This window comes from Vibrio sp. AK197 (assembly GCF_053903115.1).
This window is the reverse complement of record NZ_CP096429.1, coordinates 1,211,102-1,326,444: the sequence shown is the minus strand read 5'-3', so window position 1 is coordinate 1,326,444 and position 115,343 is coordinate 1,211,102. Positions and strand designations below refer to the sequence as shown.

137 protein-coding genes and 1 pseudogene (1 of these 138 cut by a window edge) are annotated in these 115,343 nt (G+C 41.3%); 125 read left to right on the top strand and 13 right to left on the bottom strand.

The features are described 5' to 3' along the window. Positions 1-59 precede the first annotated feature (59 nt). From gcvT to M1D72_RS06070, 4 genes are all read left to right on the top strand, one after another. Positions 60-1,181, top strand: coding sequence for a glycine cleavage system aminomethyltransferase GcvT (gene gcvT, locus M1D72_RS06085; protein ID WP_456294922.1), 1,122 nt, complete (start codon positions 60-62; stop codon positions 1,179-1,181). A 121-nt stretch (positions 1,182-1,302) separates the two neighbouring features. Beyond that, positions 1,303-2,352: a S1 family peptidase gene (locus M1D72_RS06080; protein ID WP_456294921.1), complete on the top strand. Its 1,050-nt coding sequence runs from the start codon at positions 1,303-1,305 to the stop codon at positions 2,350-2,352. A 76-nt stretch (positions 2,353-2,428) separates the two neighbouring features. Then, positions 2,429-3,427, top strand: coding sequence for a S1 family peptidase (locus M1D72_RS06075; protein ID WP_456294920.1), 999 nt, complete (start codon positions 2,429-2,431; stop codon positions 3,425-3,427). Positions 3,428-3,640: 213 nt separating this feature from the next. After that, positions 3,641-4,309 carry a LuxR C-terminal-related transcriptional regulator gene (locus M1D72_RS06070; protein ID WP_390191991.1) on the top strand — a complete coding sequence of 223 codons (669 nt, stop codon included), beginning with the start codon at positions 3,641-3,643 and terminating at the stop codon, positions 4,307-4,309. A 74-nt stretch (positions 4,310-4,383) separates the two neighbouring features. Here the strand turns inward: M1D72_RS06070 and nadE are convergent, their stop codons facing one another. Then, entirely contained in the window at positions 4,384-5,214 is an 831-nt protein-coding gene (nadE, locus tag M1D72_RS06065; protein WP_456294919.1) for an ammonia-dependent NAD(+) synthetase, read from the bottom strand. Positions 5,215-5,323: 109 nt separating this feature from the next. On the opposite strand from nadE, the gene M1D72_RS06060 reads away from it, so the two are divergent. The 6 genes from M1D72_RS06060 (at position 5,324) to rplT (ending at position 9,985) form a co-directional block, all read left to right on the top strand. Continuing rightward, positions 5,324-5,842, top strand: a complete 519-nt coding sequence (locus tag M1D72_RS06060) for a nicotinate-nicotinamide nucleotide adenylyltransferase (RefSeq protein ID WP_456294918.1) — start codon at positions 5,324-5,326, stop codon at positions 5,840-5,842. 15 nt (positions 5,843-5,857) lie between these two features. Then, positions 5,858-6,349: a hypothetical protein gene (locus M1D72_RS06055; protein ID WP_390191985.1), complete on the top strand. Its 492-nt coding sequence runs from the start codon at positions 5,858-5,860 to the stop codon at positions 6,347-6,349. 461 nt (positions 6,350-6,810) lie between these two features. Next, a complete protein-coding gene (gene thrS, locus M1D72_RS06050; protein WP_456294917.1) occupies positions 6,811-8,739 on the top strand; it encodes a threonine--tRNA ligase in 1,929 nt (642 codons plus the stop codon). Between the two features lie 3 nt (positions 8,740-8,742). Continuing rightward, complete coding sequence (gene infC, locus M1D72_RS06045; RefSeq protein WP_390193248.1) at positions 8,743-9,294, top strand: translation initiation factor IF-3; 552 nt, start codon at positions 8,743-8,745, stop codon at positions 9,292-9,294. Positions 9,295-9,396: 102 nt separating this feature from the next. Next, on the top strand, positions 9,397-9,591 hold the full coding sequence (rpmI, locus tag M1D72_RS06040; protein WP_390191979.1) for a 50S ribosomal protein L35: 195 nt from the start codon (positions 9,397-9,399) through the stop codon (positions 9,589-9,591). A gap of 40 nt (positions 9,592-9,631) precedes the next feature. After that, on the top strand, positions 9,632-9,985 hold the full coding sequence (rplT, locus tag M1D72_RS06035; RefSeq protein ID WP_004401084.1) for a 50S ribosomal protein L20: 354 nt from the start codon (positions 9,632-9,634) through the stop codon (positions 9,983-9,985). 53 nt (positions 9,986-10,038) lie between these two features. On the opposite strand, the gene M1D72_RS06030 is transcribed toward rplT, so the two are convergent. Further along, positions 10,039-11,001, bottom strand: coding sequence for an integron integrase (locus M1D72_RS06030; protein ID WP_456295611.1), 963 nt, complete (start codon positions 10,999-11,001; stop codon positions 10,039-10,041). Between the two features lie 750 nt (positions 11,002-11,751). On the opposite strand from M1D72_RS06030, the gene M1D72_RS06025 reads away from it, so the two are divergent. From M1D72_RS06025 to M1D72_RS05775, 51 genes and pseudogenes are all read left to right on the top strand, one after another. Further along, entirely contained in the window at positions 11,752-12,372 is a 621-nt protein-coding gene (locus M1D72_RS06025; RefSeq protein WP_456294916.1) for a LysE family translocator, read from the top strand. A gap of 118 nt (positions 12,373-12,490) precedes the next feature. Beyond that, positions 12,491-12,898 carry a GFA family protein gene (locus M1D72_RS06020; protein ID WP_193061373.1) on the top strand — a complete coding sequence of 136 codons (408 nt, stop codon included), beginning with the start codon at positions 12,491-12,493 and terminating at the stop codon, positions 12,896-12,898. Positions 12,899-13,056: 158 nt separating this feature from the next. Further along, positions 13,057-13,614 (top strand): nucleotidyltransferase family protein, encoded by a 558-nt coding sequence (locus M1D72_RS06015; protein ID WP_456294915.1) that lies wholly within the window; start codon positions 13,057-13,059, stop codon positions 13,612-13,614. A 144-nt stretch (positions 13,615-13,758) separates the two neighbouring features. Further along, positions 13,759-14,154: a hypothetical protein gene (locus M1D72_RS06010; RefSeq protein ID WP_456294914.1), complete on the top strand. Its 396-nt coding sequence runs from the start codon at positions 13,759-13,761 to the stop codon at positions 14,152-14,154. Positions 14,155-14,290: 136 nt separating this feature from the next. Continuing rightward, the gene (locus M1D72_RS06005) at positions 14,291-14,632 is read left to right on the top strand and encodes a GFA family protein (RefSeq protein WP_456294913.1); all 342 of its coding nucleotides are present in this window, start codon (positions 14,291-14,293) and stop codon (positions 14,630-14,632) included. A gap of 697 nt (positions 14,633-15,329) precedes the next feature. Then, on the top strand, positions 15,330-15,938 hold the full coding sequence (locus M1D72_RS06000) for a hypothetical protein (RefSeq protein WP_061035664.1): 609 nt from the start codon (positions 15,330-15,332) through the stop codon (positions 15,936-15,938). A 103-nt stretch (positions 15,939-16,041) separates the two neighbouring features. Then, entirely contained in the window at positions 16,042-16,554 is a 513-nt protein-coding gene (locus M1D72_RS05995) for a hypothetical protein (RefSeq protein ID WP_456294912.1), read from the top strand. 126 nt (positions 16,555-16,680) lie between these two features. Next, complete coding sequence (locus tag M1D72_RS05990; RefSeq protein ID WP_456294911.1) at positions 16,681-17,100, top strand: bleomycin resistance protein; 420 nt, start codon at positions 16,681-16,683, stop codon at positions 17,098-17,100. 711 nt (positions 17,101-17,811) lie between these two features. Continuing rightward, a complete protein-coding gene (locus M1D72_RS05985) occupies positions 17,812-18,225 on the top strand; it encodes a hypothetical protein (protein ID WP_456294910.1) in 414 nt (137 codons plus the stop codon). A 625-nt stretch (positions 18,226-18,850) separates the two neighbouring features. Then, a complete protein-coding gene (locus M1D72_RS05980; protein ID WP_456294909.1) occupies positions 18,851-19,264 on the top strand; it encodes a hypothetical protein in 414 nt (137 codons plus the stop codon). Positions 19,265-19,423: 159 nt separating this feature from the next. Beyond that, positions 19,424-19,639, top strand: coding sequence for a hypothetical protein (locus tag M1D72_RS05975; RefSeq protein ID WP_456294908.1), 216 nt, complete (start codon positions 19,424-19,426; stop codon positions 19,637-19,639). Then, the gene (locus M1D72_RS05970) at positions 19,632-19,967 is read left to right on the top strand and encodes a threonyl-tRNA synthetase (protein ID WP_456294907.1); all 336 of its coding nucleotides are present in this window, start codon (positions 19,632-19,634) and stop codon (positions 19,965-19,967) included. The genes M1D72_RS05975 and M1D72_RS05970 overlap by 8 nt, the downstream gene beginning before the upstream one ends. 138 nt (positions 19,968-20,105) lie before the next feature. Beyond that, entirely contained in the window at positions 20,106-20,513 is a 408-nt protein-coding gene (locus M1D72_RS05965) for a GFA family protein (protein WP_193061373.1), read from the top strand. 743 nt (positions 20,514-21,256) lie between these two features. Next, positions 21,257-21,607: a hypothetical protein gene (locus M1D72_RS05960; protein ID WP_456294879.1), complete on the top strand. Its 351-nt coding sequence runs from the start codon at positions 21,257-21,259 to the stop codon at positions 21,605-21,607. A 136-nt stretch (positions 21,608-21,743) separates the two neighbouring features. Beyond that, on the top strand, positions 21,744-22,379 hold the full coding sequence (locus M1D72_RS05955) for a hypothetical protein (protein WP_456294906.1): 636 nt from the start codon (positions 21,744-21,746) through the stop codon (positions 22,377-22,379). A gap of 684 nt (positions 22,380-23,063) precedes the next feature. Further along, positions 23,064-23,756 (top strand): HAD family hydrolase, encoded by a 693-nt coding sequence (locus tag M1D72_RS05950; protein WP_456294905.1) that lies wholly within the window; start codon positions 23,064-23,066, stop codon positions 23,754-23,756. Positions 23,757-23,854: 98 nt separating this feature from the next. Next, positions 23,855-24,196, top strand: coding sequence for a hypothetical protein (locus tag M1D72_RS05945; protein WP_456294904.1), 342 nt, complete (start codon positions 23,855-23,857; stop codon positions 24,194-24,196). A 173-nt stretch (positions 24,197-24,369) separates the two neighbouring features. Continuing rightward, positions 24,370-25,242, top strand: coding sequence for a hypothetical protein (locus tag M1D72_RS05940; RefSeq protein ID WP_456294903.1), 873 nt, complete (start codon positions 24,370-24,372; stop codon positions 25,240-25,242). Between the two features lie 132 nt (positions 25,243-25,374). Next, entirely contained in the window at positions 25,375-25,830 is a 456-nt protein-coding gene (locus M1D72_RS05935; RefSeq protein WP_456294902.1) for a GNAT family N-acetyltransferase, read from the top strand. Between the two features lie 117 nt (positions 25,831-25,947). Beyond that, positions 25,948-26,268: a DUF6980 family protein gene (locus tag M1D72_RS05930; protein WP_456294901.1), complete on the top strand. Its 321-nt coding sequence runs from the start codon at positions 25,948-25,950 to the stop codon at positions 26,266-26,268. A gap of 827 nt (positions 26,269-27,095) precedes the next feature. Beyond that, complete coding sequence (locus M1D72_RS05925) at positions 27,096-28,292, top strand: tyrosine-type recombinase/integrase (protein WP_456294900.1); 1,197 nt, start codon at positions 27,096-27,098, stop codon at positions 28,290-28,292. A 239-nt stretch (positions 28,293-28,531) separates the two neighbouring features. After that, the gene (locus M1D72_RS05920) at positions 28,532-29,023 is read left to right on the top strand and encodes an Hcp family type VI secretion system effector (protein WP_456294899.1); all 492 of its coding nucleotides are present in this window, start codon (positions 28,532-28,534) and stop codon (positions 29,021-29,023) included. 3 nt (positions 29,024-29,026) lie between these two features. Beyond that, positions 29,027-29,815, top strand: a complete 789-nt coding sequence (locus M1D72_RS05915) for a DUF4225 domain-containing protein (protein WP_456294898.1) — start codon at positions 29,027-29,029, stop codon at positions 29,813-29,815. Between the two features lie 810 nt (positions 29,816-30,625). Then, the gene (locus M1D72_RS05910; protein WP_456294897.1) at positions 30,626-31,303 is read left to right on the top strand and encodes a tetratricopeptide repeat protein; all 678 of its coding nucleotides are present in this window, start codon (positions 30,626-30,628) and stop codon (positions 31,301-31,303) included. 2 nt (positions 31,304-31,305) lie between these two features. Continuing rightward, positions 31,306-32,232, top strand: a complete 927-nt coding sequence (locus tag M1D72_RS05905) for a hypothetical protein (protein WP_456294896.1) — start codon at positions 31,306-31,308, stop codon at positions 32,230-32,232. An 88-nt stretch (positions 32,233-32,320) separates the two neighbouring features. Beyond that, positions 32,321-33,409: a hypothetical protein gene (locus M1D72_RS05900; protein WP_456294895.1), complete on the top strand. Its 1,089-nt coding sequence runs from the start codon at positions 32,321-32,323 to the stop codon at positions 33,407-33,409. A gap of 73 nt (positions 33,410-33,482) precedes the next feature. Continuing rightward, the gene (locus tag M1D72_RS05895; RefSeq protein ID WP_093277252.1) at positions 33,483-33,725 is read left to right on the top strand and encodes a helix-turn-helix transcriptional regulator; all 243 of its coding nucleotides are present in this window, start codon (positions 33,483-33,485) and stop codon (positions 33,723-33,725) included. Next, positions 33,718-34,968, top strand: coding sequence for a VapE domain-containing protein (locus M1D72_RS05890; RefSeq protein ID WP_456294894.1), 1,251 nt, complete (start codon positions 33,718-33,720; stop codon positions 34,966-34,968). Before M1D72_RS05895 ends, M1D72_RS05890 begins: the two co-directional genes overlap by 8 nt. A gap of 195 nt (positions 34,969-35,163) precedes the next feature. Beyond that, a pseudogene (locus M1D72_RS05885) lies at positions 35,164-35,977 on the top strand (restriction endonuclease). A 249-nt stretch (positions 35,978-36,226) separates the two neighbouring features. After that, complete coding sequence (locus tag M1D72_RS05880; RefSeq protein WP_456294893.1) at positions 36,227-37,879, top strand: ATP-binding protein; 1,653 nt, start codon at positions 36,227-36,229, stop codon at positions 37,877-37,879. After that, entirely contained in the window at positions 37,876-39,711 is a 1,836-nt protein-coding gene (locus M1D72_RS05875; protein WP_456294892.1) for an ATP-dependent nuclease, read from the top strand. The genes M1D72_RS05880 and M1D72_RS05875 overlap by 4 nt, the downstream gene beginning before the upstream one ends. Positions 39,712-40,066: 355 nt before the next feature. Next, positions 40,067-40,408 carry a trypco2 family protein gene (locus tag M1D72_RS05870; protein WP_104979332.1) on the top strand — a complete coding sequence of 114 codons (342 nt, stop codon included), beginning with the start codon at positions 40,067-40,069 and terminating at the stop codon, positions 40,406-40,408. Positions 40,409-41,557: 1,149 nt separating this feature from the next. Beyond that, positions 41,558-41,932 (top strand): hypothetical protein, encoded by a 375-nt coding sequence (locus tag M1D72_RS05865; protein ID WP_456294891.1) that lies wholly within the window; start codon positions 41,558-41,560, stop codon positions 41,930-41,932. A 137-nt stretch (positions 41,933-42,069) separates the two neighbouring features. After that, positions 42,070-42,540 (top strand): dual specificity protein phosphatase family protein, encoded by a 471-nt coding sequence (locus tag M1D72_RS05860; RefSeq protein WP_456294890.1) that lies wholly within the window; start codon positions 42,070-42,072, stop codon positions 42,538-42,540. Positions 42,541-42,671: 131 nt separating this feature from the next. Beyond that, positions 42,672-43,154: a GNAT family N-acetyltransferase gene (locus M1D72_RS05855; RefSeq protein ID WP_456294889.1), complete on the top strand. Its 483-nt coding sequence runs from the start codon at positions 42,672-42,674 to the stop codon at positions 43,152-43,154. Between the two features lie 131 nt (positions 43,155-43,285). Next, positions 43,286-43,636, top strand: a complete 351-nt coding sequence (locus M1D72_RS05850; protein WP_456294888.1) for a hypothetical protein — start codon at positions 43,286-43,288, stop codon at positions 43,634-43,636. 1,225 nt (positions 43,637-44,861) lie between these two features. Beyond that, entirely contained in the window at positions 44,862-45,299 is a 438-nt protein-coding gene (locus M1D72_RS05845; RefSeq protein WP_053397284.1) for a hypothetical protein, read from the top strand. Between the two features lie 113 nt (positions 45,300-45,412). Beyond that, complete coding sequence (locus M1D72_RS05840; RefSeq protein WP_456294887.1) at positions 45,413-45,754, top strand: hypothetical protein; 342 nt, start codon at positions 45,413-45,415, stop codon at positions 45,752-45,754. Between the two features lie 625 nt (positions 45,755-46,379). Continuing rightward, positions 46,380-46,772, top strand: coding sequence for a hypothetical protein (locus M1D72_RS05835; protein ID WP_456294886.1), 393 nt, complete (start codon positions 46,380-46,382; stop codon positions 46,770-46,772). A 190-nt stretch (positions 46,773-46,962) separates the two neighbouring features. Next, entirely contained in the window at positions 46,963-48,432 is a 1,470-nt protein-coding gene (locus M1D72_RS05830; protein WP_456294885.1) for a hypothetical protein, read from the top strand. A gap of 167 nt (positions 48,433-48,599) precedes the next feature. Next, on the top strand, positions 48,600-49,364 hold the full coding sequence (locus M1D72_RS05825) for a hypothetical protein (RefSeq protein ID WP_456294884.1): 765 nt from the start codon (positions 48,600-48,602) through the stop codon (positions 49,362-49,364). 157 nt (positions 49,365-49,521) lie between these two features. After that, on the top strand, positions 49,522-50,235 hold the full coding sequence (locus tag M1D72_RS05820; RefSeq protein ID WP_213973599.1) for a hypothetical protein: 714 nt from the start codon (positions 49,522-49,524) through the stop codon (positions 50,233-50,235). A 140-nt stretch (positions 50,236-50,375) separates the two neighbouring features. Continuing rightward, positions 50,376-50,927 carry a hypothetical protein gene (locus tag M1D72_RS05815; RefSeq protein WP_456294883.1) on the top strand — a complete coding sequence of 184 codons (552 nt, stop codon included), beginning with the start codon at positions 50,376-50,378 and terminating at the stop codon, positions 50,925-50,927. Positions 50,928-51,068: 141 nt separating this feature from the next. Then, a complete protein-coding gene (locus M1D72_RS05810) occupies positions 51,069-51,305 on the top strand; it encodes a hypothetical protein (protein WP_456294882.1) in 237 nt (78 codons plus the stop codon). Positions 51,306-52,407: 1,102 nt separating this feature from the next. Beyond that, a complete protein-coding gene (locus M1D72_RS05805) occupies positions 52,408-52,905 on the top strand; it encodes a hypothetical protein (RefSeq protein WP_456294881.1) in 498 nt (165 codons plus the stop codon). A 1,274-nt stretch (positions 52,906-54,179) separates the two neighbouring features. Continuing rightward, positions 54,180-54,827, top strand: coding sequence for an HAD family hydrolase (locus M1D72_RS05800; RefSeq protein ID WP_456294880.1), 648 nt, complete (start codon positions 54,180-54,182; stop codon positions 54,825-54,827). A gap of 106 nt (positions 54,828-54,933) precedes the next feature. Next, complete coding sequence (locus M1D72_RS05795; RefSeq protein ID WP_456294879.1) at positions 54,934-55,284, top strand: hypothetical protein; 351 nt, start codon at positions 54,934-54,936, stop codon at positions 55,282-55,284. Between the two features lie 136 nt (positions 55,285-55,420). Further along, positions 55,421-55,654, top strand: a complete 234-nt coding sequence (locus tag M1D72_RS05790; protein ID WP_456294878.1) for a hypothetical protein — start codon at positions 55,421-55,423, stop codon at positions 55,652-55,654. Between the two features lie 146 nt (positions 55,655-55,800). Next, positions 55,801-56,208: a GFA family protein gene (locus M1D72_RS05785; RefSeq protein ID WP_193061373.1), complete on the top strand. Its 408-nt coding sequence runs from the start codon at positions 55,801-55,803 to the stop codon at positions 56,206-56,208. Between the two features lie 167 nt (positions 56,209-56,375). Further along, positions 56,376-56,750 carry a nuclear transport factor 2 family protein gene (locus M1D72_RS05780; protein WP_456294877.1) on the top strand — a complete coding sequence of 125 codons (375 nt, stop codon included), beginning with the start codon at positions 56,376-56,378 and terminating at the stop codon, positions 56,748-56,750. A 273-nt stretch (positions 56,751-57,023) separates the two neighbouring features. Continuing rightward, positions 57,024-58,223, top strand: a complete 1,200-nt coding sequence (locus M1D72_RS05775) for a tyrosine-type recombinase/integrase (protein WP_456294876.1) — start codon at positions 57,024-57,026, stop codon at positions 58,221-58,223. A gap of 40 nt (positions 58,224-58,263) precedes the next feature. On the opposite strand, the gene M1D72_RS05770 is transcribed toward M1D72_RS05775, so the two are convergent. Then, complete coding sequence (locus M1D72_RS05770; protein ID WP_456294875.1) at positions 58,264-61,134, bottom strand: UvrD-helicase domain-containing protein; 2,871 nt, start codon at positions 61,132-61,134, stop codon at positions 58,264-58,266. Positions 61,135-61,443: 309 nt separating this feature from the next. On the opposite strand from M1D72_RS05770, the gene M1D72_RS05765 reads away from it, so the two are divergent. The 6 genes from M1D72_RS05765 (at position 61,444) to M1D72_RS05740 (ending at position 68,594) form a co-directional block, all read left to right on the top strand. Further along, positions 61,444-62,532 carry a hypothetical protein gene (locus M1D72_RS05765; protein ID WP_456294874.1) on the top strand — a complete coding sequence of 363 codons (1,089 nt, stop codon included), beginning with the start codon at positions 61,444-61,446 and terminating at the stop codon, positions 62,530-62,532. 73 nt (positions 62,533-62,605) lie between these two features. Next, positions 62,606-62,848 (top strand): helix-turn-helix transcriptional regulator, encoded by a 243-nt coding sequence (locus M1D72_RS05760; RefSeq protein ID WP_093277252.1) that lies wholly within the window; start codon positions 62,606-62,608, stop codon positions 62,846-62,848. Beyond that, positions 62,841-64,091: a VapE domain-containing protein gene (locus M1D72_RS05755; protein ID WP_456294873.1), complete on the top strand. Its 1,251-nt coding sequence runs from the start codon at positions 62,841-62,843 to the stop codon at positions 64,089-64,091. The genes M1D72_RS05760 and M1D72_RS05755 overlap by 8 nt, the downstream gene beginning before the upstream one ends. Before the next feature lie 204 nt (positions 64,092-64,295). Beyond that, positions 64,296-65,162: a methyltransferase domain-containing protein gene (locus M1D72_RS05750; protein WP_456294872.1), complete on the top strand. Its 867-nt coding sequence runs from the start codon at positions 64,296-64,298 to the stop codon at positions 65,160-65,162. Between the two features lie 100 nt (positions 65,163-65,262). Then, the gene (locus M1D72_RS05745) at positions 65,263-67,386 is read left to right on the top strand and encodes a YecA family protein (RefSeq protein ID WP_456294871.1); all 2,124 of its coding nucleotides are present in this window, start codon (positions 65,263-65,265) and stop codon (positions 67,384-67,386) included. Positions 67,387-67,613: 227 nt separating this feature from the next. Next, complete coding sequence (locus M1D72_RS05740; RefSeq protein ID WP_456294870.1) at positions 67,614-68,594, top strand: GIY-YIG nuclease family protein; 981 nt, start codon at positions 67,614-67,616, stop codon at positions 68,592-68,594. A 143-nt stretch (positions 68,595-68,737) separates the two neighbouring features. On the opposite strand, the gene M1D72_RS05735 is transcribed toward M1D72_RS05740, so the two are convergent. Both M1D72_RS05735 and M1D72_RS05730 read right to left on the bottom strand, forming a co-directional pair. Further along, positions 68,738-69,193, bottom strand: coding sequence for a DUF2079 domain-containing protein (locus M1D72_RS05735; protein WP_456294869.1), 456 nt, complete (start codon positions 69,191-69,193; stop codon positions 68,738-68,740). Beyond that, positions 69,190-70,392 (bottom strand): hypothetical protein, encoded by a 1,203-nt coding sequence (locus M1D72_RS05730; protein WP_456294868.1) that lies wholly within the window; start codon positions 70,390-70,392, stop codon positions 69,190-69,192. Before M1D72_RS05730 ends, M1D72_RS05735 begins: the two co-directional genes overlap by 4 nt. Before the next feature lie 311 nt (positions 70,393-70,703). Here M1D72_RS05730 and M1D72_RS05725 point away from each other — a divergent pair, with 311 nt between their 5' ends. Then, positions 70,704-71,342, top strand: coding sequence for a hypothetical protein (locus M1D72_RS05725; protein ID WP_274008493.1), 639 nt, complete (start codon positions 70,704-70,706; stop codon positions 71,340-71,342). Between the two features lie 857 nt (positions 71,343-72,199). Further along, a complete protein-coding gene (locus M1D72_RS05720; protein ID WP_456294867.1) occupies positions 72,200-73,396 on the top strand; it encodes a tyrosine-type recombinase/integrase in 1,197 nt (398 codons plus the stop codon). Positions 73,397-73,581: 185 nt separating this feature from the next. Here the strand turns inward: M1D72_RS05720 and M1D72_RS05715 are convergent, their stop codons facing one another. The 4 genes from M1D72_RS05715 to M1D72_RS05700 are packed head-to-tail and all read right to left on the bottom strand — an operon-like array spanning position 73,582 to position 77,451. Next, positions 73,582-74,742 carry an ATP-grasp domain-containing protein gene (locus M1D72_RS05715; RefSeq protein ID WP_456294866.1) on the bottom strand — a complete coding sequence of 387 codons (1,161 nt, stop codon included), beginning with the start codon at positions 74,740-74,742 and terminating at the stop codon, positions 73,582-73,584. Next, positions 74,711-75,913, bottom strand: a complete 1,203-nt coding sequence (locus tag M1D72_RS05710; protein WP_456294865.1) for an MFS transporter — start codon at positions 75,911-75,913, stop codon at positions 74,711-74,713. Before M1D72_RS05710 ends, M1D72_RS05715 begins: the two co-directional genes overlap by 32 nt. Then, entirely contained in the window at positions 75,903-76,427 is a 525-nt protein-coding gene (locus M1D72_RS05705) for a cysteine peptidase family C39 domain-containing protein (protein ID WP_456294864.1), read from the bottom strand. Before M1D72_RS05705 ends, M1D72_RS05710 begins: the two co-directional genes overlap by 11 nt. A 10-nt stretch (positions 76,428-76,437) precedes the next feature. Continuing rightward, entirely contained in the window at positions 76,438-77,451 is a 1,014-nt protein-coding gene (locus M1D72_RS05700) for a D-alanine--D-alanine ligase family protein (RefSeq protein ID WP_456294863.1), read from the bottom strand. 280 nt (positions 77,452-77,731) lie between these two features. Here M1D72_RS05700 and M1D72_RS05695 point away from each other — a divergent pair, with 280 nt between their 5' ends. The 13 genes from M1D72_RS05695 to M1D72_RS05635 all read left to right on the top strand — a co-directional run bounded on the left by M1D72_RS05695 (position 77,732) and on the right by M1D72_RS05635 (position 90,296). Continuing rightward, positions 77,732-78,847 carry a hypothetical protein gene (locus M1D72_RS05695; RefSeq protein ID WP_456294862.1) on the top strand — a complete coding sequence of 372 codons (1,116 nt, stop codon included), beginning with the start codon at positions 77,732-77,734 and terminating at the stop codon, positions 78,845-78,847. Positions 78,848-78,881: 34 nt separating this feature from the next. Then, complete coding sequence (locus M1D72_RS05690; RefSeq protein WP_456294861.1) at positions 78,882-79,124, top strand: helix-turn-helix transcriptional regulator; 243 nt, start codon at positions 78,882-78,884, stop codon at positions 79,122-79,124. After that, the gene (locus tag M1D72_RS05685) at positions 79,117-80,367 is read left to right on the top strand and encodes a VapE domain-containing protein (RefSeq protein WP_456294860.1); all 1,251 of its coding nucleotides are present in this window, start codon (positions 79,117-79,119) and stop codon (positions 80,365-80,367) included. Before M1D72_RS05690 ends, M1D72_RS05685 begins: the two co-directional genes overlap by 8 nt. A gap of 196 nt (positions 80,368-80,563) precedes the next feature. Next, a complete protein-coding gene (locus M1D72_RS05680; RefSeq protein WP_456294859.1) occupies positions 80,564-81,388 on the top strand; it encodes a restriction endonuclease in 825 nt (274 codons plus the stop codon). A 217-nt stretch (positions 81,389-81,605) separates the two neighbouring features. Next, positions 81,606-83,219, top strand: a complete 1,614-nt coding sequence (gapS1, locus tag M1D72_RS05675; RefSeq protein ID WP_456294858.1) for a GapS1 family protein — start codon at positions 81,606-81,608, stop codon at positions 83,217-83,219. 330 nt (positions 83,220-83,549) lie between these two features. Then, entirely contained in the window at positions 83,550-84,374 is an 825-nt protein-coding gene (locus M1D72_RS05670) for a hypothetical protein (protein ID WP_456294857.1), read from the top strand. Further along, entirely contained in the window at positions 84,374-84,886 is a 513-nt protein-coding gene (locus tag M1D72_RS05665) for a hypothetical protein (RefSeq protein ID WP_456294856.1), read from the top strand. Before M1D72_RS05670 ends, M1D72_RS05665 begins: the two co-directional genes overlap by 1 nt. 866 nt (positions 84,887-85,752) lie before the next feature. Beyond that, positions 85,753-86,148, top strand: a complete 396-nt coding sequence (locus M1D72_RS05660) for a hypothetical protein (RefSeq protein WP_456294855.1) — start codon at positions 85,753-85,755, stop codon at positions 86,146-86,148. A 93-nt stretch (positions 86,149-86,241) separates the two neighbouring features. Continuing rightward, positions 86,242-86,964 (top strand): HNH endonuclease, encoded by a 723-nt coding sequence (locus tag M1D72_RS05655; protein WP_456294854.1) that lies wholly within the window; start codon positions 86,242-86,244, stop codon positions 86,962-86,964. Between the two features lie 488 nt (positions 86,965-87,452). After that, entirely contained in the window at positions 87,453-88,526 is a 1,074-nt protein-coding gene (locus M1D72_RS05650; protein ID WP_456294853.1) for a hypothetical protein, read from the top strand. A gap of 326 nt (positions 88,527-88,852) precedes the next feature. Further along, positions 88,853-89,095, top strand: a complete 243-nt coding sequence (locus M1D72_RS05645) for a hypothetical protein (protein WP_456294852.1) — start codon at positions 88,853-88,855, stop codon at positions 89,093-89,095. Between the two features lie 36 nt (positions 89,096-89,131). Continuing rightward, the gene (locus M1D72_RS05640) at positions 89,132-89,458 is read left to right on the top strand and encodes a DUF922 domain-containing protein (protein ID WP_456295610.1); all 327 of its coding nucleotides are present in this window, start codon (positions 89,132-89,134) and stop codon (positions 89,456-89,458) included. Between the two features lie 100 nt (positions 89,459-89,558). Beyond that, positions 89,559-90,296: an SDR family NAD(P)-dependent oxidoreductase gene (locus tag M1D72_RS05635; protein WP_456294851.1), complete on the top strand. Its 738-nt coding sequence runs from the start codon at positions 89,559-89,561 to the stop codon at positions 90,294-90,296. A 133-nt stretch (positions 90,297-90,429) separates the two neighbouring features. On the opposite strand, the gene M1D72_RS05630 is transcribed toward M1D72_RS05635, so the two are convergent. Next, positions 90,430-91,137 carry an SDR family NAD(P)-dependent oxidoreductase gene (locus M1D72_RS05630; RefSeq protein WP_456294850.1) on the bottom strand — a complete coding sequence of 236 codons (708 nt, stop codon included), beginning with the start codon at positions 91,135-91,137 and terminating at the stop codon, positions 90,430-90,432. Between the two features lie 88 nt (positions 91,138-91,225). Here M1D72_RS05630 and M1D72_RS05625 point away from each other — a divergent pair, with 88 nt between their 5' ends. The 3 genes from M1D72_RS05625 to M1D72_RS05615 all read left to right on the top strand — a co-directional run bounded on the left by M1D72_RS05625 (position 91,226) and on the right by M1D72_RS05615 (position 92,786). Next, positions 91,226-91,756, top strand: coding sequence for a GNAT family N-acetyltransferase (locus M1D72_RS05625; protein ID WP_456294849.1), 531 nt, complete (start codon positions 91,226-91,228; stop codon positions 91,754-91,756). An 87-nt stretch (positions 91,757-91,843) separates the two neighbouring features. After that, the gene (locus M1D72_RS05620; RefSeq protein WP_456294848.1) at positions 91,844-92,239 is read left to right on the top strand and encodes a hypothetical protein; all 396 of its coding nucleotides are present in this window, start codon (positions 91,844-91,846) and stop codon (positions 92,237-92,239) included. 73 nt (positions 92,240-92,312) lie between these two features. Then, entirely contained in the window at positions 92,313-92,786 is a 474-nt protein-coding gene (locus tag M1D72_RS05615; RefSeq protein ID WP_456294847.1) for a MazG-related protein, read from the top strand. A 99-nt stretch (positions 92,787-92,885) separates the two neighbouring features. Here the strand turns inward: M1D72_RS05615 and M1D72_RS05610 are convergent, their stop codons facing one another. Next, entirely contained in the window at positions 92,886-93,308 is a 423-nt protein-coding gene (locus tag M1D72_RS05610; protein ID WP_456294846.1) for a BLUF domain-containing protein, read from the bottom strand. A gap of 174 nt (positions 93,309-93,482) precedes the next feature. Between M1D72_RS05610 and M1D72_RS05605 the strand changes: the two genes are divergently transcribed. From M1D72_RS05605 to M1D72_RS05590, 4 genes are all read left to right on the top strand, one after another. Next, on the top strand, positions 93,483-93,833 hold the full coding sequence (locus M1D72_RS05605) for a hypothetical protein (protein ID WP_456294845.1): 351 nt from the start codon (positions 93,483-93,485) through the stop codon (positions 93,831-93,833). A 170-nt stretch (positions 93,834-94,003) separates the two neighbouring features. Further along, positions 94,004-94,402, top strand: coding sequence for a hypothetical protein (locus tag M1D72_RS05600; protein WP_456294844.1), 399 nt, complete (start codon positions 94,004-94,006; stop codon positions 94,400-94,402). Between the two features lie 178 nt (positions 94,403-94,580). Further along, positions 94,581-94,871, top strand: a complete 291-nt coding sequence (locus M1D72_RS05595; protein ID WP_456294843.1) for a hypothetical protein — start codon at positions 94,581-94,583, stop codon at positions 94,869-94,871. A 40-nt stretch (positions 94,872-94,911) separates the two neighbouring features. Continuing rightward, complete coding sequence (locus tag M1D72_RS05590; RefSeq protein WP_390197521.1) at positions 94,912-95,334, top strand: GNAT family N-acetyltransferase; 423 nt, start codon at positions 94,912-94,914, stop codon at positions 95,332-95,334. A 51-nt stretch (positions 95,335-95,385) separates the two neighbouring features. Here the strand turns inward: M1D72_RS05590 and M1D72_RS05585 are convergent, their stop codons facing one another. Next, positions 95,386-95,622, bottom strand: coding sequence for an RNA recognition motif domain-containing protein (locus M1D72_RS05585; protein WP_456294842.1), 237 nt, complete (start codon positions 95,620-95,622; stop codon positions 95,386-95,388). A gap of 347 nt (positions 95,623-95,969) precedes the next feature. Between M1D72_RS05585 and M1D72_RS05580 the strand changes: the two genes are divergently transcribed. The 27 genes from M1D72_RS05580 (at position 95,970) to M1D72_RS05450 (ending at position 110,577) form a co-directional block, all read left to right on the top strand. Further along, complete coding sequence (locus M1D72_RS05580; RefSeq protein WP_456294841.1) at positions 95,970-96,494, top strand: GNAT family N-acetyltransferase; 525 nt, start codon at positions 95,970-95,972, stop codon at positions 96,492-96,494. Positions 96,495-96,607: 113 nt separating this feature from the next. After that, on the top strand, positions 96,608-97,237 hold the full coding sequence (locus M1D72_RS05575; RefSeq protein WP_456294840.1) for a LysE family translocator: 630 nt from the start codon (positions 96,608-96,610) through the stop codon (positions 97,235-97,237). Positions 97,238-97,244: 7 nt separating this feature from the next. Beyond that, on the top strand, positions 97,245-97,484 hold the full coding sequence (locus tag M1D72_RS05570; RefSeq protein ID WP_456294839.1) for a GNAT family N-acetyltransferase: 240 nt from the start codon (positions 97,245-97,247) through the stop codon (positions 97,482-97,484). Beyond that, on the top strand, positions 97,430-97,774 hold the full coding sequence (locus tag M1D72_RS05565) for a GNAT family N-acetyltransferase (protein WP_456295609.1): 345 nt from the start codon (positions 97,430-97,432) through the stop codon (positions 97,772-97,774). Before M1D72_RS05570 ends, M1D72_RS05565 begins: the two co-directional genes overlap by 55 nt. A gap of 12 nt (positions 97,775-97,786) precedes the next feature. After that, on the top strand, positions 97,787-97,966 hold the full coding sequence (locus M1D72_RS05560; RefSeq protein ID WP_456294838.1) for a hypothetical protein: 180 nt from the start codon (positions 97,787-97,789) through the stop codon (positions 97,964-97,966). A gap of 125 nt (positions 97,967-98,091) precedes the next feature. After that, positions 98,092-98,589, top strand: coding sequence for a pyrimidine dimer DNA glycosylase/endonuclease V (locus tag M1D72_RS05555; RefSeq protein ID WP_456294837.1), 498 nt, complete (start codon positions 98,092-98,094; stop codon positions 98,587-98,589). 104 nt (positions 98,590-98,693) lie between these two features. Then, positions 98,694-99,080 (top strand): STAS/SEC14 domain-containing protein, encoded by a 387-nt coding sequence (locus M1D72_RS05550; protein ID WP_456294836.1) that lies wholly within the window; start codon positions 98,694-98,696, stop codon positions 99,078-99,080. Positions 99,081-99,227: 147 nt separating this feature from the next. Beyond that, positions 99,228-99,563, top strand: coding sequence for a DUF6572 domain-containing protein (locus tag M1D72_RS05545; protein WP_456294835.1), 336 nt, complete (start codon positions 99,228-99,230; stop codon positions 99,561-99,563). Positions 99,564-99,709: 146 nt separating this feature from the next. Continuing rightward, positions 99,710-99,913 carry a hypothetical protein gene (locus M1D72_RS05540; RefSeq protein ID WP_456294834.1) on the top strand — a complete coding sequence of 68 codons (204 nt, stop codon included), beginning with the start codon at positions 99,710-99,712 and terminating at the stop codon, positions 99,911-99,913. 44 nt (positions 99,914-99,957) lie between these two features. Beyond that, the gene (locus M1D72_RS05535; RefSeq protein WP_456294833.1) at positions 99,958-100,605 is read left to right on the top strand and encodes a LysE family translocator; all 648 of its coding nucleotides are present in this window, start codon (positions 99,958-99,960) and stop codon (positions 100,603-100,605) included. A 12-nt stretch (positions 100,606-100,617) separates the two neighbouring features. Beyond that, entirely contained in the window at positions 100,618-101,313 is a 696-nt protein-coding gene (locus M1D72_RS05530) for an SDR family oxidoreductase (RefSeq protein ID WP_456294832.1), read from the top strand. 182 nt (positions 101,314-101,495) lie between these two features. After that, positions 101,496-101,846: a DUF805 domain-containing protein gene (locus M1D72_RS05525; RefSeq protein WP_456294831.1), complete on the top strand. Its 351-nt coding sequence runs from the start codon at positions 101,496-101,498 to the stop codon at positions 101,844-101,846. Positions 101,847-102,015: 169 nt separating this feature from the next. Continuing rightward, on the top strand, positions 102,016-102,186 hold the full coding sequence (locus tag M1D72_RS05520; RefSeq protein WP_456294830.1) for a hypothetical protein: 171 nt from the start codon (positions 102,016-102,018) through the stop codon (positions 102,184-102,186). Between the two features lie 66 nt (positions 102,187-102,252). Further along, positions 102,253-102,864, top strand: coding sequence for a DUF2238 domain-containing protein (locus M1D72_RS05515; protein ID WP_456294829.1), 612 nt, complete (start codon positions 102,253-102,255; stop codon positions 102,862-102,864). Positions 102,865-102,966: 102 nt separating this feature from the next. Continuing rightward, entirely contained in the window at positions 102,967-103,875 is a 909-nt protein-coding gene (locus M1D72_RS05510) for a DMT family transporter (protein WP_390197557.1), read from the top strand. 26 nt (positions 103,876-103,901) lie between these two features. Further along, positions 103,902-104,330: an MAPEG family protein gene (locus M1D72_RS05505; protein WP_456294828.1), complete on the top strand. Its 429-nt coding sequence runs from the start codon at positions 103,902-103,904 to the stop codon at positions 104,328-104,330. 38 nt (positions 104,331-104,368) lie between these two features. Then, positions 104,369-104,959, top strand: a complete 591-nt coding sequence (locus M1D72_RS05500; protein WP_456294827.1) for a hypothetical protein — start codon at positions 104,369-104,371, stop codon at positions 104,957-104,959. Between the two features lie 24 nt (positions 104,960-104,983). Then, the gene (locus M1D72_RS05495; RefSeq protein WP_390197566.1) at positions 104,984-105,412 is read left to right on the top strand and encodes a bifunctional diaminohydroxyphosphoribosylaminopyrimidine deaminase/5-amino-6-(5-phosphoribosylamino)uracil reductase RibD; all 429 of its coding nucleotides are present in this window, start codon (positions 104,984-104,986) and stop codon (positions 105,410-105,412) included. A 28-nt stretch (positions 105,413-105,440) separates the two neighbouring features. Next, the gene (locus tag M1D72_RS05490) at positions 105,441-105,971 is read left to right on the top strand and encodes an isochorismatase family protein (RefSeq protein WP_456294826.1); all 531 of its coding nucleotides are present in this window, start codon (positions 105,441-105,443) and stop codon (positions 105,969-105,971) included. Between the two features lie 93 nt (positions 105,972-106,064). After that, the gene (locus M1D72_RS05485) at positions 106,065-106,535 is read left to right on the top strand and encodes a LabA-like NYN domain-containing protein (RefSeq protein ID WP_390197572.1); all 471 of its coding nucleotides are present in this window, start codon (positions 106,065-106,067) and stop codon (positions 106,533-106,535) included. 56 nt (positions 106,536-106,591) lie between these two features. Continuing rightward, the gene (locus M1D72_RS05480) at positions 106,592-106,948 is read left to right on the top strand and encodes a MerR family transcriptional regulator (RefSeq protein WP_456294825.1); all 357 of its coding nucleotides are present in this window, start codon (positions 106,592-106,594) and stop codon (positions 106,946-106,948) included. Positions 106,949-107,004: 56 nt separating this feature from the next. Continuing rightward, positions 107,005-107,415 (top strand): carboxymuconolactone decarboxylase family protein, encoded by a 411-nt coding sequence (locus M1D72_RS05475; protein WP_456294824.1) that lies wholly within the window; start codon positions 107,005-107,007, stop codon positions 107,413-107,415. Positions 107,416-107,488: 73 nt separating this feature from the next. Continuing rightward, positions 107,489-107,791, top strand: a complete 303-nt coding sequence (locus M1D72_RS05470) for a YkgJ family cysteine cluster protein (protein WP_390197585.1) — start codon at positions 107,489-107,491, stop codon at positions 107,789-107,791. A 32-nt stretch (positions 107,792-107,823) separates the two neighbouring features. Continuing rightward, the gene (locus M1D72_RS05465) at positions 107,824-108,147 is read left to right on the top strand and encodes a DUF4144 family protein (protein WP_456294823.1); all 324 of its coding nucleotides are present in this window, start codon (positions 107,824-107,826) and stop codon (positions 108,145-108,147) included. A 115-nt stretch (positions 108,148-108,262) separates the two neighbouring features. Continuing rightward, a complete protein-coding gene (locus M1D72_RS05460; protein WP_390197672.1) occupies positions 108,263-108,853 on the top strand; it encodes a pentapeptide repeat-containing protein in 591 nt (196 codons plus the stop codon). A gap of 176 nt (positions 108,854-109,029) precedes the next feature. Further along, entirely contained in the window at positions 109,030-109,911 is an 882-nt protein-coding gene (gene ypfJ, locus M1D72_RS05455; RefSeq protein WP_456294822.1) for a KPN_02809 family neutral zinc metallopeptidase, read from the top strand. Positions 109,912-110,091: 180 nt separating this feature from the next. Then, complete coding sequence (locus M1D72_RS05450; RefSeq protein WP_456294821.1) at positions 110,092-110,577, top strand: DUF2127 domain-containing protein; 486 nt, start codon at positions 110,092-110,094, stop codon at positions 110,575-110,577. A 94-nt stretch (positions 110,578-110,671) separates the two neighbouring features. On the opposite strand, the gene M1D72_RS05445 is transcribed toward M1D72_RS05450, so the two are convergent. Further along, positions 110,672-110,854: a hypothetical protein gene (locus M1D72_RS05445; RefSeq protein ID WP_390197597.1), complete on the bottom strand. Its 183-nt coding sequence runs from the start codon at positions 110,852-110,854 to the stop codon at positions 110,672-110,674. Between the two features lie 438 nt (positions 110,855-111,292). On the opposite strand from M1D72_RS05445, the gene M1D72_RS05440 reads away from it, so the two are divergent. From M1D72_RS05440 to M1D72_RS05400, 9 genes are all read left to right on the top strand, one after another. Continuing rightward, entirely contained in the window at positions 111,293-111,802 is a 510-nt protein-coding gene (locus tag M1D72_RS05440) for an arsinothricin resistance N-acetyltransferase ArsN1 family B (protein WP_390197599.1), read from the top strand. An 82-nt stretch (positions 111,803-111,884) separates the two neighbouring features. Beyond that, entirely contained in the window at positions 111,885-112,445 is a 561-nt protein-coding gene (locus M1D72_RS05435; RefSeq protein ID WP_456294820.1) for a GNAT family N-acetyltransferase, read from the top strand. 34 nt (positions 112,446-112,479) lie between these two features. Then, positions 112,480-112,947, top strand: coding sequence for an OsmC family protein (locus M1D72_RS05430; protein ID WP_456294819.1), 468 nt, complete (start codon positions 112,480-112,482; stop codon positions 112,945-112,947). A 45-nt stretch (positions 112,948-112,992) separates the two neighbouring features. After that, complete coding sequence (locus tag M1D72_RS05425; RefSeq protein WP_390197675.1) at positions 112,993-113,385, top strand: MazG nucleotide pyrophosphohydrolase domain-containing protein; 393 nt, start codon at positions 112,993-112,995, stop codon at positions 113,383-113,385. A 156-nt stretch (positions 113,386-113,541) separates the two neighbouring features. Further along, a complete protein-coding gene (locus M1D72_RS05420; RefSeq protein ID WP_390197607.1) occupies positions 113,542-113,895 on the top strand; it encodes a hypothetical protein in 354 nt (117 codons plus the stop codon). Positions 113,896-114,015: 120 nt separating this feature from the next. Next, positions 114,016-114,492: a hypothetical protein gene (locus tag M1D72_RS05415; protein ID WP_390197610.1), complete on the top strand. Its 477-nt coding sequence runs from the start codon at positions 114,016-114,018 to the stop codon at positions 114,490-114,492. A 143-nt stretch (positions 114,493-114,635) separates the two neighbouring features. Then, complete coding sequence (locus M1D72_RS05410; protein WP_390197613.1) at positions 114,636-114,851, top strand: DUF4177 domain-containing protein; 216 nt, start codon at positions 114,636-114,638, stop codon at positions 114,849-114,851. A 1-nt stretch (position 114,852) separates the two neighbouring features. Next, positions 114,853-115,077 carry a membrane protein insertion efficiency factor YidD gene (yidD, locus tag M1D72_RS05405; RefSeq protein WP_390197615.1) on the top strand — a complete coding sequence of 75 codons (225 nt, stop codon included), beginning with the start codon at positions 114,853-114,855 and terminating at the stop codon, positions 115,075-115,077. Beyond that, positions 115,074-115,343, top strand: the 5' portion of a protein-coding gene (locus M1D72_RS05400) for a hypothetical protein (RefSeq protein ID WP_390197618.1). 141 nt of this gene lie beyond the right edge of the window; only the first 270 of its 411 coding nucleotides appear in the window; the start codon lies at positions 115,074-115,076; the stop codon falls past the right edge of the window. The genes yidD and M1D72_RS05400 overlap by 4 nt, the downstream gene beginning before the upstream one ends.

Sequence of the window (115,343 nt, the reverse complement as noted above, 5' to 3'; positions counted from 1 at the left end):
TATCACGAATTGCCTTGATGGCTGATATTAGGAATTTCGCTGGGTTAATGGAGAACAGAATGACTGAGCAGCTTTTAAAAACCCCTTTACATGCAATGCATCTGGATGTTGGCGCCAAAATGGTTCCGTTTGCTGGCTATGATATGCCCGTTCAATACCCACTAGGTGTAAAGAAAGAGCACCTTCACACTCGTGAACATGCTGGGCTGTTTGATGTTTCACACATGGGCCAATTACGACTTCATGGTCAAGGGGCAGCAAAATTTCTGGAATCACTGGTGCCTGTTGATATCGTTGATTTATCACTAGGCAAACAGCGCTATGCATTCTTTACCAACGAGCAGGGCGGTATTATGGATGACTTGATGGTCGCGAACATGGGCGATCATCTGTTTGTGGTCGTGAATGCGGCTTGTAAATCGCAAGATATCACACATATTCAGGCGCATTTATCGCAAGACGTGGAACTTGAAGTCATTGCTGACCGAGCGTTGTTGGCTCTGCAGGGGCCAAAAGCGGCGGCTGTGCTCGCTAAATTGAATCCTAGTGTCGCTAATATGGTGTTTATGGATGTGGCGGCGATTGAGATCGCGGGTATTGCTTGTATTGTCAGTCGCAGTGGTTATACCGGTGAAGATGGCTACGAGATTTCTGTTCCAGCAGCGCAAGCCGAGCAATTAGCAAAACGACTAACCGAAGAGGATGAGGTCGAATGGATTGGTCTTGGTGCTCGCGATTCTCTGCGTTTAGAGTGTGGTTTATGCTTATATGGGCATGATTTAGACACCACGACAACACCAGTGGAAGCCAGTTTGCTATGGGCGATACAAAAAGTGCGTCGCAAAGGTGGCGAACGTGAGGGAGGATTCCCCGGCGCTGATGTTGTGCTTGATCAAATTGAAACAAAAGCAGTAAGCCGCAAACGCGTTGGTCTTGTTGGTCAAACCAAAGCACCTGTGCGTGAGGGAACAGAGCTGTTTGATGGCGAAGGTGCGCAGATTGGTGTAGTAACCAGTGGAACTGCCGGGCCCACTGCCGGAAAGCCTGTATCGATGGCGTATGTTAGGACCGAGTTTAGTGCGGTTGGTACCGAAGTGTACGCGGAAGTTCGCGGTAAAATGCTTCCTATGACCGTCGAGAAAATGCCGTTTGTACCTCAACGCTATTATCGCGGTGAGTAACCCACATAATTCGATGTTTGTTCTAATTATGTAAGAAAGTATGAAGCCTCCCTTAAAGGAGGCTTTTTTTATGGTCGTGTTGGTTATAGTAGTTACTAAGGTTTTGTAGTTGGTGTACCCCATGAACAGATATCAATCTTTCTATTTATCACTACTTGTTTCGATGAGTGCCGTCGCTGAATCGGATGTGACGACTTATATCGTTAATGGGCAAGATGTAGCGGTCAGTCAATATCCATCAACAGTGGCCTTTTTTGTCGACTCGATAGAATACAATCGGACGTATTATCCTGGCAGCTTTTGCGGCGGTACCTACTTAGATGACACCCATGTGCTAACGGCCGCTCATTGCTTCTACAATGATGAGGAAGCACGCTTGTTTACCGTTGCTGTCGATAATATTCAAAACGAATCTGATTACCCAATTGCTCGGCGTGGCATTCGAATCAGTGAAATCTACTACCCGAGTAGCTATCGTGACGACGCTTCGTTACTTTTCCCCGATGATATTGCGATCGTGACATTGGAAAGTGCGATGTCTAATGGTTCGCCGATCAACGTTGCCGATAACGAAAGTTATCGTAGCACCAGCCAAACCTTTATCGCTGTTGGCCATGGCAATACCCGAACCGGTGTTGATGATGCGGATTCATTGCAAGCGGCGACATTGAACTATGTGACCAATTCAGACTGCCAAGGAGAGTTTTATGATGGGGCCTCTTTAACCCACAAACAGATCTGCTTTGATGGTGATTTCGCAGAGGCTACAGGTCTTAAGAATGCGGTGTGTAGTGGCGATTCCGGAGGCGCAGTGTATTGGCAAGATGGAAGTGCGCTTCGACAGGTGGGGATCACCAGTTTTGGCCCTGTGACATGTGGTGACCCTGAAATGGAGGTGACATCGGTATTTACGGAACTGACAGATTATCGGGTTTGGATTGATAATGTACTCTCTGGCCAAATTCAACCAACGCTCACCAGTAGCGACTCAGAGAGACAAGCCTACATTGACCGTTATGGATATATTGGTGGCGCGCCGACAACAGAAAACAATGTTGAAAGTAGCGAAAGTACTCAAACATCAAGTGGCGGCGGTGGTAGCCTGAACTTTATATGGTTAGCAGGATTATGGATGCTGAGCCGTCTAAGGCGCCGACAATTACGTAAATAATCTACATTTTATAACATCATTCAAAAGGGTGGCCTAAAATAAGATATGGTCACCCTTTTTGTTTAGGTGTTGGTGTATGCGGTGTTGTCGTTTTTTGATCTTGTGGTTGTTTTCTTGGAGTGTCTCTGCTGTTGAGGTTATGCCATTTATCGTCAATGGCTCGAATGCCAATATTGCCAACTATCCTTCATTTGCGAGTTTGTTTTACCGTACTGATGCTGTCTATAGTCCACGAAGTTTTTGTGGTGCAACGGTTATTAATGCCAGCTATGTTCTGACGGCGGCTCATTGTCTTTTTGATGATAAGAACGTGATGCTCTATACCGTTATTGCGCCGCAATTAGATGACGAGAGTGACTTTTTGAACAGCGCCCAGGCGAGAGCGGGTGAGTTTTATTTTCGCAGTGATTACAGTGATGAAGCCTCCAAGCTTTGGCCGAACGACATCGCGATTATTAAAACCGCAACGGCGATGAACATCGGCAGTTACTACAACGTGCTCAACATGACCTACAACAACAGCTTTCCGAGTGGCGCGAGGTTTTTTGCCATCGGCCATGGGGCCATCGAAGGCAACGCTCAAGGAGGGACACAGTTACTTGAGGCAGAACTCAACTTAGTACCAACCAGCACCTGCATTGCTTACTTTGGCAATGCCATTACCAGTAAGCAATTGTGTTTTTCTGGCCCTGTTTCTGGTGATTATCAAAACGCAACATGCAGCGGCGATTCTGGTGGGCCGGTCTATTGGTTTGATGGTGTAAACTATCAACAAATTGGTTTGACCAGTTTTGGTACTGCCGTATGCGGAAAAAAAGAGGCGACAGTCACTTCGGTATTTACGGATATTTTTGATTACCAAACGTGGATTAATCGTGTCATTACCGGACAAGTCAGTCCCGATTACTATGTCACTGTGCAAGATGGCACTCGCGTATTGGTCGATAATACGACTCAATCGGAGGAAGTGGCCAGCCGCAATTCTAACTCTTCCGGAGGTGGGGTCTTAAATTGGACACAATTCGTACTATTTGTGTGGCTTTTAATACTTCGGCGAAGACGAATATTCCATTAAAGACTCACTTTATTGTCATTCTTGTCACGAAATTTACAGCTAAAAGTGCCAATATGCTTAAATCTCAAAGATAAGATATATTTAATAAATGATTGATTGTAAAGTTTAATTAGGGCAATGATGTCGTTTAGTACGGGTAAGGCTGTGTTGACTAATTGTACCTAAACGATAGTTTTAACTTTACACATCGAAGTCGAGCTGGAGAGGTTCAAAATGACAACTAACACGACTCATCAATTAACCTTGTTATCAGATGTCAGCATGCAGTCGAAACTATTCAAGGATTCGTTAGAAAAAGGTATTCAGTTAGATGTAAACATCGTGTCAGTGTCTGAGTTGGCTCAAGAAAACGCTTCTCAGCCGGATTTGGGTGACTTTGTTCTGATTGATTACCATTATCTGGATGATGAAAAGTTCGAAATGTATAACCAGGCCAAGGGTTCTTTAAGCAGCAACATTCGCGAGATAGTGATTAACTGTCCCAAAGATGTTCCTTCTTCCCATTTATTTAAATGGCGCAACCTGGTAGGTGTTTTCTATGTTGACGATGACTTGTCACTCCTTTTAAAAGGAATGCAAAAGATCATGCAAGACGAAATGTGGTTATCTCGCAAAGTGGCTCAGGATTATATTGAGCATTTCCGCTGCGCGAACACGGTAACTACATCTCAGGTTTACGCGAATTTAACTAAGCGTGAGAAAGAGATTATTCGCTTGCTCGGTCATGGGGCGTCGAATTTACAAATTGCTGATGAATTGTTTGTAAGTGAGAATACCGTCAAAACGCATTTACATAATATCTTTAAGAAAATTAATGCGAAAAATCGTCTGCAAGCATTGCTTTGGGCGAACAACAATATTGCTCTTGAAGAACGCGTTTGATAGGGATGAAAAAGGGAGCTTGAGCTCCCTTTTCTGTTTTTGCTAATTGACCATTTGGTCGTTCACCCCTTAGCTTAATCGTAGATAGTCGGGATTGGCTGGCGTTTGTGCTGCGTTGCCTTGTAAACACTGATCAGTTTTTCGGTCACGTGCTCGGCGACAGGCTTACCTTCAAGGAAATCGTCAATCTGGTCGTAGGTGAGGCTTAAAGCTTCTTCATCCGCTTTTTGAGGAGAGAGCTCTTCAAGATCGGCGGTTGGTGTTTTTGTCACTAACACATCAGGCGCGCCAAGCGTTGCCGCTACTTCACGAACCTGACGCTTGCTTAAACCAAACAGCGGCGCGATATCGCATGCCCCATCACCAAACTTGGTGTAGAAACCAGTGATGTTTTCAGCAGAATGATCCGTACCCAATACTAACCCGCCGATGTATCCGGCGATTTCATATTGAGCGACCATGCGCGCGCGCGCTTTGACGTTACCTTTCACAAAATCGACTTTGGATTCGTCTTCTGGAAGTAAACCTGTGTTCTCCAACGCATCATGAGTCGCGGCATGAATACCGTCGACGCCTGGCTTTACGTTGACGGCAACGGAGTGGGTCGGCTGGATGAAAGACAGGGCAATTTGCGCTTCGTCTTCATCTTTTTGCTCGCCATAAGGCAGACGCACGGCAACAAACTGATAAGCGGGCTCTGGCAGCTGTTCGTTTAACTGGTCGACCGCAAGCTGGGCTAACCGACCACAGGTGGTTGAGTCGATACCACCGCTGATACCCAGAACCAACGCTTTGCAGCCAGATTCTTGCAGCTTGCGCTTGATGAAGTCGACACGTCGAGTAATTTCAAAATGCGGGTCGATGGATGGCAAAACGCGCATCTCATCTCGAATTAACTGTTCCATTAGTTTCTTTCCTGCAGCAATGTTATTTATGAGTCTATTGGTAATATCATACCGAAATGAGAGAATTAAAAAACTGTGATCACCGTTTTCAGAATCAAAAGGGACACCCATGCTCAAAATTGCGGTCTTCGGAAGTGCATTTAACCCACCAAGTCTCGGCCATAAGAGTGTTATTGAGTCGTTGACTCATTTCGATAAAGTTTTGTTAGTTCCAAGTATTGCTCACGCTTGGGGTAAAGAAATGCTCGATTACTCGCAGCGTTGTAAGCTGCTCGATGCATTCATTGAAGACTTAGGGTTTGATTGGGTGGAGCGTAGCGATGTTGAGACGGAACTTCATACGCCAGGGCAAAGCGTGACGACTTATGACGTTTTGGAACGCATTCAACAGATTTGGCAAAAATCTGACATAACCTTTGTCATTGGACCAGATAATTTGCTCAAATTTCATCAATTCGCTAAATGCGATGAGATTTTACGTCGCTATTATGTGATGGCGTGTCCAGAAAAGATCCCAGTGCGAAGCACGGAGATCCGTCAGCGATTGAGTCAAGGCACTCGCGTTGATGACCTGACCACACCGAGTGTTGCAACGATGTTGCGAGAAACGGATTGGTACCAAGAATGATGAGGATGTTGGGTCATGATAAAAAGGTGTTGTTTTGTTGCTCTGTGCCTTTTTAGTTTGCAAACGAACGCTTGCGATCTGTTTGAACCTAACATCAATGATGATGCTGATTCTGTCTTATTCCACTCAAGCCAAGGCGTGTGCTTTTCGCTGGTCGATGGTATGGAATATAACCCCGACAAGCAGCGTGAGCTCAATAATTTGCTCGATGACGATGAGCAGGGGGGCGATGGCTATTGGTCTGATTGGATTTTAAACTCTGAGACCAATCCGGTACTGACTCAAACTTTGGCTTCCAGCTATTTTGGTATCGGTGTGTGGATGCCATCCGAACTCGAGGCTAACTTCGAGCTCGACAATGCTGAAGCGTGGATTCGCAATCACGGCCTCCAGTTTAGCCTAGGTATTGGCGATAAAAAACGAGGTGAGCCTCGCATGCGAATCGACTATCGCTGGCATGAAGTGTATGAAGGCGATGTGATGATGCAAGTCGAACTGCCTTTCTAATCATGTGATTTAAATCAAGGGCATGGAATATCAACGTGCGTCGCGTTGAGATTGAAAGATGCCTTTCTTATCTTTTTTAAACTCTTTTTAACTCAAAACCACACTGCAACGATGATTTCGTGGTACTTGATGTGTATCAGACCCTCAAGCATTTGTATTGAATTTTGATGACACGTGTAAGAATAAAGTCGTTATTGACCTTGTTTTGACATTGCTACAACCAAGGTATGAATGGCTAAAAGATGACCTAAGATAACAGGCGACTCTTGCTCCGCATATTTCGATTGAGATTTCACTCACATACGTTAGAATGTCACCCCTACTTAGGATGCTGCATCCGTATTTGCAGCAAAATGAGTATTTCCGATTTAAATTCACCAATGCATGGCGGCCAATGGGCAGCGATGCGTTGCAAATAACAAGTGTTGCTTGGTATGCAACACCACTGTAAAGGACATAACATGCCTATTATTACTCTTCCTGACGGCAGTCAACGTCAATTTGATAACCCTGTTTCAACGCTTGAAGTCGCGCAATCTATTGGCCCTGGTCTTGCGAAAGCAACCATTGCTGGCCGTGTGGATGGTGTTCGTGTTGACGCGTGCGATTTAATCGAAAGCGATGCGAGCCTTGAGATCATCACCACCAAAGATGAAGTCGATGGTCTAGAGATTGTGCGTCACTCATGTGCGCACTTATTGGGTCACGCATTAAAACAGTTGTTCCCAGAAGCCAAAATGGCAATCGGTCCTACTATCGATAGTGGTTTCTACTATGATATTGACCTTGAGCATTCATTGACGCAAGACGATCTCGACAAGATTGAAAAGCGCATGAAAGAACTGGCGAAGACCAAATACCCAGTTATCAAGAAAAATGTAAGCTGGCAGGAAGCGCGTGATACATTTGAATCACGCAGTGAGCCTTATAAGATCGAAATCTTGGATGAAAATGTGGCTCGTGATGACCGTCCAGGCCTATATCATCATGAAGAATACATCGATATGTGTCGTGGCCCTCATGTGCCTAACATGGGCTTCTGCCAACACTTTACGCTGCTAAATGTTGCAGGCGCTTACTGGCGTGGTAACAGTGACAACAAGATGTTGCAACGTATCTACGGCACGGCTTTCCATGATAAGAAAGCATTGAAAGCGCATTTAACTCGTCTTGAAGAAGCGGCGAAACGTGACCACCGTAAACTGGGTAAACAGCTTGATCTGTTCCATATGCAGCAAGAAGCGCCGGGTATGGTCTTCTGGCATCATAATGGTTGGTCAATTTTCCGTGATCTTGAAGTATTTATCCGTGATAAGCTGACAGAATACGGTTACCAAGAAGTTAAAGGTCCTCTTATGATGGATCGCGTTCTTTGGGAACGCTCTGGTCACTGGGACAAATACGCAGATGCGATGTTTACGACGTCATCGGAAAACCGCGAGTACGCGATTAAACCGATGAACTGTCCAGGCCACGTGCAAATCTTTAATCAAGGTTTGAAGTCGTACCGCGACTTACCACTGCGTATGGCCGAGTTTGGTTCTTGTCACCGTAATGAACCGTCTGGTGCGCTACACGGTATTATGCGTGTACGTGGCTTCACTCAAGATGATGCACATATTTTCTGTACAGAGAATCAAATTCAAGATGAAGTGACCAACTGCATTAAGATGGTTTACGATACTTACCAAACTTTCGGGTTTGAAAATATCGTAGTTAAACTATCAACTCGTCCAGAACAGCGAGTTGGCAGTGATGAAATTTGGGACCAATCAGAAGAAGCGCTGAAATTGTCACTTGAATCCATGGGTATTGATTATGAGATTCAAGAAGGAGAAGGCGCATTCTATGGACCAAAAATCGAATTCACATTGTATGATTGCCTAGACCGCGCATGGCAATGTGGTACAGTTCAATTGGATTTCAACTTGCCGGGCCGTCTAGGCGCGACTTATGTTGGTGAAAATAATGAACGTTTGGTTCCAGTGATGATTCACCGAGCTATTTTAGGTTCGCTTGAACGCTTCATTGGAATTTTAATTGAAGAATACGCTGGATTTTTCCCAACCTGGCTGTCTCCTGAACAAGTTGTCGTCATGAGTATTACAGACAAACAGTCTGATTATGCTCAGGAAGTTGCTCAAAAACTGCAAAAATGTGGAATTAGAGCAAAAGCGGACTTGAGAAATGAGAAGATTGGCTTTAAAATCCGCGAACATACTTTAAAGCGGGTACCGTACATGCTGGTATGTGGTGACCAAGAAATGGAAGCCGGAGAAATCGCAGTTCGTACTCGTAAAGGTAAGGATCTTGGTAAATTTAAAGTGGATGAGTTTGTTTCTTACATCCAAGAAGAGATCTCGAGCCGTAAGCTCAATCTGGAGGAATAAGCTATTAAAGGTGGAAGACGTGGCCAACAACCGGCCAAACAAAACCCACACCGTTTAAACGGTGAAATTCGTGGCGTTCGTGAAGTTCGTTTAACAGGCGCTGATGGTGAATCAGTTGGTGTTGTTTCAATTCAAGAAGCTGTAGCTGCTGCTGAAGAAGCAGGTATGGATTTGGTTGAAATTAGTCCTAATGCTGAGCCGCCAGTATGCCGAGTAATGGACTACGGTAAATTCCTCTTTGAAAAGAGCAAAGCTGCTAAAGAGCAGAAGAAGAAGCAAAAGCAGATTCAGATTAAGGAAGTTAAATTCCGTCCTGGAACTGACATAGGAGACTATCAGGTAAAACTACGCAACCTGACTGGTTTCCTTGAAGAAGGCAACAAAGTGAAGGTAACAATTCGCTTCCGTGGCCGAGAAATGGCTCACCAAGACATCGGTGTTGACGTTTTGAACCGTTTGAAAGAGGACACAGAAGAAATCGCTGTGGTTGAATCTTTCCCTAAACGGATTGAAGGTCGCCAGATGATTATGGTTTTAGCCCCTAAGAAGAAGTAATTAACGGCTTGCAAGTATCAAAGCTCAGCCGTCTTAAGCGGCTGGACTTTGTTCGCCCTAATTACGTGTTTATTAAACTACTACAATGCGGAGTTCTTCATCATGCCTAAGATGAAATCCAACAAAGGTGCTGCTAAGCGTTTCAAGAAAACAGCTGGTGGTATTAAGTACAAGCACGCTACAAAACGTCACATCTTGACTAAGCGTACTACTAAGAACAAGCGTCAGCTTCGTCCAAATGCAATCCTTCCAAAATGTGAAGTAGCTGCAATTGCACGTATGCTTCCATACGCTTAATTCTTTTAGTTAATTTATCGTTTAGTTTAGGAGAGACATAATGCCTCGCGTAAAACGTGGTGTACAAGCTCGTGCACGTCATAAGAAAGTTCTAAAACAAGCTAAAGGTTACTACGGAGCACGTTCACGTGTTTACCGCGTAGCTTTCCAAGCAGTCACCAAAGCTGGTCAATACGCTTACCGTGACCGTCGCAACAAGAAACGTCAATTCCGTCAACTGTGGATTGCACGTATCAACGCGGCATCTCGTCAAAATGGTCTATCTTACAGCCGTTTCATTAACGGTCTTAAGAAAGCATCTATCGAGATCGACCGTAAGATCCTTGCGGACATCGCGGTATTCGACAAAGCTGCATTTGCAGTTCTAGTTGAAAAAGCAAAAGCTGCACTTTAAGTCGTAGCTTGCTAGGTTATTAAAAGGAGAGCAATAGCTCTCCTTTTTTACGTCTATAGGTTCGATAAGGGGCTGAGCACACCGCTTGCTCCACGGTCTAATACATGTGTATAGATTTGAGTGGTTTTTAAATCTGAATGTCCCAATTGTTCTTGCACCGTTCGAATATCAGCACCAGATTCAAGTAAGTGAGTTGCAAAAGAATGCCTTAACGTATGGCACGTTACATTCTTATCTATCCTTGCATCCAACGCTGCCCGTTTAACCGCTCTTTGCAGCGCGACTTCATTGATATGATGGCGCCGAGTCAATCCAGATTGAGGATCGACACTCATTCGCGTTGAAGGAAACAGATAGTGCCAGTTAAAATCTGTTTCACAGCCAGGGTATTTACGACGTAATGATTCCTTGACCCAAACTCCTGCGTATCCCGCCGTTTGGATATCTTTATCATAATAGCGTTTTGCTAGTGCTTGTTGTTCTTTAATTAATGTATGTGTCTCCTTTGCGAGGGTTACCACTCGATTCTTTCCCCCTTTTCCTTGCCAGATACGTACAGCGCCAAAATCAAAATCGATATCTTGAATGCGTAAGCGAACACATTCCATAAGCCGAAGACCAGATCCATATAGCAACATGATATGGAGTTTATACCTCGGGTCGATATGTTGGATAAATCGACGCATTTCTTCTTTGGTGAGAACCACAGGCAACTTTCTATCTATACTCGAACGTTGAAACTTTAGCTCTTCACTAAGTGGTGTTTTAAAGTAATCACGATAGAGGAATTGCAGCGCATTTAGCGCCAGTGCTTGGGTTTTGGCCGCGACTTTTTTATTGACAGCTAAATGCGTTAAGAAGTCTTCTACCTCGACACTCGTCAATTTAGACGGGTGCTGCATATCATGAAAAATGATAAACCGCTTTATCCAATCTAAGTAAGCTTGTATCGTTTTAGTCGAATAATAGCGCGAGTGCATGTAGTCTTTTAATGCAAGGATAAATTGTGATTTCAATGAATCAGCCTGTTCTTTTATACATGCCAATACTTTAGTCCTCGTTTGAAAATTAGAAAACTTTTTGCAACCTAACTCCTACCCAAGTAATAACAATTCATCTTATTTCGATATGTATTTCAGAAGTTTGTGTGACGTAAATGCTCCCGAACAAGCAGTAATTATGGCATAGTGAAAAGCAGCAAAAGCGTCAAAAAGATGTATAGAAAGCGTTATGCGACTGAGGAAAATTTCAGTATTTCTTCAAATTCGTTGTCTTTGGCCATTCGTTTTTTGGTGTCGGCAAATCGGCATTTGCGGCCCAGGTTCTTTAATCACTTAACCGCTTTTAGGTTTCAAGGTTCGATCTGATTGCCTCATTAAATTTCTGTGTTTGGGCGCTGAAAGTTTGTCTGGCTCAAAGTTGTGGAAAGGCCAAATTTACGGAAAGCCGGCATTTGCTGAAATTTCGGCTCGTTGAGTTTCTCGCAAGCAAAAGCTAACTTTTCGCTGTAAAGCCGCGTTCCGCGCTTGTGGCAAGTTCGCAGGCTAAGAGTTGGCTCCGTTGGTTCTTGAATCACAAAAAATAAGCTACGTGTTTGTGGTTTTTCGTATTTAAGGTAATGTTTTCTTTAGTAAATTAGCGTGGTGGCAAATTCGCATAACAAAGCGTTCAAGAGCGATTCCGCAACGCGTGCCATTTTCGCTTCGCTCAAGTTTGGCACACATTACGTCACGCCTTAACGCGGCGTTAGTTTTATGGAGGAAGTAATGGACATTGAGATATGGATGTCTTTTGTATTGGCTTCAATTGTATTAGTTTTGTCACCGGGACCAACGGTACTTTTAGTTATTGGGCAAAGTCTAGCGTATGGTCGTAAATCTGTTGTACCTATGATTTTAGGTGTTATTTCTGGCGACATAGTGGCGCTGACATTCTCTCTTCTAGGGGTTGGTGCTATTCTTTCGACTTCGTCATTCGTTTTTAATACTATGAAATGGATTGGTGCTATATATCTTATTTATTTGGGTATTAAAGCATGGCGAAGCCCCATATCTACGGGTGACGTAGATGTTTATCCGATAGGTAAATCTTGGAAAGTGTACCGAGATTCATTTTTAGTTACGGCGTTAAACCCCAAAGGGCTGGCATTTTTCTTAGCATTTCTCCCGTTATTTATCTCACCCAACGAGTCTAATGTCGGTATGCAAATGCTAATTCTGGCAATGACTTTTATCTTAGCGTCATTTTGCAGTGTAAGTTTTTACGCTTATTTTGGCGGACGCATTCGTGGCTATGTATCTTCCGAGAAAGGGCAAAAGTTATTCAATAAGTTTAGCGGTAGTATGTTGGTCAGCGCGGGGGCAATTACATCAACGCTGAAACAATAAAACTAACAAGGCGTTCAAGAGCGATTCCGCAACGCGTGCCAGTTTCGCTTCGCTCACAGTATGGCACGCATAACGTCACGCCTTAACGCGGCGTTATGCAACATGGAGGAAGCTTAAGATGAGTAAGACATATAAAGGTTCTTGTTTGTGCGGAGGCATCCGGTTTTCTGTTAATGGTTTCAGTGAAAAAGCGGCAAACTGTTATTGCTCAATGTGTCGTAAATTTCATGGTGCAGCTTTTGGAACTTTGGTCGGAGTGCGAGGGTTAAAGTGGCTTTCAGGCGAGCAATTGTTAAAAGAGTTCGTTGCATCCAATGGTACTATTCGAACTTTCTGCTCCGAATGTGGTTCGAGTTTAGGCTTCCGTGTCAAAGGTTCAACTCATGATGAAATAGAGTTAGCTATCTCCACGTTCGACGACGATATACCAGTAAAAGTAGATGCCCAAATTTACACAGTGTATAAGGCAAATTGGTGTCACCTAGACCCTAAATTACCTGTGTTCACAGAGGGGCGTGAAGGTTAGGCGTACACCTTTGGGCTTGTTGCATAACAAACGCTTTAAGACGGATTCGCAACGCTTGGCGGTTTTGGTTTCATTCGGCTTTAGTGTTTACGGTGTAATGGTTTAGTGTCGTGGTAGCGTTGCTCACCACTTAAGCGGGCGTTAGTTGGCAGGGAAACATGTTAGAACATCAACTAGAAAAGTTAATTAGAAATACTCCTGAGCTAATGGAAACTGCTCAAGCATGTATTGAGGTAGGATTACCAGACTACTTCATTGCAGGCGGTTCAATCACACAACTGATTTGGAACTCACTCTCAGGTGAAAGACCACTCAAGAACGTTAAGGATTTCGATATTGTTTACTTCGATAACGCTAGTACCTTTAATGAAGAAAGCTACAGCAGCCGAATTAACAGTATTGTGAAGCATGAAGTTCCAATTGATGTGGTAAACCAAGCACGTGTTCATGAATGGTATCCTCATAGATTTGGGCAAACTATACCTGCATATACAAAAGTAGAGCAGGGCATTGATTCTTGGTTATCTGCATTTGCAATCGGATTTAAGTTAAATTCAAACGGTATAATGCGTATTTACTCGCCTTATGGGCTATCTGATGCGTTCAATAAAAGGGTAAAGCCAAATCCCATTGCAATGACGCGCGAAAGCTACAATCAAATGATCGGTGGTTATCGTAAGCGTTGGCCTGACATTACAGTGGAGCCTTGGGAATAGCCAACTAACAAACGCTTTAAGACGGATTCGCAACGCTTGGCGGTTTTGGTTTCAATTGGCTTTTGTGGTTACGGTGCAATAATTTAGTGCAGTGGTAGTGTTGCTCACCACTTAAGCGGGCGTTAGTAGGTGACAGGAGGCTAAGTGGAATTCTATATAAATGGTGATGTACCTGACATAGTCGGTAAGCTTTGTGAGCAGTTTTACCTTGAACAAATCCAAGGCTCTCAAACCACTCATGCTCAAGCAAATGTCGCGTACTTTCGGTTCGATTCTCAGTGGTTGAAGTTGTACTTCGATGGTAACACTATATTTTGGCGTATGTGCACTAAGCCAACAGACCCGGTAAATAGTGATTTTTCTTCTTACAGTGCACTGGTTAATTTTAGTGAAATTACGGGGGTTTGCCGACATACCCTAAAGCACATTGAACAGTCCACTGATAAAGATGTAGTCATAGTCTCTCTCGCTTTCGATAGTGGGGTGATTTTGAAATTTGAATACTTTAGCTTGGATGATTATACGAAAGTCACCTACTAACAAACTGTTCAAGCAGATTCGGCACGCGTGGCATTTTTGGTTTGCAGAGAGTTTTGTGTTTACGAAGCAGTGCAGAGGCTTTTGTATAGCGTGCCTCACTACTTAACAGGGCGTTAGGCAAAAACAGGAAGGAATCGTGGAAGTCAGCTGTCATTGTGGAAATGTTGAAATTACATTGGTTTTTTCTCCGAACGAACTTGGGAAATGTAATTGTTCAATATGCCGTCGTTATTTTGCTCTTTGGGCTTACTATGCTCCGAAAGACGTTAAGATAAAATTCCAAACTGAGAAAACGGTTTTCTATATTTGGGGCGACAGAGAGGTTGAATTTCATCGGTGTAATATATGTGGTTGTATTACTCATTACGTAACAACGGAGAAATGCAGCGAAGATATTGTGGCGGTAAATATGCGTATGGCGGAGGTCGAAGCATTATCGAAGATCCCGGTAAGGGAAATAGATGGAGCATCTCGCTAAATTTGCCTAACAAGGCGTTTAAGAGCGATTCCGCAACGCGTGCCAATTTCGCTTCGCTCACAGTATGGCACGCATAACGTCACGCCTTAACGCGGCGTTATGCGACAAGGCAAAATTTTTAGGTTTCTTTAAATTTAATCTCTTTGGCAATACGTGTTTTCGGTTTCGGCAAATCAGCATTTTCGGCTCAAATTCTTGAATCACTCAAACCGTAAAACATGCCAAAGTTCGTGATGTTGCCTCATTCAAAATTGTATTTGGTCGGGGAAAGTTTTTCGCGTGTAAAGTGTGGAAAGGGCAAGTTTATTGAAAGTCAGTATTTGCTGAAATCCTGGCTCGTTAAGTTTCTCGTAAGTAAAAGCCAAAGCTTCGCTTTAAGGCAGCGTTCCGCACCTGTGGCAGTCTTTCCTAGAAATGTTGAATCCGTCGGTTCTTGAATCACAAAAAGTTATCTACGCGTTTGTAGTTTTTCGTGTTTAAGGTAATGTTTTCGTTAGCCAATTCAGCATTGTCGAAAAATCGCATAACAAACAATTTAAGCAGATTCGCAACGCGTGGCAGTTTTGGTTTGCAGTGAGTTCTGTGTTTATGGCGCAATGCGTCAGCTTTTGTATTGCGTTGCTCACTACTTAATTGGGCGTTAGCTGCTCACACTATGAGGTAATTTCTCTATAAAAACTATTAAGGAGTATTTGATTTGATCGCGCGTGCGGTGGTTCTTACTACCAATATCTGTTCTGAACTTGAACTCAAGGCTCATGTTCCTTTTGCTTGGCGCTTTTTCACCAATAAAAAAAGATTGATCAAGTACTATAAGAGTGCGTTAAAGACATTGCTTACCAGTCGTAAGGATGAGCTGAAATTTTACGCTCATCAAAAGTCCTTTTCTCATATGACATTATCGGTAGCTTTTTGGCACTATGATTTACATTGGAATGTATGGAGTAAAGAAGGCATGGATTTTGAGCGTCATCCAAATTGTTCTCCTAATCCCTTTATAATTCTCTCCGATTTTGAAGTGGGTAATTCAAATATCTCAAGGTTACGAGATATCTTTGAAGGTTGGGAAGTGCTGGGGTCTCTTGATGAAAGTGATGACGATGACAAAACTGAGTTTTTTATTAACCTTGCTCATGAAGCTCTAGCTGTTGCAATTCAGAGCAGAACGATAAAACCGTTGTTTTTGGAAATCTTTGCCGAAAATTCAAATATTGACGATGCTCTTTTCAACGAAAGAGTCCGAGTCAGAGATGAAGAAGGGCATTTTGATATTAATTTCTTAGATCTTATTCAACAACGCAGCTAACAAAGCATTTAAGAGTGATTCGCAACGCTTGGCGTTTTCGCTTCGCTCAAGTATAGCCAAGCGCCGCTCACACCTTAATGCGGCGTTATGTAACAAGGTAAGTATGGAATTATTAGTTGAAATCTCGGCTATTCTTGGTTTTGTCATTAGCGTAATAACATTCGTTTTGACTCGCTGGGAGCGGCGAAGAATAATTGAAATAGAAATTTTTGACGCTATGGCATATGAACTGTCGGACTTTGAAGGCTGGCCTAAAGAAAGTGAGCACGAATATGTGATGAAAGTTAGGTTCACGAATCTGGGTTCTCAAGCTGTGATTATAAAACCAAAAACCTTGTTGATTGAAAGCAACGGCAAAGTGTTTTATCTAGACAGATTTGATTTCGTTGGAATGGATAGTTTCAAAGAGGTAATAACGCCTATGTCATCAGCGTACATTGGTATATTTCAGTCTGATATCCTTGAAACTTTATCGATTTCTTCGCCTGAAAAATACGACGATGAGGCTTTTAATAAGCTCTACAGACTAAACATTTCGGTAAAAGACCATAAAGGTAGATGTTATCGGAATAATCGTTATTCGTACCATGAAGCTATTGCACAATATGTTACATAACAAAGCGTTTAAGAGCGATTCCGCAACGCGTGCCAGTTTCGCTTCGCTCACAGTATGGCACGCGTCACGTCACGCCTTAACGCGGCGTTATAACACATTTGAGTTCATCGATTAAAAAGGAACAAAATGGAAGCATATTGGAATCCGATGGTTCCTGAATTATCAGTAAGCAATTTCGAAGAATCTTTGAATTTCTATCAAAATTTGCTTGGTTTCAAAGTTAGGAACCGACGTTCTAACCCAGACTTTGCTTACTTGGAAAATGAAAAGGTTCAAGTCATGCTTGAGCAAATTCATGATACTGGTTGGGTCACAGGAGAAATGGAATATCCGTTAGGACGAGGTGTCAATTTTCAAATGGAGTTAACGGACATTTCACCGATACTAGAGCGTTTAAATGCAGCTAATGTTGTACTTTATCGAGAGCCAAACGAGAGTTGGTATGATGAAGGTAATGTACTTTCAGGTCAGCGCGAGTTTTTAGTCCAAGATCCGGATGGTTATCTGTTACGTTTTACCCAGTATTTGGGCGAAAAAAGTAAATAAGGTCATTGTGTTATAACAAAGCGTTTAAGAGCGATTCCGCAACGCGTGCCAGTTTCGCTTCGCTCACAGTATGGCACGCATCACGTCACGCCTTAACGCGGCGTTATGTTTCACTTTTATTTAGAAGAAATAAAAGGTTTTTGGTGCTTATTTCTTTAGTCTCTTTGGCACTTCGTTCGAGTTGTCTCAGCAATTCAATATTGTCTGCCCAAGTTCATGAATCCCTCAAAAATAATCACGCTTCAAATTTCGTGGGTTGCTTCAATTTGAAATCGCTTCTGCGCGTTGATAATCGGTTTGGCTTACAGTCGCTTTGGTTCTATTCCCCAATTAGCACGTCGCCAGCGGGGTTTTCGGCAATTTAAATTTTGTCTTTCGCTGTTTTGAAAGGGATGCAATCGCTCGCTAAAAACTATCAAAGTTGCCTCAATCAAATTCCTGGGAATTACGCGATTTGTGTTGATCGCTTTTGTCGGATGATTCCACGACGTCGTGTGACGTAAGTTAAACAATTCTTTATGCAATAGAGTTCTTTGCCATGTAAGCGAGCCGGTTGTGGTAAAACATAACAAAGTGTTTAAGAGGGATTCGTCAACGCGTGGCACTTTCACTTCAAATTGGTTTAAGTGATTAAGGCGGTCATATCCGCTTTGGCGGTAGCGTTGTCTCACCCCTTAACACGGCGTTAGTTGGTTCAAAGGATTGCAAGCTATGTATAAACAAACAGAAGTTAATAAAGTATTACTAACCCTCCTTTTTATCCTAAGCGCGATCATAATATTTACGTCTAGCCACGTAAGCAGCGCAGTGATTGCATTATTAATCAATTTGGTTATAGCTGTATTGTTTTACTCTATGACAGTCGGAGTAAGTGGAAATAAAATTTACTGGTATTTTGGTTTCGGCTTTCTTCGCAAAGAAGTGGAACTGTCTGACATTGTACAGACTTCACTTTATGAGACTAAGTGGTATCAAGGTATAGGGATCCGTATGTTAAAAGATGGCTGGCTGTACAATGCTTCTGTGGGTAAAGCTCTTAAGTTAACACTGACTAGTGGTAAAAATGTTTATCTTGGGTGCAAAGACTGGAAAGGTCTTCAGAACGCGTTAAACTCCACCAACTAACAAAGCATTCAAGAGGGATTCACAACGCTTGGCAGTTTTGGTTTGAATCGGCTTTAGTGTTTACGGCACAATGGTTTAGTTTGGGTGGAATGCGTTGTTCACCCCTTAATGCGGCGTTAGTTGCCAACGAGGAAAAACGTACCTAAAGCAGAATGTTTAGGTCTAATGTTCGTGTGTTTTTGGCTAGGCTTTCTTATTTCAATTTATAGTTATTTGGGTTTGTGAAAGTCGTTCTTTGGTTTCTTGTGCGGTTTGATTTTTCTGTTTCAGAAACTGATTTACTTTCTGGAAGTCAGCTTTGTAATATTGTCTTCTCAAAAGAGCTTATTTGGTGTTGTTAGGTCGTGTTCTACGGCGCTGTTTGTTCCAAGTGGTTTCAGTGACAGGTGCTTTGAAACTGCGCCTGATTTGAGTTTTCCAAAATACGTAAAGCAAGTGTTGGCAAAGCGGTAATTAACTTCAAATGAAAGCGTTAGGTTTGGCAACTAACAAAGCATTCAAGAGGGATTCACAACGCTTGGCAGTTTTGGTTTGAATAGGCTTTAGTGATTACGGCACAATGGTTTAGGTTAGGTGGTGGCGTTGTTCACCCCTTAATGCGGCGTTATGTATCACATGAGGATTTATGGAATTAGCTAGCTTTAAAGACGATTTGTGGCAGCTTCGGAACGGAGAAGTATGTCATAGAGATCATCCTGATACTTTTTGGATTCCTTCCTTAAACGATAGGAAAGCCTTGAAAGTTGGGGATGCTGCTAAAGTAATTTTGGAAATCGAGTGTGAAGATGAAGCTGGTGAAATTCACATTGAATCTGAGCGAGGGTACTTAATCGTATCTGAAATTGTCGGCGATAAGTTTATCGGTATACTGGATTTCCAACCTTGTTGCGTTGAAGCGAATGAAGAAAGCGTATATCTGGGTTTTGGTGTGGAAATTCCTTTTGGCCTAGAACATATCATCGATATAGATCGACCACCACAAGACTATATTGATTGGCAATTAGGCCAAAAGCCAGAAAAAGTCTGGTATCGTCGCTGATACATAACAAACTGTTCAAGCAGATTCGGCACGCGAGGCATTTTTGGTTTGCAGTGGTTTTTGTGTTTACGGAGTAGTGCAGAGGCTTTTTTATGGCGTGCCTCACTACTTAACAGGGCGTTAGTTGCTAGGTGAAAATTAAAAAGGTATGGAGGTTTTATGTCTAATAAAAGATCTGAAGAAGACAATACAAGAACGACTGGTTCTGCCGTTGGTGGAGCAATATTGGGAGCATCTCTAGGTGGACCCGTTGGGGCTATTATTGGTGGTGTAATTGGTGCTGCTCTTGGTGAATCAGTCAACGATTCTAAACGAGCAGAACGTAAAAAAACGCCATTAAACGACAATCAATCAAAGGGAGGAAATCGTGGATAAAGTAATGCTTATTCCTTCTGCTATTTTGGGGCTCCTTCTAGTTTTTTTATATTTATGGCGCTGTTGGAAAACTGGCACAGAATTTAATCATGCAGTTATGATAAATAGTGTTTTTCAAGCAAGTGGTATTGTCTGTGGTGTATTTTTGATTGCAGGTGTATTTTTTCCTGAAGCTAAGGCTATGGTTTCAGGTATAGATATCTATATTTTCGTAAGTGGTCTTGCGGTTTTTGCGGTATCAGCACAAGGCTTTCATCGTGATGCTATTCAGCCAACAAAAGAACAAGAAAGTAATAATGTCCAGGTGCACGCGGAGGAAAGCAACTAACAAGCAATTCAAGCAGATTCGCAACGTGTGGCATTTTTGGTTTGCAGTGAGTTTTGTGTTTACGGCGCAATGCGGCAGCTTTTGTATTGCGTTGCTCACTACTTAATTGGGCGTTATGCAACATGGAGGAAGCTTAAGATGAGTAAGACATATAAAGGTTCTTGTTTGTGCGGAGGCATCCGGTTTTCTGTTAATGGTTTCAGTGAAAAAGCGGCAAACTGTTATTGCTCAATGTGTCGTAAATTTCATGGTGCAGCTTTTGGAACTTTGGTCGGAGTGCGAGGGTTAAAGTGGCTTTCAGGCGAGCAATTGTTAAAAGAGTTCGTTGCATCCAATGGTACTATTCGAACTTTCTGCTCCGAATGTGGTTCGAGTTTAGGCTTCCGTGTCAAAGGTTCAACTCATGATGAAATAGAGTTAGCTATCTCCACGTTCGACGACGATATACCAGTAAAAGTAGATGCCCAAATTTACACAGTGTATAAGGCAAATTGGTGTCACCTAGACCCTAAATTACCTGTGTTCACAGAGGGGCGTGAAGGTTAGGCGTACACCTTTGGGCTTGTTGCATAACAAACGCTTTAAGACGGATTCGCAACGCTTGGCGGTTTTGGTTTCATTCGGCTTTAGTGTTTACGGTGTAATGGTTTAGTGTCGTGGTAGCGTTGCTCACCACTTAAGCGGGCGTTATGTTTCACTTTGATTTAGAAGAAATAAAAGGTTTTCTGGCGCTTATTTCTTTGGTCTCTTTGGCAATTTGTTCGAGTTGTCTCAGCAATTCAATATTGTCTGCCCAAGTTCATGAATCCCTCAAAATAATTACGCTTCAACGTTCGTGGGTTGCTTCAATTTTAAATTGCGTCTGCGTGTTGATAATCAGTCTGGCTTAAAGTCGCTTTGGTTCTATTCCCCAATTAGCAAATCGGCAGCGGGGTTTTCGGCAATTTGGGTTTTGTTTTTCGCTGTTTTGAAAGCGACGCAATCGCTCGCTAAAAGCAATCAAAGTTGCCTCAATCAAATTCCTGAGTATTACACGTTTTGTATTTATCGTTTTTGTCGGACTAATCCACAACATCGTGTGACGCAAGTTAAACAATTCTTTATGCAATTCAGTTCTTTGCCATGTGAGCGAGTCAGTTGTGGTAAAACATAACAAAGTGTTTAAGAGGGATTCGTCAACGCGTGGCGTTTTCACTTCAAATCAGTTTAAGTGATTAAGGCGGTTATATTCGCTTTGGCGGTAGCGTTGTCTCACCCCTTAACACGGCGTTATGTGGTAGGAGAATATATTGGACATTAAACAGTTTGAGAATGAACTTGAAGTTGCTCTTGATAATTTGGAATTTGACGAATGGTCTGTATGTAGGCTGAGAATGGAATTTGCGGAAAGTATAATATCTAAGGTCGATTCTTTTAGATTAGTTGATGAAGTTTTAGAAATTGCATTGAGACAGTCAGATTCTTACGCAAAAAGTAGCTGCTTGGCACTTGCCTATGCTCTTTCGTTAAAATCCCAAACGACAGAGCTATCAAATTCTAGACGAGCGTTATTACTAAAAATCCAAAGTATGGCAGAGGCTACTATAAAAGTAGAGCTTGATAGCTTATTTAAATACTACCGCATTGAGCTAGCCACATAACAAACAATTAAACCGTGACTCACAACGCGAGGCATTCTTGGTTTGCAGGTGGGTTTGTGTTTACGGAGCAATGCAGGGGTCTTCGCGTAGCGTTGCTCGCACAGTTAATTGGGCGTTAGGTTTCAGAGGAAGTTTCGTGGAAATAAAAGACATACTACCCATTTTAGGTGTCGCTATAGGCTGGTTTCTTAGTGAGGTGGCAGGGGCTGTTAAATCGAGAAATCTTCGTCGACGTTCAATGCGTAAAGCTATTACATCATTATATAAACTGAACTTTGAAATGCTCGAGGTTAAAGGCGTACAAGAATATACCAGAAACCTAAGTACAGAACTTCAGGATTGGGAACGTGGTCGACAGAGAGCTTTTTCCCAGTATGCAGACAACTCTCAAGAATTTGAAAAAGAGCTTGATGAAGCGGTAATGTTAGTGTCTGAAGAGTATCCATTGATCGCTGTAAAGCTAAGTCAATTTATCCGGAAGTATCGCTTTATTAAGACTAAGAGTCTTGATGGTTTCATTGATAAAGAAGCAATATATTTGCAGCTTTTAGCAGGGAATGAAACAGGTCAACTAGCTGCACAGTATGTTGTGGAAAATAGCTTATTGAAAGTGGCATTTAGAGTAGATTTCTGGCTTTGGTGTACCTTGAAACTGGATATCCGAAAGTTTAAAAAAGGTATAAAATCTGGAGACATGATTCACTCTAGTCAGGCTTTCAATAAGAAGAGTGGTAAAAAAGAAAAAGTAGAAGAATCAACGCAAAAAACCTAACAAAGCATTGAAGAGTGATTCGCAACACTTGGCATTTTCGCTTCGCTCAAGTATAGCCAAGCGCCGCTCACACCTTAATGCGGCGTTATGTTTACTTGTATTTCAGTGGCTTAAAGCTTCTTCGAACTCTGTTCTTTGTCCCTTTGGCTGTTGGTCCGAGTTGTCTCAGCAAATCTCTATTGTCGACCCAATTTCGTGAACTTCTCAGCCCGTGAAACATGCCAATATTCGTGAGTTGCTTCATTTACAGGTCGTGTCGGTTGGGTTCTTGTTTAGCTGGCTTAAAGTCGCTTTGAGTTTTTTGCCAAGTAGTTTGTCGGCTTGGCAGTTGCCTCGGCAATTTAGCATTGTTCTGCGCTTTGGTTGGAAAGAGAGGGCGCTTGTTGAACGTTTGTCGGGTTGCCTCATTGGGCAGGGAAGTGGACTTATGCGCTTAAGGTTTGGCGCATCTGGAGGCCAAGTCGGCTCATACCGTGTGGTTTGCTTCAGAAAACTAGTTAGAAGCAGCAGTTCTTTCTCAAGTAAATCATGTGTTTGTGGTAAAACATAACAAACAATTTAAGAGGGATTCCCAACGCTTGGCACTTTTGCTTCTACTTCAATTTTAGTGGTTACGGTACAATGCTTTAGGTTGGGTGGTAGCGTTGCTCACCCCTTAATTGGGCGTTAGGCGAAGAGGTTCAGATGTACGATACAGTGATTTTTGATTACGGAAATACCTTGTGTGAAATGGGTAGTCTTTCAGGTTCGTTGAAAGCTGTTCTTAAATCGCAGCATGCTGAGAAAATTGGTGATTTGATAGAGCGAAGCATTCAAGAGCTGTATATACCCGAACAAGTGGAGCAACCAAATTGGATTGATGTATGGCAAAAGGCATTTCATGAGTACAAACTAGAATTTGACAAATCGATTGGTTTGAAACATTTGAATCACTTTGTAGATAGCGGTCGTCTTTATCAATACTCAATCCCGCTACTTGAAGCCCTTCATAATCAGGGAACAAAACTCATATTGCTGTCTAATGTAACGGGTAGTACAGAAGTGTTTCAACGTGACTTAATAAACCGAGGACTGTCTAAATATTTCGATAGCATAATTTGGTCTTCAGAAATTGGCTATAGGAAACCCAGCCGTCAGGCTTTTGAAATTGCATTAGAAAGAGTTGGAAGTTTGGCGAAAAATAGCATTATGGTTGGGGATAGTGAAATTGCCGATATTCGTGGAGCTCAACTAGTAGGTATTTCTACAGTGCTTATCTCAGATCTTAAAAACACAGAAAGCAGGGCAAGTCACGTGGTTAATCAAGCCAATGTTCTGGAGCTCCTAATTCGCCTAACAAACGGTTCAAGAGGGACTACCAACGCTTGGCGGTTTTAGTTCAAACTGGCTTTAGTGATTAAGGCGGTTATTTTTGGTTTAGCGCAATGCGTTGTTAGCCCCTTAACCGGGCGTTAGCAATCAAGGAGAAATTGAAGTTGAGTGGTTATCAATTGAATTTAGAAAATCAGCTGAACATGCTTGATGAAACTTGGGCTTCATTAATAAGTAATGGAGTCACCAACGAAACAGAGTTAGCTCTAGACTTTAGCTACTTATGTCCAAATAAAGCGTCAGCCATTCAACTAAACGATGCTCTTGGAAACTACGAGTCATTGATCAGAAGTGAGGGGTTTATTAACCGCTCATGGTTTGTTGAAGGATATTCTCACCCGACAACGGTAACCAAAGACATCCTTGTTCAATGGTTAGACTTTATGGTTGCAAAAGGTTGGGAGTTTCAATGTCTATTTGATGGTTTTGGGGCTTCGTTTAGTTAAATTGCTAACAAACTGTTCAAGTAGATTCGGCACGCTTGGCATTTTTAGTTTGCGATTAGTTGTGTGATTACTGAGTAGTGCAGAAGCATTTGTATAGCGTGCCTCACTACTTAACAGGGCGTTATGTACTTTTAGAATAAAACTAAACTATACAATAATAACAGGTAATAAAAATGTCGTTTCATAGACACAAGCTTTTCTATCATCGTTCATTGGCTTACAGACTATTTAAGCGCCATCACACTCATTTTAATGATATATATTGGTCTCATAAGACGGTGCTGGCACATACATTCTCTTCAACTGCAACTCATTCTATATCCGATCCGGCGAGCGCCTTATTTAATAAAGAAAAGGGAACAAGTCGTGGTGAACGTGAGTTAGGTACTTGGGCTGGGTGGTACAACGATTTTGACTCTTGGTCCCGCATGGCTTCAGTTGTAGCAATTGCTGGCTATCTAGAAACCTACATCGCACAAGTTGCAACTGCTGCGATGGAGTCAAATCCATCGCTCGTATTCGGCGGTGGTCCTGATATCGATGGTGCAACGTTTTTGAAGCATAATGACAATTATGATCTATACGATTATGCAGAGCCTCTCACACGTGGCGATTGGCAATCTAGGGTGTCGGCTTACAAAAAAATATTTGGTTCTTGTCCATTCGACCATCGAATATCTGATTTGGAAAAACTCAGACGACTAAGAAATGATGCAGGACATTCTTTTGGACGAGACATTAAGTCAATGAAATTCGCAGGCGATTGGCAAGTTAAGAAGCTAACTAAGATATCGGATAAAAAACTTGAGCTCTTTTTGGAGCTAGTAGAGACAGTTGCGGAATCAATTGAAAAACAGGTAGCGAGTAAGTATATAGGGCAATACGAGCTAGTAAAGGCGTATCACAACTGGCGTAAGGTAGAAAAAATCGAATCGACTGCCGAAGAGAAGTTAGTTGCCAAACGTTTTAGAGCATACGTTTTTGAGATGACATCTAACCCTTATCCAGCTGCAAAGCATCTAATGAGTTATTATGATGCGTTGTAATTGGGCACGTACATAACAAACTGTTTAAGAGTGATTCGCAACGCGTGGCATTTTTACTATGCGTTGGTTTTAGTGATTAAGGTGGTATGCGGCGGCTTAGGTATTGCGTTGCTCACACCTTAACAAGGCGTTATGAGGCATATGGATATTCAATTAATACAAATAGAAAGTGATGAGTTTGAAAGTCTATTTTCTGTTGTGAAACAGGGGATTTATTCGCATGTCGATGCCGTCTTTGGTTGGTGTGACGAGTTTCAGGCCAATCGTTTAAAAAGTGACTATGAGCCGCATTGGTTTCACTGGGTTTATTTCAATAACACACAAGTTGGAATGCTATGCTTCAAGCCTTACGACAATGCATTTCATGTACATTTACTTATTGTGTTTCCAGAATTTCAAAATCAAAAACTGGGTGAAAGGGTAATGAATATGGTTCAAGAAATAGCGCGAGAACAAGGGCGTAGTTACGTAACCTTATCAAGCTTTACTCGAAATGAGTCAGCGGTAAGGTTTTATAAATCTCTTGGATATGAGGTGACTGAAAGCGATGAAAACTTCCTTTCTCTGTCGCTTCGAGTTGCCTCATAACAAAGCGTTTAAGGCAGATTCGCAACGCATGGCATTCTTGGTTCAAATTGAGTTTTGTGTTTACGGTGTAATGGTTTAGGTTAGGTGTAGGCGTCGCTCACTACTTAACGCGGCGTTATGTTTTTGGAGGAAATCATGAATCACTGTTGTGATCAAATGAACTATTCATCGACTTTAGACTGCGACCAACATCAAGATGAGTTTTCATGTCCCGACGTTCTAATACTATATTTAGAAAAATTTGATGAGTACGGAATTATAATCCGGGATGGTGGTTGTAGCTTTTCAATGATTAATTACTGTCCTTGGTGTGGGGTTAAGTTGCCTGAGTCTAAGCGTGATTTGTGGTTCGATACATTAGAAAAACTAGGGTTTGATGATCCTACTGAACAGGATATTCCTGAAGAGTTCAATACAGGTAAATGGTACCAAACATAACAAAGCGTTTAAGACAGATTCGCAACGCTTGGCAGTTTCGCTTCGCTCAAGTATAGCCAAGCGTTGCTCACTACTTAACGCGGCGTTATGTTTCACTTTGATTTAGAAGAAATAAAAGGTTTCTTGGTGCTTATTTCTTTGGTCTCTTTGGCAATTTGTTCGAGTAGTCTCAGCAATTCAATATTGTCTGCCCAAGTTCATGAATTTCGCAACCGCTTTTATGCTTCAAAGTTTGTGGGTTGCTTCAATTCGAAGTCGCGTCTGCGCGTTGGTAATTGGGCTGGCTTAAAGTCGCTTTGGTTTAGTTTCCCAATTAGCAAATCTGCAGCGGGGCTTTCGGCAATTTGAGTTTTGTTTTTCGCTGTTTTGAAAGGAGTGCCATCACTTGCTGAAAGTCATCAAAGTTGCCTCAATCAAATTCCTGGGAATTACACGTTTTGTATTTATCGCTTTTGTCGGTTAATTCCACAACGTCGTGTGACGCAAGTTAAACAATTTCTTATGCAATTCAGTTCTTTGCCATGTGAGCAAGCCAGTTGTGGTAAAACATAACAAAGTGTTTAAGAGGGATTCGTCAACGCGTGGCGATTTCACTTCAAATCAGTTTAAGTGATTGAGTCGGTCATATCCACTTTGGCGGTAGCGTTGTCTCACCCCTTAACACTGGAATGATATAAAATTTTCCTATAAACCACAATGAACATTAATAAACCTAAAGATTATTATAATCAGTATGTTATATAATTTTGGTTTGTTCTGGGTTGTTCATTAAAGTCTCCCTTGGTACGATAATTCTGCTACATATTTGCTACACGTTAGGATGTGTTATGGCTATCAAGCAGAAGATCACCAATACCTCTATCAAGTCTCTCACCGTCGAGCAGGGACGTTTAAACGATACCGAAATCAGTGGCTTTCACGCTCGAATTTCTCCCAAAGGTTCTATCAAGTATTACCTCTATTATCGATTCAACGGAAAGCAGCGAAATTACCTGATTGGTTCGGCTGATTCACTGACGCCAGCCCAAGCACGTGATTTAGCAAAAGAGAAATCCGGATTAGTGGCAAGTGGGGTTGATGTTCAGGAATCTCGCCACGAAGCGAAACGGCTTGAAATGCGCAAGAGCCTAACGCTTGGCAAGTATTTGGAAGAGCACTATAAAGACTATTTGATTGCGATGAATCCCAAAAGGGCAAAGCAGTCTTATCAATGTGTAGCTAATAACTTTAAGCACCTTACCAACAAGCCATTAGATGAGATCAGTGCTTGGGATCTCCAGCAGTGGGTCACAGAGCGTCGAAAGGCTGGAAAGGCTCCTGCCACAATTACCTACGCTTTTAACCGGCTTAAGGCAGCGTTTAACCGCGCTGTTGAGTGGGAGTTTATCGATTCCCACAACCTCAACAACGTCAAACTTATCAAAGAAGATAACACTCGCATTCGCTACTTATCCCAAGAGGAAGAGCAAGCCTTATTGAGCGCGGTGAAAGAACGTGACAGACGTTTACGCGATACTCATCGTTCAGCTGTGCGCAATGATGTTAAAGGACGCTTTATCGATTACTTCGAGCCTTTGATCATCATGGCAATGCACACGGGGATGCGCAAAGGAGAAATGCTGACACTGAGTTGGGAGCATATTTCTATGGCCAACCGCTATCTAACGATCCGCTCAGAAAATGCTAAATCCAAAAAGAAACGGACTATCCCACTTAACGATACGGTTTATTCCATGCTGGAAGATTGGCGAGAGCAAAACCCAGAGACGGCGTTTGTCTTTGAGCAGCTCGGTGAGCCGCTTAAGTCGTTTCAGTATCCTTGGCAAACGGTGTTGAAGGAGGCGGGTATCGATGATTTTAGGTTTCATGACTTACGGCATCATTTTGCAAGTAAGCTTGTGATGGCGGGAGTGGATTTAAACATTGTTCGTGAATTACTCGGGCACGCCGATTTAAAAATGACACTTCGGTACGCGCATTTAGCGCCAGAGCATAAAGCGGCGGCGGTGAGTTTGATTGGATAAAGTATTTTATTATTAGAAAAATGTGATCTCTATACTAATTTTATAAATCGGACAAGGTACTAAGATTAGGGGATCTAACTATTTCAAGTCGCGATTATTTAAGTAATATGATCTAGTTTCCCTTTCTTTTAGGTAGAGTAAGTAGGTAACTAGTTTTGAATGAACTGTTAAAGTGCAATGTGCCATTTTTTTCATAGTCAGTATTATTGGTTGAATTTTCCAATATTTGAGATTTTGACATGGCATCGCAGGCATATTTATCCATAGAAAGTATTAATAGTGGCAGTTTAACTATGGGGTGTAATACACCGATATCTATGGGAAACAGTTTCCAAATTAATCACGTTAATGAAATTACTGTACTCTCGTTTTCTCATTCACTTGCTTATGATAAGCGTTCTATTCATGGGCCAATACAAATCGTTAAGAAGATTGACAAAAGCTCTCCTGTTCTAGCTCAAGCTTGTGCTGATGGGGAGGAATTGACTTGCCGGCTAACGTTCTATAGACCGAATGATAAGGGTGGCTCTGAGCTTTTTTACGAGATTAATCTAACAGGTGCCTTGATTCGTTCAATTTCTACACATATGCCCCATGTGATAGATTTCAACGATAACGAGTTTCAAGAAACCGTTGCTATTTCCTATCGTGATATCAACTGGCGACATGTAGCCGCAAATACAGGCGCTTACTCTTCATGGTTAACTGGCTTAGATTCATCAAAGGAATAGATAATGTCGTCAACCAGAAATGAAATGGATAAAGAGGAAATAAGAGTTGCAGTAAATGGATTACTTCGACAAGTAAATTCATATAGTACTGAGTTTTTATCTGATCCTTTGATACAGAACCAGTTTAGAGAAGAATATCGCTTTCTTGGCAAGTGTTTGCTCGATGATTATCAAAACGGTGTACTAGCAAAAAACAGAATTGTTAAGCTAGTTAAAAGGGAAAGACAAAGTCTAATTGATCAGTCTCTAGAACTTGGTAAGTATGGCATTGGACTAATCGCGGGAATAGGCCAGTTATCGACAGGGTATGGCCTGTGTATTACCAGTTCAATATTTTCTTTTGCAGGGGCATCTTGGTGTGCTAGTACCGGTGCTCCAATGATGCTTCATGGAGGAAATAACATATATGAAAATTCTTATAATATGACTGGGAATATTGTTCAAAATTGGCAGGGGCGATATACCGGACATTATGGGGATAACACAGGCATTGTAAAAAAAGGATATCGATATGCTGCCCAAAAGCTAGGGCTGGAAGTCAGAGATGGGGATGTAGCATATGCCACAGTAGATATTGCAACTAGTGCTTATGGCTTTGTTAATACGTTGAAGCCAGCAGTTAATGCGACTATATCTAATGTCAAACAGTTCAAATTATATTATTATGGTGCTCAGGACTACATTAAAGGGTGGAAAACAATGTCACGGAGTGCTTTGACGGTCGAAGGGATGGCAGATATAGAAACTATACGTAGTGCAGCGTACCCTTATTTTCATGATGAAGAAAAATGACATTACTATTATATATTACAATATCGTCACTTGGTTTAATTGTAGGAAACCTATTATCAGTAATCTACTTAAAATATAAGAAAAATATTTATATTATATTATATTATATTTTTACAGTTTATTGTGGTTCACAACATTATGCGATCATTTTTAATGAAAACTTTCATGAAAGCTGGTTTTTCATTGATTTAGGTAGTATGGATGTAAGTGGTCTCGTTAAGTCTATAGCAGTCATGTTTATTATTTTCACTATTATGACTATACCACCATCAAAGTTTTCCTTGATAAAGGATAAACTATTTAACCGTTAGTTTTTAAAAGCTTGTAAAACTAAGTTAGGATTCTTTTAATAATTTGAATTAGTTTAAAAATTATTAGTTTATCGTAAGGGTTTGAACTTAAGGAAATGTGAGTGATATATGTATATTTAGCTGTAAGTTTATTCGGTTTAATAGTGTGTAATATCTTGTCAGATGTATATGATACAAAAAGTAAGTCAGTCTATTTTTTTGTTTTCATTGTAATTTCTTTACCATTTGGGGGGCAGCACTTTTCGATATTTTTCGAAAGTCAGCCTGAAAATAACTGGTTGCTCTTGATACCAATGCAAGAGTTGAAAGTAGATAGTAAAATTTCTTTCTTGAGCCTTCTTTTCTTGGTTTTGCATGTTTTAACCATACCATCATCTAAAATAACCAAGTTATTTATATATGTGAGTAGTAAGTTAAATTAGAACTAAGATTAGATATTTTTATTGTTAAATAAATCTCAAAGTTCATTTTTTATAACCAGTAATAGGTCAAGAATTCTGTGATTAAAAACTTTAAGTCAACTTTTGCAAGTTTTGTTGTCGTAATAGCTTTAGCATATGCTTACTCTTTCATTAAACCCGAAGGGATAGCTCTTTCTGGTATTGAAAACTATGCTTATGTAGTGCCTAAAGGTGAAGCAAAAAGCATAGGGTTTGAATTGGCGAGAAGGAAAGACTACAGACAAGCCGAAGCTTTTTTTCTCCGATCGGCCGAGCGTGGTGATATATCCAGTCAACTCGCTTTAGGGGTATTGTATTACTATGATGATACAAAAGATCACTTTAAATTTGCTTACCAATGGTTTAGTAAAAATTCTAATAATCCTCTAGCCCAATACTTTTTAAGCCTTCATTATCTTTTTGGGGACTACGTTGCCAAGGATGAGCAACGCTCACTATTTTGGTTAAAACAGTCTGCCGATAAATCGTTTCCTGCTGCGCAATACAATCAAGCCGTCATGTATTTGAATAAGCATGACTATATTAATGCTTATTTATGGGCAAGCTATGCAAGAAAAAACGGCCTTTCAGACGCTGGTGATATCGTTAAAACCTCACTGAGAGAGATGACAGTGAAAGACAAAGCTTATGCAGAGCAAACGTATCTTGCTACGATAGATAACCACCTATGGCAAGCAAATGGCAATTTAGCACAACTGTTAGATGAGATGTTTTAAGCATGATAATTCAATCTCTTACTCTATATTCTCCAGAGAGCGGTGAATATGAAGCGCAATCAATTCGGACTCAGACAGACTTAAAGCAACAATTGACTCATCTGTTGAGTAAAGCCAATGTTGATCTCAGTGATATGGGGGAGGATGGCATTGAACTACCAGAGCTTATCGCCGAAGCTGATACAGACATTGGTAAGTTAGTTTTAAGTTACACTGTGCTCGAAAATGACAGTGGTTTACTTTCTTTCTACTTTAACGACCTTAAAAATAAATTGCGTGAGAAAGATATTGGGCATGTTGACCGAGTTAAATTAGAAAATGTTTTGATAAGTTGGCTATCGTTAGAACCCAAACGTTTTATTGATCAGTACCTACCCCCTCGCAAGACTTTCACTACCGTTACTTATACTACGGCGTCCATCATGGGGATCTTGTCGATATTTGGAGTTATATCGAGCATCTTTAGTGATATTGTTTATCGGGATGAAATGAGTACTATTTTTTGGCAAATTTGGTGTGTTGTTTATATTTTAGCGGGTGGAATGCTGCTCGCTTTGTATATGACAGATGAAGCCAAAGACCGAAGGCGCCTAATGCCAATGAGTCTATGGAAGGTTGTCCCGAGTCTCTTTCTCTTTAATGGTTTGCTGACATTTGGTTTGGTGTTCGCCGGAGGCAATATCGGGCATTGGCTGACGTCGAAACCCACTCAACAAGGCATTGTATTTGAGAGCAAAGCGCGTCATTACAGTAGCAAGTCGTGCAATGGTTCTGTTTATATCGAGCATTTCTCTGGTGCTCTGTGCTTAGAAAATAAACCTTACTGGGATTTGATTAAACCAGGCATGAAAGCGAATGCTACGGGTAACCTATCTTCTATTGGTTTGAGTATTGAAACAATCGAATTGTTACCCCCCAAAGTATATTAATCGCTATCTATGTTCATGGTTGTTTATACAGTGGTTTTAATGGTTTAATACGGCGTCTAAGACAGTCATTACTCAAAGGGAGAGAGTTGTGAACCCGCTTAAGCGCCGTTTCCTGCATTTATCAGAGCTCACCGAAAAGACCTATCTCACTCAAGGGGATGTGTTTGATGCCGTTAATAACCACTTAATGGCGTTATGCGCAGTAACCCAAGGTCAAAATTTCGGGGGCTACATTTCCCGCAGTGAGCGAGTTGTCGTCTCCATTTTCGATTATGGCGGCGTTGTTCGCTTGTCGATGCCGATGTCCAAACGCTTTACTGTTTCACTGGAAACGCATACCTGCGAAGATATATTGATTTTGGAGCCTGACCGCGTGTACCGTTGGCGTTCGGTTAACCAAACGTTTAATAGTGTTCAGGAAGCGAGTTTTTCCTATAAAAACGCCAGTTTTAAACAACCCACAGGTCCTTTTCTTGCCAGTACGGAAATCAGTACTGACTTAACCGTAAACAGTGTACTTGGTAAATACGCTGGAATGCTCTCCCGACTCATTCCCAATGAAAAAACTGAACAAATCGCCAATCAATATCCTGATACGGGTGGTCAGCGACTGAAAATCAAACCGCTTTCGGTTAAACCAGAGCAACTGCGCATTGATATCGACGATTTAATCGGTGTGTTTGGCGCTGAAAGCATTAAGGTGTCCGGTTACGGTTCGGTTATCGAAAGCACTTCGAGTACTATGTCAACGGTTAACCCAACGGTAGGTTCAACGGTTAAAAGTACTGAGTCAGTGCACTTAAGTTCGGTTAACGCACTTCCTAACGCCCCATTAGATTCGGTTAGTCAACGCACTGATGTTCGGTTAGGTTCGGTTACCCAACCGTTACTCACACACCCTATTGCATTAATCGCGTATCGTATTCTTCAACGTAACGCTCAAACCAGAGCCGATAAGGTTTGGGCAATGCTTCGGCAAGACGTTAACCAACACGATTTTAACCGGCACTATGACGTTGATTTAGTGGTTGAGAGTATTACGCAAGACAGTGTCACTTGGTTTGGGCGAGGCGATAGTGAAAACACCATGTCTTACGATTCATTTCGTAAAAACGTATTGGTGGATGTCCGTCGATTAGTCAAAGCAGAGCAAGCCGAAAAACTAACGTCGTCGTGAATGTCGTTGTTGGCGTCATATGACGTTGTGACCGGTTAAGTTGAAGTCTCAATGAACAACAGGAGACATCAACATGACAACAAGCACCGTTGTGAAACGCGCCTTCACTGAGCAAGAGACTGCTGCTTACATTGGAATGAGCCGCTCATTTTTACGCCAATCACGAATGGAAGGGCAACGCAAAAACCGCACCATGGCACCACCTTTCATTAAGATTGGTCGCGCTGTCCGTTACCTCAAAGAAGACCTCGACCAATGGTTAGAAAGTCATACTAAACGCGACCACCTCTCACAAAAGGAGGGCACCTATGTTTAATGACGACAACGAGCCCGACTTTCCTCATGTGAAGTATAAAGAATCAGGACAACGCATTGTGCTTAATACTGCTGATAATCTTAAGGCGCTACTTGATAGCGCCGGATACGAAGCGAAGCACAATAAAATGACGTTAGAGCCCGATATCTTCAAAGACAACCAATTAGCAGGAGCGCAGGAAGAAGTGCGCAGTGAGCTGATTTCTTTGGCTTCGATTTATTCTATGCCTCGAAGTGCGATAGATGACCACTTTAGCGCATTAGCGTTAAAAAATCGGTATCACCCAATAGCAGATTGGCTACATGGAACGTGGGACGGTGTAGCAAGGGTTAACGCTGCCTTAAGCTGTCTGAAAGCCAAGCATCCTGAGCTTTCTAATGCGGTGTTGCTACACTGGTTAGTCGGCTGTGTAGCATGTTTATTCGTTGGTAACTTTAAATCCAAATTGGTGCCCGTACTACAAGGGGAGCAGTCGTTTAAGAAAACGGCATTTGTCGAGCGCATTGCTAACGTGATGCCTAATGCGTTTCTGGAAGGGGCAGAGCTTAACCCTGACAACAAAGACAGCGTGTTATCGGTGATTCGTTCTTGGATTGTCGAACTTGGCGAGTTAGAGCGCTCGACCAAAAACTGCCAAGGGGCACTGAAAGCGTTTGTCACACGCTCGAAAGATACGGTAAGGCCGCCCTATGCGCGCACTGACATTAAGAAAGAGCGTCAAACCAATCTGATTGCAACGGTCAACGGTACGGACTTCTTAAAAGACGAGACAGGAAACACGCGTTACGCGGTGATTGAATTGGTCGATGAAACCGATATGGAGACGTTAAATTACATTCTCGGATGGGAATATCAGCCAACAGGGGAGTTAACCCTCAAAGAGCCTGAGAAACTGCGTCAGTTCTGGTTAGAGGTGAAACATCAATTTATGGTCAAGCATCATCCTTGGATGTTACCTGCCGCGCTACAGGCGCAAGTCTCACAGGAATCTGCCAAGTACGTCGATAAAGGGAACTGGTACAACTTATTGAATGACCACTTAGCTGACTGTCACGGTAAAGCAAAAGAGTGGCTTTCTACCAAACAAGTGTGCGAGCTTTTACGAGTCGATGCTTCAAAGGGTAGTGTGCTTGGCAAAGCACTGAACCAACTCCATAAGGAAGGACGAATCGAGAAGAAACTGAAAAATGGCTACAACCAATATCTCTTCCCCACGGTTACTCCCCACATTCCATTTCAGTAAGTTGCCAAATTAACCCCACCTCCCCCACTTGCCTCACTGATTCAGTGGGGGAGGTGGGGCAAGTGGGGTAAGTTTTAAGACTTTGAGTTTGATGAATCACTGTATTTCAGTCGTTAACAAAAAATTGAGGCGTAGGTCGAAGCTAGCACGAGTTAGATATGTTTCAATGTGCATATCCAATGGGCGGGCGAAATCATGGCAAAAAAGAATGATGGGATTATTTGGCATCTTATGGATGCGCCGTGGCGGCTCAGTCTTATTGTCGCCGCCATTGTCTATATTAGTTTGAGTATTGTGCTGCCTACCTTAGCCAAGAGTACAGGGAATATGGTTTTTGATGCCATAGCGCCAAACCTAAGCCTAATCGCTCCTTATCTCGCTTTTCTTTTTTTAATTCCCGCTCTTATTGCGTTTATTAAGCAATTCAACAGACGGCGCCACAACATGCGAAATAGCCCATCGAGGCACAACAGAACCATTAAAGAGCCTGACATGGTTAGAGTTTGAAAGCTATATCGGAGAATTCTTTAAGCAGCAAGGCTATGAAGTTAAACAAGCGTTCTCTCAAAAGCCTGACGGTGGCGTTGATATATGGATGAGAAAAGATGGGGAACTGACATTAGTGCAATGCAAGCATTGGAAGACTTGCAAAGTGGGCGTTCCAATATTGCGAGAGATGTATGCCGTAATGATAGAGCACAGTGCCAGCAAGATGATCGTGGTGACGTCAGGTGACTTTACCTCTGAAGCGGTGAAATACGCCTTGGATAAAAAGCTATGGCTGATAAATGGTGGCGATCTCGTGGATATGATTGAACTTGCACAACATTGCCGAACTGAGACGAAAACGAAAGCAGAGTTGCCTGCTGAGCCTGAACTTATCTGTCCAAGCTGTCATTCAACACTGGTAAAGCGAACCGCAAAAAGAGGGGGTAATAAAGGTCGGGCGTTTTATGGGTGCTCTGCCTATCCAAGGTGCCGTTATACAAAAAATATCGGTGTGATGTGATGAATGGGAATGCATTAACTAGAAAGGAATTGCCCCAAAACTGTTTATATCAAGATTCCTGACCACTTTCTCATGCCAGTTCTTGACCTACATATACTAATAGCAGATTATGAGCTTAGTTGAGCACTTATGATTATTCAGACATGTTCTGCAATTTAAAGGAAGAATCAGACCTTTAGAACAGTATGGTGCTGCTATAGTGACTGTATTTTCTGAAGATCTTATAAAGACAATGAAGGAAGTTATAAATTGACAACATCATTAAGAGAACAAGCTTTAAAATTTGGTAAAATTAAAGAAGTTGACGGTGCCGCAATTATACTTCATGCAGATGTTCTAGAGCGCGAGTTTCAAAGTATAAAGCACTGCGCTGAGGTTGGTGCCTATGTTAACTGTGGCGGAGCACACGGCAATACAATTTGTACCATAAGCAAAGTTCAGATAACTGAAGTTGAGAGAACAAAAAGATCAAATGATGGACTTGAAATTGTTAGGGAAGAGAGGAAAGTAGTAACGCTCTCAATATTGGGTTGTGCTATCAATGGTAAGTTTAATCGAGGTACCAAACGTCTTCCCACAATAAATTGTGATACATATTTTCTTAGCAGTGACCAAGTAAACCAATTAATAGGCATAGACCTAAATGAAGACAAAGAGCACTTTTGTGTTACTGATCCAAACGATGACGATCAAACGTATTTAAACTTAGATAAGCTAATGGGGCGGCATACCGCCATATTAGGTACTACTGGTAGTGGTAAAAGTTGCACCGTCGCATCGATAGTTCAATCGATATTATCAAGCTATGAGTGTCCTAGAATATTATTTTTTGATATTCATAATGAATACCCTTCAGCATTTGGCTATAACGATAAAGCACCAAACGAAGACTTTAAAAATAGAACAAATGCAATTCCTTGGAATGATTTTACACTTCCATACTGGTTTTTAGATTTAGAAGAGTTCTTCGGTGTTTATAATCTTGAGCCTGGTTCTAATCAGAAAGCCATAATAAAAAGGCTTATAACGAAACAAAAAGAAATAGAAGCTAAAAAGCAAAATATTGATGGTGTAGTCGTTTCTGCAGACACACCAATTTTTTTCAGTATTGATACTCTTTTAGATGAAATAATAGCGGAAAAGGACTCTCAAAATAATGCTACTAATAAGAAACCATATGAGAGTCTTATTCTTAAAATCCAAGCTGTACGTCATGATACTCGTTACTCATTTCTTCATCGTAAAATTGATGATGAAACATCAATAGTCGAATATTTTGAATTTATTTTAGGCTTATCTGAATCTGAAGCATATTTAAATATATTAGATTTAAGTGGCTTGCCAGCAGAAGTAAGAGCTGTTTGTGTGGGCGTTATTTCAAGATTATGTTTCGACTTTAAATATTGGGATTTAGACCCTGAAAATATCCCTCTTAACTTAATACTAGAAGAGGCTCACACCTACATTCCAGAAGATAGCGATTCAAAGTTCAATATAGCAAAAGAACGAGTTGAGAGAATTGCAAAAGAAGGGAGGAAGTATGGTGTTGGTTTGACCGTTGTTACTCAACGCCCATCAAATGTTTCAACAACTGTCTTATCTCAATGCGGAACATATATAACCCTTCGACTTACCAATGATCTAGACCAAAACAAGATTAAAAGGTTGTTGCCAGATACATTAGCTGGTCAAGTTGACTTCTTACCTAGTCTTAGAGACGGCGAGGCATTTGTTTCTGGAGACTCAATTAATTTACCAAGAAAAGTTCAATTTAAGGTGCCTAACCCAATGCCTAGAAGTAATGACGTTAGATATCATAAATCTTGGAAACTAGGGAAGCCTGAAACCTATTCATTAAAAGCTTTAGTTGACTCTTGGCATAAGCAGGACAAATCTAAATGAAGATTGACTCTATAAAACTTTGTGGTTGGCGCTCATATGATTTAAATGGCGTTTATATAAGCGGATTAAAGTCGATAAACCTATTTATTGGACCAAATAATTCAGGGAAATCTAATTTAGCCAAATATTTTAATTACTTAAAAAGTATAGCTAGTGAAAATCTGAATACTGGAACTGCGATTTCAGTTGCCACTGAACTTGATGAAAGCCAAACATGGGGTTGGGGAAAGGAGAAAATTAACTGTGAAATTTCACTTTCAAACGATAATACCTTCACGGAAGATGATAAAATTTCTTATGCGGTAAGTGAGAATAAAGTTACGCTAGACTGCTACCATGATGTTAGTTCTAATACATCTGTTTTAAACATGAAGGTTAATGGTAAGCCGATCTTCAATGATAGTAATTTAATCTGTTCTGATTTGGAAGAAAATACATGGATAGACCCGACAGACGATGTAGCAGGGTTTAGTGATAATGAATTTTATTGGAGAAGCTTCTTAAATTCATTGGTATTTGTTGACCCTATTCGACATTACTCGAGAAATTCGAATAATGAGCAAAGATACTATTTTGATGGCGCAAAAATTATTGAAGAACTTGATAAGTTAAGAGTCGACAGAGCAACTCCGTCAAACTGGGCTGGATATAAAAGACAAATTAAGAAGTGGCTAACTGATATTTTGTCTGAGGAAGTAACTAATATTGATGTTATAGATAAGGATTTAAATCTTGAATTTGCATCAGGGCTATCCTTTTCTTTAGATCAGTTAGGTACTGGGGTCTCTCAAATAGTAATGTTGCTTTCACACCTTTGGATTAACAAGGAAGTCAATTTAAACGTTTTTCTCGAAGAACCAGAAGCCAATTTACACCCAGAAGCTGTCGTTAAACTTATAAGTATTTTTGAGAAAGAGCTAATTAATCATAGATTTTTTATTACTACTCATTCTCCATCCCTTATTGACTGCCTAAATGAAAACTGGGCTGTATACAGAACTTTAAAATCGCCCAATGGCGCAAGCTCAATTACCCCAAATGACAATATAATCAAGTATTATGAAACATTAGATTCATTGGGCGTAAAAGCATCTCAAATACTTCAATCTAATACTGTTTTATGGGTTGAAGGGCCTAGTGATAGGATTTACTTGAAAAAATGGATTGATATATATTCTGACGGAGAACTGAAAGAAGGAAAAGACTACTCCTTCTTGTACTTTGGTGGTGCAAACTTAGCCTCTTTCACAGTACTAGATGATATTGGTGAAAATCTAATTAATATTTTTAGTACCAGTAGGAAGGCATGCTTGATTGCCGATTCTGATTGTTCTTCGCAAACAGACCGAGATGATGAGGGTTTTAAAGCATATCTAAGTTCTATGTTGAATAGACTCCGAACAGCCAATGCTAATAATGCTGGTTTAGATTCAACATTAGATGATTATGTCAAAGTGTGGATTACGGAAGGTCGTGAGATTGAGAATTATATTTGCAAAGATTTACTCTTTGATATTTTAACTAGCCAAGGTTTCAAGCGTGAATCAATTGGCAAGCAAAATAACCATAAGAAACTGTCGTTAAAATCAACTCAAGCTTCAGACTTTATATTCGAAAAATTTGATTCATTCGATAAATCTATTTCCGATTGTTATCAATTTGATGATAATACTCCGCTAGATTCCCTTTCATTGAATAATATTGCTTTAAGTTATGCAAGCAAAAAAGTACCTATTGCTAAAGCGGTAGTCGATAAGCTCGATAAAACACATTGTTCGATGCTTGACCTAGAAAATAAACTGAAAGATTTAGTTGATTTTATTCGGAAATAGTTCGGTTGGAATCGGCCATTTAACAAGGCCATTAAGTTGGATTCGTAACAGCTTGCTCGGTTCCACTTCGTTTCACATTTTAGAAAGCTATTACTCACCACTCATAGCGGCGTTAATCCATAGAAATTTTTATACGAAACTGACGAATTAGAGTTAATGCTTTAACTCAGATATGTCCAAAAGAGTGCCTGAGAGCAGAAAAGCGTTGTTTATAGTTCTTGGGCAATTTTGCAGCTACACATTTGCTACATGATTTTTGTTTTTTGTGTGAGATTTTAATTTAAGTTATTGATTTAAAATAATTTTGTGTAAGTTTTGTCACGCATTAACACGGCGTTATGTGAAAAGAGGATTTATGGAACTTAGAGCGTTTATAAAAGAGTCAATCAAAGACATTATGGGTGGTGTTCATGATGCGCAGTTGGAAATTGAATATGGAGAAGTCGTTCCTAAATCTAGTACTAAACTCTCTGTAATTGAAACGGGCTTAACTAGCATACAAGCTATCGATTTTGAAGTATCAGTCAATGTTGTTGAAAATGCAGGTAGTGAGGCCAAGCTAAACGTCGTGGCCGCAGTGGTGAATGGTGGAGTTAAAGGTAATAGTTCAAATTCATCGGGTCATACAGCAACTTTGAGCTTTAAGGTTCCAGTCAAAATGCCAGTTCACAATCAGAGTAAATCAGACACAGAGTAAAGCTATCACTCGTGTTGTGATATTTCACATAACAAGGTGTTTAAGAGGGATTCGTCAACGCGTGGCATTTTCAATTCAAATTAACTTAAGTGCCTAAAGCGCTCATATCCGCTTTGGTGGTAGCGTTGTCTCACCCCTTAACAAGGCGTTATGTATTTTGAAGAATAAGCGGTAAAAATGAGTAAAAATCGATTGATTTCACAGTATAAAAAAATGAACCTCGAACAGCTGGAAGAGGAACTCCTATCTCCTTATCTAGCTGAAAATTTGAGGGAAATTGTGCTAACAGAAATATCGTTGCGCCGTAGTAGGGAGATTACTTGGCATACCATTTTGTCGTTAGTTCTTTCGGTATTTGCTTTGTTAATCTCATTAGCTACTGGTTGGGATTCAATAGTTTCATGGTTATCGTGAGCACATACATAACAAACAATTTAAGAGTGATTCAGCACGCTTGGCATTTTTGGTTTGGATTTAGTTCAGTGTTTACGGTCGTCAAATTGAGTTCTGTGGTGGCGTGCTTCACACCTTAATTGGGCGTTATGTTTCACTTTGATTTAGAAGAAATAAAAGGTTTTTTGGCGCTTATTTCTTTGACCTCTTTGGCAATTCTTTCGAGTTGTCTCAGCAATTCAATATTGTCTGCCCAAGTTCATGAATTCCTCAAACATAATCACGCTTCAAAGTTCGTGGGTTGCTTCAATTTGAAATCGCGTCTGCGTGTTGAAAATTGGGTTGGCTTAAAGTCGCTTTGGTTCTATTCCTCAATTAGCAAACCGGCAGCGGGGCTTTCGGCAATTTGAGTTTTGTCTTTCGCTGTTTTGAAAGAGACTCTATCACTTGCTGAAAGTTATCAAAGTTGCCTCAATCAAATTTCTGGGAATCACGTGCTTTGTGTTTATCGCTTTTGTCGGATGATTCTACAAAGTCGTGTGACGTAAGTTAAACAATTCTTTATGCAATTCAGTTCTTTGCCATGCAAGTAGGTCAGTTGTGGTAAAACATAACAAAGTGTTTAAGAGGGATTCGTCAACGCGTGGCGATTTCACTTCAAATCAGTTTAAGTGATTAAGGCGGTCATATCCGCTTTGGCGGTAGCGTTGTCTCACCCCTTAACACGGCGTTATGTTGCAACAGGAGTTTAACGAATTGAATCATTATTCTTTTGTCTTTATGGATAGCTTGAACGAGGCCTTTCTGAATGATTTGGAGGTGAGATTTGAAAACCAAGAAACCCTCGTGCTTGATAATTATCATGAGTTATTGATATTTCTTAACCTCTATTCGTCGTCTTTATTAGATAGTGTGTTTCCTGAAATCGAGGATGCCGTATCAGGCTGGTGTTTATCTACAATTCCATTATCGAAAAACCAAGAAGAATTTGAGTCGTTTTATCAGAATTGGCTTAATAAAACAGGCCGAGACAACAATATGGATGAGTATGGTCAGTTACTTTGTTTAAATTCTTTCTTTGGAAAAGTTCCCAAAGCAAGTCTTGTAGTAGTCTTGCATGAAGCAACATAACAAACTGTTCAAGCAGATTCGGCACGCGTGGCAGTTTTGGTTTGCAGTGACTTTTGTGTTTACGGAGCAGTGCAGAGGCATTTGTATAGCGTGCCTCACTACTTAACAGGGCGTTATGTGTTTGAAGGAGAAAACTTATGCAGCAGCTATTTTTTGTGGAAGAATCGGTGGCTGGTAGGTGTGGTCCTGATAGCTGCATGTGGAACCTTGATGAATTACATAATAATAACGTAGCAGCTATTCTTTCCGTGAATGACGGTGAAATGGTGCATGTTTCACTTTTAGAGACCTTGTGTATTGCTTACAGAAACATTCAGCTTTCAAGTAATGCACCACCTCTTGATGGTGACCTAGAGCATTGTTTAAAGTCTCTTCCTCAAATAGTCAGTTTTATCGAACAGCATAAGTGTAATGGTTTGGTCATTGTCCATTGTAAATCAGGCAAAGATCGCACAGGTTTAGCCTTAGCCGCATATTTAATGCGTACAAGAAACTTACTGCCCAATGAGGCGATTGAAGCTGTAAAAAATTTAAGGAGTATTGCTTTTACTGCTCCTGGCTGGGATGAGTTTTCGTTGAAGGTTCTGCGTGCATTGAGACACACATAACAAAGCATTTAAGAGTGACTCACAACGCTTGGCGATTTCAGTTTAAACTTGGCTTTAGTGTTTAAGGAGCAGTGGTTTCGGTTAGGTGTTAAGCGTTGTTCGCACCTTAATGCGGCGTTATAGGGATATTTATGTCAATTAGAGAACTCTTAAAGAGTGATTATCTAGATTTGGTACCAGTATTTTCAGAGATGGAAAATTACTATTTTGGAGTGGGGGCGGCAACAAACCCTCAAATTGAAGAATATTTATACAACAGAGTGTTTTCAGAATATTCTGGTGTAAAGGTTGTTGGCTATTATCTAGAGTCAGAGATTGTAGGTTTCGCCACATTCAGTATATTGTATCCAGCTCCGAAGTTGTCGGGGCAAATGTTCATGAAAGACTTGTTTGTTTCCTCCCGTGCTAGAGGAAATAAAGTTGGTCAAAAGTTAATGCGTTATATCGCTACTATCGCATTAACTCGGGGATGTGTCCGCCTCGATTGGACAGCAGAATCAACAAATCCTGGAGCAGGCCAGTTTTATGCTGCAATAGGAGCAAGCTGCGTTCACGAAAAAGAGTATTATCGTTTTGAGGGTGAGCAACTAGAGTCTTTCGCAAAATCCCTATAACAAGTCGCTCAAGTGGACTGCCAACGCGTGGCATTTTTGGTTTCAATGAGTTTTGTGGTTACGGCGCAATACTTTGAGTAATCTAGGCGTTGGCAGCCACTTAGCTCAGCGTTATGTGGTAGGAGAATATATTGGACATTAAACAGTTTGAGAATGAACTTGAAGTTGCTCTTGATAATTTGGAATTTGACGAATGGTCTGTATGTAGGCTGAGAATGGAATTTGCGGAAAGTATAATATCTAAGGTCGATTCTTTTAGATTAGTTGATGAAGTTTTAGAAATTGCATTGAGACAGTCAGATTCTTACGCAAAAAGTAGCTGCTTGGCACTTGCCTATGCTCTTTCGTTAAAATCCCAAACGACAGAGCTATCAAATTCTAGACGAGCGTTATTACTAAAAATCCAAAGTACGGCAGAGGCTACTATAAAAGTAGAGCTTGATAGCTTATTTAAATACTACCGCATTGAGCTAGCCACATAACAAACAATTAAACCGTGACTCACAACGCGAGGCATTCTTGGTTTGCAGGTGGGTTTGTGTTTACGGAGCAATGCAGGGGTCTTCGCGTAGCGTTGCTCGCACAGTTAATTGGGCGTTATGCGACAAGGGAAAATTTTGGGGTTTCTCTAAATTTAATCTCTTTGGCCAATCGTTTTTTTGTTTAGGCAAACCAGCATTTTCGGTCCAAATTCTTTAATCACTCAAACCGCAAAACATGCCAAAGTTCGTGAAGTTGCCTCATTAGAAATTGCATTTGGTCGTGGACGGTTTTTCAGGCGTAAAATGTGGAAAGGGCAAGTTTACGGAAAGCCGGTATTTGCTGAAATTTCGGTTCGTAGAGTTTCTCACAAGCAAAAGCTAATTCTTCGCTTTAAGGTCGTGTTCCGGGCTTGTGGCGACCTTTTTACGAAATGTTGAGTCCGTTGGTTCTTGAATCACAAAAAGTCATTTGCGTGTTTGTAGTTTCTCGTGTTTAAGGTAATGTTTTCGTTAGCCAATTTAGCATTGTCGAAAAATCGCATAACAAACAATTTAAGCAGATTCGCAACGCGTGGCAGTTTTGGTTTGCAGTGAGTTTTGTGTTTACGGCGCAATGCGGTAGCTTTTGTATTACGTTGCTCACTACTTAATTGGGCGTTATGCGACGAGGCTGATTTTTTAGGTTTCTTCAATTTCGCTCTCTTTAGCAGTTCATTTTTCTGTTTCGACAAATCAGCATCTTCGGCTTAAACTCTTGAATCACTCAAACTGTAAAACATGTCAAAGTTCGTGAAGTTGCCTCATTAAAAATCGTATTTGGTCGGGGAGAATTTTTCGGTCGCAAAGTGTGGAAAGGGCAAGTTTATCGAAAGTCGGCATTCGCTGACATTTCGGCTCGTTGAGTTTCTCACAAGCAAAAGCTTATTCTTCGCTTTAAGGCCGCGTTCCGCACATGTGGCTGCTTTTCAATAAATGTTGAGCCCGTTGGTTCTTGAATCACAAAAAGTTATTTGCGCGTTTGTAGTTTTCCGTGTTTAAGGTAATGTTTTCGTTAGCCAATTAAGCATTGCCGAAAAATCGCATAACAAACAATTTAAGCAGATTCGCAACGCGTGGCAGTTTTGGTTTGCAGTGAGTTTTGTGTTTAAGGCGTAATGCGGTAGCTATTGTATTGCGTTGCTCACTACTTAATTGGGCGTTAGCTGAACAGGAGGTTTATTTAAATATGGCGGCATATATTACTGAGGGTTATCCAAGTCGTTTAACCGACAGGCAGATTGAGCAACATATTAAAGAATACTCCGATGAAATTGTGAAGTTTCGGGGTAATACAAATTTTACTTCAGCATATGTACCGTTAATACAATTGGGTCAAGCTGAGTTACAAAATCGGCAGAATAAGAAAGTATTCAGATTGACACTTTTCATTAGTATTTTATCTTTGCTCGTGTCTTTTGCGGCGCTTTTTGTTTCTTATTCGTCGATGGATTCTAGTAGTAGTTGGGAGCAGTCTCAGATCGAGCTTCTGCAAGAACTAAAAGAGACTATGTCTAACCCGAAGATAAGTGTTGAAGCACCAAAAGTTGAAACCAACGAAGTCATTCAACAAGCTGATACACCGAAAGAAAGTTCAGCTAACAAGTTGCTTAAGAGTGATTCGTAACGCGTGGCAATTTTACTATGCGGTGACTTTTGTGTTTAAGACACTGTGCGGTAGCTTTTGTATTGCGTTACTCACACCTTAGCAAAGCGTTAGCAATCAAGGAGAAATTAAAGTTGAGTGGTTATCAACTGAATTTAGAAAATCAGCTGAACATGCTTGATGAGACTTGGGCTTCATTAATAAGTAATGGAGTCACCAACGAAACAGAGTTAGTTTTAGAATTTAGCTACTTATGTCCAAATAAAGCGTCAGCCATTCAACTAAACGATACCCTTGGAAACTATGAGTCACTGATCAGAAATGAGGGGTTTATTAACCGCTCATGGTTTGTTGAAGGATATTCTCACCCGACAACGGTAACCAAAGACACCCTTGTTCAATGGTTAGACTTTATGGTTACAAAAGGTTGGGAGTTTCAATGTCTATTTGATGGTTTTGGGGCTTCGTTTAGTTAAATTGCTAACAAACTGTTCAAGCAGATTCGGCACGCGTGGCATTTTTGGTTTGCAGTGAGTTTTGTGTTTACGGAGTAGTGCAGGAGCTTTTGTATAGCGTGCCTCACTACTTAACAGGGCGTTATACGTAGAGTGAGTTTTGCTGATTATTCCTTGTATCAAAGTCACCTTTTCTTGTGGTTCATCGCTTTGTATTTCCTTGTGTTTTCGTTAAATCATCAGGTAATGTCCCCGAAGCCTTCTCGCTCAAATTCGACGCGGTAGTGTTTGTTGAAACTCAGCTCTATCAAGTTGTCTGCCTAAAAGCTTACGTGCTTGCTGAAGTTCTGTTTTCTTTGGTGTTGTGTGTTTCAAGTGCGCTTCAATCAAAAATCGCTGAATGTCTTAGTCTCACAAAAGTGCATCAATACACATAAAAATTCGTGCTTACAAAGTGGAGCTTGGCTTAAAATCGTAGCTTCAGCGTTGGGCGTATAACAAAGCATTTAAGCGCGATTCACAACGCATGGCATTTTCGGTTTGCGTGGAATTTTGTGTTTAAGGCGCAATGCGGTAGCCGTTGTGTATTGCGTTGTTCACGCCTTAATGCGGCGTTATATGCTAAAAGGATTAAAATGAAAGAACCTTGGAAAAGGACACAAATGATAAGTACAACGATGTCCTAAAATCTGTCGTCAACTTGGCAACAGCTTCACTTTTGCTGCCTGTATTTTTTGCTCGTACATTTCTTAATGTCTCCTCAGAAATACCATTAAGTGATATTTTTACTTGTAGCATCTATTTTGCGTGGTTTTCGGCAGCGCTATCAATTTTCTTCGGGCTATTCTTTCAATATTGCTCAGCCAAATGGCTTCGCAAAGCCTATGGAAAAGAAGCTGGGTTGCTCTGGTGTAAAGATAATAAAGAGAAAACTATCGAGTGTGTAATGGAGTTTAGTTTTTGGTTTTGCATAAGCTTTTTTTCTATCGGTTTAAGTTTAACAACATGGTTCTTTTGGACTTACCAGGCAAGAGTTTAAGAACGCATATAACAAAGCGTTTAAGGCAGATTCGCAACGCGTGGCATTTTTGGTTTTATTTAGTTTAAGTGTTTTCGGCACAATGGTTTAGGTTAGGTGGTAGCGTTGCTCACTACTTAACGCGGCGTTATGAATATTAGCCACACATAGCTCATGAAGTCATGCTAAGATATTAAAAAATAAGATTTTTATGAAAATTAAACTACAAAATCATTTCGACATTCTCGATGATAATTATGTGTTAATTTGCACATCCAATAAAATAGAGAAAGATGCAGTTAATAGGATAATCAATCATCGCCATGAGCTAGAAGCTAATATGAACACACTAGGGTGTTCCATTGGCTTGCTGAATGACAAGTTCGTGGTTCACCTTACTGGTGAATCTGGTATGGAATCTGACATCGCCATATCAAGATTGGTCGTAGAGTATATCTCTAGAGAGAGAAATCCTAAACCAACACTCACAGTTTTATCAGGTTTTTGCTGGGGAAACCCAGATAAAGTAAGTAGTGAAAATGTTGTTATATGTAGCGATATAATTTCATTAAATAGTGATTCATACGATCAAAATGGTATTAGGTATAAATCTACGCCTTATACTAGTAGCATTAACTCTAGCTTCATTGATGGTAAAATAGAAAATACTATTTGTGGAACTATGTGTAGTTTAGAAACTCTGATTGCTCAAACTTCAAAGCGAGACGAAATTATAACAAAATTTCCTCATTTGCTTGGTGGTGAAATGGAAGGCTTTGGCTTTATTCCGAGCTTGAAGAGCTTACCTTGGGTCATAGTTAAAGCTGTTTCTGACTTCGCAAGTGACGACTTTAACCGAGAGAAGCAGATTATTGCGGCTGCCCGTTCTGCAAGTACGGTTCAAAATCTTCTTTCATTTTATGAAAGCGAAGGTTATATCAATCTAAATGCTACATCTTCCAAAAACTTATGCTTAACACATGCGCTATATGGTAAGCAGATTATAGTTACGAACAAAGAAGTTAATCCAAGTAATCTTAATGATTATATAGATAGCTTAGCACCCATAATTCAATATAAGCTTAGTTATTATTTAACAGGTGATGAATATGGGGATAGTTTTATAAAGTATTTTGGGTATCTTCTTTTAGAAACTGTCCAAAATTCATTTAAACATGGAGGTGCCTCCAGATGTGTGATTCACTTTGATGAAAGTAGTCTTTATATTCAAGATGATGGAAATGACTTTGAATTAAGTGGTTTGAGCTTTTATCAAAATACTGGTGGTGCTTTTTCTTGGTCAAAATTTAAAGAAAATTTTCTTGATCTAGGTTATGTCAGCTACAAGTTTGAAAAGAAAAAACATAAGTTTAAGCTTATAAAAGCTAATGAAAATATCACTAGAATAATTAGTGAATGTACTGCAAGCATTGTTGAGAATGCCATCGGTGGTTGGGCTAACTCTCAGATTCTTAGCTTCAAAGATGATTGTGAATCAGTTTATGTAGATGACCGTAATGTGTTTATACCATCGAGGAGGTTTTCTTTAGTTAATGAGGTAAAACGTATCATCGAGAGCGGTAGAGTTGTCTTTGTTTCTGTTAGCGACAATGAAAATGGTACCATTTATCAAAGTCTAGGTTACGGTCCAGACAAGTTAAAGATAATGGTGCATAAATAATATTCATAACAAAGCATTTAAGAGTGATTCCCAACGCTTGGCATTTTTCATTCCATCGTTGGGTCTTGTGTTTACGGTGGTATGGTTAAGTTTCGTGGTAGCGTTGCTCACACCTTAATGCGGCGTTATGTACTTTTTCTTTATCAAACAAGTAGTAGGAGTTGGTAATGACTACAGTTAGTTCACTATTTAGTGGTATAAAATTTCCTTATATCTCGCCGCTTCAGTTTACAGACTCAATAATGAATTCATTTGCTATACAAACTGAGGAAGTCATAAGCGCTGAGATTAATAAGTACAAACAAAATGGCCCTGAGGAAGAAGTTATTGAAATATGCCCCGAGGAGGGCATTTACGAGTACATCGAATCATACTGTGGTTTATCAAGTCATGAAGTTTTACTTGACGAAATTTTTACTGAGTACTTTCCGAGCTTGAACCGCCGTTCGGCTTTTCAAACAATCTACAGTACTTATGAAGTAGAATTACAAGCGTTATGTCGAAGATACCAATCTACATTGGGTGGAAAAAAGTTCGATAATTATGATGATTCTGGGGTTTTAAAAGTTCACAACTTTATCAAACATCGGTTCCCAAGCTTGAAAAACGCCGCAGAATGGAAAGCTATTGATCAATTACGAGTATTGAGAAATAGCTGTGTACATAATGATGGTCGAGCATACAAACTCAATGGTAATCCGATCCCCCTTATAAAAAGACTAATTAATAGCAATTCTAATTTGTTTCATCATGACGGTCTTATAGCTTTAGATGGGGCTGGAAAACAAATTTGCTACCCTAGCGGGGTTGTACGTAGAAATGGGCGTCATGTTCTTTTTGAATCTGGCAGTTTGCAATATGTCATTAAAGCATTTGGGGCATATGTAAAAGTTGTGAGCGAAGAGTTCGAGAAAGCCAAACCACGTACATAACAAACTGTTTAAGAGTGATTCGCAACGCGTGGCATTTTTACTATGCGTTGGCTTTAGTGATTAAGGTGGTTTGCGGCGGCTTCAGTATTGCGTTGCTCACACCTTAACAGGGCGTTATATGTCCGAGTACGCTCACCACACATAGGAGACAATAGTAGTGAAATGGGTAATTCATATAATGGCATTTTTTATAAGTGTATGTGCTGGAATTTGGTTTGGAGTTGAAAGAGTAACAGTTGCAGTTGATGCTATCCCACAGAAAGACGATTTAGACGTTTTGACTTCTATTACTAGTGTAATGAGCTTTGCTGCAAGCACTGCAGCTTTGATTATAGCAGCAAAAGCTTATTATCGGTGGCGATATCAAGCGGTGCATCAACATAAAATCCAAGCTGTCATTGATACTATAAAAAGTATTGCCAAAATTAAAAGTTTGATGAGTGAGGTTGTACTGTTTAGAGGTGATTCGTTTGAAACCGAAAAACTTAGTGTGAAACTTAGTGGCGCAATCAGTGAGTTAGATTACCAGTTGGATCTTTATTATGTACTAGATGCTACGGATGGGGACCAAGAGTTTCGCGTGCTTAATAAAATGCTGATGGTTGACGATATTATGAAAAATACCAAACATTATAAAGAACTGGCATTTGACTTTAATTTGATGCTAAACAAAAACGCTCTTAATGTGAACAGTGATTGTATTCAGATGAACTCAGTTGTAAAGCATCTCAGTTTAGGACCGATTATTCGCTCATTGTCAGATGATTACGAGGCTATTTTGACAACATATCATATAGATAAGAGTAAGCTCAACGCTAAGTTACATTACGAAGCTGAACGCGCTATACAGCCTTTATCTGAATGGTTGTAAACATATAACAAAGCATTTAAGAGTGATTCCCAACGCTTGGCATTTTTCATTCCATCGTTGGGTTTTGTGTTTCTGGTGGTCTGGTTAAGTTTCGTGGTAGCGTTGCTCACACCTTAATGCGGCGTTAGGTCTTGGAAAATATGATTCAGAATTTAGAAAAATTATGGGGACTGACTGGTACTACAAGAGATTTGTATGATGGTTCAGAAAGCTTGTATTTTGATCTAATAGGATTGAATTTATTAAAAAATCCTGAGTGTTGGGGTTACTGGTGTACTCCTACAAATACTGTCAGTTTTGCAAGCACAGGTGGAGATGGTGTTCATTTCGGTTTTTTGTGCGAGTCAAATGAACCAACTGAAAACTCTCCAATTGTTATGACTATTCCATGTGCAGATGTACCCAACATTATTGTTGGAGAGAACCTGAGAGATTTCTTAAGTCTTGGTTGCCGATGTGGCTACTTTGGACTTGAACAAATTGAGTATCAGCCAAAAATACATATCCCTTTATTGGATGCTCAATTATATCCAGATGATATGACAAGCATAGAAATAGGGATGCTAAAACTTATTGAATCGGAGTTCCAGTTAACACCTTGGCTTAACCACGCAGGAAAATTGGCGGAGTTAAAGCTTAAGTATTTTGGGTTACTGAATTATTCAGACGAGTACTACGAGATTACGACCTAACAAAGCGTTTAAGAGGGATTCGTCAACGCGTAGCGCTTTCACTTCAAATCGGCTTATGTGATTAAGGCGGTCATATCCGCTTTGGCGGTAGCGTTGTCTCACCCCTTAACACGGCGTTATGTGTACAAGTAGGAATTGAATATGAAAATACCTTTCGATAATAATTCTGGTGAAAAATATACCCTGGATGTAGTACCTAATGAAATTGAATCTGGTGATGGAGTGGTTATCACTTTAAATCAAAAAGCATGTGAAGCTTTCGCTCAGCTGTTTTCTCAATTGGCAAAAGAGCCTAATGGTGCACATATTCATCTGGGTTATGATGAATCAGAGCCTCAAGGTCCAGGGGTTAGGCTGGTACGAAATGACAACACATAACAAGGCATTCAAGCAGATTCACAACGCATGGCATTTTGGGTTCTGATTGAGTTCAGTGTTTAGGGTGGTAAGGTTGAGCTTTGTGGTCGTGCGTTGTTCACTACTTAATGCGGCGTTATGTTTCATTCAATAAAAACTCATGATCACCTATTATAAGTTAAGTTCTTTTATCATGAATCCATGCTGTGTAACGTGATGACACTCTTTTTAGCTAAGTATCTATATGGAGTGGTATTCTGTATGTGATAGGTTGTAATCTAATGCTTTAGGAGGGCATTATGATTAAAAACAGAAAGCAAATGTTAGTGGCTGTTACTATCGCTTGTAGTTTAGTGGCTATCGGAAATGTAGTTCTTCGAAGTTATTGGGGGTTGTAATACCAACATAACAAAGCGTTTAAGACAGATTCCCAACGCATGGCATTTTTTATTCCATCGTTGGGTTTTGTGTTTATGGTGGTATGGTTAGGTTTCGTGGTGGCGTTGCTCACTACTTAACGCGGCGTTATGTTTCACTTTGATTTAGAAGAAATAAAAGGTTTCTTGGCGCTTATTTCTTTGGTCTCTTTGGCAATTCGTTCGAGTTGCCTCAGCAATTCAATATTGTCTGCCCAAGTTCTTGAATCTCTCAAAAGTAATCACGCTTCAAAGTTCGTGGGTTGCTTCAATCCGAACTCGCATCTGAGCGTTGAAAATTGGTCTGGCTTAAAGTCGCTTCACTTTTATTTCCCAATTGGTAAATCTGCAGCGGGGCTTTCGGCAATTTTAGTTTTGTCTTTCGCTGTTTTGAAAGGGATGCAATCGCTCGCGAAAAGCTATCAAGGTTGCCTCAATCAAATTCCTAGGAATTACGCGATTTGTGTTTATCGCTTTTGTCGGTTAATTCCACAACGTCGTGTGACGTGAGTTAAACAATTTCTTATGCAATTCAGTTTTTTGCCATGTGAGTGAGTCAGTTGTGGTAAAACATAACAAACTGTTCAAGCAGATTCGGCACGCGTGGCATTTTGGGTTTGCAGTGAGTTTTGTGTTTACGGAGCAGTGCAGAGGCATTTGTATAGCGTGCCTCACTACTTAACAGGGCGTTAGGCTTAAGGACAATCATGTTCGATAGATTACAAAAAAGAGAAACTTATCGCGTTCTTGGGCTAGCGGCTATGCACTCAGGCGGTAGTGAGTACAAAATATCTTGGGCTATGTATTTGCTAGAACAAGGCATAGAAACAAGTAGTCTTGCTATACTGGCTTCTCTTTTAAGTCCAGTAAATGAGTTTGAAGCTGAAGACTATTTTAATATTGTTCTCAGCGAATTAGGTATTGAACGCCCTGACGACGAAGCAGTTCTGAAAGGATATGCCAAAGCTTTAGTTCAGGATGTATTGGAAGGTACATTATCTCCAGAAGTTGCAGTCTCTCAAATTAATGAGATAAATATTCTGTTGGGATATCCGGACGAGCTTGCTGAATATGTCTCACTTGATGATGAATGGTACTGTGAGTGTATTAATGGTTGGTCTGAAGAACAAAGAAGATACGAAATAATTAAAGCGTGTAAAGATGTCGATAACAAATTTACGTACCCAGAAATGTTCAAAGCCTAACAAGGCGTTCAAGAGCGATTCCGCAACGCGTGCCAGTTTCGCTTCGCTCACAGTATGGCACGCATCGCGTCACGCCTTAACGTGGCGTTATGTTTCACTTTGATTTAGAAGAAATAAAAGGTTGCTTGGCGCTTTTTTCTTTGGTCTCTTTGGCAGTTCGTTCGAGTTGTTTCAGCAATTCAATATTGTCTGCCCAAGTTCATGAATCCCTCAAACATAATCACGCTTCAAAGTTCGTGAGTTGCTTCAATTTGAAATCGCGTCTGCGTGTTGAAAATTGGGCTGGCTTAAAGTCGCTTTGGTTCTCTTCCCCAATTAGCGAATCTGCAGCGGGGCTTTCGGCAATTTGAGTTTTGTCTTTCGCTGTTTTGAAAGGGATGCTATCGCTCGCTGAAAACCATCAAAGTTGCCTCAATCAAATTTCCGAGAATTACACGCTTTGTGTTTATCGCTTTTGTCGGTTAATTCCACAACGTCGTGTGACGCAAGTTAAACAATTCTTTATGCAATTCAGTTCTTTGCCATGTGAGCAAGTTAGTTGTGGTAAAACATAACAAAGTGTTTAAGAGGGATTCGTCAACGCGTGGCGTTTTCACTTCAAATCAGTTTTAGTGATTAAGGTGGTTATATCCGCTTTGGCGGTAGCGTTGTCTCACCCCTTAACACGGCGTTATGTTTCACTTTGATTTAAAAGAAATAAAGGGTTTCTAGATGCTTATTTCTTTGTCCTCTTCGGCTATTCGTTCGAGTTGCCTCAGCAATTCAATATTGCCGTCCTAAGTTCTTGAATTTCTCAACTCGTTTTATGCTTCAATGTTCGTGGGTTGATTCAATTTGAAATTGCGTCTGCGTGTTGAATATTGGGCTGGCTTAAAGTCGCTTGGGCTCTATTCTTCAATTAGCAAATCGGCAGCGGGGCTTTCGGCTATTTGAGTTTTGTCTTTCGCTGTTTTGAAAGGGATGCTATCGCTCGCTAAAAGCTATCAAAGTTGCCTCAATCAAATTCCTGGGAATCACGTGCTTTGTGTTTATCGCTTTTGTCGGTTCATTCCACAACGTCGTGTGACGTGAGTTAAACAATTTCTTATGCAATTCAGTTCTTTGCCATGTGAGCGAGTCAGTTGTGGTAAAACATAACAAACTGTTCAAGCAGATTCGGCACGCGTGGCATTTTGGGTTTGCAGTAGTTTTTGTGTTTACGGAGTAGTGCAGAGGCATTTGTATAGTGTGCCTCACTACTTAACAGGGCGTTATACGAACTTGCAAAATTTAGGGTGGAACGTGAATTGAAAGAATACGAAGTTTACCTGTTCGATATGGACGGAACATTAGTAAATTCAGAGCCTTTAAAGGGCAGAGCGTTAGCAATGGCTTGCTTAGATTATGGTGTTCAAGTTGACCACAATATCTATAAAGATGTTATGGGTGAAAGTTGGCAGGTTGTGACGGGACACTTCTTTACTCATGCCAATATTTCACCTGATTTAACAGAGTTTAATGGGTATTTTCGGTCTCACTATGAAAAGATGCTAAATAACGAACTAGAGCTCAATGTCGGCGCTAAGGCGTACATTGGTCAATTGAAGAATGCGGGTAAAAAATGCGGAGTTGTAAGTTCAGCAGCAACTTGGATGGTTGAAAATATTTTATCTTCTCTGCAACTAGAGAATGCTTTTGACCTTGTTATAACTCAAGGGCACGTAACTAAGCACAAACCAGACCCTGAAGCCTATACTCTCGCACTTACTAAGTTGAACGTATCACCAGAACAAACCATCGTGTTTGAAGATTCCACAGCGGGTATTCGCGCAGGCAAATCTAGTGGTTGTGATGTCATTGCAGTTAAGCATGACTTTAATGGTAAAAATGACCTAAGTGATGCAATAAAAGCAATTAGCACGTATGAAGAAATGTTCGTATAACAAAGCGTTTAAGAGCGATTCCGCAACGCGTGCCAGTTTCGCTTCGCTCAAGTATGGCACGCATTACGTCACGCCTTAACGCGGCGTTATGTGGTAGGAGAATATATTGGACATTAAACAGTTTGAGAATGAACTTGAAGTTGCTCTTGATAATTTGGAATTTGACGAATGGTCTGTATGTAGGCTGAGAATGGAATTTGCGGAAAGTATAATATCTAAGGTCGATTCTTTTAGATTAGTTGATGAAGTTTTAGAAATTGCATTGAGACAGTCAGATTCTTACGCAAAAAGTAGCTGCTTGGCACTTGCCTATGCTCTTTCGTTAAAATCCCAAACGACAGAGCTATCAAATTCTAGACGAGCGTTATTACTAAAAATCCAAAGTATGGCAGAGGCTACTATAAAAGTAGAGCTTGATAGCTTATTTAAATACTACCGCATTGAGCTAGCCACATAACAAACAATTAAACCGTGACTCACAACGCGAGGCATTCTTGGTTTGCAGGTGGGTTTGTGTTTACGGAGCAATGCAGGGGTCTTCGCGTAGCGTTGCTCGCACAGTTAATTGGGCGTTATGTGTAAAAGGAAATATTATGTCGAAACCAAAGGTTAGATTTGTAGTTGCAAGTGATGTGAATCCTCGCGATGGGATTGGTGTAGAAATATATAGAGATGATGAATTGACCGTAGAAATATTTCGCGACGATACAGACAGAACTCGTCAGATTACAGTTTTTAAAGAATCAGTCTCTCTTGAGTTAATGGAAGAGTCTATTGAAATCTTTAAAAGGGAAATTCCTTGGGATTTTATTGAGTACGATGAGTAAACACATAACAAACTGTTCAAGCAGATTCGGCACGCGTGACATTTTTGGTTTGCAGTGAGTTTTGTGTTTACGGCGCAATGCGGCAGCTTTTGTATTGCGTTGCTCACTACTTAATTGGGCGTTATGCAACATGGAGGAAGCTTAAGATGAGTAAGACATATAAAGGTTCTTGTTTGTGCGGAGGCATCCGGTTTTCTGTTAATGGTTTCAGTGAAAAAGCGGCAAACTGTTATTGCTCAATGTGTCGTAAATTTCATGGTGCAGCTTTTGGAACTTTGGTCGGAGTGCGAGGGTTAAAGTGGCTTTCAGGCGAGCAATTGTTAAAAGAGTTCGTTGCATCCAATGGTACTATTCGAACTTTCTGCTCCGAATGTGGTTCGAGTTTAGGCTTCCGTGTCAAAGGTTCAACTCATGATGAAATAGAGTTAGCTATCTCCACGTTCGACGACGATATACCAGTAAAAGTAGATGCCCAAATTTACACAGTGTATAAGGCAAATTGGTGTCACCTAGACCCTAAATTACCTGTGTTCACAGAGGGGCGTGAAGGTTAGGCGTACACCTTTGGGCTTGTTGCATAACAAACGCTTTAAGACGGATTCGCAACGCTTGGCGGTTTTGGTTTCATTCGGCTTTAGTGTTTACGGTGTAATGGTTTAGTGTCGTGGTAGCGTTGCTCACCACTTAAGCGGGCGTTATGCGATATGAGGAAGTTGATAGTATGGAAAGCAATGTAGTTAAAGAAATACTTGAAGCAGAGGAGAAGTTAAAAACTTCAATGCTCAATTCAGATATGATTGTCTTGCAAGACTTATTGTCTGATGACTTGGTATTTGTTAATCACCTTGGTCATAGAACTTCCAAACAAGACGATATAGCACTGCATGGCTCAGGCTTACTAGCTATTAAGTCAATCCAATTCCATGATCTTCACGTAGTACCTCAGAAGAATGTCGTTTTGGTTTACGTAAACGCGGAAATCAAAGGCAGTTATAATGGGGTTGTAGCAAACGGTGAGTTTGCATTTTCTCGTGTTTGGACAAAGCAAAAGGGTAACTGGCAGGTTATCTCTGCGCACTCAACAGTTATCGCATAACAAACTGTTCAAGAGGGATTCGCAACGCGTGGCATTTTCACTATGCGTTGGTTTTAGTGATTAAGGTTGTATGCGGTGGCTTTTGTATTGCGTTGCTCACCCCTTAACAGTGGAGTGATGTAAAGTTTGCCTATAAATCACAATGAACATTAATAAACTTAAAGGTATTTATAATCAATATCTTATATAATATTGGTTTGTTCTGGGTTGTTCATCTAAGTCTCTCTTGGTACGATAATTCTGCTACATATTTGCTACATGTTAGGATGTGTTATGGCTATCAAGCAGAAGATCACCAATACCTCTATCAAGTCTCTCACCGTCGAGCAGGGACGTTTAAACGATACCGAAATCAGCGGCTTTCACGCTCGAATTTCTCCCAAAGGTTCTATCAAGTATTACCTCTATTATCGACTCAACGGAAAGCAGCGAAATTACCTGATTGGTTCGGCTGATTCACTGACGCCCGCTCAAGCACGTGATTTAGCAAAAGAGAAATCCGGATTAGTGGCAAGTGGGGTTGATGTTCAGGAATCTCGCCACGAAGCGAAACGGCTTGAAATGCGCAAGAGCCTAACGCTTGGCAAGTATTTGGAAGAGCACTATAAAGACTATCTGGTCGCGATGAATCCCAAAAGGGCAAAGCAGTCTTATCAATGTGTAGCTAATAACTTTAAGCACCTTACCAACAAGCCATTAGATGAGGTCAGTGCTTGGGATCTTCAGCAGTGGGTTACAGAGCGTCGAAAGGCTGGAAAGGCTCCTGCCACAATTACCTACGCTTTTAACCGGCTTAAAGCGGCGTTTAACCGCGCCGTTGAGTGGGAGTTTATCGATTCCCACAACCTCAACAACGTCAAACTTATCAAAGAAGATAACACTCGCATTCGCTACTTATCTCAAGAGGAAGAGCAAGCCTTATTGAGCGCAGTAAAAGAGCGCGATAGCCGCTTACGTGATGCTAAGCGATCGGCAGTCCACAATAAGGCGGAACTAGGACGATTTATCGATTACTTTGAGCCTTTAATTATTATGGCAATGCACACGGGTATGCGAAAAGGGGAGCTGTTAACGTTACGTTGGGAGCACATTTCTATGGTTAATCGTTACCTCACGATCCGCTCGGAAAATGCTAAATCCAAGAAAAAACGGACAATACCGCTTAATGACACTGTCTATAGCATGTTGGAAAATTGGCGAGGTCAGAATCCAGAAGCAGTGTTTGTGTTTGAGCACCTTGGGAAACCTGTCGAGTTTTTTCAGCATCCTTGGCAAACGGTGTTGAAGGAAGCGGGCCTTCATGATTTCAGGTTTCATGATTTGCGGCATCATTTTGCAAGCAAATTAGTGATGGCGGGAGTGGATTTAAACATTGTTCGTGAATTGCTTGGGCACGCTGATTTAAAAATGACACTACGCTACGCGCATTTAGCCCCCGAGCATACAGCAGAAGCCGTTAGATTAATCGGTTAGTGGCATCTAAGACGTGTGCTTTTATGTCGTTAACGCCATACTAGCAATTCACTTTATAGGAGCAGTTTTTATCTGCGTTTTTACGGTAAGTTGAGCAGCTCCAAAACTTACCGTACTTACCATTTCTCATTTTCATTTCATTCCCACATTTGCATATAGGACGTTCGTCGCCGCAACTTGTATCAATGCAGACTTGAAAGCCCTCTTTAATATCGCGGCTCATTGGGCTGCCACACTTAGTGCAGGGGGTCTCTTTGTGCTTACAGCGTGGATACAGTGAACATGATAAAAATTTCCCGTACTGCCCAACCTTTGGTCTCAGGATGCCGGTTCCGCAACTGTGACAGGTTATCTTTTCTGCCTCTAATTGGATTAGTGATACATCAAATTCCTCAGTCTCTATAGGATACTTCTTCTTCAATAGTTCAGTGACAAACTCACTGGCATCCATCATGTCAGCTAAAAGGTAAGCTTTGTGCTTAGCGCGTGTCAGTGCGACATAAAACAATCTTCGTTCCTCTGCATGAGTGAATTTATCACCTTGAGGAAGAAGAGCATCAACGAGTGGCGGGGTTTGTTTCTCTGATGGGAAACCATGCTTGCCAGTTGTTAGCCCTAAAACAACAACGTACTCCGCTTCTTTACCTTTTGAAGCATGAAAGGATTGATTCTCTATCTCTAGTGTCGGATATCGGTGTTTTAACGTTCTAAGTTGATGAATATCTGGAAGCTGATACCAATATCGCGCGAGCAAGTACACTTTATTTTTGCTCGGTTGTTTTGAGGTTATAACTTGGTTTGCTATGGAGGTCAGAGCTTTGTCTAAAGCAGACATTCCCTCTTCATCACTACTTTGGCGAATAACGCTTACGGCAGGTTTATCGACTTGGACAAGTGATTTAATGTCTTTTTTTAATTGGACAGGGTTCTGAGTAACGAATTGAGTCGCGACTTCACCAATGGAATTATTGAATCGAAACGTCATATCAAGCGTGGTTTCAGACGTGGGACCAAAGTAATTGGAAAACTCGGTGGTAAGTCGTACATCTGAACCACTGAACCGATATATGGCTTGCCAATCATCGCCCACACAAAATAGCGAACATCCAGGTGTACTATCGCGCAACGCTTTGACTAGTCTTGCTCTTGGCTCTGAAATGTCTTGGAATTCATCCACCAATAGGTATTTCCAAGGTGAACTGAATCTGCCGGTTTGTACGTAATCTAGTGCTTTTCCTATCATGTCATTGAAGTCAATAACTTGATGATCATGTAAGTATCTTTGATAGCTATGATAGAGCGGCATCAAAAGCTCTAGAGCCTTTTCGGTTTGCTTCGGGTCAAGCGATTCATTGATGATCCGTTCTACGCCGCTATCGTCCAGACAGGCGGCTTTGTACATATCGACCAATGCCGTGAGCAATCGAGCGAGTTCAGTCACTTGTCCCATCTTCTCTAAGTTGCTGAGTAACACATCATCAGGAATAGGGTTAACGTCAACGTTACGGGACAATAGCTCTTGCTCTAACGCATTTAACAGCTTGCCCTTTTTGTGCTGGTGGTAAAACACTTCGACATACCCAGTTTCATATTTCTTGTGGGTTTCACGTTTCCAAGCAATGCTTTGGTGGTAACGTTCTTGATTAACATAGGGGGCAGTGTTTCCGTTTTCATCGGTTCCGTAATATTCGATATAGATATCGTAATCAGGAAGGTAAAAATCGGGTTCGTATTGACGATACTCTTCTGTTGCGACATCAATTCGATACTTGGCCTCATATTGATAATTAATCCCCTTTCTAAATAGCCAGTTGGCTATGACCATTTCACCAAAACTTTTGACTTGTTCTCCTCTCATGGAGCGAATGTCATTGTCATTGAGATATTTGAGGTAGGCACCTTGAGAGCTAAAATCCCAAGGGCTTTTGTCAACGTAATAGTAAGAGCTGAAATATTCGAGTAGAGCCTTGCGATAATCACTGTTTCGCATGAGTGTCTCTATTTGATCATTCATCCATTTTGCTTTGGCTTTAGGGCTGTCTTCTAGCTTGGATAGACTCGGTTTTTTTCCTTCCACATCAGAGATGATTTTTATACCAAGGCTGTGAAACGTACTGGCTTTTACGTCATCTAGCCCGAGTTTTTCTTTGATGCGTTCGTCCATTTCTAATGCGGCAATTCGACCATAGGCAAGCATGAGTATCTCGCTTGGCTTAGCTTGCTCACTTTTCACTAAATAGCCTGTTTTACCGACCATAACGCTGGTTTTACCGGTTCCAGCGCCAGCAAGGAGAAGGTTGTTATCATTATCGGTCACACAAGCAATTCGCTGCTTTTGGGTCAGTGGGTTTGACTCCACCGAATCAAAAAAATCTTGATAGTGTGTAAGTTGCTTTTGTAGATAACGCTGCCGTATTTTATCGATATCGGAAGATGTCCAATTATGTATGTTGCTGAGTTTATTCGCTGTTTCTTTTGCTTGTTCTGATAGACCTTCAACTTTATCCCAGCCTTTCCAGCGTTGAATTTCTTCGTTAACGAATGCCCTAATACTGTTTACTGTGGAATCTCTAATAAATGTGGCAGTGCATTGGTAATAAGCGTCACTGAGGAAACTTTGCAGACGCTCTGCGTTTTTATTTCCCCAAAACGTAATAAAATGCTTGGCGTACTTAAAGGGAAGTAAATATCCAAGCATACGATAGCGATATGGTTTCCCTTCAGCGGTAAAACTTAAATTTCCACCGTCTAGGGCAAGCGTAAACGTAGGTGGTGAATCCAACTGTTCCCAAAAAAACTGATTTTCTGTTTCATCTTGAAGCACTCTAATCCCATCATTATCCACTTGAACTAGGAGCTCCTTCTTGAAGAAGCGAGCCAAAGGGTTTGATGTGAGTGTCCAAAAAGTCATTGTATGCTGCCAGTTATAATTTGATATGCCTCGAAAAGTTCAAGTAGTGTAACGCATTAGATATACATAAGCAGTTGAGCTAGGTTGGGTTTCTACGATCCAATGAAACGCAAGAGTGTAAATAAACTCGGCGGTTTTAGTTTTGTTAGAAGATTGGTATTTGAATGCCTAATCTCCTGTAAGTATTCAGTTAGCTATGATGCGGTAGTTTGTTCACATTGTTCATGTTCATGTTCATGGTTGTTTATACAGTGGTTTTAATGATTTAATACGGCGTCTAAGACAGTCATTACTCAAAGGGAGAGAGTTGTGAACCCGCTTAAGCGCCGTTTCCTGCATTTGTCAGAGCTCACCGATAAGACCTATCTCACGCAAGGAGATGTATTTGACGCCGTTAATAACCACTTAATGGCGTTATGTGCAGTAACCCAAGGTCAGAATTTCGGAGGTTACATTTCCCGCAGTGAGCGAGTCGTCGTCTCCATTTTCGATTATGGCGGCGTTGTTCGCTTGTCGATGCCGATGTCCAAACGCTTTACTGTTTCACTGGAAACGCATACTTGCGAAGATATATTGATTTTGGAGCCTGACCGTGTGTACCGTTGGCGTTCGGTTAACCAAGCGTTTAATGGTGTTCAGGAAGCGAGTTTTTCCTATAAAAACGCCAGTTTTAAACAACCGACAGGCCCTTTTCTTGCCAGTACGGAAATCAGTACTGACTTGACCGTAAACAGTGTACTTGGTAAGTACGCTGGAATGCTCTCCCGACTCATTCCCAATGAAACCACTGAACAAATCGCCAGTCAATACCCTGATACGGGTGGTCAGCGACTGAAAATCAAACCGCTTTCGGTTAAACCAGAGCAACTGTACATTGATATCGACGATTTAATAGGTGTGTTTGGCGCTGAAAGCATTAAGGTGTCCGGTTACGGTTCGGTTATCGAAAGCACTTCGAGTACTACGTCAACGGTTAACCCAACGGTAGGTTCAACGGTTAAAAGTACTGAGTCAATGCACTTAAGTTCGGTTAACGCACTTCCTAACGCCCCATTAGACTCGGTTAGTCAACGCACTGATGTTCGGTTAGGTTCGGTTACCCAACCGTTACTCACACACCCCATTGCATTAATCGCGTATCGTATCCTTCAACGTAACGCTCAAACAAGAGCCGATAAGATTTGGGCAATGCTTCGGCAAGACGTTAACCAACACGATTTTAACCGACACTATGACGTTGATTTGGTGGTTGAGAGTATTACGCAAGACAGTGTCACTTGGTTTGGGCGAGGGGATAGTGAAAACACCATGTCTTATGATTCGTTTCGTAAAAACGTATTGGTGGATGTCCGTCGATTGGTCAAAGCCGAGCAAGCCGAAAACCTAACGTCGTCGTGAATGTCGTTACTGGCGTCATATGACGTTGTGACCGGTTAAGTTGAAGTCTCAATGAACAACAGGAGATATCAACATGACAACAAGCACCGTTGTGAAACGCGCCTTCACTGAGCAAGAGACTGCTGCTTACATTGGGATGAGCCGCTCTTTCTTACGCCAATCACGAATGGAAGGGCAACGCAAAAACCGCACCATGGCGCCGCCATTCATTAAGATTGGCCGCGCTGTCCGTTACCTCAAAGAAGACCTCGACCAATGGTTAGAAAGTCACACTAAGCGTGACCACCTTTCACAAAAGGAGGGCACCTATGTTTAATGATAGCAACGAGCCCGCCTTCCCTCATGTGAAGTACAAAGAATCAGGGCAACGCATTGTGCTTAATACTGCTGACAATCTTAAGGCGCTACTTGATAGCGCCGGATACGAAGCGAAGCACAACAAAATGACCTTAGAGCCGGATATTTTCAAAGACAACCAATTGTCAGGAGCGCAGGAAGAAGTGCGCAGTGAGCTGATTTCTTTGGCTTCGATTTATTCCATGCCTCGAAGTGCCATTGATGACCACTTTAGCGCGTTGGCTTTAAAGAATCGTTATCACCCAATAGCAGATTGGCTACATGGCACGTGGGACGGTGTAGCAAGGGTTAACGCTGCCTTAAGCTGTCTGAAAGCCAAGCATCCTGAGCTTTCTAATGCGGTGTTGCTACACTGGTTAGTCGGCTGTGTAGCATGTCTATTTGTTGGTAACTTCAAATCCAAATTAGTGCCCGTACTGCAAGGGGAGCAGTCGTTTAAGAAAACGGCATTTGTCGAGCGCATTGCCAACGTGATGCCTAATGCGTTTCTGGAAGGGGCAGAGCTTAACCCTGACAACAAAGACAGCGTGTTATCGGTAATTCGTTCTTGGATTGTCGAACTTGGTGAGTTAGAGCGCTCGACCAAAAACTGCCAAGGCGCACTGAAAGCGTTTGTCACGCGCTCGAAAGATACGGTAAGGCCGCCTTATGCACGTACTGACATCAAGAAAGAGCGTCAAACCAATCTGATTGCGACGGTCAACGGTACGGACTTCTTAAAAGACGAGACAGGGAACACTCGTTACGCGGTGATTGAATTGGTCGATGAAACGGATATGGAGACGTTAAATCACATTCTCGGATGGGAATATCAGCCAACAGGGGAGTTAACCCTTAAAGAGCCCGAGAAACTGCGTCAGTTCTGGTTAGAGCTGAAACACCAATTTATGGTCAAGCACCATCCTTGGATGTTACCTCCCGCGTTACAGGCGCAAGTATCACAGGAATCCGCTAAGTATGTGGACAAAGGGAATTGGTACAACTTATTGAATGACCACTTAGCTGACTGTCACGGCAAAGCAAAAGAGTGGCTTTCTACTAAACAAGTGTGCGAGCTGTTACGAGTCGATGCTTCAAAGGGCAGTGTACTTGGCAAAGCACTGAACCAACTCCATAAGGAAGGGCGAATCGAGAAGAAACTGAAAAACGGCTACAACCAATACCTTTTCCCAACGGTCACTCCCCACATTCCATTTCAGTAAGTTGCCAAATTAACCCCACCTCCCCCACTTGCCTCACTGATTCAGTGGGGGAGGTGGGGTAAGTTTTGAGACTTTGTAATAAATAATTCCTTAAACGTTGTTTGAATCTGAGTTCTGTGAATAACTGTATTTTTGATATAAAACGAATAGAACCAAAGAGTTTAATAGTAAACTAAAGAAAAATGGCTATCGAATTAAAATCGCATGAACTACTACGATGACAACGCTCAAGAGTTATATGATGGAACGATCAATGTAGAAATGACGAGCCTCTATGAACAATTTATCCCGTATTTGAACAAAGGTGCTTGCATTCTCGATGCAGGGTACGGCTCTGATCGAGACACTTTAGCTTTTAAGTCATTGGGCTTTAGAGTTCATGCCATTGATGCCAGTTCAAAGCTCGCCAACCTTGCAGAAAAGTTGATTGGTCAGCCTGTTGAGGTAACTACCTTTCGACATTTTCGGTCGTATGATGAATTTGATGCTATTTGGGCGTGTGCTTCGCTACTCCTTGTTCCTTATGATGAATTAGAACTGGCTTTCAATAATCTATCTGCTCATTTAAAGCCATTAGGAATGTTTTATTGTTCTTTCAAGGATGAAAAAGAGGAAATGGTCGAAATTCTACCAACCATCAAAGATGGGTATGAACGGAAATCGTTGACTCACAACATTCCTTTTCTATCTGGATATCAGGGAAACGTGTGTTTCTACTGCGGCGAACCAATGGGTGACGATATTCATGTTGACCATGTACTGTCGAGGCAATTTATAAATCATGATGAAGTTTGGAAATTGGTGTTAGCTCATGGTGATTGTAATTTATTGAAGTTAGACCGCTTAGTTGGAGAACACTTTATACGTAAACTGATTGCGCGCAACGAGAATATTATGGGAAATAACCATCCTTGGAAAGTTAAGATTCAGAAATGGTTAGGTAATGCTCCAAAGAAAAGAGCAAGCAATTTAAATCGGCACTATAATAATATCAAATCAGTACTAGGGCGTAATTATTGGGGAGGGGAGGCTTTTTACACGCCAGAAAAGATGTGTTTTATCGAAGGTTAATTACAATAATAAATTAGCGTATTGAGTGTTAATGAGCTGAGTATGTATAAATTTAATATTTTTATATGTATCGTTTTCTTATCTTATTTAAGAGGCTATTATGTCGGATGAATCGAGTAAGTTTTTAGAGTTAGAAGCGCTATGCGGTAGTGATGGCTTCATACATGTATACTCATTTTTGTGTCATAGAGACTGTACGTTTGGGTTTCATGGTGGATTAAAAAGTGAAGACTTACATCATCTTTCATCACCAGATAGATTAAATAAGAATGAACTTTCAATGTTACATGGGCTCATGTTAAAGTCTGGATATAACACCATGGATATTACTAGCGATGAACTTATTCGTAATGTTGATTTGGTGGAGAATATTTTAAGAGAAATTCACGATTCTCTTTATGACTTTGGAGACTTTAAATTTAATAATAATAATTATGAAGAACTTTTCTATAAAACTAATTTTATTAGAGAGTCTATATTTTATAGTGCGGAGCAGGCTTTTGATTTTCAATTCGCTTCATTTGCTGTTGAACGATATGAGAAAGATTCCGTGTGGCTTAAAGATAATATTGGGTTTGATATTAAAGAAGCTTATGATATTTATAAATGTTTGCACCAGATTCTAAATGAAAATATAAGCCACTTATTATCATTGAAGGATGGATTTAATAAAAATGAATCTCATCTAAAGTATCACGAAATTTCTATTGAAAAAATAAATGAATTATCTAAGGTTTCAAAAGATAAAATATCTTGTTTCTTGCATGTATTTAGTACAAGTTCAAATGATAAAAATGATTCGTTTAAATCAATAGATGATTTTAACATAGTTAGTACTAAACCAATTGTTAGAGTTGACGATAAATATTATTTATTTCAATTAGGTGCTCTAGCTCAATCATTATACGAAAGTCCAATATTTTGGATGAGAGCTGATAAAAAATATCGTAAGTCAGCTGATGAGCATAGAGGTGATTTTACGGAAGAGTTTACATACAGAAAACTAGTCTCTATTTTTGGTGAAAGTAATGTTTTTAAAAATGTTGATATATTTAGATGTGCTTCGGAAAAAATAGGTGAAATAGATGTTATTGCTAAGTTTGGAAGTAAGTGTTTAGTATTTCAAGCTAAATCAAAAAGTATGACTATTTCTTCAAGAAAAGGGCAGTTAGAGTTAGTTAAAGATGATTTCACAAAAGGGTTTCAAAATGCGTATGATCAAGCCATTTCATGTTCTAATGCCTTAATGGCGGAAGATGTTGTCTTAAAGGATATAAATGGTGAAGAAATAGCGTTTGGGATTAAACCTACAGCTTGTTATCCTGTCTGTATAACATCTGAAAGTTATCCATCTTTAACATTCCAATGTAGGCAATATTTAGAGTATGAAAGTACTACTAGTTTAAAATCGCCATTTATAATGGATGTTTTTTTCTTAGACATTCTATCGGAATTTCTTTCTCAACCATTGTTATTTTTGAGTTATGTTGATAGGCGGACTAGCTATATCGAAAAGCTGATGGCTAGTACTGAAATTGTATTATTATCTATGCACTTAAAAAGAAATCTTTGGATTGATAGTGACATAACATTAATGCATCTTTCTGATGATATAGCATCTGAGCTGGATGCTGCATTTATGGTGCGTAGGCTTGCTCTTACTGGTCAAAAAACTCCTCAGGGGATTATTCAAAAATATACAACAGGTTTTTTTGGTAAGTTACTTTTTCATATACAGAGAGCTGAGAATGATGACCTAACTGACTTAGGTCTTACTTTACTGAAAGGAAGCGGAAAATTTGTTGATTTACTCAATAACGCGGTTGAGAAAGTCCAGTATTTGGCGGTTCAAGATGGGCTTACACATGATTTTAGTGTTCAGCTAGAAGGAGAAAAGTTTGGGTTAACAGTTCATACTATTTCTGGTGAATTTCAGTCTGCTCAAGAGAAACTGATGTCTCATATGCATCTAAAAAAATACACCTTAAAACAGAACGTATGGTTTGGTGTTCTCGTCGAACCAGCCAATCTTGGAATGATTTCAGCAGTATGCAAACTTTCATATCCTTGGGAAAAGGACGATACTTTGGAAATGGCAGCTAATGTATCAGGTATGAATGATAGTGTTAAGGTTGATCCTAAAAACTTTAAAGTAAAGATCGGGCGTAATGATAGATGTCTATGTGGTAGTGGAAAAAAATATAAAAAATGTTGTATGCAATGAGACTAGTTAGCTGAAGCTTCTATATATTGTCAGTTGGCACAAAATTATTTGATAACAATACATATCTGATATTGTTGTACTTTGTGTGTCTATTTTCCTCTTAATGTCACTATTGTTAAGCATTTATAAATGCTTAACAATATTTGTTTTTATATTTCAATTGCTTATAATTAATTTTTGGGGTTTTATTGTTTTGTGCGTACGCCTTGGCTGGGAGTTATGTGTATATGGAGATTATGGTGCAATGTTTCGAATATCCGAGAGTTACTGAATTAGACCTTTTGGTAGCAGAGCTAATGTTTCCAATTTTAGTTGAGGTCGCTCCTACGGGAGGAACGTTGGGTTACAAGCAGCTATCTGATTTGATAAAAGAGCGTAACCCAAACGTTGACGCAATCAAAACCCTACATCATCGCCATATCGGACGCAGACTTGGCACTATTTGGTCATTTACAAAAGGACAAGGCTGCCCCCATATCGGCTCCATCGTGGTGAGTCAATCAGATGGTGAATGTGGGCGCGGAATTGCGTCGATCGTAACGGATTTAGAGCTTGAAAGGAGTAAAGTAAAGCAGTTTGATTGGTCGACAGTAGAGTTTGGCTTTAATTCCTATATTGCTAAAGCTAAGGTTCATAAAAAGGAACTGGAAACTACTCGAAAAAAACTAAATTATGAGGAAGCTAAAGCTCGATTCTTTGAGTATTGGAAGTTAATTAAAGACGAAGTGCCTTTATCTTCAGCTCAAGCTCAGAGTATAAGAAATGCAATGATCCAACATGTTTGTAATGGCTCTTTTCCTGAAGAGGCTTTATCAATTGAACTTCGAAAATTGTCAGGGGAAAATATTCCAAACAGTTCTTTTGTATATCTTGGTGAGTACGTAGACTCTCAGACAAAACAACCAATTTTTGACCAAATAAAAATTGGCTACACAACGAATATTGAAAAAAGAGCGTTCACGTTAGCGGGTGGCGTTAACGGTCCACTAGAGTTTTCCGTTCTTAAATATTGGGAGTTTTCCGGCGTATCAGCGTACGCTATTGAACAGGAATTACACCTTCATCTCAAAGAGATGAGAATGAGGGGTGAGTTCTTTCACAATGAAGACAATTTAGCATTTGAATTAGCCGAAGAATATGTCGCGAAGAACCATTCAGAATCACTGAATGTTGTTTTAGTTGAACAATGTGAATATACTCATTGCTAACGTTTAAGGTTTCAAGATAATTTTCTTATCTGAACGGAGGCCGCTAAGTCATTTTAACTAAGAAGCTTTTGTCCAAAAGTAATCTAATGAGTAGAGATTGCTACGATCTAGTTAAAGTACGGCTTTAGCCAACCTGACGTTAGCTACTTGTGCCTTAGTCTGCATAAGGATTCATCTTTGACAAACTTGGTACCCCAAAAAGGCAGGTAACTACTTGGTGTACCACTACACTCTTTTAGCCCAGCATTTTTCAAGCGGTTTTGATAGATTGATGGAGTGATAAAAACTAAGATTATTGAAAGGGCGAATGCAGCTAACATTGTGTAATTAATAATGTGACCGTATGTATCTTCAAACCGTTTTTCATAGTAAATATAATATACAGCTGTAATGGTAAATCCGAGCATAACAATGCCAAACGGTATTAGGCTAAAGTCAAAACGAGAATATACAGCTACATTTCCGATTTCGTTAGCGAAATTGACTATTTTGCTTAAGCCTAAATAAAAGCATGCGAAAGTTAACCCTGCACCAATAAGGGTCGCTGGAAAAAACTTAGATACTCTTTTAATTTTTTTTATAAAATGGGAAAAACTCATAGTACTCTCGGGGTTAATTCATTTAACGATTTTTTGATGAATCGTTTTACTTCGCTCTCTATCACTTCTTTTCCTGTTTCTAAAACGCCTTCCAGCAACATTTCAGCTAAATCGAGAACGCTATCATAAGCATCTTCTTTTAGTTGCTCTGCTTTTTCAACTGCTTCCTGCTGTGCTTTCTCCAATAATTCAATGACTTTAGGAGTTATACCATAATGCTCATCCAGTTCGTTCAGTACAATAGATGTGGCCAAACCGGCAGCAACAACTACGGCAAGGTTAACCGCCACAAAAGATACAAAGGCTAGTGAGGCTGCACCTAAAGCAGCGGAAACCGCAGAAGAGATGCCGATTTTTATAATATCTGTGGCTAATGAGCCTATTAAATCGGTTAAAAAGATTTCGTCATTTAACGCGTAATCTAAGATCCGAAATCCAGCAGCAACAAATATAGTTATAACGGTTCCTGATTTGATTGAATTAGCTAACCCATATTTACCTATCCCTAGTTGAATCACCTTAGGGTTGTCAAGCCTGTACGTTGTGCCTGTTAATATCCTTCTCAAGCCAGAATAGCCACTCAATTTAATCATTTCGGTGCCAGTTTGGTTGTAGTAGGTCGACATCTTCATACCAAAAGTAGCTTTTAATCCGAGTTTGGTTGCTTTAATTCCATGGACATTAAACTGGGCAATGACCATTGAAGTAGTGACGATATCTTTACCGTTTACGCCATAGTTGATCATGATTTGTGCGCCTGTGGAGGTTGTCATTGATTTCCAAGTCGCTTGAGTATCTTTCCATCCCCAGCTCTGTAGCACTCTAAATGCTTCTTCGAGGGTTAGAAACATCACATGTTCTTGGTTCTCTTGCAGGTTATTACGCAAACTCTCATCAGGTAATTGCTTTGTGTTTATGTACTGACCTGAAGTAAAGTCATATGGCGGCCAATACATATTTTCAGGACTAATATTCGCAGTTCTGACCGGTGGAATCGTGCTTTGTTTTTTTAATGGAGGAAGGAAACCTTTACCAACGCCGGGAGAAATCCTATTAGCCTTCACTTCATTTTGATAGGCAATAGAAGTCTTGGGGAAAAAGGTTTCGGCTTCAGCTTCGGAGTTACTTGATGGATTTTGTTTCTGCTCGTTTTCATAAGCTATCGAGCCTTTAGGGAATATGCTTTCAGGGTTACTCATTGTTATTGCTCAGAAAAGAATCTCAGGATTTCACCTATGCTAACTTTTATAAAAAATAAAAAATGTCTAAATTGATATGCACTTTTACTAAAACTAAGTGTTTGTGATAAATGTCTCATATGAATGATTGAGAGTGTCATTTAGTCGTCAAAGGGTGTGCTTCATAACCTTATGATTATTTAGCTACATCAATGCTACATATAATTTTTATTTTGAGTGCTTTATTGGTTTAAATTATTGTTTTTAAATGAGTTATTATTTAGTTATTTATCCCTTAACAGGGCGTTATGCAATTTGAGGAATTGATGTAAATGAAAGAATTGCTGAAGTTATATGAGAGCTATTCAACCGACTTCGAAAATTTTTGGGAAAAATACAAAGAATTTGACGTTCATGGGCCAATTTTAATGAGCTTAGAGTCATATTTCACTCAACCCAAAAAAGTAATGATAGTTGGTCAGGAAACACATGGTTGGTGTCAGTCTCCATCAATCTCTGAACAAATCGGAGCATATAAGAGTTTCAACTTTGGTGAAACATATCGGAGTACACCTTTCTGGAATGTGATCAGAAAGATTGAATCAACTATGGGGTTAGAACCCTATTCAATTGCATGGTCAAATTTGAATCGTTATGATCAAGCTTGTGGATCTCCAAAACTACCCGTATTGGTTAGCGTAGAAGAGTTAGATCATTTGTTGAAAGCTGAAGTTTCAATCTTAAAGCCTGATGTGCTTATTTTGTTTACAAATCATAAATATGACTCAAGGTTACATAAGTTGTACCCAGAAGCTTTGTTTGAAAATATACCTGAACTTCCAGATAGACATTTTAAAAGAGTATCTCACCCAGAATTACCAAGTGTTACTATCCGAGCACCACATCCGAAGACAATAAGAATGCAATCTTGGGAACGTTCCTTTATAGAGTTCATCGAAAAAATTGCATAACAAACTGTTCAAGAGGGATTCGTCCACGCGTGGCGGTTTCACTTCAAATCAGTTTAAGTGATTAAGGCGGTCATATCCGCTTTGGCGGTAGCGTTGTCTCACCCCTTAACAGGGCGTTATGTTTCACTTTTATTTAGAAGAAATAAAAGGTTTTTGGTGCTTATTTCTTTAGTCTCTTTGGCACTTCGTTCGAGTTGTCTCAGCAATTCAATATTGTCTGCCCAAGTTCATGAATCCCTCAAAAATAATCACGCTTCAAATTTCGTGGGTTGCTTCAATTTGAAATCGCTTCTGCGCGTTGATAATCGGTTTGGCTTACAGTCGCTTTGGTTCTATTCCCCAATTAGCACGTCGCCAGCGGGGTTTTCGGCAATTTAAATTTTGTCTTTCGCTGTTTTGAAAGGGATGCAATCGCTCGCTAAAAACTATCAAAGTTGCCTCAATCAAATTCCTGGGAATTACGCGATTTGTGTTGATCGCTTTTGTCGGATGATTCCACGACGTCGTGTGACGTAAGTTAAACAATTCTTTATGCAATAGAGTTCTTTGCCATGTAAGCGAGCCGGTTGTGGTAAAACATAACAAAGTGTTTAAGAGGGATTCGTCAACGCGTGGCACTTTCACTTCAAATTGGTTTAAGTGATTAAGGCGGTCATATCCGCTTTGGCGGTAGCGTTGTCTCACCCCTTAACACTGGAATTTTGCGAAATATCCTCATAAACCATAATGAACATAGATAAACTTAAATTTATTTTAAAACAGTTACTTAGTAATTGATTGTTTGTTCTCGGTTGTTCATTAAAGTCTCTCTTGGTACGATAATTCTGCTACATATTTGCTACACATTAGGATGTGTCATGGCTACCAAGCAGAAGATCACCAATACCTCAATCAAGTCTCTCACTATAGAGCAGGGACGTTTAAACGATACCGAAATCAGCGGCTTTCACGCTCGAATTTCTCCGAAAGGTTCCATTAAGTATTACCTCTATTATCGACTCAACGGAAAGCAGCGAAATTACCTGATTGGTTCGGCTGATTCACTGACGCCAGCTCAAGCTCGTGATTTAGCAAAAGAGAAATCCGGATTAGTAGCAAGTGGGGTTGATGTTCAGGAGTCTCGCCACGAAGCGAAACGGCTTGAAATGCGCAAGAGCCTAACGCTTGGCAAGTATTTGGAAGAGCACTATAAGGACTATCTGGTAGCGATGAACCCCAAAAGGGCAAAGCAGTCTTATCAATGTGTTGCTAATAACTTTAAGCACCTTACCAACAAGCCATTAGATGAGATCAGTGCTTGGGATCTTCAGCAGTGGGTCACTGAGCGTAGAAAGGCTGGAAAGGCACCCGCTACGATTACCTACGCTTTTAACCGGCTTAAGGCGGCGTTTAATCGTGCCGTTGAGTGGGAGTTTCTCGATGCTCACAACCTCAACAACGTCAAACTTATCAAAGAAGATAACACCCGCATTCGCTACTTGTCCCAAGTGGAAGAGCAAGCCTTATTGAGCGCGGTGAAAGAACGTGACAGCCGCTTACGCGATACTCAGCGTTCAGCTGCGCACAATGATGTTAAAGGACGCTTTATCGATTACTTCGAGCCTTTGATCATCATGGCAATGCACACGGGGATGCGCAAAGGAGAAATGCTGACACTGCGTTGGGAGCATATTTCTATGACCAACCGCTATCTAACGATCCGCTCAGAAAATGCCAAGTCCAAAAAGAAACGGACTATCCCACTTAACGATACGGTTTATTCCATGCTGGAAGATTGGCGAGAGCAAAACCCAGAGACGGAGTTTGTCTTTGATCAGTTCGGTGAGCCGCTTAAGTCGTTTCAGTATCCTTGGCAAACGGTGTTGAAGGAAGCGGGTATCGATGATTTTAGGTTTCATGACTTGCGGCATCATTTTGCAAGTAAGCTCGTGATGGCGGGAGTTGATCTAAACATTGTTCGTGAATTACTCGGGCATGCAGATTTAAAAATGACCCTGCGTTACGCGCATTTAGCACCTGAGCATAAAGCGGCGGCGGTGAGTTTGATAGGTTAGAATGATACAAATCATATATATCACCCTTGGACCGTGGCTATCATAATAACTAAGCATTCAATAATTCATATGTAATTGCAAATTCTGAAGGCATCCTTTAATTAAAGGATACCTATGAATATTTAAATAACCATTTTGAAAATTATAATTTTAAGGAGCATTTCTCTTTAAAATTAGAGAGTAACTTAACCAAAAACACCATCAAAGGTGTCATTTTCTGATAAAGTAAATATCTCATATCCAATACGATTAGCTATATGGGTGTATTGAAGATCATTTCTCTGTTGATTTTTATCAGACTTTTCTATTTTTATTGAATTTACGTTTTTACTGGCATTTACTCCATCGAATAAGAACCTTATTGCGATTATTTCTTCACTTTGATTATTAAAATCAGGTAATGGAAGGTTGGATTTTAATCTGACCATGATTTCTTCCAAATTGATGTCATATTTCATGTTTACTAATTCAGAAATTCTATCTCCGGCGATTCTACAACCTGCTTCAATTACATTTACTTCACCGAATTGATTTACTCTAAATTCTACATGTAATATAGAATTGATTACGCCTCCGGCCTTTAAAATGGCACGCAAATTTTTTAGAATACTACTTTCAATTTTGTTTCCTAAATTAACACCGCACACATGTCCAATCTCGTCAAAATTGGGTAGATCAGATAGGATTTTTTTATTTACTATATACTTAACAATGTGACCATCTTGCACAATAACTTCTGCACTGTACTCTTCACCCTCGACAAAATCTTCAATCATGCTCTTGCAGTCAAATTTTAATCCTGTTGCCTTCGCAAACGTATAATCAAAAATAGGTTTGGAATTTTTTACGATAGACTCTCTGTTGCTATTAATAGATACAAACCAACTTCCCGCCATATCTACAGGTTTACTTATTACAGGGAAATGCTCAATCGTTTCTACAAGGTCTTTTAGTTCATCAATATTACTTGCTATCCCTAATACTTCAGGTTGATTTACTCCATGTTTCTTAAATTCTTTACGCATAATTGCTTTGTTACGTAAAATATTCGCTGGCTTATTCATGGATTTTTGTAAGTTTAGACTTTCAGCTACTTGTTCTGCGAGCTCAACAGAAAATTCACCAGCAGCAATAACAGCTATAACGTCACCTAAGCCGGATAATATTTTGGAAATATTAGAAGCATTTTCTTTCTCACCGGATAAAACCACTCTGTTTTTTTCATCTGGAAAAGATGACGAATTACCGACGATTAGAATAGGTTCAAATCCAAGTTCTTTAATAGCATCAAAATATCTATTCTTACTATTTATATTAAGAGGATAAAGCAGTGCGATTTTTTTCATTTTTAGATTCCATTAAGAGTATACATCCCACAACACCAATTATTATCCATGTTGCTGATATTAATAATACTGATACATTGTTCATAAGTTCTACACCTATATATTGCCCCATACCTAAGCCTATTGAAGTAGTTAGGAATGTATAGATAGATATTGCTTTAGGAACATTCTCGACATTTACTTTTTTGCGTAACGATTCTAATGAATAACTGGAAAATAAAATTTCACCAAATGAATAAAGTATAGAAACGAGTACGACACCTGATAGTTTATTAAATACAAAAGGAATAAGGATTAGTGATACCATCATACTAAATAAACCAACATTGCATAGAGTTACCGACCCAATTTTTTTCTTTTCAAATAAATTAGCCATTGGCATCGAGAGTACTGTTAAAAAAATTGCATTTACACCGAAAAAAATGGATATCCACTCGGTTTTACCGAGTGACTCTATCTGTACAGGTATATAGCTAAACGATTGCCCCATCATGCAGAAAAACAACACACTCGCTATCATTAATTTCCAATGATTAGATGCGGAATATCTTAGGATGTCATTTTTTGACTCGTTTTTGATTGGTGACCTAGGCGCTATTTCTGATTTAATAAAAATTGCGGCAACACAGATAATTACAAAAGAAGTAAACATTACTATCATCGAAGCTAATAATAGCTGAATGAATCCAAGCTTTTCGTAAATTATACCACCAATCAAAGGAGCTACAGCGCTACCAACACCAAATACAGAAACCGCAGTAGCAAATAATTTTGAGCAATCCTTATTAATATTTGTCATTACATGTATTGTACGAGTTATCATTGTTGCACAAGCCATACATATTCGTAATAGAACCAAAGCACCAAGAAAAACATATTGGCTATTGTTGTTATTTTCATTAGAGCAGGACATCAAAAAGAAACTTAGAACAGAACCCGCACTGGCAAGTATTAGGATGTATAGCAAAGATTTATCAGGTAATATTAAACCAATAAATAGAGATGTTAAACTCCCAATAAATAGAGCTATCATCAGATAGAAGCCAATGTCACTATAATCAATGTGTAATAAATTTCTAGCACCTACGACTAAGTAAGGGTTAAACATAAATGTTGCTAGAGTAATTAAAAATGTATTTAAAAGAAGGAGCCTACTTGATTTAGAATACATATTTTTTTACCTCTATACATCTACCACTGTATGAGGAGAAAAATACATCTATATCTATTTTTACTTCTTTTTCTCCCCATGTTGAAGGATCGTTAAAATAAATAAAATTGTTATCGGAGTAATAAGCTAATATTAAGTGCCCTCCTTTTCTTCCGTCTGTTGGGAATTTATGTGTTACAGATGTTATATATATATTTCCTTCAGATAATCCAAGTAATATGTCATTGTGATTAGCTGGTTTAGCTGAGGATATAATGTTTCGATTTCTTAAAATGCTAACAAGACCACTATGTATCCAACCTTTTGGAGTATAGAACCCAGCATTTATTGCTTCATTATAAATATCTATAAGACTTACATTCGCGTTTGTTAAATAGTCTATAATCATTTTGACACAGGCTAAACCACATGACTTGTGCGACCATTCATCGATAAAATCATCACTATATCCTTGTAGTTCTTCTACAGTACAGCACTTTCTCCAATGCTGACTAACATACGGTATGCTTCTCATTATGTATTCCTTATTCAGTAAACGCGGAATGAATAATCTCTAGAATCATCTCATCATAAGAATAACCTAGAGAGTAAAACATACTCGTGAGGTTGCTATTTTTTGCTATACCGGGAATTGTATTAATTTCCAACAAGTGAGGGTTTTGTTCGTCATCTATAATAAAGTCTAACCTAACTATGGACTTACAGTTGCAGACCTCGAATGCACGATATGAAGCATTTATTATTTTTGTTGATTCACTTTGTGTGAGTTCTGGATTGATAATAAACTCTGGCGAATTGTTACCTTCAACTCCCAATTTTTGTTTTGCATCGTAGAATTCAGACTCTGTAGTGACCTCTAGCAAGGGGAGGTGTTGTATTTTCTGTTCTGACTTCATAATTCCAACAGTCACAAAACGACCGGAAATCCATTTTTCTATAAAATAGTTTTCCCTAGAATCTTGTTCTACAAGCCAAGAAACAAGTTCTTCTCTGTTATTAATTTTGTAGATACCAATACTGCTACCACCATTGCGTAGTTTCGCCATAACGGGATAGCCAATTGCATCTGCATAGAAGAGTATTTCTTGGGTCGTTTTTTCCTTTGATAGGTCGAAAAAGTTCGCGGTCGGAATATTTGCCTGTCTGATTATTCGCTTGAACGTCAATTTGTCTGAACAGATAGCGCTGCCTAACACACCTGAACTAACATAAGGAACATTTGCGTAGTCTAACAATCCCTGAAGTCTACCATCCTCACCGTATTCACCATGTGCATAAGGAAATACTAAATCAGTGTCCACTACATTATTAATTAAGTTACGATTAGTTGATTCAACTAGCTTGTAATTTAGGTTTAGTCTGTTGAATGCTTCAATGATGGAAATTATGCCGCGTTCTGGACTGCTAGGGTGATTTTTATAGCTGAGATTTTCTTCTGAGTGTGTGCCCTCAATGAGTAATACTCTTAGTTTATCAAGCGTGTTTTCTTTAAATATGTGAAGTTTTTGCTTATCTAACGTTAGTGATGTTTTTGTCATTTTATTATATATCTTATGTACTTAGGTGCTCGAATCATACAAGAGTTAACAATTTTTTTTATGCATAAAAATGCAATCTTATATTCACATAATGAATGGAACTATCTGGAAACTTATGTACGAGTTTAAAGCAAACGCGTTCTTAGCATCAGCCAAATCTGATTTTTCGCTGCGCGCAAAAGTAAACAATGACTTTCTGAAATTGTCATGGTTGTTTATACAGTGGTTTTAATGATTTAATACGGCGTCTAAGACAGTCATTACTCAAAGGGAGAGAGTTGTGAACCCGCTTAAGCGCCGTTTCCTGCATTTGTCAGAGCTAACCGATAAGACCTATCTCACGCAAGGGGATGTATTTGACGCCGTTAATAACCACTTAATGGCGTTATGTGCAGTAACCCAAGGTCAGAATTTCGGAGGTTACATTTCCCGCAGTGAGCGAGTCGTCGTCTCCATTTTCGATTATGGCGGCGTTGTTCGCTTGTCGATGCCGATGTCCAAACGCTTTACTGTTTCACTGGAAACGCATACTTGCGAAGATATATTGATTTTGGAGCCTGACCGTGTGTACCGTTGGCGTTCGGTTAACCAAGCGTTTAATGGTGTTCAGGAAGCGAGTTTTTCCTATAAAAACGCCAGTTTTAAACAACCGACAGGCTCTTTTCTTGCCAGTACGGAAATCAGTACTGACTTGACCGTAAACAGTGTACTTGGTAAGTACGCTGGAATGCTCTCCCGACTCATTCCCAATGAAAAAACTGAACAAATCGCCAGTCAATACCCTGATACGGGTGGTCAGCGACTGAAAATCAAACCGCTTTCGGTTAAACCAGAGCAACTGCGCATTGATATCGACGATTTAATAGGTGTGTTTGGCGCTGAAAGCATTAAGGTGTCCGGTTACGGTTCGGTTATCGAAAGCACTTCGAGTACTACGTCAACGGTTAACCTAACGGTGGGTTCAACGGTTAAAAGCACTGACTCAATGCACTTAAGTTCGGTTAACGCACTTCCTAACGCCCCATTAGATTCGGTTAGTCAACGCACTGATGTTCGGTTAGGTTCGGTTACCCAACCGTTACTCACACACCCCATTGCATTAATCGCGTATCGTATTCTTCAGCGTAACGCTCAAACGAGAGCCGATAAGGTTTGGGCAATGCTTCGGCAAGACGTTAACCAACACGATTTTAACCGACACTATGACGTTGATTTAGTGGTTGAGAGTATTACGCAAGACAGTGTCACTTGGTTTGGGCGAGGGGATAGTGAAAACACCATGTCTTATGATTCATTTCGCAAAAACGTATTGGTGGATGTCCGTCGGTTGGTCAAAGCTGAGCAAGCAGAAAACCTAACGTCGTTACTGGCGTCATATGACGTTGTGACCGATTAAGTTGAAGTCTCAATGAACAACAGGAGACATCAACATGACAACAAGCACCGTTGTGAAACGCGCCTTCACTGAGCAAGAAACTGCTGCTTACATTGGAATGAGCCGTTCTTTCTTACGCCAATCACGAATGGAAGGACAACGTAAAAACCGCACCATGGCACCGCCATTCATTAAGATTGGTCGCGCTGTCCGTTACCTCAAAGAAGACCTCGACCAATGGTTAGAAAGTCATACTAAACGTGACCACCTCTCACAAAAGGAGAGCACCTATGTTTAATGACGGCAACGAGCCCGCCTTTCCTCATGTGAAGTACAAAGAATCAGGGCAACGCATTGTGCTTAATACTGCTGACAATCTTAAGGCGCTACTTGATAGCGCCGGATACGAAGCCAAGCACAATAAAATGACGTTAGAGCCCGATATTTTCAAAGACAATCAATTAGCGGGGGCGCAGGAAGAAGTGCGCAGTGAGTTGATTTCTCTGGCTTCGATTTATTCCATGCCTCGAAGTGCCATTGATGACCACTTTGGCGCGTTAGCTTTAAAGAATCGGTATCACCCAATAGTAGATTGGCTACATGGCACGTGGGACGGTGTAGCAAGGGTTAACGCCGCCTTAAGCTGTCTGAAAGCCAAGCATCCTGAGCTTTCTAATGCGGTGTTGCTACACTGGTTAGTCGGCTGTGTAGCATGTCTATTTGTTGGTAACTTCAAATCCAAATTAGTGCCCGTACTGCAAGGGGAGCAGTCGTTTAAGAAAACGGCATTTGTCGAGCGCATTGCCAACGTGATGCCTAATGCGTTTCTGGAAGGGGCTGAGCTTAACCCTGACAACAAAGACAGCGTGCTATCGGTGATTCGTTCTTGGATTGTTGAGCTTGGTGAGTTAGAGCGTTCGACCAAAAACTGCCAAGGGGCTCTGAAAGCGTTTGTGACACGCTCGAAAGATACCGTAAGGCCGCCTTATGCACGCATTGACATTAAGAAAGAGCGCCAAACCAATCTGATTGCGACGGTCAACGGCACGGACTTCTTAAAAGACGAGACAGGGAACACTCGTTACGCGGTGATTGAATTGGTTGATGAAACCGATATGGAGACGTTGAATCACATTCTCGGATGGGTATATCAGCCAACAGGGGAGTTAACCCTTAAAGAGCCTGAGAAACTGCGTCAGTTCTGGTTAGAGGTGAAACACCAGTTTATGGTTAAGCATCATCCTTGGATGCTACCTGCTGCGCTACAGGCGCAAGTATCGCAGGAATCCGCCAAGTACGTCGATAAAGGGAACTGGTACAACTTATTGAATGACCACTTAGCTGACTGTCACGGCAAAGCAAAAGAGTGGCTTTCTACTAAACAAGTGTGCGAGCTGTTACGAGTCGATGCTTCAAAGGGCAGTGTACTTGGCAAAGCATTAAACCAACGCCATAAGGAAGGGCGAATTGAAAAGAAACTGAAAAACGGCTACAACCAATACCTCTTCCCAACGGTTACTCCCCACATTCCATTTCAGTAAGTTGCCAAATTAACCCCACCTCCCCCACTTGCCTCACTGATTAAGTGGGGGAGGTGGGGCAAGTGGGGTAAGTTTTGAGACTTAGAGTTTGATGAGTCACTGTATTCAGCCGTTAACAAAAAGAATTGAGGCACAAGTCGAAGCTATCGCAAATTTAATATGTTTCAATATGCATATTAAATGGACAGGCGAAATCATGGCAAAAAAGAATGATGGGATTATTTGGCATCTTATGGATGCGCCGTGGTGGCTCAGTCTCATTGCCGCCGCCATTGTCTATATTAGTTTGAGTGTTGTGCTGCCTACCTTAGCCAAGAGTACAGGGAATATGGTTTTTGATGCCATAGCGCCAAACTTAAGCCTAATCGCTCCTTATCTCGCTTTTCTCTTCTTAATTCCCACTCCTATCGCGTTTATTAAGCAATTCAAAAGACGGTGCCAGTTTTCTTCGACAACATCCGAAATAGCCCATCAAGGCACAACAGAACCGTTAAAAAGCCTGACATGGTTAGAGTTTGAAAGCTATATCGGAGAATTCTTTAAGCAGCAAGGCTATGAAGTTAAACAAGCGTTCTCTCAAAAGCCTGACGGTGGCGTTGATATATGGATGAGAAAAGATGGGGAACTGACATTAGTGCAATGCAAGCATTGGAAGACTCGCAAAGTGGGCGTTCCAATATTGCGAGAGATGTATGCCGTAATGATAGAGCACAGTGCCAGCAAGATGATCGTGGTGACGTCAGGTGACTTTACCTCTGAAGCGGTGAAATACGCCTTGGATAAAAAGCTATGGCTGATAAATGGTGGCGATCTCGTGGATATGATTGAACTTGCACAACATTGCCGAACTGAGACGAAAACGAAAGCAGAGTTGCCTGCTGAGCCTGAACTTATCTGTCCAAGCTGTCATTCAACACTGGTAAAGCGAACCGCAAAAAGAGGGGGTAATAAAGGTCGGGCGTTTTATGGGTGCTCTGCCTATCCAAGGTGCCGTTATACAAAAAATATCGGTGTGATGTGATGAATGGGAATGCATTAACTAGAAAGGAATTGCCCCATTGTGATTTAGAGTCACTTTTTATCACATCTGTTTAACTCGTTACTTGCCCCAATTTGGGTAATGAATTATATGTGCTTAGTTGATTATTTATTAGATTATTCTATATCTACTGCTTTAGTGACGATTCACAAATAGATAAAGTCACAATGACACTGCACTACGGAGAGAGTTAGTAATCATGTCATTTGAACAAGAAGCATATCGAATACGCCGCTCGATTAAACAGTACACAACCGAATCTGTAGTTCAGCACCTTTTATCCCGCCTTCATACTGACTTTGGTAAGGGGGTAGATCGGGCTCGGTCTGCTCCTTGGGTTACATGTCTGGCTTTAGACTGGACTCTAGAATTAGAACCAGAAAGGTATGCATCGAAAGCGTCTAAGGAAGACGTTGGCAAGATACTCGATAAACTATGGTCGTTGCAGTCAGTTGCCTCTAATCTTGATGAGGCAGAAAATATTTGGCTTTCACTGAGAGCGTTCTTGCTGCCTCAGTTGCTCTTCCAGCAAGATCAACGTCTACATCTTTATTTCTTCACACGCCTTTACACGATTATGTGCTCTGAAGGAGCAAGCGCGTCATTCAAAAATAACTTTAAACAAGAAGTCGGGGTCGAGTTACAAGACTTCTTTGTGTTCTCACTACACTTCGCTGCAATGTTTTTGGAGAGATCTTCTAGCTTCATTTCATATTCTGATCTTGTTTGCAGGTTTAACCCAGCGTTTGATATCGACTCAATACGCAAGATGCTAAAAACACTGGGGGCTAATCCGCGAGACATGAGGAAGATAGCTCAAGAACAACGCACGAAAAGAGGCGAACTTCGCGCAGTAGAATACTTTTCTGAGCCGATGCTAATCTCTCGTCCACTACTATTACTTCACAACGGAGTTTCTGCTGTCCACTCATACATAGCGACTATAGGTATCAGTGAGTTTGTTCTGAGAACACTCAAGAGAGCTGATGCTCAAGGTTTCAAGAAAAAATTCGGTTCTGCTTTTGAGGACTACATTGCAGATCTTCTTACCTCGTATGACAAAGATGTCGTACGTGAAACCATGTTAAAAGAGTTTTACCGATTAAAGGGGGTGAATAATAACGCTAAAGTGGCTGATTTTTTAATACGAGAAGGCGACAGGTGCATCCTTGTCGATGCAAAAGCGATTGAGCCGAATGAACGTATCTTAGCTACCGATAGCCCAAGAATGGTAAAAGATAGGCTTAAAGGGACGATCATTCATGCTATTGAACAAACTGGAAAGTGCTCGGCAATACTCGAAGAAAACGGATATGAAACCCTGCCAGATAAGAAAAAAAGATACTCCCTAATAATCACGCACCAAGATTTTTACATGGGTAGTGCCATGAAGTTAGCAGAGTATTTGGGACATGAGTTTGAAAATAGGGTGCATGAAGCTTTAAATGATCAAGTTTTAATCGAACACTCACACTTCTGCTGCATAACGTCCTTCGAGAGTATACTTGACGTCTGCAATCAAGCTAGGACTCAATTATCTGACTTCCTAGACTACTGTGCTGAAAAAGATGCGCAGCAGGCCACTGCACGATTTGATATGCGTCAGCATATCAATGAGTACGGAAAACTTCATAACGTTGAGAGAGCGAATCCTCTTGGCAGTGAGAAGCTGATAAACGACTTCAATAGGCTACATGAAGAGCTGATGGACAAAATCAATGCTTCTCAGCGGCACTGGAAAAAGGGGATAGCTAAAGTACCAGAGTTTTTAGCCAAGAAGGTTCAGGTCGAAACTCTAGGCCACGAGGCTTGATTTTTCAGCAAGTGACTAGCCAGCACATTGATACCATTACCAATATTAGACTCAAATTGGTGGTGCGAAAAAATTTGAGTCTAATAGGTGGTGCACATAATCGAAACTTTCTCTAACAAGGTATCAAAGCCCTAACAGGGAAGAAGGCTTCAAGATACTTTCTAGTACAAACGTGCCCCAAAACGAGTTACAACCCAAAGAATTTAATGCTGTTTCGAGCCATTGATAACAGTTTCTAATGATTGTTATAGACTTGGTTGCATATGTCTGCATAAGGTAATTTATGTGGTCTTATAATCAACTTGTTTAGAGTGGAGCATAAACAACAAAATGGCGGTTTTATACAGCAAACTATACGAAGAACTTCAGCTAAGGCTTTTCAAAAACATTAACCCAGAGCACGCTGAGTTCATTCAGTTCCACTTCCATAAGTTGGCTCCTCAAGTGTTAGAACGCCTTCGAGTCGCTGGTAGGGTAGACCCCAATCGTGCAGCATACTTCCCATTTTCAGAAGAAGAAGATTTTAAAATCTCCGTGGATCCTTTTCCTGTAACTGAAACGTGCTATATCAATTACAAAGGCACTTCTTATGTCGATGTCGTTCTTAAGGCAAGCAACAAGTATTACTATGCGATTGCTCTCTGGTTACTTTTATACGATGAGAACAAGCACTCGTCTCTTGGCCGTGAAATTGTAAGAGCCTTTATCATTAATTCTATCGATCTAATGAATGAGGAAGCGCTCTTAACCTCAGATGGCATTCAAAGCAAAGTAAGCCCTCAAAAAATGAAAACAAAAACTGTTAGGTTTTACGCTAATATTTTTGATTTCACTCGAATATATGGTCATATGACTACGCCATATAAGGGAATGTTAAAAGCCCATACCGTTGATAAAGGTGTCAACCTTAATAAAGTGGGCGAACTTATCCTTCAGAATACAGATGATGTAGATCTGGAGCGATTTAAAAAGCGCGGTTTCAGTAAATTCAATAAGATATTTGAAGTACTTGCAGAAGCGAGTATTGAAGATAGCTTTCGCCTAGGAGGTCTATTGCTCCTTATAAAAAATAGTAAAGACGCAAGAACCATGAAAAAAGTAGTAGTGGATCTTGTTCTGAAACTGAACCAAAGCGATCTCAATGAGGTAGCGTAATGGTAGATAGCATTCTCGATTTCTCAAAACACTTACTATTGACTCTTATTGCCATACTCGCTTTTACTGCCGCAATAGGGGCGAATGCAAAGCTATTTCTTACAAGTATTCTGCTTATCTTGTCCATAATGTTTGTCATGGTCAGTGCGTTTTTTTGTTACAAGGCATTTGAAGTTGCAATCGACTCTAAGATGAAACAAGAATCATACAGCCATGAAAAACAAAAAAATAAAGCGCCATTGACTGATAAGGCTAAGGGGGCCTTACTTTGGAAGATACGTCTTCAGTTTTTTACTAGTTTACTCTCACTGCTATTTATCGGGGCAATGGTTGTGTTTGAGGCTATTGGTTTTACACATGATAGCAGCCTTTGTGCGACCTTAGCTTCAAATGAGTTGTGCCAAAGTACCTACGGCTACAAGTCTTCATCATCAGATACAATTGTACCCGCTCAATCGGAAGAAGTAGACGCTTTAATACTAAACCTTCTCGCAAAAATGAAAGCTATCTAACGGCGCAGGTCTTGCCTTTTTTCTGGTGAAGTCTCCTGTACTTGAAGTAATCCACGGATTACTAATCTAATGAAGACACTGACTCACTTTTGTCCAAAAGAGTGCCTGAGAGCAGAAAAGCGTTGTTTATAGTTCTTGGGCAATTTTGCAGCTACACATTTGCTACATGATTTTTGTGTTTTGTGTGAGGTTTCCATTTAAGTTATTGATTTAAAATGATTTTACGTAAGTTTTGTCACGCATTAACACGGCGTTATGTTTCACTTTGATTTAGAAGAAATAAAAGGTTTCTTGGCGCTTATTTCTTTGGTCTCTTTGGCTGTTCGTTCGAGTTGTCTCAGCAATTCAATATTGTCTGCCCAAGTTCTTGAATTCCTCAACGGATTTTATGTTTCAAAGTTCGCGGGTTGCTTCAATTTTAAGTCGCGCTTGTGCTTTGATAATCAGTCTGGCTTTAAGTCGCTTAAGTGTATTTTCCAAGCAGCAAATTGGCAGCGGGGCTTTCGGCAATTTGAGTTTTGTCTTTCGCTGTTTTGAAAGGGATGCTATCGCTCGCTGAAAACCATCAAAGTTGCCTCAATCAAATTCCCTAGAATTACACGCTTTGTGTTTATCGCTTTTGTCGGTTAATTCCACAACGTCGTGTGACGCAAGTTAAACAATTTCTTATGCAATTCAGTTCTTTGCCAAGTATGCGAGTCAGTTGTGGTAAAACATAACAAAGTGTTTAAGAGGGATTCGTCAACGCGTGGCACTTTCACTTCAAATCGGTTTAAGTGATTAAGGCGGTCATATCCGCTTTGGCGTTAGCGTTGTCTCACCCCTTAACACGGCGTTATGTTTCTCTCGGCGAAAGGAAGTCTAATTTGGGTTTTATGGTGTTAAAAATAGTTGGTTTTTTAGCCATTGCCGCTGGTTTAATTATGGCGTTTAGTCCCACTTTATTGGGTTTGTCATCAAGTCAACTTGATGCTTACGCCTCAATAGAATCGAGAGTAAAGTGGGGTTTTCTTATTGGATTGGGTGCATTTCTCGTAACGCAAAATCATCTAATTCCATGGTCAGTAACGCTGCCAGGTTTATTCTTCTGGTTAACTGCAGGTATTGTAGTTGCAAGGAGTATAGGCATCATGCTTTGTGGGTTAGCCGGTAAACAGTGGCTTTGGTTGCTCACCGAAGTAATGGTATTAGTCGTTTTTGGTTTTTGGTTTTTGGTATTACAAATCAAACACATAACAAGGCGTTCAAGAGCGATTCCGTAACGCGTGCCAGTTTCGCTTCGCTCAAAGTATGGCACGCATTATGTCACGCCTTAACGCGGCGTTAGGCTTCATATTGAGTTAAGTAGGAACTTTATGGGAAAAGGTATCATTGTTTATTGGTCAGAATCTCAAGAGGTTATTGAGTTTGATTATGAAAACTTGGAATCTATTGGGCTAGTTCGTTCATCATCGGAGTTATGGGACTCTGGTGATGAATATAACTACGTTATCGAACCAAAGATTAACAAGTTAGAAGACGGCGTGGTTGAAGTAACAATAAAGTATGAGTCTCGTATTAATGCAGATATTGACCCTGACGAAGTCTGTTGGGGGACAAGTACCTTGCTCTTAAAACCTAATGCACATTCAGGTGAAGCTCATTGGCTAGATGATTCCGGTGTTTCACATGATGGCGTTTGTCGCTGGGTTCGCTTGGATTCGCCTTTAAAGTCGTCACAGCGTAGAAGAGTTACTTCAACGAAGTTACAAAGAGAACAAGCTCAATTCAGAAAGTTACTAATGAAGTATGATAAATGCTGTGTTCTTACTGGAGAAGAAAGTAATACAGTTCTTGAAGCTGCTCACATCATACCTGTAGCGGAAGGAGGTCCTGATATTCCTTCAAATGGTATTGTTTTGAGGTGTGATTTACATAAACTATATGATTCGGCAGCATTTAAGTTTGATAGCAATGGTAATGTTCACATTAATTTGGAGGCATGTAGCAGTTATTATGCGAAGCTTTTGTCTGACACTAGATTGCCTCGAGCTACCTTAAAAAGGGTGCAGCAAGCTTTGGTCGTAAAAGAAGCCTAACAAACGCTTTAAGACGGATTCACAACGCTTGGCAGTTTTGGTTTCAATTAACTTTAGTGTTTACGGCACAATGGTTTAGGTCGGGTGATTTGCGTTGTTCACCCCTTAATGCGGCGTTATGTTTCACTTTAATTCGGAAGAAATAAAAGGTTTCTTGGCGCTTATTTCTTTGGCCTCTTTGGCTATTCGATCGAGTTGTTTCAGCAATTCAATATTGTCTGCCCAAGTTCATGAATCCCTCAAAGTAATCACGCTTCAAAGTTCGTGGGTTGCTTCAATTCGAAGCCGCGTCTGCGAGTTGGTAATTGGTCTGGTTTAAAGTCGCTTTGGTTCTCTTCCCCAATTAGTAAATCTACAGCGCGGCTTTCGGCAATTTGAGTTTTGTTTGGCGCTGTTTTGGAAGGGATGCCGTCATTCGCTGAAAATCATCAAAGTTGCCTCAATCAAATTCCTGCTATTTAACGCGGCGTTAGGCGATAGAGAGTATTATGGAAGCTATTATATTTCACGAGAGATTTAGTGACTTTAAACAAATTGAGAAGCAATTAATTGAGTCTAATATATTGTTGGATCCATATGCGATTGAATCAGATGCTGCATATAAATTAGAAAACTATCTACTAAATAGCGAACAACAGGTTAGTTGCTTACTTGATAGAAATATTGTTTCTTATCTGATCGACCTAGTAAAAGGGGCTGAGTTGTTGCCTGACGCCGAGAGGAGCAGATGTCACAGATTATCAGCTGCTTTACAGGCATTTCTTAATGCTGCAAATATTAAGTCTGAACCCGGTCTTTCATATCACGAGTATATTGAAAGCTCTTCAATCGAACGTGCCGACAAGGAACTGAGCTATTTTCGTTCAGCGGACAATTTAGATGCAAATCTTTATCTTGATATAGCGTTGGGTCATATTAACTCTATTCCTCTGGAGTCAGTGCCAAAATTTGACTCCGGTGAACTACTAGGCTTTGATCCAAAGTATCGCATAAAGGCTTTTGAGTTTAATATAGTTGTCATTAAAAAAGGACTAAGTATCCGTTCTCAGTACAATAGTGATTACGAAGCAATGAAGTTATTACTGGAATGGATGTTTGAAGAGTATGTGTTCTGTGTACCTGCGTTCTACTTTATGGCTATATATTTTAGTGGTCATAGAGTCCCTAAAATGCTTAAGTCTCAGTCAATGAAAAGTGTTAGAAATGCAGCTTGGGATTTGGCTTTGTTACAACATTGGATAACTCTATCAAACAGAGACAGCGAACAAGTCTGGTTATTGGCAAGCATGGACAAAGCCATTGCAAAAACAGCAAACCTTATGCTGTTAAGGTCAACAGAAACTGATGATGATTACTTGAACAGGCTTGAGCAAAGTTTTGCATCTATGTGGGGGAAAAAGTTTGGTAACGGCAGAGGGTTATTAAAAAGGTTTCTCTACTGGAGAGAAAATATCGATAACCCTATGAGGAAAGCTAATCAGCCAGAAAATAGAACTTATGAGTATATGTTGGCAATAAGAGCGTCAGTTGACGAAGAGTATGCAAAAATAAATATCGCCTAACAAAACATTTAGGAGGGATTCCCAATGCTTGGCATTTTTGGTTTACAGTGATTTTTGTTATTGCCGAGTAGTACAGAAGCATTTGTATAGCATGTGTCAATGCTTAGTAGGACGTGAGTTGGTAAAGGGATATGTTAGAACATAAACCTGAAAATTAATTAGAAATACTCCAGAGCTAATGGAAACTGCTCGGGCTTGCGTCAAGGCTTACCTGACTATTTTATCGCGGGTGATTTTGTGCGCTAGACGGTTTTAGTTTAAATGGGATTAGATGCTTAAAGTGTGAAGGTTTATATTAATTGCGCACTAAAAGCCTTAGAGAAAAGATGCAAAAAATTATATTTTTAAGCCTTGGTATATTGGTATCAGATTATACTTACGCTAAAGCTGAACTCGAGTTTCCATTCCAAAAAGAGTTTCAAATATATCAGATTGTTGGAGATAGTGCGGATGAAATCGAACAGTCTTTTAATGAGAGTAAACCTACTTTCCTTAAAGAGATTGATTTTGATGGCTATACAGCATGGAAATATCATTTCCATGCTGATGATGAAACTTGTGAAATTTAAGATTTCAGCTTCCGTGTTACCTATACTCTTCCTCAGATTATAAAATCAAAAACTTCACCTGAATCAGCAGAAGAATTTCGATTTTATTTAGAAAAGCTTTACAGGCATGAACAAGTTCATTGCGCCATTGCTGTAAAATTTATGCATGATATATTTTCCTCTTTGAAGGTGGGGCAGAATGGAAGGTGTGATATAGCGAATCAGAGAATAGTTGAGTTAGAAAAAGAGTTAAAAGAAAATAACGAACTTTTTGATGTATATACATCGCATGGTGAAATTGAACTCGCTGAGTCCCCCTTTGGTGAAGAGAGTTATCTAAAAATATGCGAGATATCCTATGAGCCTATTTCACAACGCTTATAACAAACTGTTTATGAGCGAATTCTTACGTTAAGTATCACTTCACGCCATGCTTTAAGGCGTCAATGACCGTCAAAGCATAAAAATAGAAAGGAGTTCTAAATTGAAAATTGCATTAGTCACCGGTGGGTCAAAAGGTATCGGTTTACAGGTAGTACTTAGGCTCGTGAAGCAGGGATATAACGTTATTACATGTTCGCGAGTGAAGGACACTTGGATTGATGTGACGAAAAAACATCCCGAATTAAAAGCAGTTGATTACCAATCCGTTGATATTTCTGATGAGCAACAATTAGAGGGTTTATTTACTCACATTACAGAGCGCTACGGAAAATTGGATGTAGCAATAAATAACGCGTCTCCGGCTCTCGCTTCTCGAGGTTATTTTCCTGAATTAGATGTACCACTGCTCAAAGAGACCCTTCATGTTGATTTTTTGTGCCAAGCTCTATGTTTAATGTCTGAACTGAAATTAATGGAGGCTGGTGCATCCATCGTCAATGTAAGTTCTGTTAATGGTATTAGACCGACTCCCAATGCATCAATGTATAGCGCTGCCAAACACGCTCTTGAAGGGCTAACGAAGTCTGTTGCGTTAGAAAGCATTCAGTCTGGGATTCGAATTAATGCCGTTGCTCCAGGTGTTACGTGGACTCCCCGATGGGAAGAAAAGCAACTTGAAAACGCCAATATCCGCTCTGATGTTTCAGACGTTGTGCCAATCAAGCGTTTTGGGGAAATCGATGAAATCGTTAATGCGATAGAGTTTTTATTGTCTGATAAAGCCAGCTATATCGTTGGCCATACGTTAGTCGTTGATGGTGGACTTTCGCTGGCATGAGCGGCTAACAAACAGCTCTAAAAGATTCACTACGCTGGACAGTTTTGGTTTGCAGTGGGTTTATCTTTAGGGAGTAGGATATCGGCTGTTGTGCTTTGTGTCTGATGACTTAACGAGCGGGCGATACTTATCGTTACCAAGGGAGTTCTGCACCACTATAGCTGTAGAACTTACCCGTGTCTGAAGGTTGAGCGTTACTGATTACCTTGAACAATTGCTGGCTCACATACTCTGGGGAGAATAGCTTGTTAGCTGGCACGTTCTTTTGAAAAGGCAGAGATAATGGCGTGTCTGTTGTGCCAGGGTGGAAGGCGAAAACGCAGCAGTTCGGCAACTTGAACTTCCATTCAATACTTATGGTTTTTATTGCCATATTCAGTGCGGCTTTAGAGCAACGATAGCTAACCCATCCCCCTATTTTGTTATCTTCAATGCTTCCTATTCTAGCCGACAGTGAAATAAAATATGTCTGCTGTGCAGCCTTTAACTGAGCTGAGAAATACTTTGCCAATAACAGTGTGGGTAGGGTATTTGAACTCAAGTTTTGATTAAAGAACTCCGGGGTAAATTCGTTGACAGATTTTTCAGGTTGATGGGCTGTGTCATGAAGAAAGCCAGCGGCATTAATGAGTATGTCTAGGCTTGAAATTTTATCGGCAAGTTGCCTTACTTCCTCGTCGAGTGAAGCATTGACTTTAAACCATGCTATATCACCGCCGTTTTCCTGCGGTAACGTTGATTGGTAAGTCGCATATATTTTAGCGTCAGGAAATGTCGATAAGACATGATTGATAATTGCTTTTCCGATGCCGCCATTACCGCCAATAACAAGAAGTTTCAATTGCCAACACTCACTCGCTAGTATTAAATAAATTATAGACTAAGAATAAAATGACAGCTAACACGACGGTATGCCATTTAGAGATAAAATGACGATGAAATTAGAGCGATTTTCACCGCAGCATTATGATTTGCTTATCGATTGGATTCACAGTGAGGAGCAGATGTATTTGTGGAGTGGTCCTACTTACTCATTTCCGCTTAATGTGAGTCAGATTAAAGCGCATTGCTCAAAACCTGAAGTCAATCCATTTATCTTGTTTAATGGTTCACAGCCCATCGGTTTTGTCGAACTGTACAAAATAACCAAGCATCATTATCGAGTGTGTCGGGTGCTAATTGCGCAAGAATATCGTGGTAATGGCTTAAGCAAGACGATGTTAAATCTTGTTATCAATAAAGCGGTAGACGATTTCGGTACAATAAAGCTTAGTCTGGGGGTTTTTGAGAGAAATCAAGTCGCTCAGCGGTGTTATCAAGATATAGGCTTTAAAGTGGTGTCATTCGATCGAGGTTCACGGGTTGTAAATGGTGAGCCATGGACGTTAGTGCACATGGAAAAATCGCTGATTACACAGCGTTTAAGAAACACGTTCAACGCTTGGCGGTTTTGGCGTTAATATCGGAGTTGTGATGGCAGACGCATAGCCAAAGTTTGGTGGCTTTTTGCTTACGACTGAACAACGCTCCAAGTTCTAGGGAAAAAGATGAATAGTGATATTAAATTGAATATGCACAAATATATGTTAATGGAGTTTACTTATATAGGGTGTTTGTGGCTTGTTCTGCTCTTGTTGTCTCATGGTGATAATAAATGGCTGAAATTATTTGTACTGGCTATGTGCGTTGGAACCGCTATTCGGATGTTTATATTATGGCGTAAGCTTAGGAATAGTGCACTTTATACCTCAAACGAGGGGGGGGGGGGGGTTAAAGGTTTAGCTTGTGACGTATTGCTGAAGAATAATTTCCTACCCTTTGGAATAGGGGCGGCGGTGAAAGTGTCGTATTTTGAAGGTAGCATGCAAAAACGTAATATTTATATTCCGAAAAGTGCCTTGAGTCATGAACATTGGCAGCGCATGTTGTCTCTGCGAGCTTAAAAAATCGGTTTAAATAAGCTTATGACTCGATATGTTAGAAACGTTGTTCAGAAGTAAATAAATAGAGCTTCCAATGAGTAAAAGAGTCAAATCAGCCTTGGTCTGGTTGAAACATATACTTGATAGTGAGCATGTAGAGTATCAAATTGTTGGTGGGCTAGCTGCGGCTATTCACGGTGGTCTTCGCGAAATCGCCGATATAGACCTCTATATTCACAACAATGACGCACATAAAATTTTGCCCCATGTAGCTCAGTTTATATCTAAACCTTTAACTCATTATGTGGGACATGGCTGGGATCTTGACTATTTCCAGTTGATATATAATGACCAGAAAATTGAAATTGGATTGAGTGAAAACAGCAAAATACAGTCAGCCAATGACGGCTCGTGTCATGCGCTCGAAATAAACTTTTCGCAATCTAACAATATAGAATATTTAGGTCTAAGGTTACACGTGATGCCAATTCAGCAGTTGGTCGCCTATAAGAAAATATTGGCACGGGAAGTCGACTTAATCGACATTCGAGAGTTAGGTTTCAATTGAGTGCCATAGCACAGTACGCTACAGCTCAGACGTTATTCGTCGCTTTTTCAGCGTTCGCGAATTAGTCGTTCAGCAAGCGCACCATGCTGATGGTCAGCGTTACCATGCTGTGGGTAAGTTCTTTTTCATCTCTAAGAGAAGTAAATAAGCGCTATGTCCTGTAATTCGGTATGGATCAAACTCGTGATTCGATGAGAACTTTAACGCTAATGGTTTCGTCGCACTGGAAATGGGAATATACCCCATCGACCAGTTTTGGAAATCTCGGCTGTTAATTTCTTGGTAGCAAAGAATCACCACATTATGGTGACGTACGTCTCTGATGATAGAGTTGTACAACGCATTGACTTTTTCTCTATCTCCTTCTAGACATTGGAGAAAGTAATTATTATTGAAATAAAGCATCCCTGTAATGCCTTGCTCAACGTTGTGGGTTTGAGCAGAATGAATAATTTGCTCGATATCCGAATGTTTCAGGGGCTCTGATACTGTACTTGCGTAAACCAATCTTATTAAATTCATAATATGCTACTAGTTGAGTATGTATGCTTAAAATATATATCAGGTTTGACAAAAAGCGAACTGAGGAAGGATGGTGCCATGGTCTTTACTCATGGCGCTTGGTCGTGATCACTCTGGTGTGTCGAAATCATTCTTATCGAAAGAGAAATCAGCGTTACTAAGGGCGTAAAATCAATGTTGAAATACATAACCCTGATCGTACTGATGATGTTTAGCCAGCTTGTCAGTAGTGCCACTTTAACAACAAAAAATTATGTTGTTACCGTTAAGCCTAATTGCCAGGAAGGTAACGTTACTTGCGATGACGTTATATATGTCGGTCGCTCAAAAACAACGGGACAAACGATTACCCTTGAAGGATACACCTTGCATCGATGGTGTGCAGATGGCGTCACTCCATGCCAATTCTTAGGGTATGAATTTAAAAATGGTCGCTTTATTTACAGCGTTCTAGAACGTGGCGTTTTGAAAGTCGAGAAAAATGGTCACTCATTAATATATGAAAAAGGCGAGTGGAATTATTGAGTTGTTCGTATCGCGGTTTTTATGTCAGAGGACGAATAGCCTATTACGCTGGTTGAATTTTATCCAGGTGACTGTACATATCAACTTTTATAAAAATATCGATGCAAATAAGTGGATTCATTCTTTATATAAATATAATGTCGTTATTTTATAAATATTAAAGGCTTAATATGAAAACAAAAGTGGCAATTATCGCATGTTGCGCTGGATTATTCGGGTGCAGTGCCAAGGGGCCTATGCACGATTATGTCTATACGCCCAAAGATATCCATCAAGATTTCGAGATGGCTCTGGCTCTACTCGCATACGACAGTTACGATGACCCACTTGTTGATATCGAATATGTTAAGGAACAATCGCTTCTAAAAATAACATCGCATGCAGGCCCAGACATGAGATTTGTATGGGGAGTGGGGCGAGAGAGAATTTATAAAAAGTTTTGTTATGGTGATGATAAGTTTTTTAGTGGTCTTCGTGACTATGGAGTCGGTATCGAGGTTAGGTTAGTCGATGACAGTAAGATAGAAGTTTTGGGGCCATTTAACGTAGATGCTTGTCTTCAAGAATAATCAGTGACTCGGCAGAATTCTTCATAGAGCTCCAACCTACGTCAGCATTAAACGCAATGCTTGTTAGTACTGCGTTTTATTTGGTATGGAGTATTGAATATAATTAATATTATTACTTAGAAAATCAGAACGCTTGGCTTAAGCTAGGATTCATCATAAAAAATCAAGGGAATGGATTATGTCTAAATACCAATTTTTTTGTAAGCCAAACGACCAGCGCAACGACTTTACCTATTTACATATGGAAGACGAGCAATTTGTCGAACAAAAAGCGCAGTTATTAGCTTGGGGCTTTGAGGTTGAAGGGGATGTGATTCATGCCTCTCACCCCAATGAGGCGATAGACAAATTTGAGTCTGATTTTATCTATCCGAGTGAAGAGTATAGCAACGCTCAACCCGCTGTCGGGCTTTATCATTTTGTCATGGAAACGTATAAGCAATTGGTCTCTCGTTTTCACAGAGGATAAATCGCCACTTCTCTAAGTTGGTTTAAATGGAGGTGACCGCGTGCAAGGATTTCGAATTAGTACAGACCGTAACGAGTTGGACTTCGACGTTATTTACCAATTCATATCTCAAAGTTATTGGGCGAAAGGCATACCTAAATCCACGATGCAAAAAGCACTCGATCATTCACTGTGTTTTGGGGTATTTAATGCGGAGCAGCAACAAGTTGGCTTTGCTCGTTTAATTACTGACTATGCCACCTTTGCTTACCTTTCAGATGTGTTTATTGTTGAGCAATATCGAGGGTGTGGTCTGAGTAAATTTCTGATAGAAACAGTGGTTTCTCACCCTGATGTTCAAGGTTTAAGGCGTATGATGCTCGCGACCAGTGATGCGCATGGCCTGTATGCGCAATATGGATTTAAGCCAATAGAACAAGCTCAAACTTTTATGCAGGTTTGGCAACCAAACATTTATCAATGAAGTGATGTCGTAACATAAAAAAGCCAGCGATGAACGCTGGCTTTTTCGCGATTACTGAGCTTGCTTAACGCGAATTTTGCTCTTGGCAAAATTGCTTAAGTGTAACGCAGTCATGGCTTCTTTTGCTTGCTCAGGCTCCGGCATTTCAACAAAGGCAAACCCTTTGGATTGTCCGGTCTCTTGATCTAAGACCAATGTGCACTCTTTTACATCGCCATAAGCCGAAAAGAGTACTCGAATATCTTGCTCTGTTGACGTGCGGGCAAGGTTGCGAACTAGCAGTTTCATGATTGTCCAATTACAAATGAGTGACGAGGTTATTGTCTCAATAAATCGGGACTTAACCAAGCCTTTGTTTGGGATAAAATGAGTAAAGTAAACATGGTGGTACTTTGCATTATTATAAGTAAAAATCCACGATAATTCATTGAAAAACAATAACTGTCATATCACTGTCGCCTTGGTGACGTACAGGCTAAGACACAATTATCGTAAGTTGGTGCTAACATCAGCTCAAAGGAAATATCATTATGGTATGGTAAGAAAGGCAAATCGAAAAGCGGTTGGGGCGTAAGCTGTAAACATGTGTTAAAACTACCTGCTTCTGTCTTTCGTTTTTAGGGAAATATCAAAAGATGCCGTCATCCCAAGCCATTCATATTATTACCCAGCGATTAAGCATGCGCCAAATTACTCAAGATGATTGGCCACTGTTTTATGAGCTTCATACTGACCCAGCGGTGATTGACCTGTGTTTTGATGCTCCTGACAAGGCGAGTTTGTTTGAGAAATTTAAAGCGCGCTTAGCGCCTTGGTCGAGTCACCATCAGCAATGGCTGAGCTTAGTCATTACCGAGCGAAAAACGGGCGAGGTACTTGGAATTACAGGTTTTTGCTTGAAAGAGGGCGTGGCAGAAGTTGGTTATTTACTCCGAGCAAGCGCACATGGTCAAGGTATGGGGACTGAGTCCTTGCAAGCGGTCATTGATTGGGCGAAGTCAGATTTCGGGGTTAAGCAATTTAAAGCGGTTGTTACTGAGGGCAATATTGCCTCTGAGCGTGTGTTAGAAAAGTGCGGCTTCACTTTATTGCAAACCATCGCTGATGCCTACCAAATTGGCGATACCTTATACGCAGATCGTCTTTACCAAATGGGGTGATTATTAAAACACGAGTGAGTGAGTTTTTGGTTCACTCATTTTGCTGGTTGCGATAAATTACTGAAAGCCACTAAGCAAATGGGTGCTTTACGGATGGGAAAAGGAGTTTCCATATGACGATAGATATTTGGTTTTATTATGTTCTCGCGGTGTTAATTCTAACCGCTTCGCCAGGGCCAAGCTCCCTTTTGTGTATGACCAAAGGGGTAACTTTTAACTGGAAAGTGGGAGCTTACACGGCACTGGGGAGTTTAACCGCGATTACCGCGATCATGACGCTGTCGTTCACTGGGCTTGGCGTTGTTGTTGCATCATCAGAATGGATTTTTAATTTGGTGAAATGGATTGGCGCAGCGTATTTGGTCTATCTTGGGATTAAATCGTTCATGTCTAAACAGCAGGACTATCAACAGGCCAATATGCTTGATGCGCCCACCGGCGGTTTTAGTCATCATTATCTCAGTGGTTTTATTGTTGGCGCCAGCAATCCTAAAGCGATTCTATTTTTTACCGCATTATTTCCTCAATTTATCGACCCTAATGCCAACTTGCTGACTCAATACTGTATTTTTGCCAGTACATTTATGTGTCTTGAGCTTTCATGGCTATTGTTTTATGCCTATCTCGGTGCTAAATCGTCAAGCTGGATTTTCGCTTCTGGTCGAGCTAAGTTTTTTAACTGCCTGACGGGTGGAGTTTTCATTGGCGCGGGCGCCATTCTATCCACCACAACGCGAACTTAAAGAGGGCTTGGCTCTGTCTCATCACCACTCTTTGAATGAGATTCTCCTTCGTGACATACAGCCCGAAGATACCGAGCTGTTTTATCGTTTACTCAGTCACCCGCAGGTGATGACTTTCAGCGAAGGTATGCTTAGCCGTGAACAAATTGATGCTTGGCTGTCGCGCTTTTCGGATGACATTAATGCGCACCTCTGGGTTATAGAGCTGAAGGCGTCCACGCAAGTTATTGTGGCTATTGCAGCTTAAAGCAATCTCCTTACTTATCGGGCTATGAAGTCGGTTATCGACTATTGCCTGAGTTTTGGGGAAAAGGGATGGCATATCAAGCATTGCGCCAAGTCATGGATTTTGCGTTTGTAACTCTTAAACTAAGTCACGTCTTTGCGCAGATTGATCCGAATAATCTGCGCTCTATTCAGCTCGCCAAACGTCTTGGCATGGGTTTCGAGGGTGAAATAAAACCACCAGGTTATGATTACGCCGATCACGTTTGGATTATGACCTCAACCCCGGCTGATGATGGTCAAATGAAGTGACAAGGAGAGAATGTGGAAAACCGATGCGGGCAGTGTCGCCAGTTTACGCGCACCGCTAATCATCAGAAAGATCTTTGCGGCGCTTGGGAGCAACCGACATTGGCGACTCGAGCCGCGTGTTGCTTTTTTATGCCGAAAACACCACGAAGAACGGTGAGTTCTAATGCACGTTCATCTCGCTCAGAGTCTTGATTGAGTGCGGTTTAGCGCGTCATTCGATGGCGTTTGTCAATTTAGGTGTATATGAGCGAACCAAATCACTCATCACAACGTACAACACTCATTGATGTGTTTATTCGCTAATTGAGTGAGATGTAATGAATATTTTTGTCCTTGACCAAGATATTGAAAAATGTGCCCAATACCACTGCGATCAGCATGTGGTCAAAATGATCCTAGAGAGTGTGCAATTACTTTGTACGGCGCTGAACAAGAAAGGATTCGTGACTCCTTATAAATCGACCCATCTAAAGCATCCATGTGTCCTGTGGGTGGAAGAGTCTTACGATAACTTTTTGTGGTTATATCGTTTGACTCTGGCGTTGAATCAAGAATACCGTTATCGCTACAACAAGCAGCAGGATCATAAATCGATTGCGGTTCTGGCGCAAATTGCGGATTACCGTTATCCGAGTAAAGGACTGACGCCATTTGCTCAAGCCATGCCCGATGAGTTCAAAGTGGAAGGGGATCCGATAGCCGCTTATCGACAGTTTTACCTTGGTGACAAAGCCCGCTTTGCGAAATGGACACGGCGCGCCCAACCTGATTGGTTTTCTCGACCGACCGTATCGTCGACACTTGCTACTCAGTGAACCTGTGATCACAGCTTTGCGCTTAGGTTGGTGATCAAGTTTGGCACATTACCCCGCAAGCGTTCACACTTACTGGTGTTGAAAGCGAGTGCGAGGAAGCAAACATGAGTTCACAAGCGCATGGTGTGACGATAGAGCTATCAGAAGTCGCGGAGCACTACTTTATCGTGATTAAAGCCACAGGCAAACTGACACACCAAGATTATTTGGCTTTGGCTCCAGCGTTGGATGCCGCCATTGTCAAGGTCAATCAGCCTCGTGTTAACGTGTTATTTGATGCCAGTGAGTTTGAGGGCTGGGAAATTCGTGCGGCTTGGGACGACGTTAAATTTGCTTTCACCCATGGTTCGGATTTTGACAAAATTGCCCTCTATGGCCCTCACGATTGGCAAAGTTTCGCCGCGAAACTCGGTGATTGGTTTATTGGCGGTCAAGTTCGTTCATTTAAAGAATATAATCAAGCAATTAGCTGGTTAATTGACCACGGTTAACCCGATCTCACTTTTAATAAACCGTAAGATTGTCGTGGTTCAAGTCTTCTCATGTTCTCGTAAACCTCGTTAACTTAGTTGGATGGTTGTTATGGGCGTCATTTAGCGTCTGGTACACGATAAAAATTCAATTAAGGAACACATGGAATGTCAATTGAGCAGACTGACAAAGTGGATATGATTCACGAGCAACAGCAGAAAATTTTTTTGGTGATCTCTGATGATATGGAGTGGGATAAGCAAAATAAGAAGCTGCTGAAACTTCAAGATAAACTCAATGCCTACATGCGGTTTATTGAGTCTGGCGAACTGGATAAACAATGCCCGGCTGCGCTGCATAAAACCATTGAGATTCGACTTATCTGTAAGTATGAACCGACTCAAGATGGTCACAAATTTCTCGGAGTGGCCTCTCAAATCATCCGCAACTCGGGTTGTGAGCTTAGTATCGAGTTTCCGCGAGGCGAAGCGAAAAGCGCTTGATGCTCACCTTTAGTGACACTGTCACTCATAAGGCTCTGACGTGGTGTGATGGTGCTTGCCTCCTAGCCTAAGATCGTGTCATTCTCTGACTTAGATGGAAATCAGGTACTTGAAGTCATTTAAGTACGCTAAGAAGGGAATGAACGATGAATTTCAGTTTGACGGTAATCAGTCAATTCATGATCGCTTTAGGGGTGGTGATGTTTTTGCTTGGGTATTACTTAGGTAAGCGTAAAACCGAAAACCCGTTGACCACGGCATTAATTGCAGGTGCGTCGGCGATGGTTCCTCCTGTTGCTTTGATCATATTAATCACGCTAGTGATGAAAAAAGACATTACCTCAGCGTAATGCGCTCATTGGTTTTAGTTTAAATTGTTGTAGGGAGAACCGCCATGGAGATGGGGCTTGTTGGAATATTTATCACGGTCGCTATTGCCCACTTTTTGGCTCTTTTGAGCCCAGGCCCTGATTTTGTTTTAGTCGTGAAAAGTGCCGTTCGTAATCATCGCCGCCGAGCTCTTGGGGTAGCGCTCGGCATCGCTAGCGCTAATGCTGCCTACATTGCCCTTTGCTTGGTTGGTGTGGGTGGTATTTTGGCGAGTTCAGTTCCTGTGATGATTGGCTTGAAAATTATCGGTGGATTGTTCCTAACTTATCTTGCATTTCAGGCGTTAAAGGCCAAACGCAGCGATTACCAAGTGGTGGATATTGAAACGACAACAAGCCAAGTCGTGCACTCTTTTGGCAAAGAGTTTGTCACTGGCTTTATGTCTGGGATTCTTAACCCTAAAAATTTACTGTTTTACCTCAGCCTTTTCACGGTTGTGTTAACCAAAGATGTAGGGCTTTCATTTAAGTTACTGCTTGGCGTGTGGATGACTCTAGTGGTGTTTCTGTGGGACGCTGCAATTATCTATTTGTTATCACGCGAGAAAGTACGTCGTCGTTTTACGCAATTTTCTTATTACATTGATAAAGCAACAGGGGCCATTCTTGGCTTAATTGGATTGACCATCGTCAAATCCGCGCTCACTCGCTAGGCAAATGATGCTATGAAACGAATTTTAATTACGGGTGCCAATCGAGGTTTTGGTTTGGCGCTGGCACAGCTTGCTTATCAGCAAGGACATTTACTCTATTTAGTGGTGAGAAGTGACAGTGCGTGCGACATCCTTAGCCAGCAATTTCCTGACGCAAGGGTTTTAATCTGCGATATTACCGACGATGGCTATCCTCAGCAGTTAGAGGCTTGGCTTGGTGAAGAGGTTTTGGATGTTGTGATCAATAACGCAGGCTCAGGCACCAAAGCCCCGACGCTAGTGGATACCGAAAGTGCCTATTTACGCAAAGAATTTGAAACCAACTGCATTGGCCCTTTTGCGACGGTCAAGGGCGCGCTGAAAGCGATGACGTGCGCCACTCGTCCGTTGTTGATTAACATCAGTTCACGTCGCGGCTCACTCACGTTGCAGTCTCAATTAGCAGCGAAAGGCAGTGGCTGCTCGTATTCATACCGAATCAGCAAAGCGGCGCAAAATATGCTGACGTTATGTCTAGCGGATGATTTAGAAGAGTTCGGTATTCGATGTGTCGCGCTGCATCCTGGGCGGATGGTGACCAGCATGGCAGCGTCAGATGCGCACATGACGCCACAGCAAAGTGCTGCTCATTTACTTGAACTGATAGAACACGACCAATTACAGCATCGTGACTTTGTTAGTTTAGAGCAGGGGAGTCTCCCTTGGTAAAGGCAAACACTGGCTCAGGTTTTAGAGCATGATTTTTTCTCTTCACTATTAACGAAGACGATGTTCAGACCGCATGACATTCAATGTAAGGGTAGGGTAACGCTACGCTTATTTGTGACTTCTTTAAGCCAAATTTAAACGATTAAAGAAGGGAATGTTGTCTGTCGCTGGAGAAAATAATAGTGAGCTGGTATCTCGAAGTATTAAAGAAATACGCGGTATTTAATGGCCGCGCTAGGCGCAAAGAGCTGTGGATGTTTGTGCTGTTCAACATCTTGTTTTCCATTGTGGTTCAGGTGGTTGACTTGATGCTGGGTAGTTTCTTTTTAACCGTGCTGTATATGTTGGTGTTATTTATTCCAACCCTTGCGGTGCAAATACGCCGACTGCATGATATTGGCCGCAGTGGATGGTGGATTTTGATTCCGCTCCTCCCGATCATTGGCAGCCTGATTCTGCTTTACTTTTTCGTCAAAGACGGTGGCGAAGACGCTAACTGTTATGGCGAAAGTCCAAAGTTGATAAACGCTTAAGTCCCTTCACCAACATGCGATGTGACCATGGCATGTTGGTCTATTTGAATCGATATTTTTAACCCGTTATCACCCCGTAGTGAATCAATACTGACTTGAGAATGACGTACGCCACGCGCTTTGAGCTAAACTTTATGTGTATATCAACCATAACTTAGCGAGTGATGTCATGAAGTTACTGTTCATTCTTTCTACTAGCGTGTTGCTATTGAGTGGATGTCAATTAACCCGTGTTGAGGGCACCGTTGATGACGTTGAAGTCAAAGCAACCACCAATGGTGATGATGGACACAACGGGAAGTTTTGTCCGCCAGGGCAAGCGAAAAAAGGCAATTGCTAACCAAGAGCAGGTTATAAGGCGGTGTGGAAAAGCAAAGCCTTAAACATTTTAATCGATAGGAGAAGTATGAAACAGACGATACTCTGGCTTGCCATTTTTTGTGCGGTATTGGTTTGGTCAGCGATAGACCCTTATGATCGCTTTACGTGGTTTCTTGAAGTTGTCCCAGCGTTGATTGGCGTGTTCATCCTTGCGATAACTTATTCACGTTTTCCGTTGACACCACTGCTGTACAGTTTGATTTTGCTGCATTGCATTATTCTGATGGTCGGTGGTCATTATACCTATGCCAAAGTTCCGTTGTTCGATGATATTAAGCAGTGGTTTGATTTAGCGCGTAATAACTACGATAAACTCGGCCACTTTGCTCAAGGGTTTGTCCCTGCGATCATTGTGCGTGAAATCGTCATTCGCCGAGACATTATTCGAGGCCGAGGCTGGCAGCATGTATTTAGTGTTGCGTTTTGCTTGGCATTTAGCGCGTTTTATGAACTGGTTGAATGGTGGGTGGCGGTAGCAACCGGTGATAATGCACAAGCGTTTTTAGGGACTCAAGGTTATGTGTGGGACACGCAATCGGATATGGCCTATGCATTGGTTGGTGCGATGGTGAGCGTGATGGTACTTAGCCGCTGGCATGATAAACAAATTAATAAAATCTCATCAACTTACGCGTGAAAATTGGTTATGATGTCTGCCGCCCTGACGTGCTACGTTGGGGCGGTTTTTTGTGCCGCCGCTGCGGTATCGCCGACTTCTTTGTTTAGATAGCTGAAAATTATGTCTCTCGCTTGGTTCTCCTCAATTCCGGTTGGAATTCGATATATTGTGATGTCTGCACTTGGTTTCTCATTGATGACCGCATTCGTCAAGTTAGTTAGTGTTTACAACATGCCACTGATGGAAATTGTCGCTGCGCGTTCGTTGGTCTCTTTTGTGATCAGTTTTCTTGATGTTAAACGCAAACGGATTTCCATTTGGGGTCATCATAAGCCCCTACTGCTAGCGCGTGGCACCATGGGGTCGATTGCACTCATCTGTGTTTACTACTCGGTTTCCACTCTACCGCTCGCGGAAGCCACTATTTTGCAGTACCTACATCCGGTATTTACCGCTCTATTGGCGCTCATTTTCCTTAAAGAGCGAATTCAATCTTCCACTGTGGTGTGTATTGCTTTGTGTTTGCTCGGGCTCGTGATCATGGTAAGCCCCGGGCTTTTCGATACCACACATGGCCAGTTGCCGCTGCTGAGTGTCGGCGCTGCGATGACAGGCGCGTTTTGTAGTGCAGTGGCTTATGTGATTGTTAAACGTCTGAGTAGCAGTGAAGACAGCTCAGTGATTATCTTCTATTTTCCCCTATTGGCCTTGCCGCTATCGCTGATATTACTGGGTGATGATTTCGTTATGCCGAGCTTTGATGCTTTTGTGATGCTGATGTTTATCGGTGTCTTTACTCAGATTGGACAAATTGGTCTAACGAAAGCGATGCGTAGTGAAGTCGCAAATAAAGTCGCTGCATTTTCTTACATTCAAGTGGTGTTTTCGATCCTATTTGGGTTAGTGTTGTTTGGAGAGTTACCCGCAATTTGGACTTGGATAGGCGGTTCGTTAATTGTAGCAGGGGCGCTGATCAATATTCTTGGTAGCTTGAAGCCTAAAGCGATAAACGTTGAGCCTTCAAGCTAAACACAACAAGCGAAAGGAGTGACAACATGGCGTTAAGTGCAGTGTATAACATGCCGATGTGGGGCATGGTGTGTCTGGTGATTTTGGTGATCGCTCAGTGGTTGGTGGCGACTGTCGTCAAAGCCTCTCAACCTGGCGCTATTCCCGGTAAAATTGATGAAAACCTCAGCCACGACTCTTTCGTGTTTAGAGCGCATCGCACCTATATGAATACGCTAGAAAACTTACCCGCAATGCTCCTTGCCGCTTTTATTGCTTTTTTGATTGGGGCGAATCCGTTGTGGTTGGGTGGGCTGATTTGGCTGTATGTCGCCGCCAGAGTCGTTCACATGGCGCTGTATTACGCGATAGCCACAGAGCGTAACCCGAGCCCTCGAAGCTACTTTTTTATGCTGGGTTTTCTCGCCAATCTCGGCTTAGTGGTCTTGTGTGTGACGACGCTGCTTGAGCGTTAAGCGCTTTAGCAAAATCAATCACCCCACAAAGGAGAATCATGATGGCGATATTTAAGCGCATAAAAAGTTTGATGATGGTTGGCAGTTTGTGCGTGCTTTTGGTGACGAATGTTATGACGGTAGCCAATGCTAAAGTGTATGATTTTATGCATAATTTGCTGTCATTGATTCCCACTCAGCGTGTGTTGGCAAACAGTAAATCGACTCAGCTTCGCGCCATTCATGCCGAGAACCGGCGTTTAAAAAAGCGAGTGGGGAATTACGAGCATAAGGCAAAACTGCGAAAAGTGAAATTGGCAAAGGCACATGGTTTATCGCGTAAAATCTCTAAGCGCGTAGCGCGTAATGTGGCTATGAACGTCACCTCCATTGCGGGCGAGTCATTGCCTTACCTTGGAATTGGTGTGATTCTGTCGGTTACTGCGGCGGATGTTTACGCAGGCTGCCAAACCATCAAAGACACCAATGAGCTTTTGACACTCCTAGGTGAAAGCCCAGACTCACAGCAACAAGATAGCGTATGTGGCATGCAAGTCCCCAGTTTATCTGAGGTCTCGCAAGCGGCACTCGACTACAGCGCTGAGGCGCAGCATGCGTTTAGTGATTGGCTTAATCAGCCGAGCGACTAAGTTTAAAGTCAGAAACGATTGAATATGAACCATCAATATTTTATGCGCCAAGCTTTGGCGATTTCCCAGCGTGCTTTGCCCGAGTGTCAGCCTAATCCTCCGGTCGGCTGCGTGTTAGTCAAAGGGGAGACGATCGTTGCCCAAGGTTATACTCAGGCGATAGGCCATGATCACGCTGAGGTTCAGGCGTTGAAGGCGTACCAAGGCGATCTTCATGGGGTGACTGCTTACGTTACGCTTGAGCCTTGCTCATTTGTTGGACGAACGCCAGCCTGCGCAATGACACTGGCGCATTCCGGTATTCGACATGTGGTCGTGGCCATGCTTGATCCTGATCCTCGAAATAATGGACGTGGGATTGAGCTTCTACGACAAGCGGGTATTGAAGTTGAGGTCGGCATTTTGGCACATGAAGTGATGCCGTTTTTAAGCAATTATTTAGGTAAGTCGTAGTGTTTGCCTATTAGAATAAGGATATGTAATGAGCACAGCACTTTTGGTTATTGATGTACAAAGCGCCCTCTTTGAGCTTGAGCCTGCACCTTATGAGGGGCAGGAGGTCGTAGAGCGAATCAACCGTTTGTCCCAGTGGGCACATCAACAAGGGCACTGTGTTATTTTTATCCAACACGAGGATGCGCAGATGGGCTATCAGACTTCAGCATGGGCGCTTCAACATCAACTCATATTAGACAGCCGTGATCATTACGTGCGTAAAACCACGCCAGATTCTTTTTTAGGCACGAATCTTAGTGAAATCTTAGCAGAGCGTGACGTCAAACATCTGATCATCAGTGGCTATGCCAGTGAGTTCTGTGTTGACACTACGGTGCGCCGCGCCGCTGCATTAGGTTATACGGTGGATTTGGCCGCCAACGCCCACACTACGCACGATAAACCCCATGCCAGTGGTGGGCAGATTCGTCAACACCACAATGCCACCTTATCCAATATTGGCAGCTTTGGGGTAAAAATTCGGGCGCTGGATTGCGAAGCAATCATCGCAGGCTAAGATGAATGCTTACGCTGTTAATCCCATTTATCATCGTTGAAACAATCAATAGTAAAGTCGCGGCTTATCGCGGCGTCTTAATGGAATCGCTTCATGGAAAAAATCGTCGTGCTGGTGGATGTGCAAAATGTGTATTACACCACCAGGCAAGCATTTAAACGCAATTTTGATTACAACCAATTTTGGGCGTTGGCCACTGGTGGTCGGGAAGTGGTTAAAGCTTTCGCGTATGCCATTGATCGTGGCGACCAAAAACAATATGAATTTCAAAACATTCTTCGAGCCATTGGCTTTGAAGTAAAACTCAAGCCATTCATTCAACGTGCGGATGGCTCAGCCAAAGGTGATTGGGATGTCGGGATTGCGATTGATGCAATGGATTATGCTCGTCAGGCGGAGACGGTGATTTTAGTCTCCGGTGATGGCGATTTCGATATTCTTGCTCAAAGGTTATGCCTCCAAGGCAACAAGGTCGAAGTATACGGGGTGGAATCGTTAACTGCTCGCTCTTTGATGAATGAAGCCACACGGTTTATTCCGATTGATGGAGATTTGCTGCTTTAATCAGCGTTATCAATTTCTTGCTTAATGCTAGGCCGGTGCACAGTTAGGGACCAAGTATGAATATGACCGAATTTTCGCGGCGCACAGGCGTATCGGCGCATACGCTGCGTTATTACGAAAAAATAGGGCTATTGAGACAGGTGCCCAGAGCCCCTAGCGGACACCGTGTATTCGGCGAGAAAGAGTTGGTGTGGATAACGTTTATCTTACGCCTAAAGGAAACGGGAATGCCGCTTGAAGGTATCTTGCAATATGCTGATCTCCGCGCCGAAGGGGAAAGCACTTGCTCTCAAAGGCAAGCGCTGTTGGAAGCGCATCGTGATCAATTAATTGAACATATTAAAACCCAGCAAGCGCATCTACAGGCCCTCGAAGAGAAAATTTATTTGTATCAAAGCCAAAAAGTTCGTTGACTTAGAGTTCACTCTAACTTGTAGGCTGTCATTCTCAACACTAAAGGAGAATGAATATGACACAATCAAGATACCAACGGGGTCTCGCTCAACTCGACCGAATTGACGGGAAAGCGGGCCAGCAGGTGATTGAAAGCCTCGCGGATATTTGTCCCGACCTGGGTAAATACACCATAGAGTTTCCATTCGGTGATATCTATAGCCGTCCGGGGCTTGATCTCAAATCCAGAGAGCTTGCTACGGTCGCTGCTTTAACGGCGCTGGGTCACTGTCAGCCTCAGCTCAAGGTTCACCTCCATGCAGCGTTAAACGTTGGGTGTGAGGTTGAGGAATTGAAAGAAGTGATTTTGCAGATGGCGGTTTACGCAGGCTTCCCTTGCGCACTTAATGCCATGTTTGCGCTTAAAGAAGTGCTCGACACGCCCTTGCAAGAGGAGGAAGCAGCAAAGAGCGAATTATCGCTCTAGTGAAAACGGCTTCGAAATTACGCTGACTTTCACGTATCATCTTGGCAAATTTTACAACATTAAGGTCGCGCAGATGAAGATAGAGGTAACGGAAGTCGATGACTCCTCAGTCAGCTGTTCGAATTGCCAAGCGTGTTGCTGCCGTTTAGAAGTGATGTTAATCACGGATACGGGCGTGCCTGAAGAGCATATTGCGATTGATGCTTGGGGCGGCGAAACGATGCGCCGCCTCAGTGATGGCTGGTGCTCGGCCATGGATCGCCAAACTTATTTATGCACGATTTACGAACAGCGCCCTTGGATCTGCCGTGAATTTGAAATGGGGTCTGATGACTGCGTGACCGAGCGCAATAAATGGCTGCCAGCCAAGCAATAAATCCATTCCAGAGCCATAACCAAGGAGAATCGATGATTCACTTTCCCGCCATGATCAAACTCGAAGGTGATCATGAACTTCTCTATATTGCTTCACATGACGTACTGGCTGCGTCTGTTGTGGACGGCTTAATTATTGGTGATGACGATTGGCTTATTGACGCGATAGGCCAAGGGTTTCGCTTACAGAGGCTGGAACACAATAGCCTTGGAAACCCCGAGCACATGTATACACTTGATAAGGTCACACAATTGATTCGTGAACATGAGTTTCATCGCCAGCAAGTATGTCTGACGAAAATCATATTTACCGATGTCTCTTCGGCCATCGAGTCGTTAGTTTTCTCTCAAGCGTGAGTTGAGTGTGAGATAGAAGTGTGTGAGTTTGCTAAAGTATCTCGCCCACTAAATCCCAAGAACTTTAGTACCAAGAACTTGCTTGGTTCATAGATAAGGTAACAGACCAGTGAAACTGACTAACGACCAAGCGTATTTCGATCAGTGCTTTGATAAGCAAGCATGGCAAGATATTGAGTTGTACGGTGTTGAGTTTGAAGAGTGTGACTTTAATGATTGTGACTTTTCCAATGCGCGACTGAAAAACTGTAAGTTCGTTAATTGCCAATTTCAGCGTTGCAACTTGAGTTTAATCAAATTGCCGCAGACACGCTTATTTGATGTGACGTTTGTTGACTGCAAAATGGTCGGGATTGACTGGACTCACGCACACTGGCCGAGTTTTAACCTCGATCATGAACTGCGGTTTAAGCGCTGCATTCTCAATGACAGCTCTTGGTTCGGGCTGACACTCAATGAATTGCATCTTGAAGCGTGCAAATTACACGATGCCGACTTTCGCGAAGCGGACCTCGCTCGTGCTTCCTTAACCGAGTGTGATTTTCAGCATGCGCTGTTTATGAGAACCAATCTTCACAGTGCCGATTTTACGGATGCCACCCACTTTCAAATTGATGTGTTGGAAAACGTCATTGCCCAAGCCAAATTTTCCCGTTACGAGGCGCTGGCCCTGCTGGATAGCTTAGGAATAGAGTTGGTGGATTGACGGACGTTAATCGTTTGCTCACGCCTCAGCGTCACTTTGTCAGAAAAGCCTCGCGACCACTGTCTGAGTGGTGTCAATTCTGATTTAATCCTGCTTTGTCGCACTTTCGCAGCTCGTTTGCGCGGTGAGTTTCGACTATGTTTAGCGCATTATTGATAACCATATAGGATTCTGTAATGCGCTGGCGTAATTCAAAGCAAAGTTACAACGTTGAAGATCGACGCGGCCAAGAGCCGATGCAAGCAGGCATGGGAGGAATGGGGCTACTGCGGATACTGCCTTTTCTTCTCAGAACCAAAATCGGACGCATTATTTTAATTGCGGGCGCTGCGTTTTATGCCTTTCAGTATTTTACTGGCGGCAATATGCTGCAAAACGGTATGCCCAATACCTCTTCGCAAGCGGTCGGCGAAGCGGGGGCTGAAGGGCAGAATGATGAGAACCGACAATTCGTTGCGGCTATTTTAGGGACAACGGAAACCGTTTGGCAGCAAAAGCTTGGTGGCTACCAAGAACCGACGTTGGTGTTATACAATCGCATGACGCAAACCGGATGTGGCGTTGGTCAAGCGCAGACAGGGCCGTTCTATTGTCCTGCCGATCAAAAGATTTACTTAGATCTGAGCTTTATGAATGAACTCAAGAAATTGGGTGCGCCAGGGGATTTTGCATTTGCTTACGTGATTGCTCATGAAGTCGGCCACCACGTACAAAAACTTCAGGGTACCAGTGACCAAGTTCACCAGTTACAGCAGCAAAGTTCACAGACGGATGCCAATAAGCTAAGCGTGATGTTAGAGCTACAAGCCGATTGCTACGCGGGCATTTGGGGGCATGAAGTGAACCAACAGATGGACATGCTTGAACCGGGTGATATTGATGAAGGCATTCAAGCAGCCAACGCCGTGGGTGATGATCGCTTGCAGCAAATGGCAGGCCAAGCTGTTCATCCTGATGCCTTTACTCACGGTTCGTCAGAGCAAAGAATCGCTTGGTTTAAACGCGGTTTTGAAAGTGGTGATATGAGCCAATGTGACACCTTTTCACAACTTCGTTAAGCCTTTTTATGATGCCGCGCGATGATCCCTCTTGGAATCGTCGCGCGGCATTGTTGTTTCTGCGCAGAGAAATAAAATAAAGCTCAAATGAATGGGCGGTAAAAGGAACCATATCGTATTGGCGACTTCTAAACTAACAGTGTAAATTGCCGCTAGTCATCAAAAATAAGTGAGGTAAGGGTGTCAAAAGCCAAAAGGGGCGTTCGTGCCGTCGCGATGTTAGAAGCATCGAAAGGCGTGCTGTCGTTAATGGTTGCTATTGCACTGCATAATTTGGTTGGTGAAGACGTACAATGGATGTTACGGAGTGTTATTGCGCAGCTACATCTCAATCCAACGGGTTACGTCGCGCATTTGCTGATTGAAGAGTCGCAACATTTAACCGCGAGCCAATTAAAACTCGTCGAATTTGGCGCATTCGCCTATACCGCTATTCGATTTATTGAAGCGTTCGGTTTATGGCACGGGATGGTGTGGACCGAGTGGTTCGCTTTTCTTAGTGGGGCTATCTATATTCCGTTTGAACTTTATGAAATGGCCACTAATTTCAATTGGTTGACGACCGTCATTTTTGTTATCAACGTCATTGTCGTTTGGTATATGTATACGGTGCTGCAAAGTCAGCGTTCAGAACGGGCGAAAAACGCGCAAATAAGAGAGGAATAACAGCTAGGTTCTAAGGGCAAAAAGTTGATGTCAAAAAGACTGATCTCATAATTTAGTCACTGGCCAAATTATGAGATAAGCAGTCTGTGCATGGCTAAGCGTCAAATACCACTTGCTGATTTTCATCGGTGTAAAGATGAGCAATCTGCTGCTTGATAAGATGCGCCGCATAAGCGGGCGTAACGGCGTAAACGTCGCCTTTTGAACGAATAACGGGTGCGTCCCAAAGATTATCTCGGTAGGTACCTGCTTGATCGAGTTGAATTAGTACTTTCATCGTCACCTCTGATTGTCGTGTTGATAAACGATGAATTAACAATAAAGGTTAGATTGACGTTGCGCATCTGTTAAAACTGCAACGTTAGTTTGCTATTTTGAGTGATGAGTGTCACATTTATTCCGTTCTTAGTGGCTTGTTAAGTGGTAAGTTATTGATTTTTATCTTTGTTTAAATATTAACCAATCCCAAGAAACGTGACATCATTTCCCCGTCTGACACGTGACAGCGGCGGCGCTGCCGCGATTTATTTCACTTCTGATTATCTGAAATCAATCTTTATTTCATTTTTTGTCGTGATCGGCCGGTTTGGTGCTGCGGGTTTTTGGTTTTATGTTTGGCGAATAGAGTACGAAATACAGTGCTCGAACTTTGCTGTGCAATGTGGTTATTATAAGCCATTCGCTGGCTATGTAGCCGGTTACCCAAGGAGGGAACATGAATATTCGGCCCGTTCTTAAGTCAGATGCTGCGCGCATCGCAGAAATCTACAATCACTACATCACACACACGACAGTTTCATTTGAAGAAAACCCAGTGACGAGTTTGGATATGCAGCAGCGTATCGATAAAGTGCTGAGTGTCGATTTACCATGGCTGGTTATTGAAGAAGAGGGCATCGTCCAAGGCTATGCGTATGCCGCTCAGTGGAAAGAGCGCAGCGCTTATCGTTTCTCTGTTGAGCCTTCAGTGTATCTCGCCAAAGAAGCCATGGGACTGGGAATGGGTAAACGACTTTATCAGCATTTACTGGATACGCTTCAGCAACTTGGCATTGAACAAGTTCTGGGTGTTATCGCACTCCCAAACCCAGCAAGTGTTGGCTTACATGAATCCTTTGGTTTTCATAAAGTGGGTGAAATGGCGCGAATCGGTTACAAATTTGACCAATGGATCTCGGTTGGCTTCTGGCAGTTATCGCTAGGATTACACGCTAATCAGGCGTAAAATTTCACACTCACAGCCAATTTCAGATTCGACAACCTTCCCACCTTTTACCTTCACCGTTTAATCAATGAAGTTGTCGCTTATGGAAGTAAACAGTAAAGTCGCACTGCGTCCAGCGCGCGAAAATGAGTTACAAAGCTTATACCAGTTGATCACCGCTGATCCACACTGGACGGATTTCAATGGTCCCTACTTTCCTTACCAAACGCCGAGTATCGAAGAGTTTGGATTTGACTTGTTTGCCAGGCTAAGGGAAGGCGAGAGCGCTCAGCTTATTACCTATGAAGGTCAACCGGTTGGTACTGCCAGCTATTATTGGGAATGTGAAGCCACGCGTTGGCTGGAAATGGGGGTCATTATTTATGATTCAACGTTCTGGCATCGAGGGATTGCGCCTCGTGCTTTAACTCAGTGGATAACCTATCTTTTTGACCATCTTGATATCGCCAGAGTCGGTTTAACCACCTGGTCTGGGAATCACCGGATGATGGGGTGCGCCGAAAAACTAGGAATGCGCCAAGAAGCGCGGCTGCGTAAAGTGCGGTTCTACAATCAGAAGTATTATGATTCCGTAAAATATGGCATCTTAAAAGAAGAATGGTTCAGTACCGCGAATCAGTGGCTCGAACCGCTTTCAAGTTAACGACCTCCCTTAAGGAAAGAGAAAAGGATCTTCGATGTCACAATATTTCGCGACGGTGCGCTGGCAGCGCCAAGAACAGGAAGTTTTTGCCGATAATCAATACAGCCGAGGTCATGAGTGGGAATTTGATGGTGGGGTGATTGTCCCGGCGTCGTCATCGCCGCATGTGGTGCCATTACCTCTGTCCGTCGAGGCAAATGTTGACCCTGAAGAAGCCTTTATTGCTGCCCTATCAAGTTGTCATATGCTGGTGTTTTTAGGAATCGCGGCGAAGCGTCGTTATGTGGTCGACTCTTATGTCGATACGGCAGAAGGGGTGCTTGAAACGCGTGCCAGTGACGGCAAAACAGCCGTCACTGAAGTGGTGTTAAAGCCTAAAGTGGTATTTTCTGGCGAGCAACCGAGCACAGAGCAACTGGAAAAATTGCATCACCTAGCGCACGAGCACTGCTTTATTGCCAACTCGGTATTGACCAAGGTGACCACTGAGATTGTCGATTAAACCCAGTTATTGCAAAGGATGTGACCAATGGCCATTGAAAGCTCTCTGCAAGATATTGCTCAGTTATTGGCAATTGTTGAGCGAAAATATCAGTTCGATCAACAGCACAAATGGGGAGGAGCCCATCGTTATCTCGACGATATAAAAAAGGAAGTCGACGAAGTTGAAGAGGAACTGCCGAGAGAGCGCTGGTGCTTTTTGGAAGATGAGTTGGCGGACATACTTTGGAACTATCTCAATGCCATGAATGCATTGCAGCATCAAAATAAAATCACCATCGAATCAGTGTTTGCTCGCGCTTATCGAAAATATGAGCAGCGTGTTTCCGCGATTGAAGGGGATGAAAGCTGGCAGGCTGTGAAACAGCGGCAAAAGCAACAGCTTCAGCAAGAGTTTGAGAAACAACCGACTGTCGTTGCGTCTCAGATTAGAGATTAACCGCCGCTTTTATTGCTTATTTTCCTCGAAGCAATATCACATTTGAGTGAAAACTTTGGATTTTTTTTGGGACATTTCGACATTTCCCATTAGTGATGATTCATCTTTTGTTGTAATTGACGCCATATTGGCATTGGTAATTAACGAGGTGAGGCAATGATGAATCACGAATATTCCGTTGTTTGTACAGAGTGTCAACATGAGCAACATATCGACAGTCAAACCATGATGAAGTTGGATCAAGGAGGCTCAATTCGTTGTGCTAACTGCTTAACGTCGCTCAGTATTCGAAAGCCCAACAAGAAGAACCTGAAATCGATGGTGGTGTCTGCGATTGCCTTTATCGGTGTGACTGCCGGGTTACTTGTCGGGTTGCTCAATCTACTGGTGGGTAGCCAAATTTCATTATGGTTCGTCGTCATGCCAGTTATTGCCGTGTTGGCATTGGTGGCCTTTACCATGAAAGGCAACCGTTGGATTGCGCACAGAAATATCAATCAATACTCCTGACAACAGAACAGACCACTTAATCACATAACCTAAGCTGTCGCCTTTTAGCTTTAGCGCATGCCGTTGGAGGGCATCGCTGATATTACATAAAGAAAACAAATGGTTGTTTAGGTGGTTGTTGTGAAAACATGGATACTTATAGGCGTATTAAGCGCTCTTCTGACCGGTTGTTCGTGTGGGCCCGCTTTTGTCCAAGGCGAAATGGAAGAAGAGTATGAAGTCAAAACTATTGGCCAAGTCGAAGATAACTCCCCAGTAGTGTATGGTGCACATAGCGTTTACTTCACTAAAGTGAATAGACAGAAGCTATCAGGCATCAAATACTTAAGATTAGGGTTAAGTGGATTCCCCAACGCAATAAGATTGCCTGAAGGTGAGCAAACGCTATATCTTTGGCGTGATGGAAACCCTGACTTTAATTTGTTCCTATCAAAAATTCAGCTCGTGAATGATCACAAATACCTAGTGGATTACATTACTAAGCCAGAGGGAAATTTTGTGCGCATTTTTTACTGGGTTGAAGATCTTAATGATGGCTCGGTTGTGTATGGAAAACGTGTCACACCGACGATGATGACCAACACGCATACACAATAAATAAGACATCACGTAGAGAGTGCTTCATCACAGCGCGTTTTTGTGTAGTGGACAGCGATCGGTTGTCAGCCATAATTGAAAAATGTTATGCGTACGCTTCTATTCTCTTAATCATAAACAAAATAGTTCAAAGGTTAGTCAGTATGTCCCAATATAAAGAATACAAAGTCGTCCATATTGTTGAAGGTGGGTGTGGTACATTGTTGCTTGGTGCAAGTGGTCTTCCACTTCAGCGTATGGAAGCCGAACTTAATGGCTATGCGCAAGACGGTTGGCAAGTGGTGTTTCAAGTTGTAGAAAAGAAGCGTTATCTTCTGTTTTGGCAACGTGAAGCGGTAATTGTCACATTAGGTCGTTAATGTGTTTAAGCAGTTATCGATAGTCGCGATCCGCCACTATCAGTCACGTGGTGGGTCGAAAAAGCTGCTAAACCTAGAGTGTAACTTTGAGCCGAGTTGCTCCGAGTATACCAAACAGTGCATCGCTAAATACGGTGCCCTGAGAGGTTGGGCAATGGGAATCAAGCGTATTCGCCGCTGCAACCAACCTGATTTAGTAGAAAAAATAGTGGATGAGGTGCCATGATGGCGTGGTTTGAATCAATTGAACGGATAGAGATGGAAGAAGAGTTGCTTAGGGCCAAAGCGCAAACGCTTCCAGAAAGCCAACGGAAAGATTTTTTTAAACTGCAATCAAAGCAGCTCAAAGACCCAGATACATACGCTGCGTTGAATTGGCTGTTTCTCGGTGGCGTTCATCATTTTTATCTTCGTAAATACCTATTGTTTGCGATCGAGCTGTGCATTCTGGTCGTTGCGATCGTACTCCTAGCTTTGGGTTTTCGCTCCGCA

Coding starts and splice junctions, on each gene's coding strand:
- M1D72_RS05420 (WP_390197607.1), top strand. CDS start 113,542: ATGATGAATCACGAATATTCCGTTGTTTGTACAGAGTGTCAACATGAG.
- M1D72_RS05550 (WP_456294836.1), top strand. CDS start 98,694: ATGAGTTCACAAGCGCATGGTGTGACGATAGAGCTATCAGAAGTCGCG.
- M1D72_RS06080 (WP_456294921.1), top strand. CDS start 1,303: ATGAACAGATATCAATCTTTCTATTTATCACTACTTGTTTCGATGAGT.
- M1D72_RS05655 (WP_456294854.1), top strand. CDS start 86,242: ATGGGAAAAGGTATCATTGTTTATTGGTCAGAATCTCAAGAGGTTATT.
- M1D72_RS05670 (WP_456294857.1), top strand. CDS start 83,550: ATGGCGGTTTTATACAGCAAACTATACGAAGAACTTCAGCTAAGGCTT.
- M1D72_RS05770 (WP_456294875.1), bottom strand. CDS start 61,134: ATGACTTTTTGGACACTCACATCAAACCCTTTGGCTCGCTTCTTCAAG.
- M1D72_RS05920 (WP_456294899.1), top strand. CDS start 28,532: ATGGCATCGCAGGCATATTTATCCATAGAAAGTATTAATAGTGGCAGT.
- M1D72_RS05760 (WP_093277252.1), top strand. CDS start 62,606: ATGACAACAAGCACCGTTGTGAAACGCGCCTTCACTGAGCAAGAGACT.
- M1D72_RS05825 (WP_456294884.1), top strand. CDS start 48,600: ATGACTACAGTTAGTTCACTATTTAGTGGTATAAAATTTCCTTATATC.
- rplT (WP_004401084.1), top strand. CDS start 9,632: ATGCCTCGCGTAAAACGTGGTGTACAAGCTCGTGCACGTCATAAGAAA.
- M1D72_RS05855 (WP_456294889.1), top strand. CDS start 42,672: ATGTCAATTAGAGAACTCTTAAAGAGTGATTATCTAGATTTGGTACCA.
- M1D72_RS05715 (WP_456294866.1), bottom strand. CDS start 74,742: ATGAAAAAAATCGCACTGCTTTATCCTCTTAATATAAATAGTAAGAAT.
- M1D72_RS05435 (WP_456294820.1), top strand. CDS start 111,885: ATGGAAGTAAACAGTAAAGTCGCACTGCGTCCAGCGCGCGAAAATGAG.
- M1D72_RS06015 (WP_456294915.1), top strand. CDS start 13,057: ATGTTAGAACATCAACTAGAAAAGTTAATTAGAAATACTCCTGAGCTA.
- M1D72_RS05915 (WP_456294898.1), top strand. CDS start 29,027: ATGTCGTCAACCAGAAATGAAATGGATAAAGAGGAAATAAGAGTTGCA.
- M1D72_RS05625 (WP_456294849.1), top strand. CDS start 91,226: ATGACGATGAAATTAGAGCGATTTTCACCGCAGCATTATGATTTGCTT.
- M1D72_RS05480 (WP_456294825.1), top strand. CDS start 106,592: ATGAATATGACCGAATTTTCGCGGCGCACAGGCGTATCGGCGCATACG.
- M1D72_RS05735 (WP_456294869.1), bottom strand. CDS start 69,193: ATGAGTTTTTCCCATTTTATAAAAAAAATTAAAAGAGTATCTAAGTTT.
- M1D72_RS06020 (WP_193061373.1), top strand. CDS start 12,491: ATGAGTAAGACATATAAAGGTTCTTGTTTGTGCGGAGGCATCCGGTTT.
- M1D72_RS05585 (WP_456294842.1), bottom strand. CDS start 95,622: ATGAAACTGCTAGTTCGCAACCTTGCCCGCACGTCAACAGAGCAAGAT.
- M1D72_RS05545 (WP_456294835.1), top strand. CDS start 99,228: ATGTCAATTGAGCAGACTGACAAAGTGGATATGATTCACGAGCAACAG.
- M1D72_RS05445 (WP_390197597.1), bottom strand. CDS start 110,854: ATGAAAGTACTAATTCAACTCGATCAAGCAGGTACCTACCGAGATAAT.
- M1D72_RS05515 (WP_456294829.1), top strand. CDS start 102,253: ATGAAACAGACGATACTCTGGCTTGCCATTTTTTGTGCGGTATTGGTT.
- M1D72_RS05650 (WP_456294853.1), top strand. CDS start 87,453: ATGGAAGCTATTATATTTCACGAGAGATTTAGTGACTTTAAACAAATT.
- M1D72_RS05690 (WP_456294861.1), top strand. CDS start 78,882: ATGACAACAAGCACCGTTGTGAAACGCGCCTTCACTGAGCAAGAAACT.
- M1D72_RS05790 (WP_456294878.1), top strand. CDS start 55,421: ATGTCGAAACCAAAGGTTAGATTTGTAGTTGCAAGTGATGTGAATCCT.
- nadE (WP_456294919.1), bottom strand. CDS start 5,214: ATGGAACAGTTAATTCGAGATGAGATGCGCGTTTTGCCATCCATCGAC.
- M1D72_RS05980 (WP_456294909.1), top strand. CDS start 18,851: ATGGAATTAGCTAGCTTTAAAGACGATTTGTGGCAGCTTCGGAACGGA.
- M1D72_RS05750 (WP_456294872.1), top strand. CDS start 64,296: ATGAACTACTACGATGACAACGCTCAAGAGTTATATGATGGAACGATC.
- M1D72_RS05600 (WP_456294844.1), top strand. CDS start 94,004: ATGAAAACAAAAGTGGCAATTATCGCATGTTGCGCTGGATTATTCGGG.
- M1D72_RS05730 (WP_456294868.1), bottom strand. CDS start 70,392: ATGAGTAACCCTGAAAGCATATTCCCTAAAGGCTCGATAGCTTATGAA.
- M1D72_RS05785 (WP_193061373.1), top strand. CDS start 55,801: ATGAGTAAGACATATAAAGGTTCTTGTTTGTGCGGAGGCATCCGGTTT.
- thrS (WP_456294917.1), top strand. CDS start 6,811: ATGCCTATTATTACTCTTCCTGACGGCAGTCAACGTCAATTTGATAAC.
- M1D72_RS05890 (WP_456294894.1), top strand. CDS start 33,718: ATGTTTAATGACGACAACGAGCCCGACTTTCCTCATGTGAAGTATAAA.
- M1D72_RS05700 (WP_456294863.1), bottom strand. CDS start 77,451: ATGACAAAAACATCACTAACGTTAGATAAGCAAAAACTTCACATATTT.
- M1D72_RS05440 (WP_390197599.1), top strand. CDS start 111,293: ATGAATATTCGGCCCGTTCTTAAGTCAGATGCTGCGCGCATCGCAGAA.
- M1D72_RS05685 (WP_456294860.1), top strand. CDS start 79,117: ATGTTTAATGACGGCAACGAGCCCGCCTTTCCTCATGTGAAGTACAAA.
- M1D72_RS05540 (WP_456294834.1), top strand. CDS start 99,710: ATGAATTTCAGTTTGACGGTAATCAGTCAATTCATGATCGCTTTAGGG.
- M1D72_RS05430 (WP_456294819.1), top strand. CDS start 112,480: ATGTCACAATATTTCGCGACGGTGCGCTGGCAGCGCCAAGAACAGGAA.
- M1D72_RS05940 (WP_456294903.1), top strand. CDS start 24,370: ATGTCGTTTCATAGACACAAGCTTTTCTATCATCGTTCATTGGCTTAC.
- M1D72_RS05505 (WP_456294828.1), top strand. CDS start 103,902: ATGGCGTTAAGTGCAGTGTATAACATGCCGATGTGGGGCATGGTGTGT.
- M1D72_RS05490 (WP_456294826.1), top strand. CDS start 105,441: ATGAGCACAGCACTTTTGGTTATTGATGTACAAAGCGCCCTCTTTGAG.
- M1D72_RS05530 (WP_456294832.1), top strand. CDS start 100,618: ATGAAACGAATTTTAATTACGGGTGCCAATCGAGGTTTTGGTTTGGCG.
- M1D72_RS05860 (WP_456294890.1), top strand. CDS start 42,070: ATGCAGCAGCTATTTTTTGTGGAAGAATCGGTGGCTGGTAGGTGTGGT.
- M1D72_RS05475 (WP_456294824.1), top strand. CDS start 107,005: ATGACACAATCAAGATACCAACGGGGTCTCGCTCAACTCGACCGAATT.
- M1D72_RS05745 (WP_456294871.1), top strand. CDS start 65,263: ATGTCGGATGAATCGAGTAAGTTTTTAGAGTTAGAAGCGCTATGCGGT.
- M1D72_RS05720 (WP_456294867.1), top strand. CDS start 72,200: ATGGCTACCAAGCAGAAGATCACCAATACCTCAATCAAGTCTCTCACT.
- M1D72_RS06055 (WP_390191985.1), top strand. CDS start 5,858: ATGATAAAAAGGTGTTGTTTTGTTGCTCTGTGCCTTTTTAGTTTGCAA.
- M1D72_RS05755 (WP_456294873.1), top strand. CDS start 62,841: ATGTTTAATGATAGCAACGAGCCCGCCTTCCCTCATGTGAAGTACAAA.
- M1D72_RS06025 (WP_456294916.1), top strand. CDS start 11,752: ATGGACATTGAGATATGGATGTCTTTTGTATTGGCTTCAATTGTATTA.
- M1D72_RS05680 (WP_456294859.1), top strand. CDS start 80,564: ATGGCAAAAAAGAATGATGGGATTATTTGGCATCTTATGGATGCGCCG.
- M1D72_RS05905 (WP_456294896.1), top strand. CDS start 31,306: ATGATAATTCAATCTCTTACTCTATATTCTCCAGAGAGCGGTGAATAT.
- M1D72_RS05710 (WP_456294865.1), bottom strand. CDS start 75,913: ATGTATTCTAAATCAAGTAGGCTCCTTCTTTTAAATACATTTTTAATT.
- M1D72_RS05935 (WP_456294902.1), top strand. CDS start 25,375: ATGAGGCATATGGATATTCAATTAATACAAATAGAAAGTGATGAGTTT.
- M1D72_RS05725 (WP_274008493.1), top strand. CDS start 70,704: ATGAAAGAATTGCTGAAGTTATATGAGAGCTATTCAACCGACTTCGAA.
- M1D72_RS05610 (WP_456294846.1), bottom strand. CDS start 93,308: ATGAATTTAATAAGATTGGTTTACGCAAGTACAGTATCAGAGCCCCTG.
- M1D72_RS06070 (WP_390191991.1), top strand. CDS start 3,641: ATGACAACTAACACGACTCATCAATTAACCTTGTTATCAGATGTCAGC.
- M1D72_RS05805 (WP_456294881.1), top strand. CDS start 52,408: ATGTTCGATAGATTACAAAAAAGAGAAACTTATCGCGTTCTTGGGCTA.
- M1D72_RS05775 (WP_456294876.1), top strand. CDS start 57,024: ATGGCTATCAAGCAGAAGATCACCAATACCTCTATCAAGTCTCTCACC.
- M1D72_RS05555 (WP_456294837.1), top strand. CDS start 98,092: ATGAATATTTTTGTCCTTGACCAAGATATTGAAAAATGTGCCCAATAC.
- M1D72_RS05925 (WP_456294900.1), top strand. CDS start 27,096: ATGGCTATCAAGCAGAAGATCACCAATACCTCTATCAAGTCTCTCACC.
- M1D72_RS05995 (WP_456294912.1), top strand. CDS start 16,042: ATGGAATTATTAGTTGAAATCTCGGCTATTCTTGGTTTTGTCATTAGC.
- M1D72_RS05580 (WP_456294841.1), top strand. CDS start 95,970: ATGCCGTCATCCCAAGCCATTCATATTATTACCCAGCGATTAAGCATG.
- M1D72_RS05495 (WP_390197566.1), top strand. CDS start 104,984: ATGAACCATCAATATTTTATGCGCCAAGCTTTGGCGATTTCCCAGCGT.
- M1D72_RS05870 (WP_104979332.1), top strand. CDS start 40,067: ATGGAACTTAGAGCGTTTATAAAAGAGTCAATCAAAGACATTATGGGT.
- M1D72_RS05740 (WP_456294870.1), top strand. CDS start 67,614: ATGGAGATTATGGTGCAATGTTTCGAATATCCGAGAGTTACTGAATTA.
- M1D72_RS05985 (WP_456294910.1), top strand. CDS start 17,812: ATGTATAAACAAACAGAAGTTAATAAAGTATTACTAACCCTCCTTTTT.
- M1D72_RS05615 (WP_456294847.1), top strand. CDS start 92,313: ATGAGTAAAAGAGTCAAATCAGCCTTGGTCTGGTTGAAACATATACTT.
- M1D72_RS05500 (WP_456294827.1), top strand. CDS start 104,369: ATGATGGCGATATTTAAGCGCATAAAAAGTTTGATGATGGTTGGCAGT.
- gapS1 (WP_456294858.1), top strand. CDS start 81,606: ATGTCATTTGAACAAGAAGCATATCGAATACGCCGCTCGATTAAACAG.
- M1D72_RS05815 (WP_456294883.1), top strand. CDS start 50,376: ATGATTCAGAATTTAGAAAAATTATGGGGACTGACTGGTACTACAAGA.
- M1D72_RS06060 (WP_456294918.1), top strand. CDS start 5,324: ATGCTCAAAATTGCGGTCTTCGGAAGTGCATTTAACCCACCAAGTCTC.
- ypfJ (WP_456294822.1), top strand. CDS start 109,030: ATGCGCTGGCGTAATTCAAAGCAAAGTTACAACGTTGAAGATCGACGC.
- M1D72_RS05465 (WP_456294823.1), top strand. CDS start 107,824: ATGATTCACTTTCCCGCCATGATCAAACTCGAAGGTGATCATGAACTT.
- M1D72_RS06075 (WP_456294920.1), top strand. CDS start 2,429: ATGCGGTGTTGTCGTTTTTTGATCTTGTGGTTGTTTTCTTGGAGTGTC.
- M1D72_RS05965 (WP_193061373.1), top strand. CDS start 20,106: ATGAGTAAGACATATAAAGGTTCTTGTTTGTGCGGAGGCATCCGGTTT.
- M1D72_RS05605 (WP_456294845.1), top strand. CDS start 93,483: ATGTTGAAATACATAACCCTGATCGTACTGATGATGTTTAGCCAGCTT.
- rpmI (WP_390191979.1), top strand. CDS start 9,397: ATGCCTAAGATGAAATCCAACAAAGGTGCTGCTAAGCGTTTCAAGAAA.
- M1D72_RS05950 (WP_456294905.1), top strand. CDS start 23,064: ATGTACGATACAGTGATTTTTGATTACGGAAATACCTTGTGTGAAATG.
- M1D72_RS05665 (WP_456294856.1), top strand. CDS start 84,374: ATGGTAGATAGCATTCTCGATTTCTCAAAACACTTACTATTGACTCTT.
- M1D72_RS05845 (WP_053397284.1), top strand. CDS start 44,862: ATGGCGGCATATATTACTGAGGGTTATCCAAGTCGTTTAACCGACAGG.
- M1D72_RS05705 (WP_456294864.1), bottom strand. CDS start 76,427: ATGAGAAGCATACCGTATGTTAGTCAGCATTGGAGAAAGTGCTGTACT.
- M1D72_RS05810 (WP_456294882.1), top strand. CDS start 51,069: ATGAAAATACCTTTCGATAATAATTCTGGTGAAAAATATACCCTGGAT.
- M1D72_RS05510 (WP_390197557.1), top strand. CDS start 102,967: ATGTCTCTCGCTTGGTTCTCCTCAATTCCGGTTGGAATTCGATATATT.
- M1D72_RS05595 (WP_456294843.1), top strand. CDS start 94,581: ATGTCTAAATACCAATTTTTTTGTAAGCCAAACGACCAGCGCAACGAC.
- M1D72_RS05620 (WP_456294848.1), top strand. CDS start 91,844: ATGAATAGTGATATTAAATTGAATATGCACAAATATATGTTAATGGAG.
- M1D72_RS05990 (WP_456294911.1), top strand. CDS start 16,681: ATGGAAGCATATTGGAATCCGATGGTTCCTGAATTATCAGTAAGCAAT.
- gcvT (WP_456294922.1), top strand. CDS start 60: ATGACTGAGCAGCTTTTAAAAACCCCTTTACATGCAATGCATCTGGAT.
- M1D72_RS05485 (WP_390197572.1), top strand. CDS start 106,065: ATGGAAAAAATCGTCGTGCTGGTGGATGTGCAAAATGTGTATTACACC.
- M1D72_RS05645 (WP_456294852.1), top strand. CDS start 88,853: ATGCAAAAAATTATATTTTTAAGCCTTGGTATATTGGTATCAGATTAT.
- M1D72_RS05975 (WP_456294908.1), top strand. CDS start 19,424: ATGTCTAATAAAAGATCTGAAGAAGACAATACAAGAACGACTGGTTCT.
- M1D72_RS05470 (WP_390197585.1), top strand. CDS start 107,489: ATGAAGATAGAGGTAACGGAAGTCGATGACTCCTCAGTCAGCTGTTCG.
- M1D72_RS05895 (WP_093277252.1), top strand. CDS start 33,483: ATGACAACAAGCACCGTTGTGAAACGCGCCTTCACTGAGCAAGAGACT.
- M1D72_RS05875 (WP_456294892.1), top strand. CDS start 37,876: ATGAAGATTGACTCTATAAAACTTTGTGGTTGGCGCTCATATGATTTA.
- M1D72_RS05535 (WP_456294833.1), top strand. CDS start 99,958: ATGGAGATGGGGCTTGTTGGAATATTTATCACGGTCGCTATTGCCCAC.
- M1D72_RS05575 (WP_456294840.1), top strand. CDS start 96,608: ATGACGATAGATATTTGGTTTTATTATGTTCTCGCGGTGTTAATTCTA.
- M1D72_RS05780 (WP_456294877.1), top strand. CDS start 56,376: ATGGAAAGCAATGTAGTTAAAGAAATACTTGAAGCAGAGGAGAAGTTA.
- M1D72_RS05410 (WP_390197613.1), top strand. CDS start 114,636: ATGTCCCAATATAAAGAATACAAAGTCGTCCATATTGTTGAAGGTGGG.
- M1D72_RS05930 (WP_456294901.1), top strand. CDS start 25,948: ATGTTTTTGGAGGAAATCATGAATCACTGTTGTGATCAAATGAACTAT.
- M1D72_RS05830 (WP_456294885.1), top strand. CDS start 46,963: ATGAAAATTAAACTACAAAATCATTTCGACATTCTCGATGATAATTAT.
- M1D72_RS05520 (WP_456294830.1), top strand. CDS start 102,016: ATGAAGTTACTGTTCATTCTTTCTACTAGCGTGTTGCTATTGAGTGGA.